The 115343-nt window shown below is 57.5% G+C and carries 95 protein-coding genes (2 of these 95 only partly in view); 45 read left to right on the top strand and 50 right to left on the bottom strand.

Annotation, left to right across the window (positions count from 1 at the left end; all coding sequences use genetic code 11):
- Positions 1-222, bottom strand: the 5' end (the start) of a protein-coding gene (locus ACVDG9_RS10615; RefSeq protein WP_447237930.1) for a helix-turn-helix domain-containing protein. 639 nt of this gene lie to the left of the window's left edge; the window shows 222 of its 861 coding nt (coding positions 1-222); its start codon is at positions 220-222; its stop codon lies beyond the left edge, outside the window.
- 54 nt (positions 223-276) lie between these two features.
- Positions 277-930, bottom strand: coding sequence for a TetR/AcrR family transcriptional regulator (locus ACVDG9_RS10620; protein WP_022999489.1), 654 nt, complete (start codon positions 928-930; stop codon positions 277-279).
- A 169-nt stretch (positions 931-1099) separates the two neighbouring features.
- On the opposite strand from ACVDG9_RS10620, the gene ACVDG9_RS10625 reads away from it, so the two are divergent.
- The 4 genes from ACVDG9_RS10625 to ACVDG9_RS10640 all read left to right on the top strand — a co-directional run bounded on the left by ACVDG9_RS10625 (position 1100) and on the right by ACVDG9_RS10640 (position 6198).
- Positions 1100-3136, top strand: coding sequence for an oxidoreductase (locus tag ACVDG9_RS10625; RefSeq protein WP_447237931.1), 2037 nt, complete (start codon positions 1100-1102; stop codon positions 3134-3136).
- Between the two features lie 148 nt (positions 3137-3284).
- Positions 3285-4520 carry an aromatic ring-hydroxylating oxygenase subunit alpha gene (locus ACVDG9_RS10630; RefSeq protein WP_075283824.1) on the top strand — a complete coding sequence of 412 codons (1236 nt, stop codon included), beginning with the start codon at positions 3285-3287 and terminating at the stop codon, positions 4518-4520.
- Positions 4521-4524: 4 nt separating this feature from the next.
- A complete protein-coding gene (locus ACVDG9_RS10635; protein WP_022999486.1) occupies positions 4525-5598 on the top strand; it encodes an FAD-binding oxidoreductase in 1074 nt (357 codons plus the stop codon).
- A 99-nt stretch (positions 5599-5697) separates the two neighbouring features.
- A complete protein-coding gene (locus ACVDG9_RS10640; RefSeq protein ID WP_447237932.1) occupies positions 5698-6198 on the top strand; it encodes a DUF302 domain-containing protein in 501 nt (166 codons plus the stop codon).
- A 35-nt stretch (positions 6199-6233) separates the two neighbouring features.
- On the opposite strand, the gene ACVDG9_RS10645 is transcribed toward ACVDG9_RS10640, so the two are convergent.
- The 3 genes from ACVDG9_RS10645 to ACVDG9_RS10655 form a co-directional block, all read right to left on the bottom strand.
- Positions 6234-6944 carry a DNA alkylation repair protein gene (locus tag ACVDG9_RS10645; protein ID WP_447237933.1) on the bottom strand — a complete coding sequence of 237 codons (711 nt, stop codon included), beginning with the start codon at positions 6942-6944 and terminating at the stop codon, positions 6234-6236.
- A gap of 12 nt (positions 6945-6956) precedes the next feature.
- The gene (locus tag ACVDG9_RS10650; protein ID WP_447237935.1) at positions 6957-7838 is read right to left on the bottom strand and encodes an NAD(P)-dependent oxidoreductase; all 882 of its coding nucleotides are present in this window, start codon (positions 7836-7838) and stop codon (positions 6957-6959) included.
- A gap of 97 nt (positions 7839-7935) precedes the next feature.
- Positions 7936-8088, bottom strand: coding sequence for a hypothetical protein (locus ACVDG9_RS10655; RefSeq protein ID WP_447237936.1), 153 nt, complete (start codon positions 8086-8088; stop codon positions 7936-7938).
- A 100-nt stretch (positions 8089-8188) separates the two neighbouring features.
- On the opposite strand from ACVDG9_RS10655, the gene ACVDG9_RS10660 reads away from it, so the two are divergent.
- A complete protein-coding gene (locus ACVDG9_RS10660; protein WP_022999481.1) occupies positions 8189-9079 on the top strand; it encodes a LysR substrate-binding domain-containing protein in 891 nt (296 codons plus the stop codon).
- Positions 9080-9091: 12 nt separating this feature from the next.
- On the opposite strand, the gene ACVDG9_RS10665 is transcribed toward ACVDG9_RS10660, so the two are convergent.
- The 5 genes from ACVDG9_RS10665 to ACVDG9_RS10685 all read right to left on the bottom strand — a co-directional run bounded on the left by ACVDG9_RS10665 (position 9092) and on the right by ACVDG9_RS10685 (position 13577).
- Positions 9092-10258 carry a trans-sulfuration enzyme family protein gene (locus ACVDG9_RS10665; RefSeq protein WP_075283820.1) on the bottom strand — a complete coding sequence of 389 codons (1167 nt, stop codon included), beginning with the start codon at positions 10256-10258 and terminating at the stop codon, positions 9092-9094.
- A gap of 197 nt (positions 10259-10455) precedes the next feature.
- Positions 10456-11283 (bottom strand): ABC transporter permease, encoded by an 828-nt coding sequence (locus ACVDG9_RS10670; protein ID WP_022999479.1) that lies wholly within the window; start codon positions 11281-11283, stop codon positions 10456-10458.
- Entirely contained in the window at positions 11280-11993 is a 714-nt protein-coding gene (locus tag ACVDG9_RS10675; protein WP_031268816.1) for an ABC transporter permease, read from the bottom strand. The genes ACVDG9_RS10670 and ACVDG9_RS10675 overlap by 4 nt, the downstream gene beginning before the upstream one ends.
- Positions 11994-12122: 129 nt before the next feature.
- A complete protein-coding gene (locus ACVDG9_RS10680; RefSeq protein WP_031268815.1) occupies positions 12123-12899 on the bottom strand; it encodes an ABC transporter substrate-binding protein in 777 nt (258 codons plus the stop codon).
- Positions 12900-13163: 264 nt separating this feature from the next.
- On the bottom strand, positions 13164-13577 hold the full coding sequence (locus tag ACVDG9_RS10685; protein ID WP_055653860.1) for a hypothetical protein: 414 nt from the start codon (positions 13575-13577) through the stop codon (positions 13164-13166).
- 186 nt (positions 13578-13763) lie between these two features.
- On the opposite strand from ACVDG9_RS10685, the gene ACVDG9_RS10690 reads away from it, so the two are divergent.
- A complete protein-coding gene (locus ACVDG9_RS10690; RefSeq protein WP_447237937.1) occupies positions 13764-14405 on the top strand; it encodes a glutathione S-transferase family protein in 642 nt (213 codons plus the stop codon).
- Between the two features lie 37 nt (positions 14406-14442).
- Here the strand turns inward: ACVDG9_RS10690 and ACVDG9_RS10695 are convergent, their stop codons facing one another.
- On the bottom strand, positions 14443-15426 hold the full coding sequence (locus ACVDG9_RS10695) for a LysR family transcriptional regulator (protein WP_083660770.1): 984 nt from the start codon (positions 15424-15426) through the stop codon (positions 14443-14445).
- A gap of 177 nt (positions 15427-15603) precedes the next feature.
- Between ACVDG9_RS10695 and ACVDG9_RS10700 the strand changes: the two genes are divergently transcribed.
- On the top strand, positions 15604-16599 hold the full coding sequence (locus tag ACVDG9_RS10700) for an MBL fold metallo-hydrolase (RefSeq protein ID WP_447237938.1): 996 nt from the start codon (positions 15604-15606) through the stop codon (positions 16597-16599).
- Positions 16600-16635: 36 nt separating this feature from the next.
- Here ACVDG9_RS10700 and ACVDG9_RS10705 read toward each other — a convergent pair whose 3' ends face one another.
- The 8 genes from ACVDG9_RS10705 to ACVDG9_RS10740 form a co-directional block, all read right to left on the bottom strand.
- The gene (locus tag ACVDG9_RS10705) at positions 16636-17913 is read right to left on the bottom strand and encodes a molybdopterin molybdotransferase MoeA (RefSeq protein WP_447237939.1); all 1278 of its coding nucleotides are present in this window, start codon (positions 17911-17913) and stop codon (positions 16636-16638) included.
- Positions 17910-18431, bottom strand: coding sequence for a molybdopterin-guanine dinucleotide biosynthesis protein B (gene mobB, locus ACVDG9_RS10710; protein WP_022999471.1), 522 nt, complete (start codon positions 18429-18431; stop codon positions 17910-17912). The genes ACVDG9_RS10705 and mobB overlap by 4 nt, the downstream gene beginning before the upstream one ends.
- On the bottom strand, positions 18428-19081 hold the full coding sequence (gene mobA, locus ACVDG9_RS10715; protein WP_370200656.1) for a molybdenum cofactor guanylyltransferase MobA: 654 nt from the start codon (positions 19079-19081) through the stop codon (positions 18428-18430). The genes mobB and mobA overlap by 4 nt, the downstream gene beginning before the upstream one ends.
- Positions 19078-19956: a formate dehydrogenase accessory sulfurtransferase FdhD gene (fdhD, locus tag ACVDG9_RS10720; RefSeq protein ID WP_447237941.1), complete on the bottom strand. Its 879-nt coding sequence runs from the start codon at positions 19954-19956 to the stop codon at positions 19078-19080. Before fdhD ends, mobA begins: the two co-directional genes overlap by 4 nt.
- A 67-nt stretch (positions 19957-20023) precedes the next feature.
- Positions 20024-21193, bottom strand: coding sequence for a benzoate/H(+) symporter BenE family transporter (locus tag ACVDG9_RS10725; protein ID WP_447237943.1), 1170 nt, complete (start codon positions 21191-21193; stop codon positions 20024-20026).
- A gap of 137 nt (positions 21194-21330) precedes the next feature.
- Entirely contained in the window at positions 21331-21789 is a 459-nt protein-coding gene (locus ACVDG9_RS10730) for a BLUF domain-containing protein (protein ID WP_055653875.1), read from the bottom strand.
- A 204-nt stretch (positions 21790-21993) separates the two neighbouring features.
- A complete protein-coding gene (locus tag ACVDG9_RS10735) occupies positions 21994-22584 on the bottom strand; it encodes a GNAT family N-acetyltransferase (RefSeq protein WP_447237944.1) in 591 nt (196 codons plus the stop codon).
- Between the two features lie 26 nt (positions 22585-22610).
- Complete coding sequence (locus tag ACVDG9_RS10740; RefSeq protein ID WP_447237945.1) at positions 22611-23291, bottom strand: SDR family oxidoreductase; 681 nt, start codon at positions 23289-23291, stop codon at positions 22611-22613.
- Positions 23292-23645: 354 nt separating this feature from the next.
- On the opposite strand from ACVDG9_RS10740, the gene ACVDG9_RS10745 reads away from it, so the two are divergent.
- Both ACVDG9_RS10745 and ACVDG9_RS10750 read left to right on the top strand, forming a co-directional pair.
- Complete coding sequence (locus tag ACVDG9_RS10745) at positions 23646-24800, top strand: Mrp/NBP35 family ATP-binding protein (RefSeq protein ID WP_062488941.1); 1155 nt, start codon at positions 23646-23648, stop codon at positions 24798-24800.
- Between the two features lie 355 nt (positions 24801-25155).
- The gene (locus ACVDG9_RS10750) at positions 25156-26394 is read left to right on the top strand and encodes a multidrug effflux MFS transporter (protein ID WP_022999463.1); all 1239 of its coding nucleotides are present in this window, start codon (positions 25156-25158) and stop codon (positions 26392-26394) included.
- A gap of 61 nt (positions 26395-26455) precedes the next feature.
- Here the strand turns inward: ACVDG9_RS10750 and moaA are convergent, their stop codons facing one another.
- Positions 26456-27445 (bottom strand): GTP 3',8-cyclase MoaA, encoded by a 990-nt coding sequence (gene moaA / locus ACVDG9_RS10755; RefSeq protein ID WP_031268810.1) that lies wholly within the window; start codon positions 27443-27445, stop codon positions 26456-26458.
- 402 nt (positions 27446-27847) lie between these two features.
- Here moaA and ACVDG9_RS10760 point away from each other — a divergent pair, with 402 nt between their 5' ends.
- The 3 genes from ACVDG9_RS10760 (at position 27848) to ACVDG9_RS10770 (ending at position 30626) form a co-directional block, all read left to right on the top strand.
- Positions 27848-29284 carry a cryptochrome/photolyase family protein gene (locus tag ACVDG9_RS10760; protein WP_447237946.1) on the top strand — a complete coding sequence of 479 codons (1437 nt, stop codon included), beginning with the start codon at positions 27848-27850 and terminating at the stop codon, positions 29282-29284.
- A 75-nt stretch (positions 29285-29359) separates the two neighbouring features.
- Positions 29360-29728, top strand: a complete 369-nt coding sequence (locus ACVDG9_RS10765) for a gamma-butyrobetaine hydroxylase family protein (protein ID WP_447237947.1) — start codon at positions 29360-29362, stop codon at positions 29726-29728.
- A gap of 187 nt (positions 29729-29915) precedes the next feature.
- A complete protein-coding gene (locus ACVDG9_RS10770) occupies positions 29916-30626 on the top strand; it encodes a DNA helicase (protein WP_447237948.1) in 711 nt (236 codons plus the stop codon).
- Between the two features lie 116 nt (positions 30627-30742).
- On the opposite strand, the gene ACVDG9_RS10775 is transcribed toward ACVDG9_RS10770, so the two are convergent.
- On the bottom strand, positions 30743-31213 hold the full coding sequence (locus tag ACVDG9_RS10775; protein ID WP_022999458.1) for a nuclear transport factor 2 family protein: 471 nt from the start codon (positions 31211-31213) through the stop codon (positions 30743-30745).
- 314 nt (positions 31214-31527) lie between these two features.
- On the opposite strand from ACVDG9_RS10775, the gene ACVDG9_RS10780 reads away from it, so the two are divergent.
- The gene (locus tag ACVDG9_RS10780) at positions 31528-32175 is read left to right on the top strand and encodes a TetR/AcrR family transcriptional regulator (RefSeq protein WP_447237949.1); all 648 of its coding nucleotides are present in this window, start codon (positions 31528-31530) and stop codon (positions 32173-32175) included.
- A gap of 80 nt (positions 32176-32255) precedes the next feature.
- Here ACVDG9_RS10780 and ACVDG9_RS10785 read toward each other — a convergent pair whose 3' ends face one another.
- The 5 genes from ACVDG9_RS10785 to ACVDG9_RS10805 form a co-directional block, all read right to left on the bottom strand.
- Positions 32256-32849 carry a L,D-transpeptidase gene (locus ACVDG9_RS10785; protein WP_031268808.1) on the bottom strand — a complete coding sequence of 198 codons (594 nt, stop codon included), beginning with the start codon at positions 32847-32849 and terminating at the stop codon, positions 32256-32258.
- A gap of 421 nt (positions 32850-33270) precedes the next feature.
- The gene (locus ACVDG9_RS10790) at positions 33271-34908 is read right to left on the bottom strand and encodes a fumarate hydratase (protein ID WP_447237950.1); all 1638 of its coding nucleotides are present in this window, start codon (positions 34906-34908) and stop codon (positions 33271-33273) included.
- Between the two features lie 151 nt (positions 34909-35059).
- Positions 35060-35617, bottom strand: coding sequence for a YceI family protein (locus ACVDG9_RS10795; protein ID WP_447237951.1), 558 nt, complete (start codon positions 35615-35617; stop codon positions 35060-35062).
- A gap of 23 nt (positions 35618-35640) precedes the next feature.
- Positions 35641-36225, bottom strand: coding sequence for a cytochrome b (locus tag ACVDG9_RS10800; RefSeq protein WP_077293030.1), 585 nt, complete (start codon positions 36223-36225; stop codon positions 35641-35643).
- A 52-nt stretch (positions 36226-36277) separates the two neighbouring features.
- Positions 36278-36862, bottom strand: a complete 585-nt coding sequence (locus tag ACVDG9_RS10805; RefSeq protein WP_022999451.1) for a YceI family protein — start codon at positions 36860-36862, stop codon at positions 36278-36280.
- A 423-nt stretch (positions 36863-37285) separates the two neighbouring features.
- On the opposite strand from ACVDG9_RS10805, the gene ACVDG9_RS10810 reads away from it, so the two are divergent.
- The 4 genes from ACVDG9_RS10810 (at position 37286) to ACVDG9_RS10825 (ending at position 43687) form a co-directional block, all read left to right on the top strand.
- Positions 37286-38005, top strand: coding sequence for a glycerophosphodiester phosphodiesterase family protein (locus tag ACVDG9_RS10810; RefSeq protein WP_447237952.1), 720 nt, complete (start codon positions 37286-37288; stop codon positions 38003-38005).
- 764 nt (positions 38006-38769) lie between these two features.
- Positions 38770-39471, top strand: a complete 702-nt coding sequence (locus ACVDG9_RS10815; protein WP_447238301.1) for a FecR domain-containing protein — start codon at positions 38770-38772, stop codon at positions 39469-39471.
- A gap of 336 nt (positions 39472-39807) precedes the next feature.
- Positions 39808-40845, top strand: coding sequence for a FecR domain-containing protein (locus ACVDG9_RS10820; protein WP_228868503.1), 1038 nt, complete (start codon positions 39808-39810; stop codon positions 40843-40845).
- 76 nt (positions 40846-40921) lie between these two features.
- Positions 40922-43687, top strand: coding sequence for an EAL domain-containing protein (locus tag ACVDG9_RS10825; protein ID WP_447237953.1), 2766 nt, complete (start codon positions 40922-40924; stop codon positions 43685-43687).
- Positions 43688-43720: 33 nt separating this feature from the next.
- Here the strand turns inward: ACVDG9_RS10825 and ACVDG9_RS10830 are convergent, their stop codons facing one another.
- From ACVDG9_RS10830 to ACVDG9_RS10855, 6 genes are all read right to left on the bottom strand, one after another.
- Positions 43721-45178: an NAD-dependent succinate-semialdehyde dehydrogenase gene (locus tag ACVDG9_RS10830; RefSeq protein WP_055653901.1), complete on the bottom strand. Its 1458-nt coding sequence runs from the start codon at positions 45176-45178 to the stop codon at positions 43721-43723.
- A gap of 427 nt (positions 45179-45605) precedes the next feature.
- Positions 45606-45977: a helix-turn-helix domain-containing protein gene (locus ACVDG9_RS10835; RefSeq protein WP_228148044.1), complete on the bottom strand. Its 372-nt coding sequence runs from the start codon at positions 45975-45977 to the stop codon at positions 45606-45608.
- A 197-nt stretch (positions 45978-46174) separates the two neighbouring features.
- The gene (locus ACVDG9_RS10840) at positions 46175-50521 is read right to left on the bottom strand and encodes a translocation/assembly module TamB domain-containing protein (RefSeq protein ID WP_447237954.1); all 4347 of its coding nucleotides are present in this window, start codon (positions 50519-50521) and stop codon (positions 46175-46177) included.
- Positions 50522-50526: 5 nt separating this feature from the next.
- Positions 50527-52509 (bottom strand): autotransporter assembly complex protein TamA, encoded by a 1983-nt coding sequence (locus ACVDG9_RS10845; protein WP_022999443.1) that lies wholly within the window; start codon positions 52507-52509, stop codon positions 50527-50529.
- 240 nt (positions 52510-52749) lie between these two features.
- Positions 52750-53661: a bifunctional methylenetetrahydrofolate dehydrogenase/methenyltetrahydrofolate cyclohydrolase FolD gene (folD, locus tag ACVDG9_RS10850; protein WP_022999442.1), complete on the bottom strand. Its 912-nt coding sequence runs from the start codon at positions 53659-53661 to the stop codon at positions 52750-52752.
- 136 nt (positions 53662-53797) lie between these two features.
- Positions 53798-54898, bottom strand: a complete 1101-nt coding sequence (locus ACVDG9_RS10855; protein WP_447237955.1) for an AGE family epimerase/isomerase — start codon at positions 54896-54898, stop codon at positions 53798-53800.
- Between the two features lie 321 nt (positions 54899-55219).
- On the opposite strand from ACVDG9_RS10855, the gene ACVDG9_RS10860 reads away from it, so the two are divergent.
- The 5 genes from ACVDG9_RS10860 to ACVDG9_RS10880 all read left to right on the top strand — a co-directional run bounded on the left by ACVDG9_RS10860 (position 55220) and on the right by ACVDG9_RS10880 (position 61641).
- Entirely contained in the window at positions 55220-56347 is a 1128-nt protein-coding gene (locus ACVDG9_RS10860) for an SLBB domain-containing protein (protein WP_297842535.1), read from the top strand.
- Positions 56348-56420: 73 nt separating this feature from the next.
- Positions 56421-57770, top strand: coding sequence for a capsule polysaccharide biogenesis protein (locus ACVDG9_RS10865; protein WP_447237956.1), 1350 nt, complete (start codon positions 56421-56423; stop codon positions 57768-57770).
- Positions 57754-59076 (top strand): capsule polysaccharide biogenesis protein, encoded by a 1323-nt coding sequence (locus ACVDG9_RS10870; protein ID WP_447237957.1) that lies wholly within the window; start codon positions 57754-57756, stop codon positions 59074-59076. The genes ACVDG9_RS10865 and ACVDG9_RS10870 overlap by 17 nt, the downstream gene beginning before the upstream one ends.
- Positions 59073-60812 carry a capsular polysaccharide export protein, LipB/KpsS family gene (locus ACVDG9_RS10875; RefSeq protein WP_447237958.1) on the top strand — a complete coding sequence of 580 codons (1740 nt, stop codon included), beginning with the start codon at positions 59073-59075 and terminating at the stop codon, positions 60810-60812. Before ACVDG9_RS10870 ends, ACVDG9_RS10875 begins: the two co-directional genes overlap by 4 nt.
- Positions 60813-60831: 19 nt before the next feature.
- Complete coding sequence (locus ACVDG9_RS10880; RefSeq protein WP_447237959.1) at positions 60832-61641, top strand: SDR family NAD(P)-dependent oxidoreductase; 810 nt, start codon at positions 60832-60834, stop codon at positions 61639-61641.
- A gap of 70 nt (positions 61642-61711) precedes the next feature.
- Here ACVDG9_RS10880 and ACVDG9_RS10885 read toward each other — a convergent pair whose 3' ends face one another.
- The 3 genes from ACVDG9_RS10885 to ACVDG9_RS10895 all read right to left on the bottom strand — a co-directional run bounded on the left by ACVDG9_RS10885 (position 61712) and on the right by ACVDG9_RS10895 (position 72612).
- Positions 61712-63070 carry an aminotransferase class I/II-fold pyridoxal phosphate-dependent enzyme gene (locus ACVDG9_RS10885; protein ID WP_447237960.1) on the bottom strand — a complete coding sequence of 453 codons (1359 nt, stop codon included), beginning with the start codon at positions 63068-63070 and terminating at the stop codon, positions 61712-61714.
- A gap of 26 nt (positions 63071-63096) precedes the next feature.
- Positions 63097-70704, bottom strand: a complete 7608-nt coding sequence (locus ACVDG9_RS10890) for an SDR family NAD(P)-dependent oxidoreductase (RefSeq protein WP_447237961.1) — start codon at positions 70702-70704, stop codon at positions 63097-63099.
- Positions 70705-71073: 369 nt separating this feature from the next.
- Complete coding sequence (locus tag ACVDG9_RS10895; RefSeq protein ID WP_022999432.1) at positions 71074-72612, bottom strand: trimethylamine methyltransferase family protein; 1539 nt, start codon at positions 72610-72612, stop codon at positions 71074-71076.
- A 348-nt stretch (positions 72613-72960) separates the two neighbouring features.
- On the opposite strand from ACVDG9_RS10895, the gene bmt reads away from it, so the two are divergent.
- Both bmt and ACVDG9_RS10905 read left to right on the top strand, forming a co-directional pair.
- Complete coding sequence (gene bmt / locus ACVDG9_RS10900; protein ID WP_055653920.1) at positions 72961-73989, top strand: betaine--homocysteine S-methyltransferase; 1029 nt, start codon at positions 72961-72963, stop codon at positions 73987-73989.
- 230 nt (positions 73990-74219) lie between these two features.
- Positions 74220-75563 carry a ferredoxin reductase family protein gene (locus tag ACVDG9_RS10905; RefSeq protein WP_447237962.1) on the top strand — a complete coding sequence of 448 codons (1344 nt, stop codon included), beginning with the start codon at positions 74220-74222 and terminating at the stop codon, positions 75561-75563.
- A gap of 40 nt (positions 75564-75603) precedes the next feature.
- Here the strand turns inward: ACVDG9_RS10905 and ACVDG9_RS10910 are convergent, their stop codons facing one another.
- On the bottom strand, positions 75604-76599 hold the full coding sequence (locus tag ACVDG9_RS10910) for a hypothetical protein (RefSeq protein WP_447237963.1): 996 nt from the start codon (positions 76597-76599) through the stop codon (positions 75604-75606).
- Positions 76600-76757: 158 nt separating this feature from the next.
- On the opposite strand from ACVDG9_RS10910, the gene ACVDG9_RS10915 reads away from it, so the two are divergent.
- Positions 76758-77183 (top strand): PaaI family thioesterase, encoded by a 426-nt coding sequence (locus tag ACVDG9_RS10915; protein WP_447237964.1) that lies wholly within the window; start codon positions 76758-76760, stop codon positions 77181-77183.
- Positions 77184-77209: 26 nt separating this feature from the next.
- On the opposite strand, the gene ACVDG9_RS10920 is transcribed toward ACVDG9_RS10915, so the two are convergent.
- Positions 77210-78457 carry a GGDEF domain-containing protein gene (locus ACVDG9_RS10920; protein ID WP_447237965.1) on the bottom strand — a complete coding sequence of 416 codons (1248 nt, stop codon included), beginning with the start codon at positions 78455-78457 and terminating at the stop codon, positions 77210-77212.
- 287 nt (positions 78458-78744) lie between these two features.
- Between ACVDG9_RS10920 and rplM the strand changes: the two genes are divergently transcribed.
- The 3 genes from rplM to ACVDG9_RS10935 all read left to right on the top strand — a co-directional run bounded on the left by rplM (position 78745) and on the right by ACVDG9_RS10935 (position 81242).
- Positions 78745-79212, top strand: coding sequence for a 50S ribosomal protein L13 (gene rplM / locus ACVDG9_RS10925; protein ID WP_006935155.1), 468 nt, complete (start codon positions 78745-78747; stop codon positions 79210-79212).
- Positions 79213-79214: 2 nt separating this feature from the next.
- Positions 79215-79691 carry a 30S ribosomal protein S9 gene (gene rpsI, locus ACVDG9_RS10930; protein WP_022999426.1) on the top strand — a complete coding sequence of 159 codons (477 nt, stop codon included), beginning with the start codon at positions 79215-79217 and terminating at the stop codon, positions 79689-79691.
- 204 nt (positions 79692-79895) lie between these two features.
- Positions 79896-81242, top strand: coding sequence for an MATE family efflux transporter (locus ACVDG9_RS10935; RefSeq protein ID WP_447237966.1), 1347 nt, complete (start codon positions 79896-79898; stop codon positions 81240-81242).
- 8 nt (positions 81243-81250) lie between these two features.
- Here the strand turns inward: ACVDG9_RS10935 and ACVDG9_RS10940 are convergent, their stop codons facing one another.
- A complete protein-coding gene (locus ACVDG9_RS10940) occupies positions 81251-81697 on the bottom strand; it encodes a helix-turn-helix domain-containing protein (RefSeq protein ID WP_447237967.1) in 447 nt (148 codons plus the stop codon).
- 70 nt (positions 81698-81767) lie between these two features.
- On the opposite strand from ACVDG9_RS10940, the gene ACVDG9_RS10945 reads away from it, so the two are divergent.
- Positions 81768-82991, top strand: coding sequence for an MFS transporter (locus ACVDG9_RS10945; RefSeq protein ID WP_228930547.1), 1224 nt, complete (start codon positions 81768-81770; stop codon positions 82989-82991).
- A 44-nt stretch (positions 82992-83035) separates the two neighbouring features.
- Here ACVDG9_RS10945 and guaD read toward each other — a convergent pair whose 3' ends face one another.
- From guaD to ACVDG9_RS10960, 3 genes are all read right to left on the bottom strand, one after another.
- A complete protein-coding gene (gene guaD / locus ACVDG9_RS10950) occupies positions 83036-84331 on the bottom strand; it encodes a guanine deaminase (RefSeq protein ID WP_447238302.1) in 1296 nt (431 codons plus the stop codon).
- 182 nt (positions 84332-84513) lie between these two features.
- The gene (locus ACVDG9_RS10955) at positions 84514-84699 is read right to left on the bottom strand and encodes a hypothetical protein (protein ID WP_206906339.1); all 186 of its coding nucleotides are present in this window, start codon (positions 84697-84699) and stop codon (positions 84514-84516) included.
- Between the two features lie 103 nt (positions 84700-84802).
- Positions 84803-85750 carry a cation diffusion facilitator family transporter gene (locus tag ACVDG9_RS10960; protein WP_055653938.1) on the bottom strand — a complete coding sequence of 316 codons (948 nt, stop codon included), beginning with the start codon at positions 85748-85750 and terminating at the stop codon, positions 84803-84805.
- Positions 85751-86036: 286 nt separating this feature from the next.
- On the opposite strand from ACVDG9_RS10960, the gene speB reads away from it, so the two are divergent.
- Positions 86037-86999, top strand: coding sequence for an agmatinase (gene speB, locus ACVDG9_RS10965; protein ID WP_447237968.1), 963 nt, complete (start codon positions 86037-86039; stop codon positions 86997-86999).
- An 18-nt stretch (positions 87000-87017) separates the two neighbouring features.
- Positions 87018-87662: a hypothetical protein gene (locus ACVDG9_RS10970; protein WP_447237969.1), complete on the top strand. Its 645-nt coding sequence runs from the start codon at positions 87018-87020 to the stop codon at positions 87660-87662.
- Positions 87663-87697: 35 nt separating this feature from the next.
- On the opposite strand, the gene ACVDG9_RS10975 is transcribed toward ACVDG9_RS10970, so the two are convergent.
- Positions 87698-88303, bottom strand: a complete 606-nt coding sequence (locus ACVDG9_RS10975; RefSeq protein ID WP_522731716.1) for a DUF6653 family protein — start codon at positions 88301-88303, stop codon at positions 87698-87700.
- A gap of 327 nt (positions 88304-88630) precedes the next feature.
- Between ACVDG9_RS10975 and ACVDG9_RS10980 the strand changes: the two genes are divergently transcribed.
- Positions 88631-90952 carry a sensor domain-containing protein gene (locus ACVDG9_RS10980; protein WP_168693189.1) on the top strand — a complete coding sequence of 774 codons (2322 nt, stop codon included), beginning with the start codon at positions 88631-88633 and terminating at the stop codon, positions 90950-90952.
- A gap of 29 nt (positions 90953-90981) precedes the next feature.
- Here ACVDG9_RS10980 and ACVDG9_RS10985 read toward each other — a convergent pair whose 3' ends face one another.
- Both ACVDG9_RS10985 and ACVDG9_RS10990 read right to left on the bottom strand, forming a co-directional pair.
- Positions 90982-91563, bottom strand: a complete 582-nt coding sequence (locus ACVDG9_RS10985; protein WP_447237971.1) for a hypothetical protein — start codon at positions 91561-91563, stop codon at positions 90982-90984.
- A 117-nt stretch (positions 91564-91680) separates the two neighbouring features.
- The gene (locus tag ACVDG9_RS10990) at positions 91681-93486 is read right to left on the bottom strand and encodes a PHA/PHB synthase family protein (RefSeq protein WP_447237972.1); all 1806 of its coding nucleotides are present in this window, start codon (positions 93484-93486) and stop codon (positions 91681-91683) included.
- 233 nt (positions 93487-93719) lie between these two features.
- Between ACVDG9_RS10990 and ACVDG9_RS10995 the strand changes: the two genes are divergently transcribed.
- From ACVDG9_RS10995 to ACVDG9_RS11050, 12 genes are all read left to right on the top strand, one after another.
- Positions 93720-93971 (top strand): hypothetical protein, encoded by a 252-nt coding sequence (locus ACVDG9_RS10995; RefSeq protein WP_152506738.1) that lies wholly within the window; start codon positions 93720-93722, stop codon positions 93969-93971.
- A 141-nt stretch (positions 93972-94112) separates the two neighbouring features.
- Positions 94113-95348: a GGDEF domain-containing protein gene (locus ACVDG9_RS11000; RefSeq protein ID WP_062488910.1), complete on the top strand. Its 1236-nt coding sequence runs from the start codon at positions 94113-94115 to the stop codon at positions 95346-95348.
- 342 nt (positions 95349-95690) lie between these two features.
- Positions 95691-96908 (top strand): LL-diaminopimelate aminotransferase, encoded by a 1218-nt coding sequence (locus ACVDG9_RS11005; protein ID WP_022999411.1) that lies wholly within the window; start codon positions 95691-95693, stop codon positions 96906-96908.
- A 22-nt stretch (positions 96909-96930) separates the two neighbouring features.
- Entirely contained in the window at positions 96931-98253 is a 1323-nt protein-coding gene (locus ACVDG9_RS11010; protein WP_447237973.1) for a homoserine dehydrogenase, read from the top strand.
- Positions 98254-98304: 51 nt separating this feature from the next.
- Positions 98305-99300, top strand: a complete 996-nt coding sequence (glpX, locus tag ACVDG9_RS11015; protein ID WP_447237974.1) for a class II fructose-bisphosphatase — start codon at positions 98305-98307, stop codon at positions 99298-99300.
- Between the two features lie 10 nt (positions 99301-99310).
- Positions 99311-101128, top strand: a complete 1818-nt coding sequence (gene recJ, locus ACVDG9_RS11020; protein WP_168686963.1) for a single-stranded-DNA-specific exonuclease RecJ — start codon at positions 99311-99313, stop codon at positions 101126-101128.
- A gap of 85 nt (positions 101129-101213) precedes the next feature.
- Positions 101214-101405, top strand: a complete 192-nt coding sequence (locus ACVDG9_RS11025) for a hypothetical protein (protein WP_022999407.1) — start codon at positions 101214-101216, stop codon at positions 101403-101405.
- A 117-nt stretch (positions 101406-101522) separates the two neighbouring features.
- Positions 101523-102413, top strand: coding sequence for a nitrilase-related carbon-nitrogen hydrolase (locus ACVDG9_RS11030; protein ID WP_447237975.1), 891 nt, complete (start codon positions 101523-101525; stop codon positions 102411-102413).
- Positions 102414-102526: 113 nt separating this feature from the next.
- Complete coding sequence (locus ACVDG9_RS11035) at positions 102527-103012, top strand: NUDIX hydrolase (RefSeq protein WP_055653953.1); 486 nt, start codon at positions 102527-102529, stop codon at positions 103010-103012.
- Between the two features lie 32 nt (positions 103013-103044).
- Entirely contained in the window at positions 103045-104553 is a 1509-nt protein-coding gene (locus ACVDG9_RS11040; RefSeq protein ID WP_447237976.1) for an inorganic phosphate transporter, read from the top strand.
- A 121-nt stretch (positions 104554-104674) separates the two neighbouring features.
- Positions 104675-105160: an NUDIX hydrolase gene (locus tag ACVDG9_RS11045; RefSeq protein WP_022999403.1), complete on the top strand. Its 486-nt coding sequence runs from the start codon at positions 104675-104677 to the stop codon at positions 105158-105160.
- 120 nt (positions 105161-105280) lie between these two features.
- The gene (locus ACVDG9_RS11050) at positions 105281-106771 is read left to right on the top strand and encodes an inorganic phosphate transporter (RefSeq protein WP_031268789.1); all 1491 of its coding nucleotides are present in this window, start codon (positions 105281-105283) and stop codon (positions 106769-106771) included.
- Positions 106772-106783: 12 nt separating this feature from the next.
- On the opposite strand, the gene ACVDG9_RS11055 is transcribed toward ACVDG9_RS11050, so the two are convergent.
- The 6 genes from ACVDG9_RS11055 to ACVDG9_RS11080 form a co-directional block, all read right to left on the bottom strand.
- Positions 106784-107500, bottom strand: coding sequence for an endonuclease/exonuclease/phosphatase family protein (locus tag ACVDG9_RS11055; protein ID WP_055653958.1), 717 nt, complete (start codon positions 107498-107500; stop codon positions 106784-106786).
- A 72-nt stretch (positions 107501-107572) separates the two neighbouring features.
- The gene (locus ACVDG9_RS11060; RefSeq protein WP_055653960.1) at positions 107573-108934 is read right to left on the bottom strand and encodes an HD-GYP domain-containing protein; all 1362 of its coding nucleotides are present in this window, start codon (positions 108932-108934) and stop codon (positions 107573-107575) included.
- 79 nt (positions 108935-109013) lie between these two features.
- Positions 109014-109589 carry a sarcosine oxidase subunit gamma gene (locus tag ACVDG9_RS11065; protein WP_152506733.1) on the bottom strand — a complete coding sequence of 192 codons (576 nt, stop codon included), beginning with the start codon at positions 109587-109589 and terminating at the stop codon, positions 109014-109016.
- Positions 109582-112584 (bottom strand): sarcosine oxidase subunit alpha, encoded by a 3003-nt coding sequence (locus ACVDG9_RS11070; RefSeq protein ID WP_447237977.1) that lies wholly within the window; start codon positions 112582-112584, stop codon positions 109582-109584. Before ACVDG9_RS11070 ends, ACVDG9_RS11065 begins: the two co-directional genes overlap by 8 nt.
- Positions 112581-112886, bottom strand: a complete 306-nt coding sequence (locus ACVDG9_RS11075) for a sarcosine oxidase subunit delta (RefSeq protein WP_062488901.1) — start codon at positions 112884-112886, stop codon at positions 112581-112583. Before ACVDG9_RS11075 ends, ACVDG9_RS11070 begins: the two co-directional genes overlap by 4 nt.
- A 14-nt stretch (positions 112887-112900) precedes the next feature.
- Positions 112901-114154: a sarcosine oxidase subunit beta family protein gene (locus tag ACVDG9_RS11080; RefSeq protein WP_031268788.1), complete on the bottom strand. Its 1254-nt coding sequence runs from the start codon at positions 114152-114154 to the stop codon at positions 112901-112903.
- Positions 114155-114546: 392 nt separating this feature from the next.
- Between ACVDG9_RS11080 and ACVDG9_RS11085 the strand changes: the two genes are divergently transcribed.
- Positions 114547-115343, top strand: the 5' portion of a protein-coding gene (locus ACVDG9_RS11085; RefSeq protein ID WP_022999395.1) for an S-(hydroxymethyl)glutathione dehydrogenase/class III alcohol dehydrogenase. It continues 316 nt past the right edge of the window; 797 of the gene's 1113 nt are visible here — the first part of the coding sequence; its start codon is at positions 114547-114549; its stop codon lies beyond the right edge, outside the window.

The following is a 115343-nucleotide window of genomic DNA, read 5'->3' on the forward strand; positions in this document are numbered from 1 at the left end:
ACCGAGCGCGATTTCAAACGGATCGCCGAAACTCAGGATGAGCGGAATGGTCAAGGAGGCGGTTTCAACCTGCCTGTTCGTCTGCGGGTTTCGCTCTTCGTAGCCGATGATGTCGGTGAAAAGGCTGCGCATGTCCGGCGGTGCTGTCCGGCGCCAGAAACCGGCATCAATGCCGGGGGGAACCGAGGAGGAGGGCGGTGAGGCATCTTGCGAGGTTGTCATGATCCTTCCTTGTCGGGGCAGGATAGGATCAACTCGGGTCGTGGTCACCCATAATCATTCAGTCTTTCCGGGACCCAGCGGATGTCGCGCGCGAAATCTGGCGAACTCCGCATCGGATACGGTTTTCCCGGTAAAGATCTCGATGTAGTGGGGCATGCGCTGAAGCCTGGGGCCAAGCGGCTCGCTCGGCCGATCCTTGACGATGGAGATATAGCCGATCTGCGTCAGATACATGGTGTTGGCTCTCACGTCGGCCGAGGCGTGTTCATAGCCAAAACGTTCGAACATCGCCGTAAAAGCCTCGATGCGTACACGGTCTGCTTCTTCCAGCATGGGCGTCAGGTCCGGATCCGCGTGTGCCCAGTTGCGCATCGCAAATTCCAGCCGGGAATCGAACAGTTCCGGTAGTAGCCACAAATCGAAAAGGTTCAGGATCGCCTCGGTGATTGTCTCCGCGTAATCCTCGGTCCGTTTGACCAGATTGCCGGTGTTTTTCGTTTGCCACTGGGTGATCAAGGCGTCGAGCAGGTCGTTCCGGTCTGAGAAATGGCCGTAGAAACTAGTGCGCGACAGACCGAGCCTGTCGGCCAGGGGCATCACCTTGACGGCATCAATGCCATGTTCAATCAGCGCCTGATAGGCAGCTTCGATCCAGATTTCACGTGTGCCGCGCCAACCGGACGTTTTTTCGATCAATAGGTCGCTCATGTGCTTGCGATAACAAAGCACCGGCCTGCCGGCAATGAAAATTGACACCAATGTCGACAAAAGCGACACCTATGTCGCTTTTCAGACTTTTCAAAGATGATCGGTGGGAATTAATCTTTGCAAACCTGAGGAAATCCGTGATGCGGTAGAATGCCCGGAGAGGAAAGAGATGTCGAAAGATCCGTTGTTGCAGCCCTATCAGCTGAAACATTTGACGCTGAAAAACCGGATCATGATCACGTCGCACGAGCCTGCCTATCCTGAGGATGGCATGCCGAAGGACCGGTATCGCGCCTATCACGAGGTCCGGGCAAAGGCCGGTGTCGCACTGACCATGACCGCCGGCTCCGCGGCCGTCTCTCGCAACTCGCCGCCCGTCTTCAACAATATCCTTGCCTACAAGGACGAAGTCGTGCCGTGGATCAAGCGGCTTACGGATGCCTGCCACGAACACGATTGTGCGGTGATGATCCAGCTGACCCATCTTGGTCGCCGAACACACTGGAACAAGGGGGACTGGTTACCTGCGGTTTCGTCCAGCCATGAACGTGAAGCAGCGCACCGGGCCTTTCCCAAGCAGGTCGAAGAGTGGGACATCGCCCGCATCATAGCGGACTATGCCGACGCGGCGGAACGCATGAAGGCCGGCGGGATGGATGGCATAGAGCTGCAGGCCTACGGTCACCTGATGGACCAGTTCTGGTCGCCGGTCACCAACACGCTGGATGGGCCGTACGGTGGTTCACTGGAAAACCGGATGCGCTTTTCACTCCAAGTCATCGAGGCGGTTCGGCAGAGGGTTGGTGACGACTTCATTCTGGGCATCCGTTTTACCGCGGACGAGGATTTGGACGGAGGCATCACGGAAGACGAAGGTCTTGAAATTGCCCGTCGCCTGAAGGCTACGGGACAGGTCGACTTCCTCAATGTCATTCGGGGCCACATCGACACTGATCCGGGGCTCACCGACGTGATTCCCGTTCAGGGCATGCGAAACGCCCCGCATCTGGATTTCGCCGGCCGCATCAAGAAGGAAGTCGGCATGCCGACCTTCCATGCAGCCAAGATCCCCGATGTCGCAACAGCGCGCCATGCGATCGCCGAAGGGCTTCTGGACATGGTCGGCATGACGCGGGCACATATGGCCGACCCTATGGTGGTTCGGAAAATTGCCGAAAAGCGGGAAGGGGATATACGCCCCTGTGTGGGAGCAACCTATTGTCTCGACCGCATCTATCAGGCTGGTGATGCACTTTGCATCCACAACCCGGCAACCGGTCGGGAATTGACCATGCCCCACGAGATCCCACTCGCGGACACAAAAAAGAAGGTGGTCGTCGTTGGCGCAGGGCCCGCCGGCATGGAAGCGGCGCGCGTTGCAGGCGAACGGGGGCACGATGTGATCGTGTTCGAGGCAGCGCCACATGCCGGTGGTCAGGTCCGGCTGACAGCGCAATCCGAACGTAGGCGCGAAATGATCTCCATAATCGACTGGCGAATGGACCAGTGCCTGGCGAAAGACGTGAAGTTCCGTTTCAACACTTTTGCAGAAGCAGAAGATATCACGGGAGAAAACCCGGATGTGGTGATCGTCGCAACAGGAGGCTTGCCGCATACGGAAGTCCTGAGCGAAGGCAATGATCTTGTTGTCTCTGCCTGGGATATCATTGCGGGCGACGTCAAGCCGGGCAAACGTGTACTCGTCTACGACGATGCCGGTGATCATCCCGCACTTCAGGCGGCCGAGATGATCGCAAAATCCGGCGCTCATGTGGAGATCATGACGCCAGACAGGTCCTTCGCCCCGGATGTCATGGCAATGAACCTGGTGCCTTACATGCGATCGCTGCAGGACAAGGACGTTCGTTTCACGGTCACCTACCGCCTGAAAGCTGCAAAGCGTTCCGGGAACTTGATCACCGCTGTCGTCGGAACAGACTATTCCAGCCACACGGAAGAGCGGGAATTCGACCAAATCGTCGTCAATCACGGTACAATACCGATGGATGAACTCTATTTCGAGCTGAAGCCGATGTCGAAAAACCTTGGTGCAGTTCAGCAGGAAGCGTTGATTTTTGGCCGCCCGCAGCCTCTCGAGGCCAACCCGGATGGCACATTCGCGCTTTTCCGCATCGGCGATGCGGTTGCGGCTCGCAACACCCATGCGGCAATCTATGATGCGTTACGTTTGGTCAAGGACATTTGACGTGATGCTGCACCGCACGCGGAAAATTTGGGCAGCGTCTTACATGGATAACCAAATGACGCTTTTGCGCTACGGCGGTGGGGTCGGGTGGGCCTAACGTTCCCGGCAAGGACAGGCCGGGAGACTCGGCCAAAGAGGATGTGTCACCATGTTCAGCGATGCGGAAATTCTATCACTTCTGATGGGCCGACGAGCCGGGTATTCTTTGCCCCAGGCCTTCTACACCGATGCCGACGTCTACCAGGCGGACCTGAAGAACATCTGGCAGAAGGAATGGATTTTCGCCATTCCGTCAGCCGAGCTGCCGAAGTCGGGAAATTACGTCACGCTTCAGATCGGTGATTACAACATCATCATCGTGCGTGGAGCCGACGGTGTCATTCGCTCATTCCACAATTCCTGCCGTCACCGCGGCAGCCGCATTTGTGCAGCATCCAAAGGTTCGGCGCCCAAGCTGGTCTGTCCGTACCACCAGTGGACCTACGAACTCGACGGCAAGCTTCTGTGGGCGCGCGAAATGGGGCCGGAGTTCAAGCCGGAAAACCATGGACTGAAGACCGTACACTGCGTGACCGTTTCAGGCATGGTGTTCATCTGCCTTGCTGCCGTTGCCCCCGACACCACGGAACTGGAAAAGCAGGCTGAACGCTATCTCGGCCCGCACGACCTTTCCAACCTCAAGGTTGCCCACCAGTCGACCATCGTCGAGCAGGGCAACTGGAAGCTTGTTCTGGAGAACAACCGCGAGTGCTATCACTGCTCCGGGTCGCATCCGTCGCTATGCCGGACGTTCCCGGACGATCCCAATCTCGTGGGGGGTGACGATTCAACCTCTTCCAACGTCGGCAAGGCGCATGTGGAACGCTGCGAAGGCGCAGGGCTTCCGTCCAGGTTCCTGATTTCGCCGTCCGAGCAATGGCGTTTCGTGCGCATTCCGTTCCTGGGCGATGCGGTCAGCTACACCATGGATGGCAAGGCGGCTGTTTCCAAGCGTATCGGGTCCGTGCCCTTCGACAACGCGGGGTCTTGCCTGTTCTTCCATTATCCGAACACCTGGAACCACTTCCTGTCCGACCAGGTGCTGACCTTCCGTGTTCTGCCGATCAGTCCCATGGAAACCGAGGTGACAACCACCTGGCTGGTGCACAAGGACGCTCAGGAAGGGGTCGACTACGACCTCAAGCGGCTGACGGAAGTCTGGGTCCACACCAACGATGAGGACCGTCAGATCGTTGAGGAAAACCAGATCGGCATCAAGTCGCCGGCCTATGAACCGGGGCCGTATTCTCCGGCTCAGGAAAGCGGCGTCATCCAGTTCGTCGACTGGTACTCCCGAACCCTGGAAAACGGTCTGATGGGCCGTTTCCGTGTCGCCGCGGAGTAGTACGATGATCCCGATGCCCGGACGCGATACGCCGGTCTGGTCCGACAGTGAAGTTCTGGAATGCGTGAGTGTTCTGCCCGAGGCGCCGGGGGTGAAAACCTTCACCTTCCGTCCGCCATCAGGCGCGACTTTCGTCTATCGGGCAGGCCAGTTCATCACGCTCGATCTCCCGGTGCCTGGCGGAAACGTTCAACGCACCTATACGATTTCCTCTTCGCCGGTGACCAACGCCTATATCTCCGTGACGGTAAAGGTCCAGCAGGACAGCGTCGGTACGAAATGGATGCTGGAGAACCTTGTTCCCGGCATGCAGATCAAGGCTTATGGACCGGCTGGGCTGTTCCATCTGCCGCGCAATCCGGACAACAAGTACCTGTTCATTTCAGCCGGCTCCGGCGTTACGCCCATGATGTCGATGGCGACGACGCTCTTCGAGCGCGGTGAGGATCCGGACATTTGTTTCATCCAGTGCGCAACGCGGCCTGTTGATCTGATCTTCCGCAAGCGGCTTGAGTACATGGCGAGCCGCGTGAACGGTTTGCAACTGCACTTCGTCGTCACGAAGAGCGATCCTTACGAGGTCTGGACCGGTTATCGCGGGCACTTCAACCAGCTGATGCTGGGCCTGATGTGCAACGACTATCTGGAGCGCGAAGTCTATTGCTGCGGCCCCGAAGGCTTCATGGAATCCGTACGCGAGATTCTGAACTCGCTCGGTTTCAACATGGAAAACTATTTCCAGGAAAGCTTCCAGGCGCCCGCAGAAACCAAGGCTGAACTGACAGAGTTCGATGACGTCGTACCTCAGGACGACGTGCAGGCCCAGATCGTCTTTGCCAACTCCAAGGTGTCTTCCTGGTGTTCGGAAACCGACACGGTTCTGGCAGTTGCAAAGGATGCAGGGCTCAATATCCCGTCGGGCTGTACGTTCGGTGTGTGTGGCACCTGCAAGGTGAAGAAACTCTCCGGTGAAGTTCACATGGTCCACTCTGGCGGCATCAGCGATGAAGATATCGAAGCCGGTTTCATTCTGGCCTGCTGCTCCAATCCGATCGGTACAGTCGAGGTCGATATCTGAGCCGGAGATAGTCGAGGAAATATTCAAAATTTGCGATGTATCAATGGCGCGGGCATGAAGAGCGGAGTATTCTGGTCTTCATGCTCGGGAGGACGTCGCATGTTTGAAAGTTTCAGGAAGCCGTTTCGGATTGCAATTGCATTTGTGGGCCTCGCAGTTTGCGGTACCGGAGCCGCCAGCGGCCAGTCAATTCCGGAAGGCGTTACCGCCTACCAGGTTTCAGCGGCCTTTGATGATGTGCGTTTCGATCTTGAAAATGCCATCGTCAATCATGGCCTGGTCATCGATTACGTCTCACACATAGGCGACATGCTGGATCGCACATCACAAGATGTCGGTGGTCAGAAGCAGATCTTCGTCAAGGCGCAGGCCATGTTGTTCTGCTCGGCCAATCTCTCGCGCAAGGTGATGGAGGCTGACGCTGCGAACATCGCCTATTGCCCCTATTCGGTATTCGTCTACGAAACTCCGGACCAGCCTGGCACCGTAACGGTCGGATATCGTCACCTCGGTGAAACAGGCTCTGAGGAATCCAAGGCGGCTATCGGTGAAGTGAATGCCTTGCTGGATGCCATCGCCAAGGAAGCGGCAGGTCAGTAAGTGGTCGTCCGTAACTGATCGACAGCAACATTTGACTAGATGTCTGCAGCCTTGTTGAGGCGGTTCAGAACCTTCTTGGACGAAAGCTCCCGGGCAGCCGCATTGCCGACCTTGCGGGCTGTCCGGTTTTCGGATGCTGCCAGGTCTTCGGCAAGCGCGAGAGCGGCGCCATGCAGAGGCAAGGAGCGTTTGCCGATCTGGCGGAGGGCCCAGTGCACCGCTTTCCAGACAAAGTTTCGCTCGTCCGTGGCAGCTGCGCGGATCAAGGGAAAGTCGTCCAGAAACTCGGTTTCGGGCGCTGTCTTGGCGTGGACGGCGCGCCAGGCGATCAGTGCAAAGGCGGCCCGCCGGACGAATTCGCGTTCGTCTGCGGCAAGTGCCGGAACCAGTTCATTTGAACCGGCACGACGGGCCAGAACATTCATGAGCTGATCGCACAGATCCCAGGAATTGATGTCGTTCAGCCATTGAAGGGCAAGCTCGGGTGCCAGGTGCCTGGGTGGGGTCAGAAGGATTGCCAAGAGCCGCGCTTCGTGAAAGCCGCTGGCCCAGAGTTCCCGTGCAAGGTCCGGGGAAGGGCCTATGGATCTGGCCAACGGACGCAGCACAGAGAGTGGAACGCCGAAGGCCCGATCTGTTTCGATGCCGAACCGCACCATTCCAGCACGGTTCGGCTCCGTTCCCGCTTCACGCAGATCGTTCAATACGTTTTCAAGCGTGAAGGTCGTGTCCGGGACTTGGGGCATATGGGTGCCCGTTTATGACTTGTCGGCATTTTCCAGGCGGGCAATCAGGCTGGACGTATCCCAACGTTTGCCGCCCATGGCCTGAACTTCGGCATAGAACTGATCGACCAGCGCCGTAACAGGCAGGCGGGCACCGGTATCATTTGCGGTCTTCAGGCAGATGCCGAGATCCTTGCGCATCCAGTCGACCGCAAAGCCATAGTCGAACTTGCCGGCATTCATGGTCTCCCACCGGTTTTCCATCTGCCAGGATTGGGCAGCCCCGCCTTTAATTGCGGAGATGACCTTGGCGACGTCGAGATCCGCTTTCTTGGCAAAGTGGATGGCTTCGGAAAGGCCCTGCACCAGGCCGGCAATGCAGATCTGGTTGACCATCTTGGTCAATTGCCCTGCGCCGCTTTCTCCCATCAGACCGACGAATTTTGCGAAGCATTCGATGACCGGCTTGGCCTTGTCGAAAGCATCCTGATCTCCGCCGCACATTACTGTCAGGACGCCGTTTTCGGCACCTGCCTGGCCACCGGAAACCGGAGCATCGATGAAGCCGCAGCCCTTGTCCTTGGCCGCTGCATAAAGCTCACGGGCAACTTCGGCAGACGCGGTGGTGTTGTCGACAAAAATCGCGCCTTCTTTCAATCCATGAAAGGCACCTTCTTCGCCGGTCGTCACGGAGCGCAGATCATCGTCGTTTCCGACGCAGGAAAAGACGAAGTCGCAACCTTCAGCTGCTTCCTTCGGGGTCTTGGCGAAGTTGCCGCCATATTCGGCAGCCCATTTCTCGGCCTTCGCAGTCGTGCGGTTATAGACCGTGACGTCGTGCCCACCTTTGGTTTTCAGGTATCCGGCCATCGGATATCCCATGACGCCCAGACCGATAAAAGCAACCTTTGCCATGACGACGCTCCCTTCGCATGCGAAGGCCCGGTACGAGCCGGGCCTTTAATTGAACTGGTTCATCATGGTTTTAGGCCATTTGCCTCGTGCTGTCAGCTTAGATCCAATAGGGCCCGCGCTGCCAGAGCCGCAAATGACGTTCCCCCTTCGCCGACTGGGCGTCCAGGTGCCGCTGGGTGCGCGGATCCGGACGGGTGTTGCTGGAGAACCGGGTTGCTTCCAGGAAGCTACGTGCGTAAATATCAAACATGTGCTTACATCCTCTCGCTGCGTTGTGTGAGAGTAATGTGGCTGTTTACGGTTGCTGGTGCCAGTCAGGAAGATTTTCAAAATGTAAGGTGAAATTACATATGGATTGGCGATCTCTCCCATCCCTCAACAGTCTGAGAACCTTCACTGCCGTTGCCGAGACCTGCAGTCTCTCGGCCGCGGGAAGAGAATTGAACGTCACTCACGCGGCCGTCAGTCAACAGGTCAAGGCTCTGGAGCAGTTTCTGGGGTTGAAACTGATTGTCCGTGAGGGCAGGGGCATTGCATTAACCCCTGAAGGCAAGCAGCTCTTCGAAGGTCTGAGCGAAGGCTTTGAAATCATCAGAGAGACAGTCGATGAATTGACGCGGGAAGATCTGGTCCGTCCGCTCAACATCACCATGACGCCGTCCTTTGCCATAAGTTGGCTGATGCCGCGGATCAGCGATTTCCGGCATAAGCATCCCGACATCGAACTGATGCTCAATCCGACGGCCGAAGTGGTTGAGCTCAGACCTGGCGGCGTCGACCTGGCGATCCGCTTCGGCAAGGGCAACTGGACAGGGCTTGAATCGGAACTGTTCATCCCGACGAATTTTGCGGTGATCGGTGCCAATTGCCTGATCGGAGACAAGAAGATCGAAAGCCCTGAAGATCTTCTGGAGTTTCCCTGGTTGCAGGAATACGGCACCAACGAATTGACCATCTGGCTGGAGCGCCAGGGCGTCGTGCCCAAGGGCAAGCTCAACATCACCCATTTGCCCGGCTATATGGTGCTGGAAGGTTTGCGGCGGGGCGATGGTATTTCAGCCACTGCCAAGACCTTTGTCGAACCTGAAATCGAGGCGGGTAACCTGAGGGTCCTATTTGAAGACGGCGTTTATCCGGGGACGGGATACCATCTGGTGACCCGCCCCGGTGTCAACCGTCCACCGCTCAAGGCCTTCATGAGCTGGCTCAGGGCCATGCGCGCCGAACAGCTCGCCGATTAGCCTGGGTAGACGTCAGATTGCAGTGAGGGCCTGCTCCATGTCCGCAATCAGGTCGTCGCAATGCTCGATGCCGATGGACAGCCGCAACAGGTTTTCCGGAATGCCGGAGCCTTCTCCCTCGATGGTGAAACGATGCTCGACAAGACTCTCGGTGCCGCCGAGGGAGGTTGCTCGCTGGAACAGGTCAAGCGCACCGGTGACATTCAGGGCGGCCGTTTTGTTGCCCTTGACCTGAATGGACATGAGCGAGCCAAAACCGCCGGTCATCTGGCTTTTTGCAAGTTCGTGATGAGGGTGGCTCTTGACGCCGGGATAAAGCACGGCTTCCACTTTCGGGTGTTTTTCGAAGTGTTCCGCGAAAACCTGTGCCGATCTATTCATGCGCTCCACACGCAAGGCAAGTGTCCTGAGGCCCCGGAGCAAAAGCCAGGTTTCGAATGAGCCGAGCACGGCGCCGGCCAACTTGCGTTCCTCGGTCAGAAACGCCCAGGCTTCGCTGCCGGCATTGTCGGTTGTGACGACGCCACCCAGAAGGTCTGAATGACCGTTGAGGGCCTTGGTCGCCGAATGCATCACCAGGTCCGCTCCGAGCGACAGAGGCTTGAGGATCAGCGGTGTTGCGGCGGTCGCATCGACGGCAAGCAGGGCGTCCGCCTGTTTGCACTGGTTGGCGATGTTCTTGATGTCGGCGACCTTCAAAAACGGATTGCTGGGCACTTCAAGCCAGACAAGATCCGGGCGAGTGACGGCTATCTCGTCCTGGAAGGACTGAAGGTCGCTTGCATCAGCTTCTACGAGGGCAATGTTATTGCGTGCACACATCTTGCGCAGGAACAACGTGGTCCCCCAGTAAATGCCGGACTGGGCAAGCAGTGTGCCGCCTGGCTTGACGATGCGGGCGACAGCGGCGACAGCAGCCATGCCGGATGCAAACAGCCGGCTGTCTTCTCCCCCTTCAAGAGCGGCGATCAGTTTTTCGGTCTTCTTGAAAAGCGCATTGTCGTCACGGCTGTAGATATGACCCGGGTTGACCAGCTCATAGGTTTCGTCACGCACGAATGTGGTAGCAGTCTGTATCGGCGGCACGATGGCGCCTGTTGCCGCATCAAAACCGCCGCCGCCATGGGCCAGCAGGCTGTCGAGGTGAAGGCCATGGGCAATGGAGGGCGTTTTCGGCATGGGAGAGCTCCGTGAATGGGGGTCCCTTCGGGTTATCGCCGTCTGCTTCGATAATCAAATGAAATCAATCCATTTGGGAGAGCGGTGCCGACTTGCCTCCAAAGGAATATCGAGAAGGCGAACGCGGGGCAGGTAACAGAAAAACGGGCCGGAACTTGAAAAGTCCGGCCCAATTAATTCGAACGCCGAAAGTCTGCTCAGCGTATCAGGTGCCGCGTCAGGCGTGCTTCGATTTTGTCCCACAGGCGGCGCAGCATCTCTACCAGGAACAGATAGATCACCGCTGCCCAGATGTAGGCCTGGAAATCATACGATCTCGAGTAGGCCCGTCTGGTTTCTCCAAACAGATCGAACACCGTCACGATTGCCGCAATGGCGGAACCCTTGAGCATGAGAATGATCTCGTTGCCATAGGGCCGCAGGGCAACGATCAGTGCCTGCGGCAGGATGATCTTGAAGAAGGTAATCTGCTTGTTGAGGCCGAGAGCAGCAGCCCCTTCCCACTGACCTCTGGGCACGTTTTGAATGGCACCGCGCAGGATCTCGGCCTGATACGCGGAGGTGTTCAGTGAAAACGCGAAGATCACGCAGAACCAGGCTTCCCGGAAAAGACCCCACAGGCCGACTGCCTCCAGCTGTGCCTGGAAGGTGCCTGCGCCATAGTAGACAAGGAAGGTCTGTGCCAACAGCGGTGTGCCGCGGAAGAAATAGACGAAGCAATAGGCAGGCTTCGATAAAAGCCACCATTTCGACGCCCGTGCAGCTGCGATGGGCACGCTCAGCACCGCACCTATCAGCAACGACAGGCCGACGATCTGAAGGGTAACCAGAAAACCGCTGAGGTACTCGGGCCAATACTTCAGCACGAAAGGACTGGCGACGTTTATCGCCAGATAGTAGAGCAGCCAGGCACCGGAGACGATCCAAAGCGCCATGAGGACATGGCCGAGAATTCGCGTCTTGGTCCAGCCCCGGGGCGGTGCGGGCGGCCGTTTCAGGCCTGTGGCGGGGTTAGCGGAGATCATCGTGCCGTATCTCCGCGTTTGCTCCAGCGCTCAATACGCACGAGACCGGTGGACGATATCATTGCCAGGACAAGGTAGATCAGGCAGGCAATGCCAAAGAACATGAAGGGTTCCTTGGTCACCCTTGCGGCGATCCCGGACTGGCGCATGACGTCAGACAAGCCGACCACCGAAACGAGCGAAGTGTCCTTGAGAAGGACGAGCCAGCTGTTTCCAAGTGCGGGCAGTGCGAGCCGGATCAATTGCGGCAGTACCACCAGTCGAAGGGTTTTGCCTTTCGACAGTCCAAGCGCATATCCGCCTTCGTATTGTCCCTGCGGGATCCCGCGAAAGGCGGAAAGAAACGCTTCGGAAGCGTAGGAAGAAAAGACGAAGGACAGTGCGATGACACCGGCGACAAACGAATTGACTTCAAAATAGAAGTCGAAGCCGGCCATCTTCAGCAAGACCTGTATCGCGATCTGTAGGCCGAAGTAGACCAGGAACAAGGTCAGCAGTTCCGGCAAGCCCCGGAAAAGAGTGGTGTAGATATTGGCCGCCAGGCGCAAGCTGGGTTCCGATGACTTTTTCGCAAGCGCAATCAGAAATCCCAGAAACAATCCGAACGGCAAAGTCACTATTGCCAGGCAGACGGTTACAACCACGCCCCAGGCAATTTCGTCTCCCCAACCCTCTGGTCCGAAGGAGAGTAGCGTCAAAGCTTCATTCATAAGCCGGCGCTTCTTTCTGTTTGTCGTTGTTATTCCGGCCGCCCCTCCGGCCGTACTGCGGGATTTTTCCCTGCAGGTGGTGCAGCGCACAGGGCGCGCTGCACCGGAATGCGATCAACTGGAGGTCAATCAGCCGCCGTAAACGTCGAACGTGAAGTACTTGTCGTTGATTTCCTTGTACTTGCCGTTCGCCAGGATGCCTTCGATGGCCTTGTTGAACATTTCCTTCAACTCGCCGTCGTCCTTGCGGATGGCAATGCCGGCGCCTTCACCGTTGATCACGGGATCCGGCGTCAGGGTGCCCAGCAGCTTGCAGCAGGCACCGTCGTCAGTCGCCAGCCAATCGGACAGAACCACAACGTCGTCAATGACGGCATCGACACGGCCGCTGGCAACGTCGAGCTTGTATTCATCCGGCGTCGGATAAAGCTTCAGGTCCGCGGACGGCAGCTTTTCTTCAGCATAGTTGGAGTGGGTGGTGGAGGACTGTGCACCAAGTGCGACACCCTTGAGGTCTTCATCCGACGTACCGGTCAGAGCGGAATCCTTCGGCACGGCAATTGCCGGCGGGGTGTTGTAGTACTTGTTGGTGAAGTCGACCTTTTCCTTGCGCTCTTCAGTGATCGACATGGAAGCGATCACGGCGTCGAACTTACCGGCCTGCAGGGCGGGGATCATGCCGTCCCAGTCCTGGGTAACGAATTCGCACTCGACTTTCATTTCTTCGCAGAGTGCCTTGGCAATATCGATGTCGAAACCTATCAGCTGGCCGTCTGCGGTCAGGGAGTTGAACGGAGGATAAGCGCCTTCGGTGCCGATACGCACCTTTGACCAGTCTTTCGCCTCAGCGCCACTCACGGCAGCCAGTACTGCTACTGCGGCCGCAGCCATACGCAATACACGCATATTTTGTTCCCCTAATATCTTCTTCGCGGCGCAAGCGGGTTCGTCCCGCCTTCTTGCCCGAGCGCTCTATTCCATACACTTCGGTTCAAATTTCAAGCATGCCTACGAAAAAAACACAGCGTGATTTCGCCGAATTTTCAATTTTTCCGGCATGTCGTTGGGGAAGCGTCAAGTCATTGTGGAAACCTGACTGTTCCCTGAGGCCTTTTCTTCGTGCTGTAGAAGCATGCCACCCTGAACCAAATGTCGGCCGAAGGGCAGAAATCAGGCTTTTGAGTCGGCTGTTGCCTCTGCTGCTTCAGCTTCCCGGGAAGCGTCGTGAACGTCGAGAACGGATTGCAGGGTAATCACCGGGCGGGAAAGCGCATCCCCTGCATCTGCCCCACGATAGGGTGTCGGCGAGACAACCGGCTGCTTTGTCAATTCGGCGATCTTTTCTTCGTGAACAGCCCTGTTTCTGGGGGAAAGGTTGTCCAGACCGAGTTCGGTCAGCCCGTGATCTTCAAGATACTTGTGCCGAATTCGCTCTTCTTCAGGCAGTTCACGCCACTCTGCATATTGTTCCGCAAGAATGCTGCGGAATTGCAGAAACCGGCTTTCGGTTTCGCTTGGCTGCTTTTGGGGCGCCTTGGCGGATTGCGGCGACACGGAAGGCGTGGGCGGCAGAGCAGATGTCATCAGATCCTCTTTCTGGCTGCAAGCATTGTCAAATATGCAAGCAAAAATTGTGCCGAGAGGGGATATTAAAAACCCTGATGAATCTCATGAACTTATTGAATTTGAAGCTGGAAGCCGAACTTCCTAGGAAAAGACTACCCGGTGACACATGGTTATTTCTGCCGGGTTTCGGAAAAGGGCCCAGCAATGTCGGACTACGAACTTTTCATCGGAAACAAGAACTACTCTTCCTGGTCTTTCAGGCCGTGGATCGCTCTCAGGAACAAGGATATTCCATTCCGGGAGACCCTGGTTCCTTTCGATTTCGAGAATGGAAATCCGGAATTCGCGGCATTTTCACCAAGCAGAAAAGTACCGGTTCTCAAGGATGGTACCCTGACGGTGTGGGACAGCCTGGCGATCCTGGAATATGTCGCCGACTGCTTTCCGGACAAAGGCCTGTGGCCAAAGGACAAGGCCAAACGCGCCTGGGCACGGTCAATCTCGGCGGAGATGCATTCCGGTTTTACCGCTCTTCGCAGCGAATGTTCCATGAACATGCAGCGCCCTGTGGCGGCAAAAGCCGTCAGCGACGCGGTTAAGGGAGAGGTCAACCGCATCGTGACCGTCTGGAAAGAATGCCTGGATTCATCAGGCGGTCCTTTCCTGTTTGGCGATTTCACGATTGCCGACGCCATGTATGCACCCGTCGTCAGCCGTTTCGAGACCTACCAGCTATCCAACGACCCTGTGGTGAGCAAATACAGCGAAGCCATGAAGGCAACCGAGGCCTGGAAAGTCTGGGAAGAGGCCGCACTCAAGGAAACCTGGGTCGTCGATACCGAGTGAGGTTCCTGTCAGCCCGGCGCCAGCCGCCGGGCGGCCATCAGGCCGTAACCGCGTTGCTGGCCAAGGCAGTGTCCTCATGTTGCTGAAAATCACTACTGCCTGAAGCAGGCTTGCCGGCGTATTGGAATGCGCCTTCGTCTTCGAAGAAGCTATAAAGGCTGTCGACAAACCGGCGTACTTTCAGCGGAATGAACCGATTGGAAGGATAGACCGCATGGACCGGGTGCGGCGGGTATTGCCATTGTGGCAGCACCACTTCCAGGTCTCCCGTTCGCAGGTACGGCTCGATGAGCCAGCGATTGGAGAGCGCAATTCCGAGACCGGCGAGTGCCGCACGGCGCAGGGTCGAAGAGTTGTTGACCAGCATTGTCGGCGTGATCTTGATAGACAGCTTTTCACCGATCGGACTGATGAACGGAACCCGGTTCCCGGTCGCGATGTTCTTGTAAAGCAAGTAATCGTGATCGGGCAGCTCGTCGGGATGGACAGGGCGTCCACGTTTATCCAGATAGTCTGGTGATGCCACCAGGCAGCGCTGAGCAAGCCCAAGCCTTCGAACAATCAGCCGGTCGTCCTCGATCTCGCCCATGCGGATTGCCACATCGAGCCGTTGCTGGATGACATCGACAAACTGGTCGGACAACGACACATCCAGCAAGATGCCAGGGTGATCCTTCTTGAAGCGGATCAGGAAGTCCGAAAGGATGGTTTCCGCGAAGCCAAGAGGCAGCCCCACCGATAGCGGCCCGGACATCTGGGCCTCCTCGCTCTGAACGGAGCGGTCGGCCTCATCGAGGCGCTCCAGAATATCCCTTGCGTAGGCATAATAGCGTTCCCCGGCTTCCGTCAGGCTGAGTTGACGTGTGGTCCGGTTCAGCAGTCTGATGCCCAGATCGTCTTCAAGCGCCCGAACCTGCTGGCTGACGGCAGGTTGCGAGATGCCGAGGAGCTTTGCTGCTGCTGAGAAGCTGCCGAGATTGACAGCCTGCACAAAGCCGGAAAGGGAGGAAAGCTTGTCCATGGCGGCCCCAGTTGGAGAGCGAATGAGGAGCGACCTCATACATAAGCACGGGTTATGAGTAATATAAGATATTGGCCGCTTTAAAAACAAAGCCAATGAAACACTTTTAGGACTGCCGGACCGATCCAACGGTTCGAGCGTCAAAGTTTTCCATCAGGTCGAGCCGGGAGGCCAATTATGACCACTTCACAGATTTCCGTTTCCAGACGTTCGCTGCTCGGTGCGGCTGCCGGGGCAGGGGCGCTCGCCGCTGCCGGTGGTGTCACTTTTCTGTCCGCACCCGCAGAGGCCGCTGTCGATCAGGCCGGAAAGCCGATGGCAGGCGCACTCCGCTACAAGGTCGGCGATCTTGAAATCACCGCCTTGCTCGACGGCTATCTCGATGTCACGCCGGAACTGGTGATCGGCTACGACGCATCAGAAGGTCAGCGCCTGAGAGATGCAGCCATGGTTGAAGGTGAGGCGTTGCGCATTCCCGTCAATGCCTACCTCGTCAACACCGGTGACCGGCTGATCCTTGTCGATGCCGGCACTGCGGATGCTCTGGGCCCGACCATGGGGCGTCTGCCGGATGCCTTGGCAGCCGCAGGTGTATCGCCCGATCAGGTGGACTCGCTATTGATTACCCATATGCATCCGGACCACCTTTTCGGCGTGATCGATGGTGACGGCAACAAGGTGTTCAAGAATGCGGAACTGATCCTCCCGGAGGTGGACAAGGCCTTCTGGTTCGATGATGCGGCAATGAACGGCGCTCCCGAGCAGTTCAAACCCTTCTTCCTCGGTGCACGCAAGGCTGCCGACGCCTACAAGGACAGCCAGACCCTGATTTCCGGCGACAAGGAAATCCTGTCCGGCATCCGGCCGATGGCTCTTCCGGGTCACACGCCTGGGCATACCGGCTATCTGTTCGACAGCAACGGCGAAACCCTCGTGATTGCGGGCGATATCGTCCATATGGCCGTCTATCAGTTCAACCGGCCGGACTGGGGTATCGGGTTCGACATTGATCCCGGGCAGGCAGTGTCGACACGCAAAACATTCCTGGACCAGGCCGCCGCCGACAAGTTGTTCTTTGCAGGCGCGCATATTCCGTTTCCCGGTATGGGCCGTGTTGCAAAGGACGGCGAGGGTTATCGCTTCGTCCCGGCCAACTGGCCCTACGCCTACTAACGAAGAAACTCTTTCTGGCCCGGCAACGCTGCCGGGTCAGCGCAGTCCGAACCCGGAGAAGGGCAGGAAGGACACCAGCTCACCCTTGCGGATCGAGGTCACGTCTTCAGGTATTTCGATAAGACCGTCGGCTTCGCGCAGGCCAGTGATCAGGCCGGAGCCGTCGCGCTGGAATTTATGCGCTGCAAGTGATCCGTCTGGACGAGGCTTCAGATAAGCACGGTAGAACTCTCGGCGGTCCGGCTTTTTCTTGGGAACTTCGAAGGCTGCCGGAACCTGAAAGGCCTGCGGCTCCAGAAAAGCACCTCCGCCAAGAACGCTGAAGACCGGCCGTGCGTAAAGCAGAAAACAGACCATCGCGGCAACCGGGTTTCCCGGCAGTCCGAGGACAACGCAGGATCCGATATTTCCGAACATCATCGGGCGGCCAGGCTTGATAGCAAGCTGCCACATGTGGCGTTTTCCGATCTTGTCCAGAACCTTGAGCATGTGATCTTCCTCGCCGCGGCTTGCTCCGCCGGTGGTCAGGATCACGTCATGGCTGGCTGCTGCCGTCGAAAGCACCTCTTCAAGTGCGTCGGCGTCATCTTTCAGAATGCCCAGATCGTCGATCTCGACAGGCAGCGTTGCGCACAGGCTGCGCAGCAGAAAGTGGTTGGAATCGTAAACGTCTCCGAGCGTGATGAGGTCGCCAGGCCGGCGTAGCTCGTCGCCTGTCGACACTAGGGCCACCTTCAGTTTCCGGTAAACGGAAACGTCTGCCTGTCCGGTGGACGCGATTGCCGCGATATCTTGCGGGCGCAAGCGCTGACCGGGGCTCAGCAGCGTCGTTCCCTCCGCCACGTCTTCTCCCGCCTTGCGGCGGTTGGCACCCGTTTTCAGGCCTTGCGGCACGATCACGAAGTCCTGCCCATCCTGCTGGTGCGTTTCACAATCTTCCTGCATGGCGACCGTATCTGCACCGGGTGGCATCACCGCTCCAGTAAAGATCCGGGCTGCTGCCCATGGGCCAAGATCGGCGTTGCTCGCGTGCCCTGCAGCTATCCTTTGTTCCAGACGGAAGAAACCTCCGGCTTCCTCGAAATCGGCGTTGCGGAAGGCGTAACCGTCAACGGCCGAATTGTCGGCCAGTGGCACGTTGCGGGGAGCGGTCACCGTATCTGCAAGGATGCGTTCGGCGGCATCCTGCAGGGGTACGGTTTCGGTCTCGGCAATGCAATGCAGCCGCTGTTTCAGGATCTCCAGCGCCTCTTGGTGGCGCAAGCGGTCCTTGTCGTGTAGGAAGCAGTCATCCAGAAGCTGTTTAACGGTCATGTTGTCGACCTTTTCAGCCCGAGATGGGTCTCGATGAAATTCGCCATGGCGGCAATGTCGTCCAGATGAAATACCGGCAACACCTCGTCCGGTAAATCGTGATCGGTTGCGATGGCCAGAATATTCGGATCGGAAACGGCAAGGGGGCCGCGTTCGCTTGCCTCGGTTCTGCGTGCCTCGATCTTCGGATGGGGTTCGCTCTTGTAGCCTTCGATCAGGATCAGGTCGCAGGGAGCAAGCCGCTCCAGAACGTCTTCCAACGGCGGCTCGTCTTCCTCTTTCAGTTCATGCATCAAGGCCCAACGGCGTCCGGACACCAGTGCAACTTCCACTGCACCTGCTTCGCGGTGCCGGAAACTGTCCGTGCCCGGCTTGTCGATATCGAAGCCGTGATGAGCATGCTTTACGGTCGAAACCTTCAGGCCCCGCGCGGTGAACTCGGCCACGAGGCTGGCCACGAGTTGTGTCTTGCCGGAATTCTTCCAGCCGGTGATGCCGAATACAGGGGTGGTGGTCATCTGGAATGTAAGCTCAGCGCGTCTCTGACAGTCGAAAGGTCATCAGGTTTGTTGGCATTGAAAAAGGGGTCCAACCCGTTGTCAGGATCCGCATCGAAGGCGACTTCGACACTGTCGTAACAGTCGACAAAGGCAAGCACCTTGCCTGTCTTGCCGGATTGCAGCCAGTCCTCGAGATCCGCTTTCAGGCTGACAGGCCAGAGGCCGAAGACAGGGTGGAGCTTGTCCGCAGAGGAGGCGAGGGCAATGACCGGTCTGTCACCGGGGACTGCGGCACAGAACCGGCTGACAAGGCTGGTAGGGAAAAACGGCGTGTCACCGGCTACCGAAATCACATGGCTGATATCCGGTCGCTCGTTGTGAGCATAAGTCATGCCGGCCAGAACACCTGCCAGTGGCCCTGCAAAGTCGCCTACCGGATCAGCGGCAACAGGCAGCTGAAAGCGCGCAAACCGGTCAGGGTCACCATTGGCGTTCAGGATTATATCGTGCAGCTGTGGTTTCAGACGGGCGAGGATCATATCAAGCATCGTCTTGCCGCCAAGATCCATCAGGCTCTTGTCGCCGCCGCCCATTCTGCGGGATTGGCCGCCGGCAAGTACGCAACCAAGCACCTTGCTGCTCTCAAGGGTCTTCTTGTGTCTGGTCATTCTGCCGGGACGCTCCCTTTTCGGCGGGCCGTATCCGGCTCGTCTTCCACGTCGCTTGCGGACATGTCGAACACGATCCTGTCGTGACCGGACAAGGCAACGAACCGCTTGCCGCGTGCGCGGCCGATCAGCGTAAGGCCGGCCTTGCGTGCGAGTTCGACGCCCCAGGCGGTAAACCCCGAGCGTGACACGAGGATCGGAATGCCCATCATCACGGTCTTGATGACCATTTCGGAGGTCAGTCTGCCAGTGGTATAGAAGATCTTGTCGTGCGCGGGGATGTCGTTCAGGACCATCCAACCTGCGATCTTGTCGACCGCATTGTGGCGGCCGACATCTTCCATGTAGACCAGCGCACGGTCTTCCTGGCACAGAACACAGCCATGGATCGCCCCCGCCTCGAGATAGAGGGAAGGTGTTGTGTTGATGGTTTTGGTCAGCGCATAGAGCCAGGAAGTGTTTAGACGGGCGTCCTCTGCGAGTTGAACGGTATCGAAGCCGTCCATGACATCGCCGAAGACTGTCCCCTGGGCGCAGCCGGAGGTGCGCACCTTCTTCTTCAGCTTTTCCTCGAAATTGGTTTCGCGCTCGGTGCGAACCACCACAACATCCAGATCGTCGTCATGGTCGATGCCGGTGATGACATCGTCCTCGGCCAGCATGTTCTGGTTTTTCAGATAACCGACGGCGAGAAGGTCCGGATGATCGCCAATGGTCATCATGGTGACCACTTCCTGAGAATTCAGGTAGAGGGTCAGGGGTTTTTCCGTCACGACACGCGTTTCGACCGGCTGTCCGTCCTGATCGATACCGGTTACGGACGTCGAAAGACGCGAATCTTCCGGGTCGGGTTGCAGCACATATGAGCCTGACACAGGCAAACGACTCCATTTGCTTCGATTGTCTCAACACTATGGGACGCGATTGCCGCGGGGCAAGGTGTTACTTTGCCGTTTTGGTTCGCGAAAGTGCCATGAAGGCACCGCCAGCCAGCAGTCCCCAGAATGCACCCGAAACACCCAAGAAACTAACCCCGGAAGCCGTCACCATGAAGGTAATGATGGCACTGTCCCTGTCAGCGGGAGCCTTTGTGGCTTCGCTGATGGAAAAGGCAAAAGCCCCCAGCAGGGCCAATCCCGCAACGGCTTCGATCAGGATAGTCGGCGTGGCCGCGACAAAGGCCATCACCAGCCCTGCGAATAGGCCGAACAGGACGTAGACCGCACCTGCGGTCACGGCCGCCCAGTAACGCTTTGCCGGATCCTTGTGCGCATCTTCACCCGCGCACATTGCTGCCGTGATGGCGGCAAGGTTGACCGCATGTCCGCCGAATGGGGCGGACAACACACTGAAGACGCCGGAGAGAGTGAAAAGCGGACCGCTTTTGGGGTGGTAGCCATAGGCGGACAGCACAGCCACACCCGGGATGTTCTGGGACGCCATCGTCACGATGAAGAGCGGCAGCGCAATACTGATCAATGCTTCCAGTGAAAACGAGGGTGCGATCCAGACTGGTTCGGTGATCGGCTGGACGTTGCTCAGGTCGATCGGGCCGCTGCTCGAAAGGCCGATCGCGAATGTCATGACCATGGCAAGGGGAACCGCGAAGAGCCTGAAAAAGCGCAGGGCAATCGCCCAGACGGCAATGATGGCTAGTGCGCTGTAAGGCAGTTCTGCGACGGCTCTTACCGGCGCAAGGCACAGTCCGAACAGGACCCCTGCCAGCATCGCGTTGGCAAGTGGTGCCGGAATGTCTGCGACCGCCCGTCCGAAAGGCTTGATCAGGCCCGCGAGTACGATAAGCGCGCCACAAACCAGAAAAGCACCAACGGCTGCCGAAAAGCCTCCTTCGAGCGGGCCGGCTGTCGCAAGGAGCGCGGCACCGGGTGTCGACCACGCGATGCTGACGGGGATCTTCGTGGCAAGGGAGGCAACGATCGCGCAAAGGCCCATGGAAATGGACAGTGCCATCAGGCCGCTGGTTGCTTCGGCTGGGGAAGCGCCGGCTGCTGTCAGCCCTTGAATGACGATAGCGAATGAACTTGCAAAGCCGACAATGGCGGCAAGAAAGCCGGCTGATACCGGCTGAAGGCCGGCGAACCTGCCTGACATGATGCAATCCCCCAGTTAACAAGGGCGCACAATATCGGCATGCCTGGCAATCGGACTAGGACCTTGCGGCCACGGACCAGATAATATTGCGAAACATGTGATGAGCTGGGGCTCTGCGGCAGAAAACCCGGAGCGGCTCAGATCATCAACATGTCGTTGGTCAGGCGGCCTTCCTGAAGTTCCTGCGCGAAATGTCCGAACGCCCGGTAGGCTTCTTCCCGCGTTACGTCGGCAGGGTGGTCAAGCAGAGGGCGCAGCACGTCGTGCTTGGAAGCGGCCAGGCCATCGGTCAGGTCCCGGAAGAACATCAGTGAATTCGGGAACAGCCGGAAATCCGCCGGTTCGTGAATGATGCCCTCGATGGCTTCAAGACGCGGATCGTTCATCACGCAATAGACGGTATCAAGCACCGGGCCGGTCAGGCCTTCCAGAACCTGGATGATGTGCTGATCGACCAGCAGAAGCGCACCGGTTACGCCGGCCTTTCTGTTGATCCGCCGAATACGCAGCAACGTCTTGTCGATTTCGTCGGGCAGGGGCAAACGCATGTTGCCCCAGTTGATCTTGCTTCGGTAGCAGGCGCGGTAAAGTTCCATGGCGTATCCATCCTTTTGCCGATGAAACCAGCCTGCGCTTCAATTCCTCACATTTGCTTAAAATTTGAATCAAATACGAAGAAGAGCTTTTCGTGTTACCGAAGCGTTGCCAAGTCCTCCGCAAAAGTGTGCTTTGCGGTCCGGTGAACAGAACAAGAAAACTGTGCAAAACAACGTGCGCACATCTTTGTGTGGATAAGGAGGTCAGGCACCAGCTTCGAGCTTGAAATCCAGACCGGCTCTTACGGCAGGCCACTCGTGAGGAAGAATCGAATAAACCGCCGTATCCCTGAGCGCTCCGTTGGGCGAGCGCTGGTGGGATCGCAGAACACCATCCAGTTTGGCACCTAGCCTTTCGATGGCGGCGCGGCTTTGGCGATTCATGAAGTGCGTCCGGAATTCGACCGCGATGCAGTCCAGTTCCTCAAACGCATGTGCCAGCAGCATGCGTTTGCATTCCGTGTTGAGGCGAGTGCGCTGCACGGCCTTGCGATACCAGGTCGAACCGATTTCGACGCGCTTGTTGGCCGCATCGATGTTCATATAGGTGGTCATGCCGACGGCCTTGCCGGTTGGCGTCAACACGGTGAACGGAAGCATCGAGCCGGCTTCCTGAAGCGACAGCCGTCTTTCAATTTCCGCCCGAACGGCATCCGGCTTCGGGACGCTGGTATACCAAAGCTTCCACAGTTCGCCGTCGGCGGCAGCTTCAGCCAGATCGGCAGCGTGGGATAGGCTCAAGGGCGCAAGTGTGCCGGTACTGCCCTTCAGGGTTACGGGGAGAGGCCAGGCCATCATGTGTCTCCAGTCGAATTGGCAGGTCAGAACGGGCGCTCTTCACCGCTCCATTTGAAGAACTTTCCGGTATCGGTAACAGACAGGGAACAGGCAATCTTCAGAACGCCCCGCGCCACATCCACCGGGTCATTGTCTGCCTGCTGGCCGCCCATGTCTGTACGCACCCAGCCCGGGTCTATCAGCGCGACCGGAATGCCTTCGGATTCCAGATCGGTCGCCAGCCCCTGCATGACCTTGTTCACTGCCGCCTTGGAGGCTCGGTAGGCGAGGGTGTCCGACTTCCGGTATCCCATCCAGGCCATCTGGCTGGAGATGGTCAGGATTCGACCGGATCCCGACCGGCGCAAATGAGGCAGGAAAGCTTGTGAGACCGCCAAAGGTGCAAGTGTGTTGACGGCCAGGGTTTCGGCAAAACCCTCGAAATCCATATCGAGTGCGCTTTGACGTTCCGGACTGATGATGCCCGCGTTGTTGATCAAAAGGTTCAGCGGGGTGTCGAGGTCGCCGGCGACCGCGCGAACGGCGGCATGGTCTCTCACATCGAAAACCAGCGGATGAAAATCTTTGCCGAGCCGTTCCGCTGTCTCGTCAGCCGACTGCTGCGTGCGGACGGAGCCGTAAACGGTCCAACCACTGTCCAGTGCGGCGCGGGCAAGTTCATAACCGATCCCGCGATTGGCTGCGGTGATGAGGCAGGTTGGCATGTCAAATTCCTGAAGCTGGAATGTCTTGGGAAGGACACTGTGTAGGGCCGTAACAAATTAACCGGGCCATCTGGCTGTTCAACGAAAACATTGTCTCCCTTTTAGGAGGAGTAACAATCGCGAGATCCAGCAGCAACCACGGCCAATTCCATGGTTATGAAAGCTTCTGAAGCTTGCGGCTTTCAACTGCGCAGGGCTTGTGTCGGATTTTCACCCCTTCTATGACTCGCGGTCTGAAACCGGAATGCGCCGTGCTTCATTTTGGCAGGTTGCCTGAAAGGAGCGGCGAACTAGAGTTCGCACCGGAAATAGCCGGTTGAACACAGTGGCCGGTGTACGAAACAGGACCGAAAGATGACCGACACCATAAAAAGCGCAGTCATGGAACGACTGAGGCAGATCAAGGGACCAGACCTTGAAGGCGATATCGTCTCGTTGGGCCTTGTCTCGGACGTGTTTGTGTCCGATGGCCGTGTTGTTTTTTCCATCACCGTTCCTGCAGAACGCGCACAGGAGCTTGAGCCTCTGCGCCAGGCCGCTGAAAAGGTGGTCAAGGAAGTGGATGGCGTCGAAACCGTGATGGTCGCGCTGACTGCCGAACGGGCGGCGGGCGGCGCTCGCAATGCGGCACCACAATCAGCTCCCAAACCAGCCCCCCAACAGCCTCGGCGACCTGCGGAAGAGCAAGCGCCTGCAAAACCGGGCGTGCCGGGCATCAAGCACATTGTTGCGGTTGCGTCCGGCAAGGGCGGTGTTGGCAAATCCACCACCACGGCGAACCTTGCCTTGGCGATGGCCTCCCTCGGAAAGAAGGTCGGCGTCCTGGATGCCGATATCTACGGTCCTTCGGTGCCGCGGCTGTTCAATGTCTCCGGCAGGCCGGAAGCTTTGTCGGGCAGAATGCTCAAGCCAATGGAAGGCTATGGCATCAAGGTGATGTCCATGGGCTTCATGGTGGAAGAGGAAACGCCAATGATCTGGCGTGGTCCGATGGTGATTTCCGCGCTTACCCAGATGCTGCGCGAAGTGGCCTGGGGCGAACTTGACGTCCTTGTGGTCGACATGCCGCCGGGAACCGGCGACGCCCAGCTCACCATGGCCCAGCAAGTGCCGCTGGCCGGAGCCGTTATCGTGTCGACACCGCAGGACCTTGCCCTGATCGATGCCCGCAAGGGTCTCAACATGTTCAAGCGTGTCGATGTTCCCGTGCTGGGGATTGTCGAGAACATGAGCTACTTCCTGTGCCCCGATTGCGGTGGTCGCCATGATATCTTCGGCCATGGCGGAGCGCGCGCGGAAGCGGACCGGCTGAACGTTCCGTTCCTGGGCGAAGTTCCCTTGACGATGAAGATCCGTGAAACCTCCGATGCCGGAACACCGGTGGTGGTGTCCGATCCGGAAGGCTCGGTCGCAGGCATCTACAAGGACATTGCCGCCAAGGTACTCGACAGCATTGATCGGGAGAGCGCGGAACCCACACGAGCCGCCCCCAACATCGTCTTCGATTGATGCAGGGCAGGGTCGATCCCTGAGCAATTCCTGATTAGGCGACGAGACAAGTTTTGGCCACGGCGAGAGCTGTGGCCTTTTTCATCCGGGTTTAGCTGGCTGCAGGACTGGCGGTGTTGATCGCAGATTTATCCGTGAAATGCAGCAGTTTCCACCCGTTGCGAAGGCTCGGGTCAAGCTTGCAAAGTTGAAACAATTTCAAAGCCAATGAGGAGAAACATTAGCGGTTTCTGCCGTCTTTCGATGTAGGGCCTGTAGCAATTCAGGTTTTCACGTCCGGATCACGCGGCCAATATATATTCGAACATGAATATATCGCCCGCGAGGGTGAAAACCAAAAGGTTCCTTCCCGGGCATGCTCACCAGCCGAACTCAGACTTCCAGCACCGATGCCAAACCATCCCTGGCGGTGCTTGTAGCGATTTCATCGGTCAGCCCGCTTGCCATGCAGATATACCTGCCGTCCCTGGCAGGAATGATGGTGGTCTTTTCCGCAACTGCGGGCGAGATTCAGCTGTCGATGTCCGCTTATTTCATCGCGGTTGCGGTTTCCCAGTTGTTCTGGGGGCCCTTGTCGGATCAGTTCGGCCGCCGGCCGGTAATCATTCTCGGCATGGCTTTGTTCGTAATCGGCAGCGTGTTCTGTCTGTTTGCACAAACAATCGAAGCCTTGATCGCCGCCCGGGTTCTTCAGGCAGCCGGTGGCTGTACGGGAATGGTCCTTGGCCGTGCGATCCTGCGTGATCTCTACAGCCCCAAGCAGGCGGCCAGCATGATCGGCTATGTCACCATGGGCATGGCGGTGATGCCGACAGTGGCACCAGCAATCGGCGGAATTCTGGATCAATACTATGGCTGGCAGGGCGGGTTTGTGCTGCTGCTGATGTTCGGAGTGGCGGTTCTGTGGGCGAGCATTGCGCTTCTGCCTGAAACGCACCTGAACCGAAAAGCGGCCGGTGGGCGGCAGATCCTGAAATCCTACGCGACCCTGTGCCGTGAGCCGCTCTACTGGAGCTACAGTCTGACAGCGGCGTCCAACGCGCTTGCCTACTTTGCCTATCTGGGAGGGGCTCCCTTTATCGCCGCCGATCTCCTGTCCCTGAGTGCGCAGGAAATGGGGTTCTACTTCATGTTCGTGGCGCTCGGTTATATCGCTGGAAACTTCATCTCCGGCCGGTTTGCCGAACGAGTTGGCCTGTTTCGGATGATACTGTCCGGCACTCTCATCGGCGTTGTCTGCGTGGCGATAATCTCCGGGTTTGCCTATTTCGGAGCGTTGAGCGCACCCAGCCTCTTCCTGCCGATGTTCCTTCTTGGTCTCGGCAATGGGGTTTGCCTGCCAAGTGCATTGTCCGGTGCTGTCAGTGTACGGCCGGAGTTGACGGGAGCTGCTTCCGGCCTGACGGCCTCACTTCAGGTCGCCATGGGCGCACTGGCCGGATCCATTGTCGCCTCGCTGTATGCCGATGGCCTGCTGGCCTCTTCGCCCTGGGGCATGATCCTGATGATGGGACTGGGCATCGGGTGCAGCCTGATCGCGACCGTCTGCATCAGGTTCTACACCACGCGCGCCGACCTCGTTCCGGCAGAATAGTATTGCCGGTTTTCAAGGTCGCTGAACTTGCTGTTGCATGGGTAACTGAAGGTTTGGCTGTTTAACCGCCGGTGACGCTCATGTGCCGGGAAACTGCAGGCTGGTTGCGGTTCCGGTCAATTACGAAATCATGCCCTTTTGGCTTCCGTCCGATGGCCTCATCAATCGCATCGTTCAGAAGGTCGTTGCCTTCCGAAGCGCGCAGAGGCGCGCGAAGATCCGACATGTCTTCCTGACCAAGGCACATGTATAGCTGGCCGGTGCAGGTGACGCGCACCCGGTTGCAGCTTTCACAGAAGTTATGCGTCATCGGCGTGATAAAGCCGAGACGACCACCGGTTTCCTCGATAGTCACATACCGGGCGGGTCCGCCGGTCTTGTAGGGGATGTCCGTCAATGTGAATTGCTCGCCTAGACGGGCACGCACGGTCGAGAGCGGCAGATACTGGTCCGTGCGGTCGCCGTCGATCTCGCCAAGTGGCATGGTCTCGATCAGGGTCAGGTCATGACCGTGCTCATGACACCACTCAAGCATCGTCACGATTTCATGCTCGTTGACGTCCTTGAGAGCAACCATATTGATCTTGATCTGGAGGCCTGCGGCAGTCGCTGCGCGGATCCCGTCCATGACCTTGCCAAGGTCGCCCCAGCGGGTGACTGCCTTGAATTTCTGCGGATCGAGCGTATCGATCGACACATTGATCCGGCGCACGCCGCAATCGTAGAGTTCCTGCGCGTAGCGGGCGAGCTGCGAGCCGTTGGTGGTCAGGGTCAACTCTTCCAGAGCGCCACTGTCCAGATGCCGGCCAAGGCTGCGGATAAGGCTCATGATATTCTTGCGGACCAGCGGCTCACCGCCGGTCAGGCGCAGTTTACGGACGCCTTTTTCGATGAAGGCAGTGCACAGACGGTCGAGCTCTTCAAGGCTGAGCACTTCGCGTTTGGGCAGGAAGGTCATGTCTTCCGCCATGCAATACACGCAACGGAAATCGCAACGATCGGTTACGGAGACGCGAAGGTAGGTGACGGCGCGGCCGAACGGGTCGATCATCGGACCATGTGATTCCGCTGTTCCGATTGCCGCTTGTGCCGGGACCACAATCTTGCCGTCTGTCACGTTTCGCTCTCCCTCGATTTTTATCTTATCCAGATCATATGGCGTCGATGCGGGCAAGATCAATTGAAACCGGACTGCAAATGTCCGGTTTACGGCATCAGGTAAACTCGTGAGTGTACTCTTGTCAAATCAATTGGAAAGATGCCGGAATTCGCTCGCCTGCGCGACCAGGAACCTGCATCGAAAAGCGTTCTGACGAGTGCTTGGTCCGGTCACAATCCTAGGAGCTCCACTTTACTTGCCGCTCTCCCGGAATTGGAGCCAAAAAATCCGGCACACCATTGATCCGATTGTGTTTTGCGGCGTATCTGAGCTGTAGCAAGCGGCAGGAGCAGCATGACAACACTTGTTTGGTTTCGACAGGATTTGCGCATCAAGGACAATCCGGCCCTGTTCGAGGCGGCCCGCAAGGGGCGTGTCCTTCCGGTCTTCATCCTTGAACCAGCAGAGCAGACCGGTGAAACGCACCCGCTTGGCGGGGCAAGCCTCTGGTGGCTGCATCACAGCCTGGCGTCATTGAAGGCGGATCTGCCAGGTCTGATCTTCCTGCGGGGGAGCGCGAGACACCTGATCCCACAGCTCGCAAAGGAAGTCGAGGCCGAGGCCGTCTTCTGGAATCGATGCTACGAACCACATGCAATCGAGCGGGACACCGATCTCAAGAAGGTGCTGAAAGAAGACGGGTTTGAAGTCAAAAGCTTCAAGGCGTCCCTCTTGTTCGAACCCTGGGAACTGGAGACAAAATCCGGCGGCCCCTTCAAGGTGTATTCGCCGTTCTGGAAAGCTGCTCAGCAAAAGACCATCGATGACGCCTTGCCAGCACCGGAGAAGCTGGAATTTGCGGACTACGATGGTGGTGAAAAGCTTGAGAGCTTTGACCTCTTGCCCACGAAACCGAACTGGGCAAAGGGATGGGAGGATTGCTGGCAGCCCGGTGAAGCCGGTGCTGCGGAGCGGCTGGACGGCTTCTTCGAGGAAGGCTTGAAGGGCTATGGCACATTGCGCAATCGCCCTGATCTTCCGAATGTGTCGCGCTTGTCGCCGCATCTCCACTTCGGCGAAATCTCACCCCGACAGATCTGGCATGCAACGCAGAAGGTAATGGACCGGAAATCGTCGGTTGCCGGTGACGGTATGAAATTCCTGTCCGAGATTGCCTGGCGGGAATTTGCGTACCACTTACTCTACCATTTTCCGAAATTGCCGTCGGACAACTGGCGTTCAACCTTTGATGCCTATCCTTGGCAGGAGCCGGGCGACGCGTTGGAGAAGTGGCAGAAAGGACAAACGGGATATCCGATTGTCGACGCCGGCATGCGCGAACTCTGGCAAACCGGATACATGCACAACCGGGTGCGCATGATCGTGGCGAGTTTCCTGATCAAGCATCTGCGTATTCATTGGCACCATGGCGAGGCCTGGTTTCGGGACACGCTGGTGGATGCGGACCTTGCCAACAATTCCGCAAGCTGGCAGTGGGTCGCTGGATCAGGTGCTGATGCTGCTCCCTATTTTCGGGTTTTCAACCCGATTACCCAGGGAGAAAAATTCGATCCGGAAGGTGTGTACATCCGCAAATGGGTTCCAGAGCTGCGCGATCTGGACACGCACTATCTCTTTGCGCCGTTTGATGCTCCGGCCGAAACCCTGAAAAAGGCCGGTATCACGCTTGGCGAGACCTATCCGAAACCGCTGGTCGACCATGCCAAGGCACGCAAGGCAGCGCTTGACGGCTATGAAGCGGTGAAGCAGGCGGGACAAGACGCCGCTTGACGGTGCCGGTGCTACCGGTATCGTCCGCGCGCAAGTCCCGGCGACATGTGCCGGGTGGAATCAAAGGACCCGGAGATGACCGACCCGACTGCTCCCTGGCCGACGGAACTACGCGTATCGAAAGACAAGAAGAGCCTGACTGTTGCTTTCAACACGGGTGAACGGCACGAATTGTCTGCTGAATATCTCCGGGTGTGTTCGCCTTCGGCGGAAGTGAAGGGCCACAATCCGTCCCAGAAGCAGACCGTGCCCGGCAAACGCAACGTCGAGATCATGAAGATCGAACCTGTCGGCAACTATGCTGTCCGTATCCATTTTGACGACATGCATAACTCCGGGATTTTTTCCTGGACGTATTTCCTCGAGCTAGGCAGAGATCCGGAAGCACACTGGGGTGTCTACCTGCAGGAACTGGCGGACAAGGGCCTGACACGGGATCGTTGATTGAGAGCAGGCCGGGCTGGCTGAAGCCAGTTGGAATCAGCTACAAAGAGGGTGGCTCGACCCAAGCCATCCCCCTCCATCAGGAGAAGCAGCCGAACTGCAGGGTCGTTTCATACTGGCAACCAGACGATCGTGCGTTCGCATATGGAGGGACTGCGGCTGATGCACGCGATCTGGAGGTCGCGCCATGAAACTCACTGCACCCGTCTTCCGCCTGAAGCGTGAAGCCCGAACACTCGCCCGTAGCAAATCCATCGCGTTGAGCCGCGCATTGGACGCAATTGCTGTTCGCGAAGGTTTCAGAAGCTGGAGCCATCTCGCGTCTGCTGTACGCGACAAAGGCCCGTCGGTCATGCTTTTGTCAGCGCTTGAACCCGGCGATATGGTCATCCTTGGTGCACGGCCAGGGCACGGCAAAACGGTGCTGGGGCTTGAGTTGCTTGCAGAAGCGGCCAAGGCTGGCAGAACGTCCGTGTTCTTCTCGTCAGAATGTTCTTATCGCGATGTTCGTATGAAGCTATCCGCCAGCGGGTACCGCGATCCGGAAAAATCGGGATCGTTCCGGATTAGGCTTTCCGACAACGTCTGCGCCGAGAAGATTAAAGAGACGCTGGCTGATGCTGTGCCGGGCTCCATTGCCGTCATCGATTATCTTCAGGTCATGGACCAGCATCGCTCGCAGCCACCGCTCGGTGCGCAGATCGAGGAGCTGAGACAATTTGCAAACAAGCGGCGTATCACGCTCGTCTTTCTGTCGCAGGTCCATAGAAGCTTTGATCCCGAGATCCGGTCACTGCCTGGGTTCACCGATATCCGCACAACCAATCCTGTCGATCTATCGCACTTCGACAAGGGCTGTTTCCTGCACGACGGCGAGATGATGCTGTCCGGACATTGAGCTGCCCTTCCGGTCTTTTGGATCACCGGCCGGTGTCCTGCTGAACGCAGGGCACCGGTTGCTTGAACGTCTTGAAACGTTCCGGGCTTTCGCGGGCTAATTAGAGTTGTGGCTGGCTAAAGTCCGAGTTCACTCAGGCCAGGGTGGTCTGCCGGGCGCGGGCCCTGAGGCCAGTGCATCTTGCGATCATTCGCTGAGATAGCGAGATCATTGATGCTGGCAAATCGGCGATGCATCAGGCCATTGGGTGCGAACTCCCAATTCTCGTTGCCGTAGGAGCGGTACCATTGTCCGGCCGCATCGTGCCATTCGTAGGCAAAGCGAACAGCGATCCGGTTGCCGGCAAAGGTCCACAATTCCTTGATCAGGCGGTACTCCTGTTCCCTCTGCCATTTGCTGGTGAGGAATTCCACCACTTGCTCCCGACCGACCGGAAAGTCCGACCGGTTCCGCCAAATGGTGTCCGGTGTATAGGCTAGCGAGACCTTCTCCGGGTTCCGGCTGTTCCAGCCGTCTTCCGCGGCGCGCACCTTCTGGCGGGCGGTCTCAAGGGTAAAAGGCGGCAGTGGGGGGCGCTGTTCTGTCATCGCGCAAGCTCCAGGGTCTGAATTTGAGGAGACGAGGCCAACCCCGCATGAAGGCGGGCGTCCAGCGGCTGGGGGGGCGGGGTCAAGGCTGATGTGATCACAAGTACCCCGGCAACAAGTGCGCCGAAGAGATAGAAGCCGCGCGGATATGCAGGTCTTGGTGAGAACATGGGTTTGCCTCGCAGTGTTAAACAGATAAATGTGTACCGATCTGTTCAGTTACGAGTTATATATGTACCGATCTGTACATGATTGCAAGGCGCTAACTTCGTGCCTGAGATCATTAAAACGTGAGGAGGTCGTGTTTCGGCTGTTTGGGCAGCACCTATTTTGGGCATCTTGAACGATCGCTGATGTTTGACTATTTACAAGTCAGTACAGAAAGGAAGCTCATGCGACCAAGCAAACGCGATGAACTGGTACGCAAGTCTCTAGCTGTCTTTTACAGAGACGGTTTCCATGCGACTGGCATGGATACGCTTGTTGCTGAAACAGGCATATCCAAGACGACGATGTTCAAGCATTTCAGAACCAAGGATGATCTGATCCTGGCGGTGTTGAGATACCGGGACGAGACTTTCCGGAACTGGTTCCTGCGCAGGCTGGATGAACGCGATCTTTCGCCAAGGAAAAAGCTGCTCGCAGTTTTTGATATTTTGAAAGAGTGGTTCGAAGAACCCGGTTTCAAGGGATGTATGTTCATCAAGGCATCGGCTGAGTTTCAGGACCCCGTACACCCTGCATATGCCCAGTCCACCGAACACAAGCGCCTGCTTCTGTCGGCACTCAGGAGCCTTGCGGAAAAGGCGGGGGCTCGCGAGGCGGATCTGCTGGCACGTCAGATCCTCCTTCTCAAGGAGGGGGCAATCGTTGGCGCTCAGATGGGGTTCGACCCGGATCCGTCAGGTGCGGCAAAGAACGCGGCAGCGGTGCTGATCGATGCGCACATCCCGGAAAATTGATCAAGTCTGGGATTTAGAAGTGAGCATCAAAAAAAGCCGGGCAGGGCCCGGCTTTATTTCTTGATAATTGGTGCCGCAGTTTAGCGCTTCACGATGACCTTCGAACCAACAGTCACGCTGTTGTAGAGGTGGATCACGTCTTCATTTGCCAGACGGATACAGCCGGAAGAGACAGCCGAACCGATGGTCCACGGCTCAGTCGTGCCGTGAATGCGGTAGAGGGTCGAGCCGATGTACATCGCGCGAGCACCCATCGGGTTGTTCGGTCCACCCGGCATGTAAGCCGGAAGGATACGGCCTTTCGCACGTTCACGAGCACGCATCTGTGCAGGCGGGGTCCAGCTCGGCCATTCAGCCTTGCGGGTGATGCGGTGCGTGCCGGCCCACTGGAAGCCATCCTTGCCAACGCCGACGCCGTACTTCATGGCCTTGCCACCAGGCAGGACATGATAAAGACGACGCTCGGAGGTATCGATGACGATCGTGCCTGCAGGGTACGGGCCATCATATTTCACGCGCTTGCGTTTGACCGGGGACGGGCCGCCCGGGTGATATTTCGGAGTGACCCAGGTGTTCGTGCTGTGGTCAAAGTAGCCATATCGCGGAGCTGCCTGAGCGGTCAGCGCAAAAGCGCCCGCCAGAACCGCAACCATTACAAATAATAGTTTCTTCATTCCGATCCCCCATCAGCATCGGGCTGGTGCCTCAACGATGCGATTCTCAATCAAAGTGACGTTACGAAAATGTCCTTGCCGCACTCTTAATTATTATGTCGCAAAACGGCGTTCGGGAAAATCTCACGTTGATGTGACCACCGACCATGTCCTGCGTCTGTGCTGAAATTGCAACGGATTTTTCGTGAAAAACGCGATGAAGACGCGTTCGCTCGCTGAGATTGTGGAATTTGCCCGCCTTGGCATAAATCGTCAGCTATCTTTGATCCGGATTGGGCGATTCCGCGCCTGATTCCGAATCGTATGACCGCGATCCAAATCGCGCCAAAACGGCGCGTGGTTACTGTTGTTGGTGTGTCGACAGACAAAAAAGAACCCGCGGCAAAAGCCGCGGGTCTGGTGTTTTCAGCTGAAGCCGCGTTCAGCCGAGGTTCAATTCCTTGAAGAAGTCGTTGCCCTTGTCATCAATGACGATAAAGGCCGGGAAATCCTCGACTTCGATTCTCCAGACGGCTTCCATGCCCAGTTCCTCGAACTCGACCACTTCCACCTTCTTGATACAATCCTGCGCAAGGCGAGCGGCCGGACCGCCGATGGAGCCGAGATAAAATCCGCCATGAGCCTGGCAGGCGCGGCGCACCTGAGCGGAACGGTTGCCTTTGGCCAGCATGACCATGGAGCCGCCGGCTGCCTGGAACTGATCGACATAAGCGTCCATGCGTCCTGCGGTTGTCGGACCGAACGAACCTGAAGGCATTCCCTCCGGTGTCTTGGCCGGGCCAGCGTAATAGATCGGATGGTTCTTGAAATAGTCGGGAAGGGGCTCGCCGCTTTCCAGCCGGTCGCGCAGCTTGGAATGGGCAAGATCGCGGGCAACGATCAGCGGTCCGGAAAGCGACAACCGGGTCTTGATCGGGTGTTTGGAAAGTTCGCCCAGGATTTCGGACATCGGCCGGGTCAGGTCGACCTTGACCACATTGTCGGACAGGTGGTCGTCGGTGACCTCCGGCAGGTATTTTTCCGGGTGCATCTCGAGTTGCTCCAGGTAAATCCCGTCTTTCGTGATCTTGCCGACGGCCTGCCGGTCAGCAGAGCAGGACACGGCGAGGCCGATTGGCAAGGACGCGCCGTGACGCGGCAGGCGAATGACACGCACATCGTGGCAGAAATACTTGCCGCCGAACTGGGCACCGACGCCGGTTGCCTGGGTCAGTTTGTGGATCTCGGCTTCCAGTTCAAGGTCACGGAAGGCATGTCCCAGTTCCGACCCTTGCGTCGGCAGGCCGTCAAGATAGCGGGCCGAAGCCAGTTTTGCTGTCTTGAGGTTCATTTCCGCAGACGTGCCACCAATGACGATCGCAAGGTGATAGGGCGGGCAGGCAGCAGTACCGAGCGTGAGGATCTTTTCCTTGAGAAATTCCGCCAGCCGGTCATGGGTCAGCAGGGATGGTGTGCCCTGGAACAGGAAGGTCTTGTTGGCCGAACCGCCACCCTTGGCCATGAACAGGAACTTGTAGGCATCTTCACCTTCGGCATAGAGCTCGATCTGTGCCGGCATGTTGTTGCTCGTGTTTTTTTCCTCGAACATGGAAATCGGCGCAAGCTGGGAATACCGCAGGTTCTTTTTGAAATAGGCGTCCCGGGAACCTTCGCCGAGTGCGGCTTCGTCCGACCCGTCGGTCCAGACCCGGCGGCCCTTCTTGCCCATGATGATTGCGGTGCCCGTGTCCTGGCACATCGGCAGAACACCGTGGGAGGCGATATTCGCGTTTTTCAGGAGGTCAAACGCAACGAATTTGTCGTTCTCGGTCGCTTCCGGATCTTCCAGGATCTTTTTCAGCTGTTCCAGGTGGCCTGGACGCAGGAAATGGTTGATGTCCTTGAAGGCCTCTTCGGCAAGAAGGCGTAGACCTTCAGCTTCGACAACCAGTACCTCTTCGCCGTTGAACTCGGCTGTCTTGACGTGGTCCGACGTCAATTTCCGATACGGGGTCTTGTCTTCTCCCTGAGGGAAAAGGGCGCTGTGCTGATAAGCTGGAGGTGTGAGCGGAGCGTTCATAGGAGGCTTTCCTGATCTGGCTGCTTCCCGTCACATCGGGAAGCGCTGGAACGTTGAGTGCTGTTCTCATACGGCAAAAAGGCTGCGGACGCCAAGTGCCGCAGCCTGATCAAATGGTCGGAGCCGGAAGTCTTGTTTGCCGAACGCGATGTCAGCGGATCGCCGTAAGATCCAGGGTAACGGTGACGATATCTCCGACCGTGTCGGTGCCGACGCCGCTGCCAAGCTGATAGTCGAGCCTGTTGACGATGGCCGTCCCCTTAGCTGTGGCGGTGTCGCCCGCGATGTCCAGGGTGAAATCCATCTCGACCGGCTGGGAAATTCCCTTGATGGAGAGCGTGCCCTGTGCCCGGTAGCTGTTGCCTTCGACAAGCTCGACAGCGTCGGACGTGAATTCGGCCGTCGGGAAGTCCCCGGCGTTGAACCAGTCCTTGCCAGGCAGGGTGCCATCGAACTGGGCGTTGCCGGTGGTGGCGCTCATGGGTTTGATTTCAGCGCTGATCTTGGCGGTTTCAGGGGCCGCAGGATCAAAATCGATGTCTGCTTCCCACGACGCGAAGACGCCAGTCAGCGTGCCGCCGCCCTGTTTGACTTCAAAGCCGAGCTTGCTCTTGTCCGGATCGACTTTCCAGGTGTCGGCAAACGCCGGTGCGGTGAAGGTCGTCGCCGACAGGACTGCAACGGCATATGTAAAATGCTTCAATGTCATCTGCGGATTTCCAGTTCGTGTTGTCAGCTATCGGCCTTGGCGGGTGCGGTTGAAATCATGCGTTTCAACGTGGCGTCGCGGGCGATGAAGTGGTGTTTCAGCGCTGCTGCGACATGAACGGCAATCAGCGCAATCAGCAAATAGGCCCCATATTCATGCAGCAGCTTGAAGAAGGTTTCCGCCTGTTCCTGCGAACCAAGCACACCTGGAACCGGCAGATGCGGCACTGGCCAGGTGTTGAACAGGATGGTCGGAATGCCCCACGGCGAGGCCGACACCATGAACCAGCCGGTCAGTGGCAAAGCAAACAAAAGCGCGTACAGGCCGACATGTCCCAGATGCGCCCCGGCCTTTTCCAGCGGGTGCATGTTGTCAGGCAGTTTCGGCGAAGGATTGAGAAGGCGCCAGACAAGACGGAGCACGGCAAGCGTCAGCACCACAAAGCCGATCGACTTGTGCAACTGATAGAGCTCAAAGGTTGCCTGTTCGGTCGGGGGAAGCTGGTGCATGTAGAGGCCGAGGCCAAGCATGCCAATGATCAAGACTGCCATCGTCCAATGGAACGCAATGGCGATTCTTCCATACCCGGTTGAAGTGTTGCGCAGCATGGCGGCTCCTGGAAAACGGAGGCCGGTCTGTCCGGCCTCCGAGGGTGTTCACTTAGTTGGTCGCGTCGGACTTGAGCGCTTCGGAATGGAAGGTCACGGTAATGTCGTCACCTACATAGGGAACATACATGTCCATTCCATAGTCGGAACGCTTCAGAACTGTGGAAACGGCAAAACCGGCAGCTTCCTTCTTCGCCATCGGGTGCTCACCAAGTGCTGTGACATCAACGGTCAGGGTCACCGGCTTGGTGATGTCCTTGATGGTCAGGTCACCGGTCACTTCCAGCTGGTTGTCGCCGGTCTTTTCGACCTTGGTGCTCTTGAAGGTCGCCTTCGGGAATTTTTCAGCGTCAAAGAAGTCCGCGCTCAGGAAGTGCGCGTTGCGCTCTGCCCAGAACGTGTCGAGGCTGCCGACGTCGATCGTGAATTCGATGGAGGAATTGGCAGGCGTGTCCTTGTCGATCAGCAGCGTGCCTTCCCATTCGCCGAAACGGCCTTCGGTCGTGGAGTAGCCAAGGTGGTTATAGGAGAAAGCCAGGTTGGCGTGGGACTTGTCGAAGTCGTAGGCCACCGGTTCGGCAAGGGCGGTGCCTGCGACGAGGGAAAGGGCAAGCGCAGAAGCTGCGAGACGGATCATGATCAAACCTCATAGATGTTACCAGAAGCGTTCGCTCATGAACGCTGCAGACTGGAACATAGGAAGAAAATTGTGCGGTGCAATTTGACTGACTGTTCGTAAATGCTGAACAATAATTCAGTTGATTTCTTCACCGTTAACTGTGTGGCTTTGGAAAGATTTTCAAGCGTCAGGGGGATAGAAAGTCGACCCTGCGGTATTGGGTGAGAATCGCGATAGAGTTCCGAGCGTGAAGTTAATTGTTCAGTCATTCAATTAAGGGTTGTCGCATCCGGTAAGCACATGAAATTGCGAGGGAAGTTGTAGTGTCATCATTTCATCAAGAATTTCAGGCACCTGTTTCATCGACTTCCCTCTAGAGTGGCCGTTTGCCAGCCCTATCCAAGCTCCGGATATCACTCTGGAGACACAGGAGACCTAACCGTGAAACAAGCCGTCGTTGTGTGCCACCGCGGAGCCAGCCTTCAGGCTCCGGAAAACACGATTGCCTCGCTCGAGGGAGCAATTGCGCTTGGCGCCGAGGTTGTCGAGTTGGATGTTCGGCCGTCCAGGGATGGCATCCTCTACGTGATGCACGATGCAACTGTTGACCGGACGACGAATGGAAGTGGCCGAATTTCGGATATGACTTCCGACGAAATTGACCTTCTTGATGCAGGAAACTGGTTCAAGGAGACCTTCAAGAACGAGCGAGTTCCAAGGCTCGACGCGTTTCTGGATACCTGCAAGGGCCGTATTGGCACCTATGTTGAGATCAAGGAAGGCGATCCCGCGGAAATTCGCGACATGCTGGCAGTCCGCGGCATGCTGAGCGACGCCTGGACGTTTTCGTTCGATCAGGCAATCCGCGCTGAAGCCCGTGCAAAGGTACCGGATCTGCGACGCATGGTTCTTTACGCTCACGTTGGTTCGGTCGAGCGCGCCGTTGCCCAGGGTGCACATATCCTGGAATTCCATGAAGATGACCTGGAAGAGAACCTCATAAACGAGGCAAAGCAGGCCGGATTGATTACGCAGATGTTCTACGCCGGGTCTGAACGAGCCGTTTTCGAGAAAGCCGTGCGCTGCGGCGTCGAACAAATGAACATCGACCAGGTCGAAATTTTCAAGTCCGTGGAAAAAGAGCTCTTGGCAACAGTCTGACGCTCCGGCGTTATGCAACTTGCACTGCGACGGAAATCATTGACTGGCGTGGCCGGGAACTTACGGGTTCCTGGCCGATTTGTTTTGGATTGATTGAAAAAATATTTTGAGCCTCATACGCCATTTCGATCAGGGATCGCAGGTATCTATGATTGTGATTTTTCTCTAGTAATCCAAAAATACAATCTTAAATAGTTTTAATATTAAAATTTTATCTAATATGGGAAAAAGTTGGAAACGTTAGATGATAGAACAATTTTTACTAAAAGAATGAAATAAAAAGGTTTCCCATTATAATTCAAGTCTTGTTAACGGGGGCGGAATAGCTTGCCGAGCTTCTGAAGCCGGGCCAAGAGAGGGCTCCCATGTCCAACAAAATAAACGTCAATCGCTCAGGTCAGGCCAGTTGCATGGCAGCAAAAGCTGATGACGTTGGACAGTTCTGGGAACGCCGGATGCGGTTGGCAGCGTCGCTTCTGCTGGCTGCCCTTATGGCCTTCTGGTTTTCTCAACAGGCATTGTCGCAAGACGAGGAGACGGGTGGCACGCCGTGGCACTGGTCGGTCGAACGCGTCAGCGGCCGGGTCATGGTGCAAACGCGTACCGGCGAGACCTTTGCTGTCAAGCGTGGCATGACGGTGCGCAAGGGATGGAAGATCAAGACCGGCGGTGGGCGTGTAGTCATCAATCGGGGTGAAGAAACATTCGTTGTTTCTCCAAATTCTGTTGTGACGCTTGAGCCGAAGGGCGTCCTGATCAAGCGAATGGTCGTCTACCAGGACCGTGGTCAGGTAGATGTGGACGTAAAGCGCCGGTGGTATCGGCATTTCAAGGTGGAAACCCCTTTCCTTGCCGCTGTTGTCAAAGGAACTCAGTTCAGGGTTAAGGTTGGCAACAGGACTGCGTCGGTCAATGTGGGGCGGGGCGTTGTCGGTGTTCATGATTTTGCATCCGGAGATCGTGCCGACGTGGGCGCCGGTCAGGCGGCCGCAACCAACCCTTCGCGCCGCGTCGGTCTATCCGTCAGCGGGAAGAACAAGCCTGAAGTGCGTTCTGGCCCCAAACGGGCCCCTTCATTCGAAACGCGCGTAGTGAAAAACGTGCCAGCTACCAAAGCTGAAGCAAGAGCTGCCAATGGCGGCAACCGGGGCAATGCTGGAAATTCCCGCTCGGGGAACAACGGCAATGGCAACTCCGGTGGCAATGGCAACGGGAATTCCGGTGGCAATGGCAACGGGAATTCCGGTGGCAACGGCAATGGCAATTCCGGTGGCAATGGCAACGGGAATTCCGGTGGCAATGGCAACGGAAATTCCGGTGGCAACGGCAATGGCAATTCCGGTGGCAACGGCAACGGCAATTCCGGTGGCAATGGCAACGGAAATTCCGGCGGCAACGGCAATGGCAATTCCGGCGGCAATGGCAACGGCAATTCCGGTGGCAACGGAAATGGCAAGGGTCGGTAACGCCACTCCGTCTGCGAAAAGGCATCGCCCGGGATATTAAATCTCGCTGCTGCTGAAGGCGTTCCAGGAATATGACGACAAGCAATCCGTATTGCCGGACGCAAGTCGTGGAGGTCGGGCTGGGTAACTCCGTATGTTACGGAAGATTACCTAGCTCCTTTCTGTTTTGAAGTAGTCGTTTATCGCAACTAGTGACGAGCATAGGCAATATTTTCCGCCTGTCTTCACGTTGGGTTAAACGCTGAAATGCTACACAGGATGTGTAGAGCTCAATAAACCTGTCCGTGGGTTCTGCGCACGGCATTGACATTCAGTCGTAACGTGTTGAAGAGCAAGATGAAAAAAGACGCTATGTATTCAGTTGAGCGGAAAGCAGGATCACTTCTGCGGGTCCTCTTGCTTGCAGCTCTGGTCCTGTTTCCTGCTGCTGCGAATGCTTCGGACTGGGTCGTCAAACGTGTGTCCGGCATCGTTTATTTCGTTGCGCCTGGCGTGGAAGCATTCCGTGTCAAAAAGGGCATGGTGTTTGAAAAAGGCTACACCATCGGAACCAGGGCAGGTGCCCGCGCTCTCATAGGCAGAGGCGGCGAAACCATCGCCGTTGGGCCAAACACCACCTTTGCCATGTCATCATTCCGCAGCAATGGAACAAAGACCACGCTGCTGCAGAGAAAGGGGACGATCGAGGTCGATGTTGAAAAACGGCAGCAGCCGCATTTCACCGTCGAAACCCCGTTCTTTGCCGCTGTGGTCAAAGGTACGCGATTTGAGGTCAATGTGCAGGGCAAGCAGGCACGCGTTTCCGTCGAACGTGGCGTCGTCGCTGTGGAAGATTTCGCTTCCGGCGACAGGGTGGACCTGACAGCCGGTCAGGCTGCTGCCAGTGCACCGTCGAACCGGGTTGGCCTGTCTGTAAGCGGTCGCACCAAACCGACCGTAAAATCTGGAGCCAAGCGCGCGCCTGCATTCGAAACGCCGGCCGTGAAAAACGTGCCATCAAATGCAGCAGAAGCGAAATCGGCGAACTCGAACGGGAATGCCGGCAAAGGTAACAACAATTCCGGCGGCAATGGCAACGGAAATTCCGGTGGTAATGGCAACGGGAATTCTGGCGGAAACGGTAACGGCAATTCCGGTGGCAATGGCAACGGGAATTCCGGCGGCAACGGCAACGGGAATTCCGGTGGCAACGGAAATGGCAATTCCGGAAGCGGTAACAACAACGCAGGCGGAAACGGTAACGGCAATTCCGGTGGTAACGGCAACGGGAATTCCGGTGGCAATGGAAATGGCAATTCCGGGAGCGGAAACAACAATGCCGGCGGGAACGGCAAAGGCAATTCCGGAAACGGAAACGGAAAAAACAAGAATTGACGGTAATCAGGATGCCGCAGGTGCGAGGCTATGCCACTGACACCTGAAGTGCGGACTGAGAAAGTGGGCGGTGGGTGTGCTGATCGGAAGCTCTGAACAGCGGAAACGGATAGCGAGCGCGGTCTTGATCGTGGTCGGCGTGATCGCCGCTGTGGCTGTTCTGCGCACGGTTGCCCTGACCACGGCGTTCGACCGGTTTCTATGGGAGTTTCGTTTCCACACGATCGAAAGACCGGTCTCCGGCGACATCGTGGTCGTGGATATCGATGCCAGAAGCCTGAATGAACTCGGCGTATGGCCATTGCCGCGCCGTCTTTATGCCGACCTGACAGATCATCTGGCTGAAGCGGGCGCCCGCGACATCGTATTCGACATCGATTTCAGCTCAGCTTCCAATCCTGAAGATGACACGCTGTTTGCAGCCGCGATCGAGCGCGCCGGTAACGTCAGCCTTGCCGTGTTTCGGCAAGCTGCTTCGGCTGAACAGCACGCTGGGGAAGTCGTCAACCAGCCGATCGAACAGTTTCTGAATGTAGCCTGGCCGGTCGTCGTCATGGTTCCGATGGAAACCGACAGCCGCATCTGGCGAAATCTGTACGGTTTCGAAATCAATGGGAATTCGGAGATCTCTGCCGCGGCTCTCCTGGGTGAGTACACCGGAGACGCAGCCGGAAGTTTCGGCATTGATTACAGTATCTCACTGGAACAGATTGAGCGGGTATCGCTTGTTGATGTCCTGAACAAGTCAGCGGCCCCAGGTCTGTTTCTGGACAAGAAGGTGATCGTCGGTGCAAGTGCGCAGGAGCTTCGCGACCTGTTTCCTGTTCCCGTCTACGATGTCTTGCCGGGAAGTGTAATCCAGGCTCTCGGCGCCGAAACGCTGTTGCAGAACAGGGCCATGGAAGTCAGGGGTGAGGGGATTGCGGTCCTGTGGGCACTCCTTGTTTTCTTCGCTCTGCTTCTGACGAAAATTGAAGGCTGGTCCCTCAAGATCAGCATTCTGGCACTCTGTGCGATCATGTTTGAAATTGGTGCCATTGCCATCCAGAAGTCGGCTCCCGTTCTTGTGCCGACCGCAAGTTCGCATCTCATTCTGCTTTTGGCAGCCGCAAGCATCGTCCTGCGGGAACTGGGCTTTCACAAGTTCCTCTCGCACATCGCCAACGTCAGACGCCGCAACAGCGAGCGTATGCTCGGTCTTGTCTTCGACGACAGCTTTGATGCAATCGTCGTCCTTCAGAATGACGGTCGTGTCTCCGCTGCAAGCCAAATGGCCCGCTCGTTGTTCCAAAGCGATGCTCTTGTCGGTAAGCCTGCCAGGATTGTACTGCCGCTGGAGCTGGTTGAAGAAGCTTTGTCAGTTCTTGCAGATCCTGGAAACCGTCAGCCGGTGGCCAAGATCCTGGACATGCGCCTGGATGACGGAAGACGCCGGTTTATCGAATATGTCGTCACGCGCTCTGAACGCACGGTCGCGAAATCGAAGAAACTGCGCGATATGGAAATCGAAGCGGTCGCCTGTCTGACATGTCGGGATGTGACGGAAGAAAAGGAATCCGCGGAACGCCTTGCTTATCTCGCACGGTTCGATCCAAGCACCGGGCTTTTCAACCGGAACGGTTTTGAAGAAGAAGTTGCCGCAACGCTTAAGCTGGCTCGCGGCACGGGCCAGGAAGTATGTCTGGTTCAGTTCGCGATTGCCAATTTCGATCAGATCGTTGCTTCGCTCGGATTTTCCTACGGTGACCAGCTTCGTGAAACGGTCGCGATGCGTCTGAAAAGCCATCTTTCCGCTCGCACGACATGGGCAGCCATTACAGCAGATGTTTTTGCAGGCGTATTTCGCTGTGAGCCGGATCAGGATCTGGCGCTGATCGAGTCACTCCAGGAAGTGATCGGCGAAGATTACAAGATCGAAGGCGCCAGGATCTCGGTGCAGCTCAAGTTCGGGTACATCGTTACCAGTGGAGACATGACACCCGAGCATCTTTTGAAGAAATCCGGCAATGCACTGGCCAAAGTCCGGCGAAACAACCGGTCGCCGGTCCTGCGTTTTCTGCCGGAGATGGACGCAGCGCTGCAGCGCCGGCGCCAACTGGAGACAGAACTCTTCAAGGCAATCGTCCGTGACGAGCTGCACATGGTCTATCAGCCACTCACAAATCTGGCCGACCGGTCGATCTTCGGTGTTGAAGCCTTGCTGCGATGGGACCATCGGGAATTGGGACCGATCTCGCCCGCCGAGTTCGTCCCGATTGCCGAGGAGAACGGTTATATCGTGGAATTGGGCGCATGGGCACTGAACAGGGGAATGAAGGAAGCGCTGACCTGGTCGAGCCACCTCCGTCTGTCCATCAATGTGTCGGCCATACAGTTCAGTCGCGGCAATCTTGTTGCCACTGTCGGCGAGGCGCTGCAAAGAACGGGCTTTCCTTCGGACCTACTGGATCTGGAAATCACGGAATCCCTGTTCATCGATGAAACGCTCGACCTGAAGTTTGCCATGGAAGAAATGCGGGCGTTCGGCTGCAGCTTCTCACTGGACGACTTTGGGACCGGCTATTCTTCACTCGGCTACCTGCCCAAGTATCCGTTCTCGAAGATCAAGCTCGACAAGACGTTTGTTCGCCAGTCGATCGCCAGCAAACAGGACATCTCCGTGATCGAGGCAGTGCTGCATATGGCGAAGGGCTATGGAATGTCCGTCATCGTCGAGGGCATCGAAACCGGTGAACAGGCAGAGCGGCTTCGCGAACTGGGCTGCAAGTACGGTCAGGGCTACCTTTTCGGGCGCCCCATGAGTTCCGCCAATCTCCAGTCGACACTGCTCAACGCAGCGTAATGCGTCCCGGCGTTGGGCCGGGACGCAAGGCAATTACATGCCGAGGCCGCCGATGCAGCTGTATTTCACGTTTAGATAATCGTCCAGGCCGTACTTCGATCCTTCGTTGCCCATGCCGCTGTCCTTGACGCCGCCAAAGGGAGCAACCTCCGTCGTGATGACGCCTTCGTTGACCCCGACAAGACCGTACTGAAGCTGTTCCATGACGCGGAAAGTGCGGCCAAGATCCTTGGTATAGAAGTAGCAGGCGAGGCCGAATTCGGTGTCATTGGCAAGTCGCACCGCTTCTTCTTCAGTGTCGAACTTGAACAGAACGGCAAGCGGGCCAAAGGTTTCTTCGCGCGCCACTTTCATATCGGACGTCGCCTTGGTGATCAGTGTCGGCTCGAAAAACGTTCCCGGGCCGTTGGGGCGGTGTCCGCCTGTAATAAGTTCACCACCCTTGGACAGCGCATCCTGCACGTGATCGGCGACCTTTTCGACCGCAGCTTCGTTGATCAGCGGGCCTTGGGTCGTTCCGGCTTCAAGACCGTTGCCGACCTTCAGCTGCGCTGCCATCGCGTCCTTCAGCTTCTGGGCAAAAGCGTCGTAGACGCCTGCCTGCACATAGAGCCTGTTGGCACAGACACAGGTCTGCCCGGAGTTGCGGAACTTGCTGGCAATTGCTCCTTCGACGGCCTTGTCGAGGTCGGCATCGTCGAAAACGATAAAGGGCGCGTTGCCCCCAAGCTCCATGGAGATCTTCTTCATGTTGCGGCCAGCATTCCCGGCCAGCAGCTTGCCGACACGGGTTGAACCGGTGAACGTCAGTTTCCGCAGGACGGGGTTCTCGCACATCTCCTCGCCAATCGCCGGAGCGTCACCTGTGATGATGTTGATCACGCCCTTGGGAAGACCGGACTTTTCCGCCATCACGCCGTAGACCAGCGCTGAATAAGGGGTGAATTCGGCAGGCTTCATCACCATTGTGCAGCCGGAGGCCAGGGCTGCGCCAAGCTTGCGGGCAATCATCGAATTCGGAAAATTCCAGGGAGTGATCGAGCCGACGACCCCGACAGGTTCCTTCGTCACCAGAATGCGGCGGTCTGCCCAGGGCGAGGGGATGGTGTCGCCATAAACCCGTTTGCCTTCCTCGGCAAAGAAACGGATGTATTTCACACCAAGCGCAATTTCGCCTTTGGCTTCTGCAAGCGGCTTGCCCATTTCCGTGGTCAGGAGGGCGGCCAGGTCGTCCAGGTCGGCCATGATGGCATCGCAGAGAGCGTGCATATGGTTGGCCCGTGCCTCGGCCGTCAGCGCTTTCCAGGCAGGAAGCGCGGCCTCGGCAGCCGCAATCGCCCTTGCGGTTTCAGGGCGCCCGCAAAAGGGAACGGTTCCGATTGTCTCTCCGGTCGCAGGGTTGGTTACGGCGACGGTCTGTCCGCTGTCCGCGTCGCTCCATGCTCCGCCGATAAACACTTTTTCCTTCAAGAGTGCAGCATTCAATGACATGGGTAGTTTCCTGAACCGTGAGAGGGGCAGACGCTGGTGGTCTGACGGATCGCCCGGCAGTGAGTGCATTCTGACGAACGCGAGGAGCGGAGCCAGAAAGGCTGGAGGGTCCAGCTTTCGGGCCTTCGCTCGATTCCGGCCAGGAAATCGTTGACCTAGAGATAGGGGGGAGGCGCGAGGTCTGGCAAGCGCTTTTCCCGGCCAAGCGTACTGGTGCCGGAAAATAGCGGGCAGACAAACAAGCAGTCAGGCCACGGTCTGGCGACCCAAGAAGGGCGGGGATGCGGCTGATGCACTTAACGCCTGCGCCGAAGGACACCAGTCCCATTGCTTTGCAGAATTTTGAGCCAAGCAAATCACACGTTTGAAAACGGCCACCTTTTTATTGGCGGCCGTCACAAGAAGATTGGTCATTCAGCGAAATGGATCAGCCTTCAAGACGATCCTGTAGCGTGGCAATCTCGTCGGCAAGTGCCTGAGCCTGGCGTTGAACCCTGTCGAGGGCAACGCGCATGCTGTCGAGATCGGAGGTCGTGCTGCTTTCCGAAACCGGCGGTGTACCTCGGCCAACCAGCAGCCACGTCGGGCTTACATTCAAGATACCGGCAAGCAAAACGAGTTTGTTGGAACGCGGTTCGGACCGGTCACTTTCCCAGCTCTGCAGGGTGGATGTCTTGATGCCCAGCCGACGTGCAAGCTGGGCGGTCGAAAGATTGGAGGCATCGCGCGCCTTGCAGATCCGTTCACCCAGAGTGTAGTCACTGCTGTTCACCGACATGATTGCACCCCCGTCATTCACGGCTGTCTCCGTCACCGAAAAAACGGTTTCCTCCGGATGGGACGGAGTATTTCTCATAAATTGTTTGGTCATGGCGGGCACACTCGCACGAGACACAAGTGCACCGCAACCGTTGGCGGGCAATTTGTCGCAATCGCGGTTTCCAGCGGCGGCTACACGCTTCGCCCCTGTCAGATTTGCCGGGAACGGGAGTGGGCTCAATACTCGCGTTCAAAAAAGATACCGGCCTTAGAAGATCCGTCCGCACCGACTTCACCACGGACCTTCAGGCCGCGGTCCAGGTCAATGTCGACCTTCACCCGGCTGGAACCGGTACCCGTGCCTTGTTCAACGCCGACGTAGATGTTGTCATTGATGTATTTGCCGACAGCGACAGAAGGGCCGTTGTCCCCGTCCGTGTTGATGTCGATGGCATCCAGGCCCAGAGACTTCCGGATCGTGGCAAGCGGTCCGTTGTCGCTGCCCCCGGTGAGGGTGGCTATGGCCGCCGCAAGCCGTGCCACCTGTGTGGGCGACAGGTTGCCGACGCTCTTGCCGAACAGAAGCAGTGCCAGAACTTCATCTTGCGGAAGTTCGGGGGACGAGGAGAATGCGATCTGGGGATCGTCTGCCTCGCCGCTCACGGTAACGGTGATGGTGGTGTCGCTCACGACTGTCGTCGCCGCAAAGTCGAGGACAGGCGTCAGTGAGCCCTCGAAAGTGGCGTTGCCGCGAGAGAAGATCAAGCGGCGTGTGAGAATGTCGAGCTGGCCACGCTTCAGTCCGAAAGCACCGATTGCCTGCGGCGAGGCCGTTGTGCCGACGATCTTCAGATTGCCCTGTAGTTCCGCATCAAGACCACGACCGCGAATGAAGATCCGTCCCGGTGCGGACAGGACGATGTCCAGACGCGGCGGGAAGGTCTTTTGCTGGGTCTGTGTTTGGGAGACTTCGCCACCAAGTTCTGCAACCTGCTGCTGGATCGCCTTGGAAGCATTGATATGCCGAACATCAACGGGAGGTATCGCACCGGGCAGATACTCGGGAATTGAGACGTCCGCCTTGTTGATCGATACCTGACCGCTGATAAGGGCAGATGCGCTGGTAGAAGCAAGCGGACCGGAAACCTTGAGATCTGCATCCACTTCCGCAGTCACCAGGCCAGGATCGACGTAGCGCCCATTGTCCAGTTTCAGGCTGAGATCCGCCGGAAATCCGTCCTTCATGCCAACAGTGCCTGACGCAGACATGGAGCCGCCCGTCGCAAGGTCACCGGCAATGCCGTTCAGCGACGCTTCGTTCTGGCTGACAGAAGCAGTGCCGCGAATGTTCTGTACAGTGATACCCGTCGACAGGCTGGTGATCTTCAAACCGTTGGGCGTGGCGGTGATCTGGTAAGTGGGGGCTGCCGCCGAACCGCCGACATTGCCGCTCAGGGCGATTGTACCTTCACCCCGCAAACCTGCCTCGATCATGGGGCGTCTGAGAGCCGCAGTCGGCACGTTGCCATTCAGGGTAAGAGCAATCGGATTGGGTTTCTGCAGCCCGACCGTTCCCGCAGCCGTGAGGTTCAGTCCATTCGGATCGCTGACCTTGGTCGTCTGGTCGATCCGGTTGTTCTTCAATGTGCCTGAGGTCGACAGACTAAGCGCGGCCAGACCGTTGTTTCGCAACTCGTTAGCCGTCAGACCTGTTCCGGAGATCGACCAGGTCGCTTCGGGAGCCGATGAGCTGCCTGTGGCAGACACCTTCCCGGAAAGAGCGCCGCCGAGACCAAGCGAGGGGACAAAGGCGTTGGCAAGATTGAGCGGAACGGATGTCAGGTTGGCGTTCAGGTCAAGCGTCTCGCCGGCCTTGCCGGACACCGCAAGCGAGCCATTGCCAAGCTGAAGCTCCAGTGGTTCGATCGTCGCTTCACCGGCCGCATAGGAAATAGTCGTCGGCTGCTTCAACTGGCTGGCGATACCCTGATATCGCATGGCAAGCTCGGACAGGGCGACGACGTAGGAGCCAGCTTCCGGTTCGTTCACCTGCGCTGCAAGCGTCACGCCATCCTTGCCGTTCTTGTCCAGCTTGACGTCTGCCGTGATTGCGGTGCCGCCGTTTTGAGGCTGGGCTTGAAGGCTCACCGCATGAACCGGGGTCGCATCTGTCAGGATGTCTGACAGCTGAATGTCCGCAGTGACGGTTTCCGGCTCGTATGGGGCAGTAAGATTGGCCTTGAGCTTCACGCTGCCGAGACTGACTGCGGGCACGCTGATATCGCTTCCGGAAACGTCGAGTGCGAGTTGCCGCGTTTCCGGATTGGCTGTCACTGTGCCTTGAACACGTCCGGCGATTTCCGTCAGAAGGAGCGGAGAGAGCGAGGCAAGGTCCGGAGCATCGATGTTCAACGTGCCTTTGAGCGTTTCAACAGGATTGTCGAGATCTGCCAGAGAAAGTTCACCGGTCACGGTGTTGCCGGCCAGTTTGACGGAAAGCGGGCTGACACTTGCCCCACCGTCCTTACTGGTGAGCTCGACATCAACGGCAATGGGTTGGCCGTTCAGGCTGGCACTGCTGGTAATCTTGGCTGTAGGCGCGGCGGGGTTGGCCGTTGCCTCAGCAGAAAGTTTCAAGTCATCCAGTGGTGTGCCTGCAAGCATGATCTGCTTTGAAGAGGCAACCGCCTGCACTTCAAGCGCGTCGATCGGACCTTCCGTGCTCGCTTCGAGTTCCAGCGAGCCGGCAAGTTGCGGATCGACCTTTGCGAGATCGGCAAGGCTGGTCGTCAGGCTGGAACTCAGTTCGTTCTGCCGGTAACGGGCATTCCCTTTCGCATCCAGCGCCTTGTTCGAAACAGCGAGACTGGTGACGGAAATATCGTCCACGCCTTGAAGATCGACAGACACGTCGATGCGTGTTTCACCTTCAAGAAGCGCGTCGGCCTGAGGAATTGCCGTCCCGACATCCCTGGTGACGAGAGCGCTGGTGATCGTGCCCGACAGTTGGCTTGGATCAAGATCCAGCGAAAATGTTCCGTTCAAAGCACCGGCCAGATCACGGCCTGCCAGGCCCGACAGACGGGAAAGGTCAGCGAGCGAAAGCCTGCCCGATCCGTTGACAGCGTCGGCTGACAGGTTCGTGTCCGACAGGGCAAGCGAGGCGACAGAGGTTGAAAGGGTCAGATCCTTGATCTCGGCCGATTGGGTTGAGCCGTTCACGGCGCCCGTAGCCTTCAATTCAAGTGAGCCGGTCAAAGGCTCTGTTTGCGGGGTAATGCCTTCCAGCCCGTCAATGGCGAGCGACAGCGAGAAGGGTGACGTCAGCGTTCCTTCGGAGAGATCTGCTCCATTTCCGAAGGACGACAGCGTGATGGCTCCAGTCCTGGCTTCCGTTGTCTGCAGTGACTTCAGGTCAATCTTGGTTTGCCAGTCGACCGCGGAGCGTTGTCCGGAAACACGTACCGTTCCGGTCAACGGACCGAAGGCAATGCGCCTCTCGCCAAGGTCGAGCGCAATCAGCGCGTCATTCCCGGCACTTACGGCAAGATCCGCCGTGGCGTTGACGGCATCGTTCTCAAGATCGGCCTTTGCTTCCAGAGAAAGTGTTTGTGTTTTCAAGGTCAGGTTGGCCGAAAGAGGGGCGAACTCCGTAGAGAACCTGGCAGCTCCTTTGGCATTTGTCGTTCCGAGCAGAAAGGCTTGTGCCGCGGGAGGTGCAAGCGGCGCGAGATCGCCGTCCAAATCGAAGGCCAGATGCCGTTCGGATGCATTTTCCTCGATTTTTGCCGAACCGGTGACGGTGGTCCTGCCATCGAGAGCCACACTCAGGTTGGCTGCCCAGTCGGTCAGGGGACCATCACCTTTGAGCGACAGATCCAGCGCGGGCAGGTCGGGAACTTCAAGAAGCCGTGCGGCAAGTCCCCCACGCGGTTCGGACACTTCAATATCGAAGGCAAGCGTTTCGGCGGCGGGTTCAAACTGTGCCTTGGCCACAAGACCGGCTTCTATGCCGTCGATCCGGTGCAGGTCGAGGTCGGCAGTGACAAGTGCCGGGTCGAGCGCGAAAGAGCCTGATCCTGCGGCCGTCAGGGAGACAGGTACTCCCAGCAGGGGAGCACCGAGGTTGATTTCGTCAAGGCCCAGACGTTCGAGAGTGACGTTAAATGGCAGCGATACACCGCCCGATGAGCTGCTCTCCTCGGTCACTGCCACCTCTTCAGCCGGTGGCTGGACAGGTGTTCTTTCCAGATCTATCCGGGATGCGGTGAGAGAAGAAATATCGAGATTGCCGGCAAGGAGCCGCATGGGATGCCAGTCGGCGGCAACGTTCTCGACGTTCAGCCAGGTTCCTTCCTTGTCGGCCAGGGAGACCTTGCCGACTTCAGCCTTCAGCCCAAAGCTGATGTACAAATCTTCAATCGTGATGGTCTGATTGTCGGACGAGGCAAGCGTGCTGACGACGCTGGACACAAAGGTGCGGCCCGCCGGCACTTGCAGGACACAAAGGGCGAGGACGGGAACAGCAATCGCAACCGCGATCAGGAATCCGAAGATTCGCAAGGAAAGTTTCAGAAAACGCATCTGCGTTAGAACGCCTGGCTCAAACCTACATAAAGGGCGAAGTCCGGGTCATCCTGTCCCGGATCCAGCGGCACCGCAGCATCGACTCGCAGCGGGCCTATTGGAGTAAAGTAGCGCAGACCAGCGCCAACGCCCACCTTCAGGCTCTCGGAAAAATCAGGAATGCTATCTTCGTATGCATTACCTGCATCAACAAATCCAACGATTCCAATAGTTTCGGTTACCATGACGCGAACTTCACCGGAAAGCTCGATAATTGAGCGTCCACCGGTAACTTCACCATCCTTGCGTGGACCGACGTTGCGATAGGCGTAGCCACGGATGGACCCGCCACCACCGGCGATGAACCGCCGGCTGGCGGGAACCGATTCCACGGACGGCGCCAGGATCGACCCTGTGGAGACGCGGCCTGCAAGAATGAAGCGCTTGGCCTGATCGAGCGCATAGTAACTGGAAACAGTGCCTTTGATGAAACCCATCGCGTTGCTGTTCAGGGTATCGTAAGCGGGCTCCGCAAACAGGGCTGCGAAAATCCCCTTGGACGGATTGAGCTTGTCATCACGGTTGTCGAAGGTCAGGTCCGCCGGCAGTCCAACCAGCAGATAGTCGCCATCGCCGAAGGCGTCTTCTTCATTGGCGTAAAAGACCTCGGCGCCCGCGCGGCCTTTCAGCTGCTCGGAAAATTCCCTGTTGAGATAGGCGTCATAGGTAATCGACCGGCTCTTGTAGGCGTCGGGATGTTCCTGGCGTGCCTGCAGGCTGGTCGAAAAGCTGGTAAGCGGGCCGAAAACGCCTGGCTTTTCAAAGGCGATCCGCGCCGAGTACTCCATGTCGAGGACGCTCTCGTTGCCGATCCTGCCAACGGACCCTTCAACAGAGAGCAATTCGCCCCGGCCGAAGAGATTTCTTCTGCGCCAATAGGATTCGACACCAAAGCCCTCGGTACTGGACCAGGAAGCACCGGCACCGATCACGTGGCGCTTGCGCTCGCTCACCTCGATGGTGACCGGCATGGTGCCGTCAGGCCCTTCGATTTCGCCTTCCACGAGCCGGATGGACGAGAAGATGCCGAGTTCGTTGAGCCGTTTGCGTGCACGGGCCAGGTCTTCAGGCGAATAGACGCCTCCGACCGGAAGCATTGCCTGCTGGACGACGAAATCCGGGTCAGTGACTTCCGTACCTTTGACCGAGACCGGGCCGAAACGTGCCTGATGGCCGGCATCGGCGATCAGCGCCACGGCGAGGGTGTTGGTGCTATGGTCCGCCGTTATCCGGCGTTCCGCGATCCGCGCCTTCGGATACCCGCGATCGCGCAGAACCGCGATCATGCGCTTTTCCGCCGTCAGGATCTTGCCGGAAGCAGCGACCTCGCCTTTCGCGAGGCCCCAGAAGGACGGGTCGGTGGACAGATCGCCGTCCTGGGACGAAACGTCGATATTGCTGAAGGTGAAGACCGGCCCCGGATTGACCAGGATCTCAACCTTCACCGGCCGAGCGTCAGGCAAATCACTTTGTTCAAGAGCGGTTTCAAGTGGAATGCCTGCAAGCGTGATATCGACAGTTCCACCGTAGCGGCCATCGGCATAAAGCTGGGCGATCAGCCGTTCGCGATCAGAAAGAGAGCGTGCGAGCAGGCCTGCCTCGCCGGAGGGAGGCTTTTCCTGTTGCTGCACCAGCAGCGAGGCGTCTTTCAATTCCTTGGTGAGATCATCCGCACCATTGGAGATTGTCAGGTCTGCCTCGTAGGGCAGGGGATCGGGAACAGCGTTGGCTTCGTCTTCCGCCGATTCGAAAAACTTCCAGCCGAAAATTTCAAAGGAATTTGCGGGAAGGGGAGCTGCAAGAAGAAGGGCACAGGCCAACCCAGCGCCAGCCGGGCGCAACGCAACAAAAGAAACACCGCCAGCCAACCAGGCTGCCAATGAGGAAAATGCGTTGAAACGCTTGCCGGCGAACCTGCCGGACTTGCAAGACGGTAGACCCTTCACTCACTGCCGCCTGTTTAATTGGTCAGCCGAATTGCATCTGATAACAGCGCAATTCAACCATCTGCGTTTGCAGCCCCTACGTTACGCACCTTAAAGGGCCATGGTTAAGCGAATACAAACACGATAGACCATGGCGCCGGAACGAGTTCAAGAGAGAAGGTGGCACAAGACTTTAGTGAATGTGCCGCAAGAACGCGCGAAAATATTCTTGCGCGCGCTTTCGTGCCGGCCGGTTATTACTCAAAAAAGCGCTTCTTCCTCCGGAAGGTCAAGCAGACGGCGAGCAGCCGTCAAGGTGTTGACCATCAGCATGGCAATCGTCATTGGACCAACGCCGCCGGGAACCGGTGTTATGGCACCTGCAACCTCTGCTGCTTCTGCAAAGTTCACATCGCCAACCAGGCGAGCCTTGCCTTCACCCAGGTCCGGAGCCGGGATTCGGTTGATGCCGACATCGATAACGGTCGCGCCCGGTTTGATCCAATCGCCCTTGATCATCTCCGGCCGACCGACCGCCGCGACGACAATGTCCGCGGAACGCACGACGTCCGGCAGGTCTCTTGTGCGGCTGTGAGCGATCGTGACGGTGCAGCTTTCCTGAAGCAGAAGGCTCGCCATGGGTTTGCCGACGATGTTGGATCGGCCCACCACGACTGCATTGAGACCCGACAGCGTGTCGCCGAGTGTACGCTTCAACAGCACCAGGCTACCGGCAGGTGTGCAGGGCACCAGCGCACTGTCCCGTTCTCCGGCAGTAAGCAGTCCAACATTGACCGGATGGAAACCGTCGACATCCTTTTCCGGACGGATGAGGCGCAGCACCTTGCTCTCGTCGATATGTCCCGGCAAAGGCAGCTGCACCAGAATTCCGTGAATATCAGGGTCGTTGTTGAGCTGGTCGACAAGTGCCAGCACAGCGTCCTCGCTGGTGTCGGCAGCGAGCGTGTGTTTCACGGAGTGAAAACCGCAGGCTTCGGCGGCCTTGTCCTTGTTGCGTACGTAGACCTGGCTGGCAGGATCCTCACCCACCAGGACGACCGCCAGACCGGGGCGTTTGCCGCTGGTTTCCAGCAGCTTGGCTGCCCGGTTGGTGATTTCTTGCCTGACACTTTCCGCGATAGCCTTGCCATCGATGATCTGAGCCTTGGGCATTCGGCCTCCTCATTGGTCGCACGTCTTCTTAAACCGGCGACAAGCTATAGAGCTCTGTATCGAAATGAAAAAGGCCGAATGCGTCTTTTACTGCTCTGGTTTCGCCATGCGCGCCTTTTTGACGCCGACGGCCCGGTCAAAGTGATTCTGCGAAATCGTGAAGTTCCGAGATGGCGCAAACGATGTGATAGAGCGAACTTGCCGGTGCAGGTTCATCGACGAAGGTTCCGTCGGGAGAGAGCTTGTCTCGCCACAAGCCGGCGGGGACATCTGCAAAATAGACCTTCAGTGCCTGGACGGCTTCCGGAATATCCGCCAGGTAGGCATCCCTTTCCGCACCGGTTGAAACTTCTGCCAGAGCGACGGCGGCCTTGATCCATTCCGTCTGTCCCCACAGGCGTGCCATGGGGTCTCTAACGGAAAAATCGTCGTTCAAGGCCATGAAGGCAACACCGCGGCTTTCGTCTATGCCGTAGGTCCATGCAATGTCATAGAGACGCCGCGCAGCAATCAGGGCGCCCGCATCCATTCTCGATTGCCCCCATCTTGTCAGGAGCCACGCCCATTCGAACTGGTGACCGGGCTCCATGACACGGCCCTTGTCACCATCAAACGGGGTCCAGTCGCTATTGAAGAATTCTCGAAGCCCGCCTGAAACCGGGTCGATGAAACGCGTCAGGGCAAGTTCGGCGATTTCATCGGCAAGGTCCGCCCAGGCAGAATCTGTGGAGACTTTTTCCCATGCGAGGCACGCTTCGAACATGTGCATGTGCGGATTGGAGCAAAGCGGTGCCTTCGCGGGAGAGGCTTCTTGAAATCCTGCTTCCGGATGACGATAGGCTGTCATCAGATGGTCCAGCAGCTTGTCGGCGTGTTCGCTTGCGCTGGTTTTACAGGCGGGAAGATCCGCTGCCAGCTTGGCGAAGCCAAAGAGGGAAAAAGACTGATTGTAGAGGTCGAAACTCGTGTCTGTGACTGTGTTATTCATGTCAACACAAGAGGCGTAGTGTCCGTCCGGCATCAGGAACGTGCTCGTGTACCAGCGATAAAGTTCGGTCGCTAATTCCTCGGCTGGTCCCGTCCACCCGAGCTTCTTGCCTTCCAGAAAGGAATAGATCTGCCTGCTCACGACCCGCGCGCGCCGCGTGACCGGAAGGCCGGCGCCAGTTTTGAGGTCGATAACGTCAAGACTGGTTTTTGTTTGCGGGTCGATACCGGCAGTTGACCAGAGCGGCAAGGCCGAATCCCGCAGCCAGATTGTTAATTCTGACGAGAGAATTTTAATGTTTTTAATGTCGTTATGCCGGTTGCTGGCGGTCATAAGATACCCCGAAGACAGATGTTGGAAGCTCTGACGCTGAATTCGATTATCGACGCTCACATGCCGAACAGAAGACGATAAATTGGAAATTTATCAATTCACTAGGAAAAGACGGTGTAGTGTTACAGCAAAGTCACAGCTGGGAGGTTTCTCCCGGGGAAAGCTGCGATGCGTCTTGGACAACCTTGCAAGAGGGTGTTACCAGACTTGGCAGCAATTTGGGTGGATTGGGTACTAATGCGTTTTTTGTCAGTATTGGCGGCTGCCGGAGTTCTGTTTGGGTGCTCCGCCCTGCCGGGCGAGGGCCCGGCTGCGATAAATATTTCGTCGCAAGATGTCGAAAACAGTGCACAGACGGGTGATTACACCGTCGTCGTTGTCGAGCCGTCCAACATTGACACCATCAAGAATTACCGCCCACTCGCTTTCGCCAACCAGTTCCACGGAGTTGGAAGTGGCGGGTCTTCAACGCTCCTCGGCGTTGGCGACACGCTGAATGTCACTATCTGGGAAGCGTCGCCGGACGGCCTGTTCAGCAGTGGCGGTGGCGGATCGAGCAACATTCCGTCCGTTGTTGACGAGAGCGGCTATATCTTCGTGCCGTACGCTGGCCGTATACGGGCGGCAGGCCTCAGCATTGAGGGCTTGCGCCAGTCGGTGCAGCAGAAACTCGTTGGCAAGGCCGTTGAGCCGCAGGTTCTGATTTCCCTCAGAGACAAACTGAGCTCAACCGCGGTTGTCGTCGGCGATGTCGCCAAACCCGGCGTTTATCCGTTGCCGCTGCGAAATACTCGCCTGCTTGACCTCGTTGCGCAAGCAGGTGGCGCGCGCGACGCGACCTATGAGACCGTGGTTACGCTGAAGCGCGGCAACCGCGCCGGTACCACGCGTCTGGAAGACCTGATCGATTATCCGGAAAATAACGTTCTGATCGCGCCGAACGACAACATTCTTCTGTCGCATCGCCCGCGTACTTTCTCTGCTTTCGGTGCCCTCAAGGCAAACCAGCTCGTTCCGTTCAGGACGAAAACCGTCACGATGGCGGAGGCCCTGGCGACGGTGGGTGGTTTGCGGGATGATCGTGCGGACGCAAACGGTGTGTTCCTGTTCCGCTTCGAAGATGCTGCGCTTGTGCGAAAGCTCAAGCCTCTTCTTGCGGACAAGCTGACGGGGCAGAGCGTTCCTCTTGTCTACAAACTGAGCCTTCGCGATCCGAAGGGCTTCTTCATGTCGCAGAAATTCGAAATGCGGGACAAGGACATCCTGTTCGTTTCGAACCATCCGACTGCTGAGCTTGGCAAATTCCTGCAAATCATCGCTCCGCTCATCAGCAACTACTCTGTGGTAAGTAACATCACGGATTAACAGTTGCCGTACGAAGATTTAACGGCTCAGATAAACATGGTGGGCCGTTAAAGCCGGTAGGTTGGCAGATTGCATGGTTTCAGTCAGTTCAATGGTGGTGCTGTTTCTGCAAGGGCCGCCTGGTGTTTTTGCGCGAACCATTGCCGACAGCCTTGAAAAAGCAGGGGCGTCCACACGCCGGGTGAACCTGTGTGCCGGCGACTGGATCGGTTGGCACGACCGCAGATGTACATCCTATCGCGGTTCCTTGCGAAACTGGCCCGAATGGCTTCGAGCCTACTGTCTCGACCAGAAGATTACCCACATCGTCTATTATGCGGATCGTGTACCTTATCATGTTGCAGCGGCGGAAGTGGGAGGGGAACTCGGCATAACGTGTCTGACCTTTGAGAACGGCTATCTGCGTCCGGACTGGATAACGCTCGAACATTGTGGAATGTCCGCGCACTCCCGGTTTCCGGATGATCCGGAACTCATCATGAAGGTAGGCAGCAGCCTTCCAGATATCGACCGGCAGGCACTCTACAAGTACCCGTTCATCAACGAAGCGGTGAACGAGGTAACCTACAATATGTCCAACGTGATCTTCGCGTTGTCATATCCCAGGTATGTCCGTGACAAGCTCTATCATCCGCTGATCGACTACCTGAGCAATATTCCGCGATTCTCGCTCGCCAAAAGCCGCAACAGGCACGCCCACCACGTGATTGACGACATTATTGCGACTGGCCTGCCATACTACGTCTTTCCTCTTCAGCTTCAGAGCGACTATCAGCTGCGCTATAACTCCCAGTATGACCATATTGCGGATGCTGCGGAGGAGGTTATCAAGTCGTTTGCAGAAAACGCACCTGCCGCGGCGCGCCTTGTCTTCAAGGTCCACCCTCTGGACAATGGCATGGAGCCTTGGGGGCGAATCCTGCGGACGCTCGCCAAGAAATATCGGGTCAAGAAACGTGTGGTTCTGGTGGATGGTGGCAACCTGAACCGGCTTTTGGAACACGCAGCAGGCTCATTGACGATAAACAGCACCACCGGTCTGCATGCCCTCAGAGCGAATTGCCCCACGAAGGTTCTTGGCATCGCACTTTATGATATCGCGGGGCTGACCTGCCAGAACCCTCTTGATGATTTCTGGCGCAACCCGACGATGCCGGATCAGGATCTGCTGGATGCGCTTGAACGGTTGCTTGCCGCGTCCATTCAAGTCAAGGGATGTTTCTACACCAAGGAAGGCAGAGAGGCGGCTGCCGACATGATGGCGGAACGGATGATTGCGGACACGGTTAATTTGCCGCACGCCTTCTGTGAAATGCCGCCTCGTTTGCAAAAGGCGCAGGCGAGAGGGATCGCGACAACCTTTTCCGAACAACTGGAACGGCGTGGCAAAACCGAACGGTGGACACATGTCTGGCGCGGTTGAGCCGTCTCTGGCAACGGAAACTCGCCCAAACGTCGTAAGACGGGTCTTATTTCTGCAGGGACCGTTATCTCCGCTCTACAAGCAAACGGGAGATTGCCTCAAAGCCCTCGGGTTTGATGTTCACCGGATCAACTTCTGCGCTGGTGACTGGCTACATTGGCACGGAAAGGGCTGTATCAGTTTCAAGGGGCAGCCATCCGAATGGCCGGCCTACATAGAAGACTATTTGCGCAAACACGAGATCACAGATCTCGTTCTTCATGGGGATCAGCGCCTTTACCATCGCGTTGCTGTCGAAAAGGCAGTCCGGCTAGGCGTTTATGTTGCCGTGACAGAACTTGGGGCATTGCGGCCCGGCTGGATGACGCTGGAGCGAACCGGTTTGTCCACGCTCAGTCACTTTCCTTCCGACCCGGCTGCGATAAGGCGTATAGCCGAGACTGCGGAGGCGGTGGATCTCACCCCGCGTTATCCCTCCAGCTTCTGGCTCCAGACAGCTCCAGACATAGTTTATAACCTGACGAATGTCTTCCTGAAGCCGCTCTATCCCGCCTATCAGCGGCACACGATCTATTCCCCGGTCGCTGAATATCTGCGCGGAGCAGTCAGGCTGTTGACGGAAAAGCGGAGGAACAGGGCAGCAGAACGCCAGCTTTCGGAATTGCAGGAGAAGGCGGTTCGCTATTACGTGCTGCCGTTGCAGCTGGAGGGAGATTTCCAGTTGCGCAGACATTCACCATTTCAGAGTTTTGAAGAGGTTCTGGAGGTCGTTTTCCGCTCCTTGGCCGAAGTGGCAGATGACGACGTTCATCTGGTCTTGAAGAGCCACCCTCTCGATGTCGGCTTCGAAGACTGGCCGGGTGTTGCCAATCTACTTGCAGACCGCTTCGGCTTGCAGCACCGGGTGCATTTTCTCGATGGCGGCGGCCTTGCAAAGCCGTTCGAGCAGGCGCTCGGGGTCGTAACGCTGAATTCCACTGCCGGGCTGGAAGCCTTGCAAGCTGGTGTGCCGGTGAAGACGCTGGTGCCGGCCCACTACGATATTGCCGGCCTGACCCACCAGGGTGATCTGGCGGGTTTCTGGAATAATCCGGATCAGCCGGATCGTGACCTTCTCCTCACTTACGTTCAAGCGCTGGCAGCTTCAACGCAGGTACGAGGGTCGATCCACAATTCGGAAGGAGTCGCAGTTGCGGCGAAAAACATTGCCGAAAAGATTGCCAATAGAGACTTGAACGCCTTCGGAGCCTATGTCGATCCTCCTCCCAGGCTCGCTAGGGCACGTGCGCTCGGAGTGCCGTTGTGATCGGTTGGCTGAAGGGGCATAAGTCGGCGTTGAAGATTGCCGATCCGGAGCTTCGGCCGTTGGAAGTCAGGCTTCAAACGGCTCTCGAGGGCGGGATCCTTGGGAGTTCAGATACCAGTCCATATCAGGCAGTTTGGCTGAAAAACGCCAATGCGTTCAGCAGAATGAAGCCTGTCAAAGGTAGCCTTCTTCTGGTCCTGGAAGGACCGACCCCTGCACAAGCCCGGCGGCTGCCCTCCAGCTTAATTCTTTTGCCATTGAGCCGCACTGAGCTGAAAGAACGCTCTTTGATGAGCGTCGCTTGTGACACGTTAATCCGGCAGTTCGTCACACATGGCCGGAACATTGCGTCGGTTTGCGATTTTACGGGCACCTGGCGTGAACAGTTGCTCTCCAGTTCCGCGGCGGGCGAAACTGCGGTTGCTGGAGCCGAAGGTCTTTCGCTTCAAAGGCTTTTGGCCGGAGACGACGTCCGACAAGAGGGCGCCTTGTTCTGGACCGAGCTCAAAAACAAGGCCGCTCTTGAGCAGATAGCCATCGACGATCTGTTGAACTGGATACTGTCTTGCCGGACTGCCTGGTTCTCACCTTATACAGGCGATCTTCTGCACCCAGGTGATGCGCTGGAGATCCACTCGCTTATGCAGGAGCAGTGGCAGGACAACGCCATGCCCGGCCATTGTTACGGCGCGCAGTATTGGAACCATCCTTCGATCAACGCCACCTTTTCCGGAAAAGGCGGGGCGGTCACGTTTCACGAAACCCAACAGGACGCTGTCTCAGCCGCACGGAGTGACGGCGGGCGGATATATTCCTGGGCAGGGCGCACCGATCCCGCGTTCGAGCAGATCTGCATACAAAACGAGATTCAGTTGTCGCGCATAGAAGACGGTTTCTTGCGCTCCGTCGGTCTTGGTGCAGGCCTTGCAAGAGGGGCTATGCTTGCGGTCGATGACCTCGGCATCTACTACGACCCCTCTCGGCCCAGCCGGCTTGAGGTGCTACTGAAAGAGTACGTGCTTTCACCGGAAGAACGGAACCGGGGCGAAGCTTTGATCGACCTGATCATTCGCGCCAGGGTCTCCAAATACAATTTCGGCAAGACGCGTTCATTTGCCTATCCGGCCAACAAGGAGAAGATCCTTGTACCGGGGCAGGTTGCGGACGATGCGGCAATCAGAAAATCCAGATCTGCGACAATCGATTGCGCCAACACACCGAACGTGAATCTCGATCTGCTTCGCCTCGCCCGTACCCGTCATCCCGAGGCATTCCTGGTTTTCAAGCCTCATCCCGATGTTGAGACTGGTTTGCGCAAAGGCAAGGTGTCCCGTGAAACCGCGCTGGAATACGCCGATGAAATTGCCGAAGATGCGAATATCATCGACCTCATAGAGGCAGTCGATGGCGTCGAGACTTTTTCTTCGTTATCGGGGTTCGAAGCTTTGCTACGGGGCAAGAAGGTGTGTGTCCACGGAGCGCCCTTTTATGCCGGCTGGGGCCTTTGTGAGGATTTGACCCAGATTGAAGGCAGGGGCACAAGCCGCACCTTGCCGGAGCTGGTCTATCTGGCTCTCGTGAAGTATGCCCGCACAATTGACCCAGTTTCCTTGTTGCCATGCTCACCGGAGTTTTTGGTTGCGCGGTTAGCGGAGCAGCGGACAGACAAGCGGCACCTTCTGGTAACCGCGATCAAGCGGCACTCGTCCTGGCTAGGCAGAAAACTTGGAATCTAACCCTCATGGAGAGGCAAGAATGGCAGGCGAAACACAAAAGGTCATCGTGTTGACCGGTGCCAGTGGCGGCATAGGGCAGGCGCTTGCTCGTGAATACGCTGGTCCTGGCATCTATTTCGCCCTCATTGCCCGGGACGAGGCGCGTCTGGAAGCTCTGCTGAAAGAAATCCGCGAGCTTGGCGCAGACGGTGAAATCAGCGCCATCGATATTCGTGATCGCGAAGCACTGCATGGGTACCTCAGCGATCTGGATGCACGGCATCCTGTCGATCTGGTCATTGCAAATGCTGGTGTGACTGCCGGGCTCGGTCCCAACCGAACGCGCGAAACGAATGCCGACAGCGATCGGCAGATCGATGTGAACTATCGAGGCGTGGTCAACACCCTCACGGGCCTCGTCGACAACATGCAAAAACGCCGGCAGGGGCAACTGGTGCTTATCTCGTCTCTGGCCGGAATGCGTGCCTTGCCGGATATGCCGAGCTACAGCGCCACGAAGGCAGCACTCATTGCCTACGGGCATTCCCTTCGCGGTTGGTTGAAGCCCTTCGGCATATCCGTGACGATCATCTGTCCGGGGTTCATCACTTCACCGATGTCTGCGCGCCACAACGGTGCCAAACCATTCGAAATGCCCGCTTCAAAAGCAGCCGCATTGATGCGACGGGCCATCGACCGTCGCAAGCCGTTCTATGCGTTTCCGTTTTTGTTGGCCTGGGGCATTCGCCTTCAAAATCTGTTGCCGACGAAGTTCGGCGATCTCTTCATGGGCGGTTTTGATGTGACGATTGATCAGGATCCGCGTTATCGAGAGAACTCTGACAGGTAGGCTCTCACTGATCCGGACACGACAGTATTTCCGTGTCCGGTAATTGTGGGAGGCATAGTGCCCAAATCTGTTAGCGCGTAGCCTTGATGAGCCTGTCGACGGCAGTTCCGTCCGCGCGCATGGCGTCGAGTTCGGAAGCCGTTGTCTCTACAGCGCGCCGGATCTGGTCTTCGGTATGTTCGCTCGTAATGAAGAACCGAATGCGCGCTGATTTTTCAGGCACGGCCGGAAAAATGATCGGCAGGGCATTGATTCCCTTTGCGAGCAAACGATTGGAAAGTGTTGCGGCACTTGCAGAATCGCCGACAATTACGGGAACCACCGCGTAGCCGGCACTGGGGCCGGTGTTCAGTCCGGCTTCCTTTGCGAGCTCCAGAAAGAGTGCTCCGTTCTTCTGAAGCTTTGCGACCCGCTCAGGTTCCTGCTCGAGCAGTTCGGCAGACGCAATGGCAGCGCCCGCGAGCGCGGCGGAAAGTCCAACGGAAAACACGAAACCCGGCGCAGACACTTTGAGGTAGTCGCACAGGACCTTGGATCCGGCAATATAGCCACCGCAGGATGAGAAGGTCTTGGACAGCGTCCCCATCCAGATTTCGACTTCCGTCGGGTCTATTCCGAAATGCTCGGCGATGCCCTTGCCGGTCCTGCCGAGGACACCGATGGAATGTGCTTCGTCGACCATCAGCCAGGCGTCATAGGCCTGTTTGAGCTTTACAATCCGCTTCAGGTCCGGGAAATCTCCATCCATCGAATAGAGACCTTCCACAACAACAAGCACCTTGTCGAACTTGTGCCGATGATCTGCGAGCATCTTTTCCAGAGCATCAAGATCATCATGAGGGAAGTTCATGCGGGTCGCGCCGGACAGGCGAACACCTTCGGCAATCGAGTTGTGCACGAAGGAGTCGGTCAGGACCAGATCACCCTTGTGGACCAAATGGCCGATCGTCGTGACGTTGGTGGCGTGACCGGACACCATGACGATCGACGATTCCACACCGTGGATCCTCGCCAGCGCTGCTTCCAGTTCTGCGTGGAAAGGGCGCTCGCCGGCAACAATACGGCTTGCGGAAACGCTCGTGCCGAATTTGTCGACATAGGCCTTTGCGGCTTCGTTGACCTTGGGGTGCCCGTTCAGGCCGAGGTAGTTGTAAGAAGCGAAATTGTCGTAGTTGCTGCCGTTGATGACGCTTGTACCCGCTGCCAGCCCGTCGTGAGGTCGGAAAAACGGATTTTCGATCCCCATCATGTCTGCCGCAGCTCTGTGCATCTGCAACTGCTTGACCTGCGGCAGCTCCTTGAAGTCATAGACCTTGCGCTTCGGGGTTGCCGCTTGTGGACGCGCCGACGAAGACGTCGCCCGTCCACGCGCAGAACGGCGGTTGGCTTTCAAGCTGTCCATCAGCTTGGCGCGATCATCAGCGCCCATACCAGTCAATCCTTTTATGATGCCGCTTACAGGAAGGAACCAAGTTCGCGGCTCTTGTTCTCAACTTCGGCAGCAATGTCGGAAAGATCTTCCGTTTCCTGACGCTGGTCATCCACGTGCAAGCTGGCGAGCTGCTGCGTTTCATCCGAAATTCCGGAGGCATTTTCTTCGCCCAGAACCCGGTTTGCAACACGGCTGGACAGGTCGATCAACGTCGCGCCGTTTGCGAGAGACATCAATGGAATGTCGATCCCCAGCTGCCGTTCCGCACTCATGCGCAGTTCAAGAGCCATCAGGGAATCCATGCCGATGTCCGACAGCGGCTTGTGCGGATCGATCTCTTCAGGTGCAATCCGCAGGATCTTGCCGATTTCGGCGGCCAGAAGTTTGGCAACAGTCTGTGCGGCAGTGACCTGATCCATGCCTTCCAGCATGGCTGCAAGGTCGATCGCTCCGTCCGCACCGGTTTCGTCCTCGTCACCAAGGCCAAGCAGACCGACCAGAGGTGTGCCGACCAGTGCCAGATCCTTGCGTGCCGCCTGCCAGTCGATACGCGCATATCCAAGCGCCGCAAGGCCAACGTCTTCCTGCGAAGGCTGCACCATAAGGGCCATGAGCCCGTCGAGCGCTTCCTTGGCAGTCAGGGCATGGCGTCCGAGCTTGCGGGACAGCATCTCGTTGACATCTTCGTTGCGGGCCAGATACCCGGCGTCGGAGATTGCACCCCAGGCGACAGCAAGGCCCGGCCGGCCTTCGGCCCTGCGTTTGCGTGCAAGGCCTTCCAGGTAGCCGTTGGCGGCGACGTAGTTGGCCTGACCAGGGTTGCCGACAAGGGTCGTGGCGGACGAATACAACACGAAATGATCGAGCGGATCGTCGGATGTCAGTTTGTCCAGCAGTTCCGCGCCGCGGACCTTGGGCGCCAGCACTTTTGTCAGACCGTCATGATCCATGTTGGCGATCAGCACGTCATTCAGCACCATCGCCGTGTGGAACACGCCCTTGATCTGATGTCCTTCAGACCGGATCTCTGCAAGCGCTTTCTTGACTGCTGCTTCGTTGGTGATGTCGCAGGCATAACCCTTGATCGAGATGCCGCGCTTGGTCAGTTGCGCGAGAACCTCCTGGGCGTCTTCACTTGAAGCGCCCCGGCGGCTGAGAACCGCAAGCGACTTGGCACCGTGATCGGCAAGGCGGTGGAGCAATGCTGCACCGAAGCCGCCAAACCCACCGGCAACGACGTAAACAGCCTCACCGTCAAATGAGATCTCGCGCTTGGTCGGCACGTTTTCGGGAACCGCGGGCGGGCGGATCACGATCTTGCCGATATGGCCCGCCTGCTGCATCAGTCGGAAGGCGTCGACCACATCTGCGGCTTCGAACAGGCGATGCGGCAAGGGACGTAGCGTGCCAGCTTCGAATAGCTCGACAAGTTTGACGAACAGGTCGACGGCCAGCTTTGGCTGACGGGTCAGAAGCTGGTCGGCATCGATACCGAAGTAGGTCAGGTTCTGACGGAACGGACGCAGGCCGATCCGGGTGTTGCCGTAGTAGTCGCGTTTGCCCAGTTCCAGGAAGCGGCCGAACGGTTTCAGAACCTCAATGCTGCGTTCCATGGCTTCGCCGAACAGCGAGTTGAGAACAACATCGACGCCTTCGCCGGCGGTTTCTTCCATGACGGCGTCAACGAAAGCCAGACTTCTGGAGTCCAGAACAACATCTGCCCCGAGCAGCTTCAGGGTGTTGCGTTTGTCTTCAGACCCTGCAGTCGCAATGATTTTCGCACCACGCCACTTGGCAATCTGCAAGGCGGCCAGGCCGACGCCACCGGCGCCTCCGTGGATCAGGACCGTTTCCCCTTCAGAGAGCGCCGCCAGATGCACAAGGGCATAATAGGCAGTGAGGAAGGTGACCGGGATCGTCGCAGCTTCTTCCGCTGAAACCGTGCTCGGCATCGGCGCACAGCCACTTTCGTCGACCGTGACATGAGATGCAAAGCAGGCCGGGGCGAAGGTGATGACCTTGTCACCCGGTCGGAAGCGGGTCACGTCCGGACCACAGCCCACAACATGACCACAGCACTCCATGCCGAGTGTCGGTCCGGCAAAGCCATCTTCGAGAGCTTCTTCCGGCAACAGGCCAAGTGCCCACATCACATCGCGGAAATTGAGACCGCTGGCTTCAACGGCGATTTCCACGTCCTTGCCTTCAAGCGGCTTGCGCTCAACGGCGTGCCAGGAGAGCTGGTCCAGGGAGCCTTGGCGCAGGATATCCAGCCGCATGGCGGGTTTGGCGCCTTCCGGCAACGTGACGCTTGATAGGACGCCACCTTTTACAAGGCGGATACCGGAACGGGTTTTGCTGTCGAGAACGATTTCCCGCTCGCAATTGGCTACCAGGATTTCGTCGGCCACACGTGCAGCAGCTATCCCTGGCTCCAGATCCGGTGAGACGTCGATCAGCTTCAGGTTCGCGTCCGGGTATTCGTTCATGACCACACGGCCAAACGCCCAGATCCCGGCTTGCTCGGGAGCGGCTGGCTTGCCACCGGCTATATCCTGCGCGCCGGCTGGTGCCAGAACCGTGAACTCGCCGCCGTTTGGTCCCAACGCCTTGAGAAGTGTCATCAGGCTGAAGGCACGACTATCAACAGATGCGAGAGCGTCGGCCGGGGCAGCATAGGCACCGAGCAGGTGAACGACCCGGCCGTTATGTGCGGCAACAAGCGCGTTGAGCACTTCGTCGGCCTCCTGGGCATCAACTTTGTCGCCAAGCGCAACACTCCAGATGTCGTCACCGAGCTGTTCGGTAACTTCACCCGGAACAAGAAGGGTGGCTGTGTGCCCTTTTCGGGTCAGGCAAGCCTTCAGACCTTCGGCAAGACGGTGAGACGCGCCCTCGGAGCTGGTCAGGAGAAGATATTTTTTCTTCTCGGCTTCAGCTTCCGGTGCTTCTTCGTCGGTGTCCGATGCTTCTTCAGCGCGATCACCCGCACGCGCGCACAGGAGATCGGCTTCAATCAAAGTGCTCTTCAGCGGTACGGTCTGGACCTCGGTCAAACCGGCAGCTTCCAGCGTCTTGGTCCAGTCTGCCTGTTGCCTGGAAATCGGGAACTCGGCAGTTGCGCCTTCATCCCACCACGACGAGCCGACGCCCATGATTAGGTCGGTGAGCGGATGAGGCAGCGGTTCTGCGCCAAGCACCAGCCCGCCTGGAACGATGGATTTCGTAAAACGCTTCAGCGTGTCGGCATCGATTTCCGCAAGAGACGTATCGAACAGCACGATGTCGAAATGCCGGTCGAAGGTAAAGGATGCTTCGCCTGGTTCAACAAACTCGGTCGCCGAACTGCCCTGCCACAAACGCTCGCCCCTGCCAACTGCGGAGGACGTTGCATCTGTTACGGTCAGCGCCATGTAGGTGGGATCAAGCGCAGCATCGATCGCCGCAGCGAGGCCACCGTTTGCCCCAACCAGAAGGACCCTTAGTGCCTGGTCACTTGGCCAGCTGGAAATCAGGCTTTGCACACCAGACTGCAGGGCCGACGACAGGGCCCGCTTGCCAGGAGAGGAGGAGCGGTAGGCGTCGAACAGGCTGGAAGAATATTCCTTGCCGGAAGCTTCCTGAAGGCCGAACTTCAGGATATCGGACAAACCCGTCCAAAGTCGTGCCAGCAATGCTGCCTCGGCGATATGTTCGCCGCCGCCATCGGTCAGGGCTTGCAGAAGCGCCGATGCATCTGGATTGCCAGACGGGTCCGTGAGTTCAAAACCTTCGTCACTTTCCGTGCACAGCCCGCTCTCGGCCAGCCAGCCAAAGAGACTTGCTGCAAGCGGCACTGCCGTTTCATGCAGATCGCCGGCCGCGACAAGCGACGCCAGTTCAATTTTCCGATCTGCGAAAAGATCGAAAAGAGTCTTGTGCGCAATCGTGCGACCCAGCGCTTCGATCAGAACACGGCTGTCGTCGAGTTCCTGGTCGTCGGCGCCCAGAAGGTCCAGATTGCCTGCCAATGAAGGCAACCCTTCGAAGGTTTCCTGAAGCGGCGAGATACGGTCCTGCGCAGGAAGAAGCGTCGCAATTTGGCGGTAGACTAGATCGTCGGGACGCGTGTCCTGTCCAAGAGTAACAGCCTTGAACCGGGTCTTGGTCAAGCGGGCGATCGTCAGGCCTTCGGCATCCAGGAACTCGAAGCTTGCTTCGATCGAGCGCGGAGACGCCTTTGTGACTTCGATACGCACGGAAGCCGGCAGGGTTTCCGGTGCCAGAAGACGCAAGGTGCCAAGCCGGATCGGCAGGAACGATGTGTTTTGCGGAACGTCCTCGACACCATCCAGGAGCGCAAACAGGCCATGGAAACCGGCATCCACCAAAGTCGGGCAGAGCGAGAACGAGTAATCCGCGAGGCTCTCGTCCTGCGGCAACAGCGTAACGGTCGCGCTAGTATTCGAGTGCTTGACCACTTTATCGGCACGGCGGAACGCTGGACCGTAATTCAGGCCAAAACTCTTGGTGACCGTGTAAAGCGTTTCGTGATCGAGTTCCGACAGAACGCTGTCGCCGGGTTTCACCCACGGGGTTCTGGAAGTCGTTGAAGGCGTCAGGAATGTTCCCCGGGCATTCAAGGACCAGTCGTTGTCGGACAGGCGCGGTCGAGACAGGATCTCGACCACATGATCGTCAGGCGAGATACGGACCTGGGTTTCCCAGACTTCATCGCCTTCGATCACCAACGGACGAAGAATGTCGAAGTCGCGCAATTCGATCTGGTCGCTCCGGCTCCACCGGAGCGCTGCGCGCAGGCTCATCTCGATATAGCCCGCGGCCGGATAGACGATGCTTTCCTCGACCTTGTGATCCTGCAGGAAGGGCAGGGAACCGCTGTCGATGTGGTTGAACCACTCCGCAGTATCCTGACGCAGACGGTATCCCAGCAGCGGCCAGGTCTGACCGAACATGAAATCGACGCGTTCAGGGCTGTTTTCCGGACGATACTCGGAGTTCTGCCAGGGGTAGGACGGGAGCGGAACCAGATGACCTGGGCGTTCGCCGACAAACCGGATCAGGTCGGTCTGGCCGCCATGTGCCACAACGGATGCCGCAATTCTGTCAAGCGGATTGCCTGCTGTTGCCGCTGCTTTCTTGGAAGGTTCCTTGAGCGTTTCAAGAACCTTGGCCTTCTTGCCTTTGGCCCGCAGGACGTCGTTCACATAGGTGCCGAGAACAGGCTTGGGACCGATCTCAATCAGGACAGAGAAATCATCTGCTGCCATGTTTTCCATGGCGGCAGCAAACCGGACTGGCTGACGAACGTTGTGCCACCAGTATTCGGCATCAACGCGGACATCGCGTTCATCCGGCGTAACCGTCGAATAGAATGGAAGCGACACGTCTGTGGGCGAAAGACCATCCAATGCAGCAAGCAGAGGCTTTTCGATCGGGTCAACCAGAGCGCTGTGGAACGGATACGCCAGGTTCAGGCGCCGCATGGCCCACTTTTTCTTGCGGGCAAACTTCGCAAAAGCATCCAGGCTTTCGCTGTCGCCGGAAATTGTAACGCTTCGCGGGCTGTTGTCGGCAGCGAGTTCAAGTCTCGGCAGTCCGCTTTCCGCGATGGCAGCAACTGCCTGATCTGCCGGCAGAAGCAAGGCAGCCATGGACCCGAGGTCCCTGACGACTTCCTGTTCGCTGGAACGGGCACGGATGACGCGGACTGCTTGTTCGAGGTTCAGGGCGCCTGCACACCAGGCTGCGGCAACTTCACCGACCGAATGACCTGCGGTCCCGGCAGCGGTAATGCCGCGCTGGCGCAGTGATTCCACAATGCCGACCTGAATAGCAAACAGAAGCGGCTGCGCGATTTCGGAGCGCTCAAGATCTGCTTCAAGGTCTTCAGCAAAAAGCGTGGTGACGAGTGACCATCCACTCAGACCCATGAAGATCTTGTCGACCTTGTCAAAGGCGGTCCGGAATGGCGTGTCGGCCTGGTAGGCTTCCTGACCCATGCCGGCCCACTGAGACCCGTTTCCGGAAAAGACAAACCCGACCTTTGCGTTCGACTTGATGACGCTGCCAGACACGACATCTGCGTTTTCATCGCCGCTCTTTGCGAATGAACGCAGCGCGTCGAGTTTTTCCGCCTTGGTCTTGCCGAGAACAACAAGTCGCTCAGAAAGCAGATCGCGACCGTGGGCACTCGAGGCAATCACATTGCCGGCTGTTTCATCCGCCTCGTTGTCGAGACGTTCGGCGAACTTGCCGGCTAGTTGCTGCAGGGCTTCCTTGGACCGGGCACTGATGACCAGCGGCGCGTCAACCGGTGCTGTCGAAGCTTCGGCAGTTTCGGGATCGGGATCACCTATGACGGCGTGAGCGTTTGTGCCACCGAAACCGAAGGAATTGACCCCTGCAAGTCTACGGGTGCCATTGCGCTCAAGGGAAATGGCTTCACCGGCAACCTTGAGGTTCAACTCGTCAAACGGAATATCCGGGTTCGGATTTCTGAAGTGCAGCGACTGCGGCAGGAGGTCTTCTCGCAGCGCCATTACGGATTTCAGAAGTCCGACCAGACCGGAAACAGGCTCAAGGTGACCGACGTTGGTCTTGACGGATCCGATGGGCAGCGCCTTGTCGCGTTTCTGGCCGATAACCTTGCCAAGCGCATCAGCTTCTGCAGGGTCGCCAACGCGCGTACCGGTGCCGTGGGCCTCGACGAAGGCAAGATCCGTGGGGTTGATTTCAAGGCCTTCGTAAATTTCTCGCAGAAGGTCTGCTTGTGCATATGGGGACGGAAGCGACAGGCCGACAGTGCGACCGTCGGCATTGATGCCGGTTGCAAGCAGTTTGCCGTGGCTCTTTGCACCTTCCGGAATGCCAGCACGCGCAGCACGCAGAACGACTACTGCGCCGCCTTCGGAGCGCACGTACCCATCGCCATTGGCGTCGAATGCCTGGCAGAGGCCTGTCGGCGACAGCATTGTGGCGCGGGAGAAGCCGACAAAGGCAAACGGGCTGAGCAGAAGGCTGACTCCGCAGACGATCGCGGTATCGATCTGGCCGGACTCGATGGCGGAAACCGCTTCGTGCAATGCGACGATGGAAGAGGAGCAGGCGGTGTCGACCGTGAAGCTCGGGCCTCTGAGGTCGTAAATGTAGGAAATGCGGTTGGAGACGATCGACAGCGTGTTGCCGGTCATGAACTGCATGTCGGCCATGGCCGGATCGACCAGGAAGCGATGGTGGTAATCGAGAGACGACGCACCTACATAAACGCCGGTGTTCGAGCCGGCCAGGTCACTGGGGCGGATATTGGCGTGTTCCAGAGCTTCCCAGACCAGTTGCAGCAGCAGCCGCTGCTGCGGATCCATCTGCACGGCTTCACGCGGAGAGACACCAAAAAAAGAGGGGTCAAATCCCCACACATCATCCAGCTGCCCGGCAGCCCAGGTGTAGGTCTTTCCAGACGTGCTTTGGACCGGGTGTCCGAAGCGGGCCAGCGGCCAGCGGTCTTTGGAGACAGACGTAACTGCGCATTCGCCGTTTTTCAACAATGACCAGAATTCGGCAGAATCGTTGGCGCCGGGAAGGCGGGTAGAATAACCAAGAATATCGATATTTGATGTAAGCGACGCCACAGAACAACCTGTTTTTATTAGTTGGGTACAGTCAAGCTATTGATTTTCATAAGAAAACTTACAGTTTATAAACAGTCATTTCCGCATGCTCCCTCGAGATAAATCGCAGACCGGCGCGACCCAGTCCCAGTGCTGCCATGCGTAAGCTTATCCCATGCCAAACAGCGTTTCCAGCTACCTTGCAAACGCAGGGTTTGGCAACCTTTATCCCATGGAGAAATGCTGGAAAAGGCTAGATACATAAAAAATCGTATTTCTTCTGAGTGTTGTTAAGAAGCGTCGATGCGTTGCAAGAACAGATTTTGAAAATCTCTTGAAAAACAAACGCCCCGCACGAGGGCGGGGCGTTTTTTGGTGTTCGGCTGCGGATCAGACGTTGCTGTCCGGGAAAGAAGCCTTGCGTTCGGTCATGAAAGCCAGCAGCGCCTCGTCGATGCCCGGGTCAAGTTCGGGGCCCGTGTAACCCGCCAATTGTTCCTTCCAGCGGGCATTGGCACGTTGTGCGGCATCCAGTTGCCCGTCTGCGAGCCATTGCTCGTAGGAGTTATTGTCGGCGATCGAGGACCTGAAGAACGCGCTCTCGAAATTGCGCTGCGTGTGCGCAGCGCCGAGGAAATGGCCACCGGGGCCGACTTCCTGAAGCGCGTCCATCGCCAGAGTTTCATCAGAGATTTCGATGCCCTTGGCAAGTACATGCATCATGCCGAGCTGGTCGGCATCCATGACGAACTTTTCGTAGGAAGAGCACAATCCGCCTTCCAGCCAGCCGGCTGCGTGAAGGCAGAAATTCACACCTGATTGCAAGGTGGCCAGAATGGTCTGCGCGGATTCCTGCGCAGATTGCGCATCCGGGCTCTTGGATGCGGTGAACGAGCCACCTGAACGGAACGGCAGGTTGAGCCTGCGGGCGAGTTTTGCTGCCCCGTTGAGAAGCAGGGAGCCTTCCGGGCTGCCGAAAGTCGGGGCGCCGGACTGCATGGAGATCGAACTGACGAAGGCACCGAAAACGACCGGAGCACCGGGACGAATCAACTGGGTCAGGGCACAACCGGCCAGAGCCTCTGCCAGCACTTGCGACAACGTACCGGCAACGGTTACCGGGCTCATGGCGCCTGCCAGGATAAACGGCGAAACGATACAAGCCTGATTGTGCTTGGCATAAACCTTGAGAGCACCAAGCATGGTTGCGTCGAAAACCAGAGGCGAATTGGCGTTGATCAGCTGGATCATGACGCAGTTCTGATCGACGAAGTCCTCACCGAAGGTGATCTGCGCCATCTTCACGGAATCTTCGGCGCGTTCCGGTGCGGTGACCGACCCCATGAACGGCTTGTCGGAATATTTGATATGGGAATAGACCATATCGAAGTGCCGCTTGTTGACCGGAAGGTCGACAGGCTCACAGACGGTGCCGCCGGAATGATGCATCCACGGCGACATGTAGGCGAGCTTCACGAAGTTGCGGAAGTCCTCGATCGTGCCGTACCGCCGGCCCTTGTCGAGATCGGTGACGAAAGGGGGGCCGTAGACCGGAGCAAAGACAAGATTGTTGCCGCCGATTTCAACGTTGCGCGCAGGGTTGCGGGCATGCTGGGTAAATTGCGAAGGGGCCGTCTTTACCAGCTCCTGAAGCATGCCCTTTGGAAAGCGGACACGTTCGCCGTCGACTTCTGCACCGGCTTCTTTCCAGATACCGATAACTTCGGGGTCGTCACGGAATTCAAGCCCGATTTCAGCGAGAATGCGGTCGGTATTGGCTTCGATCCGTTCCGCACCTTCATCGCTCAAAATGTCGAAGTTCGGAATGTTGCGCGAAATGTAGGGAATGGCCAGGCCGGCAGGTCCGGCTTGCCGGCGCTCGCGGCGGGCGCTTCTTCCTCGACGGCCAGATGGGGCGGCGTCTGACATCTTATGCTCCCAAGATGATTTTGGTTGCGCGTAGTCTTTATCAGGAGCCCTGACAACCCGGCTCCATAACCGTCGCACAATACCGTAAAAGCGTCATGGCGCTTTGTTGCTTCATTTTCGCCGGAAAGTCCATTGACTTCGCACAGTGAAAAGTGGTTTCGGAATTGGCGACCAAGCGAAGGTCGAGGTCACCTTGCCGTACAGAAATACCGCCTTTACGCCTAACCGCGCAGGCCAGGGCTTCGTAGAAGATAATTTGCGCACATGGATTTCCCGGTGCGGTCTGCTATTGCAGAAACAGGCCTGAAAACGGGCGAAGACGACACCAACAAGACGAAAGACTGCTGAATGTCCAAGCTGGAAGAGCTCCTTGCCCAGAAGGGGGCGTTGCTTGCCGATGGTGCAACCGGAACGAACCTGTTCGAAATGGGTCTCGTTTCCGGTGACGCTCCGGAATTATGGAACACGGATGAACCGGAAAAGATCACTGCGCTTCACAAATCGTTTGTCGATGCGGGATCCGATATCATTCTGACCAATACCTTCGGCTGCAATCGTCATCGGTTGAAGTTGCACAAGGCGGAGGGGCGCGTCAGGGAACTCAACATTGCCGCCGTCAAGCTGGCGCGCGATGTGGCCGAAGCTTCCGGACGGACGGTTCTGATCGGAGGTTCCGTCGGACCGACCGGCGAACTTTTCCAACCCCTTGGCGCACTCAGCTATGAAGAGGGTGTTGCAGCCTTCAAGGAGCAGATGGAAGGCCTTGTTGAAGGTGGTGCCGACATTTTGTGGGTCGAAACCATGTCAGCCGTCGAAGAAATGAAGGCCGCCGCTGAAGCAGCGCAGAATTTCGACTTGCCATTGGTCATTACTGCCAGTTTCGATACAGCCGGCAAGACGATGATGGGTCTTTCCCCCAAGGGGCTTGGCGACCTTCAGAGCCAGTTTGCCTGCACGCCCGTCGCGATCGGGTCCAATTGCGGTGTCGGTGCGTCGGATCTGCTGGCAGCGATCATGGACATCACCGAAGCCTATCCTGATGCGATAATCGTGGCGAAAGCCAACTGCGGCATCCCTCAGATCAAGGGCGATGAAGTGGTCTACACCGGAACGCCGGAGCTTATGGCAAAATACGCACATATGGCCCTTGATGCCGGTGCGCGGATTGTCGGTGGTTGCTGCGGTACGTCGCCGATTCATCTGGCTGCAATGCGCGCAGCCTTGGATGCCCACCAGGCCGGTGCCCGGCCGACACTGAACGAGGTGATTGCCGAAATCGGTCCGCTTGTTTCGCCACCGAACAAGGAAGCTGATGCCGCCCGCGCAGAAAACGATGGTTCGGGCTCCGGCCGACGCAGAGGGCGCAGGCGCAGCTAGATCTTGCGCTCAAGCCACAAGTCAGGGTTTTAAAAAGGCGCCAATAGGCGCCTTTTTTCGTCGAAAGTCCTGCAACAGTGTTGCAGCTGTCACGTAAGCCCTCTAACGCATCCCGATCGTTTTGCGGAAGGTCGGCAAGTCGCGATGCTGCATGAGCAGGAACTGCGCGCCGTCCGATCCGCAAGCTAACGGAACCGCTTCGAGCCTGAAGCCAGAAACGGACACATGTTTTGCGCCCTGTTGGACTTGCACTGATTGCTCTGGCTGCCCTGATCCCTCTTTTCTGGTTCGCCCCGTTGGCTGCATCGCGAGATCCGGTGGCGCTTTTCAGCCAGTATCTTGGAACCGCTGCATTGATCGTGATGGGGATCAACCAATTCCTGGCGACGCGCGTACCGGGGCTGGAATTGGTGTTCGGGCCGCTCGACCGGATCTACGTTTTGCACAAATGGCTCGGCATCATCGCGATGGTGGGCCTGGGACTGCACGACATCATCGATGCGGATATGGACGGTTTGCGTGGTGGGCCGCTGGCCGACGCTGCTGAAGACATCGGTGAGGTTAGCCTTTACGGTCTTCTGATCCTGGTGCTGGCATCCGTCATCACCTTCATTCCCTACCACTTGTGGAAGTGGAGCCACCGGCTGATCGGCGTCTTCTTTTTCATGGGAGCATTCCATTACTTCTTTATTGAAAAGCCGTTTGCGAACGCAGACCCGCTCGGGCTTTACGTTTCTGCGTTCTGTGTGCTCGGCCTTGTTTCTTATGTCTGGATGTCTGTTCTGCGGCCGTTGGCACCACGTGGCCACGCCTACAAGGTTGCCTCCGTTCGTCACATCAATGGCCTGACGGAAGTGCTCCTGGAGCCCAAGGGGCGAGGGCTGAAACATGTGGCCGGACAGTTCGCGTTCCTTTCGGTAAAGGGAAGAGGCTTGACGGAGGAACATCCGTTTACACTCAGTGCCGCGCCACGCGATGACAGGTCTCTGCGTTTCACGATAAAGGATCTCGGCGACTACACCAGCCGCCTGTACCGCGAGCTGAAGGTAGGTATGGAGGCTACGGTTTCCGGTCCTTATGGCAATTTCTCGATGCCGTCTGGACGGGACCCTCAGGTCTGGGTTGCCGCCGGTGTCGGAATAACTCCTTTCCTTGCGTTTGCGCAGACGCTGAAACACCGGGAGAGCGGGCCGATAAAGCTCTACTATTGTGTGCGCGAGCGTGGCGACATTCCATATGTGGCTGACCTTCAGCATTTGGCCGAAGAAACCGGCAAGCTTGAGCTGATGATCGTCAATTCGCTTGAAGGCGTCAGGCTGACGCCCGAACGGATTGTCGAAGACCTGAAGGGCGATCTGCGCAATGCCCATGTCTTCTTTTGCGGGCCTGCGCCCCTTCGCAAGACACTGAAGAGCAGTCTCGTGCTGAAAGGCTTGCGAGCCAGCCGGTTTCACTTCGAGGAGTTTCAGATGCGAACCGGTATTGGCCTGGGCAGACTGGCGGTCTGGCTTTGGGATCGGGGAATTTACGCCATCGAAAAACGCCGCGCCGAAAAGACACAGCCAGCAGAATAGGGACTCCAACCTGCGAAAGCCCGCTTCGTGCGGGAAGGGCTTATTGCAGCCAGGGGGCTGACGCACTCCAGAAGATGATGTCAACGCCAAGATAGTCGGTTGCAAACTTGATAAATTCTGATCGGGTAAAGGTCTTGCCCGTTTCCGGATTGATGTACTCCAAAGTGGGCTCCTGGATCGCCATTGCTATGACCGGCAATTTGTCCTGGTACTGGTGAAAGAAGGGGTAGGAGTTCTTCATCTGGGCCTTTCGATGCGGAGCGATATCGGGACCGCCCAGACCGATTCCGAGTTCGGCTGCCTTTTCGAAACTGCGCTGCATGTAGCCTTCACTGTTTTCCCACTCGCATGGCCAGAAGTTGACGTATTGAACGACATGGGACGCCTGGAACGCTTTGCGCGCATGGGCCATGTTTTCCAATGTCGCGTTGAAATAGGCGTCGCAACTGAAGCCCGTCTCGTCCTTGCGTCTGTCAATGTCGATCGAGCTTTCCGGCAGGTTGAGGCCTTCGATGCGGCCATCGAACTGGTCCGCAAGGGCGGTCAATAGAGCCTGGTAACGGGAGCGAACCGCTTCATTCCATTGAACGGCTACCCAGCCTTCTGGTGTCGGGGGTTCGGCTTCACTGTCATCCACCTGCCGGGCAAGGCCGCCTGCATAGAGCGGATCTTTCAGCAAATAGTCCGGCACAAAGCGAGCACCTTCCCAAAAGAAGCGGTCCTGAAGTTGGAGAAAAAACGCCTTGTCGTATTTTTGGGCTACGGCAAGGTCCCGCTCGATTGCGGAAAAGTCATAACGACCTTTTTCCGGTTCCAGCATTCGCCAGTTGTAGAGGATCTGAACGCCGGAAATCGCTGGATTGTGCAATAGCTCACGTGTCTCGGAAAACGCACCTGCACTGGTGTAGAGGTAATGTTTGACGTCGGCCACGGCGATACCGGGGAACGTCATAATCGAGGCAGCCACAACAAGCGACGGCAAGGGGCGAAGGCTGCGAGCGGAAAATACTTTGCGCAAGGCTGCAATCAGTCTCATCAATTGAAGACCCTCATTATTCAAAAACGAAAGCCAGACAGAGGACTGAAGTGAGGCCCTTGTGTGTCTGGATCCGCTTTTGCCCAAGAAACGAATTGACGTGAACGTAAGATAAAATCAGATTATGGATTGAAAAAGAAAGTGGTAGGGGAGGCTACATGACACCGGTTATGACTGAGACTGAAATCATGGAAATGCTGGACAAGGAATTTCCGCAAATCCATGCAGGTGGTCGTGTTTATGCGATCGACAGCATCTCACCCGGGAAAGCGGTCCTGCGCCTTTCCGCCAACGAGCTGCACCTGCGCCCGGGGGGCACAGTCTCCGGTCCCTCCATGATGGCGCTTGCCGACCTGGCCGCTTACGTCGTGATCCTGGCTCATATTGGCCCGGTTGCGCTTGCCGTGACCACAAATCTCAACATCAACTTTCTGCGGAAACCTGAGGCGGGAGATCTTCTCGCCACGTGCCGCCTGTTGAAACTCGGCAAGCGTCTTGCCGTTGTCGATTGCGAAATTGCAGGTGAGGGACAGGAAGAACTCGTGGCTCATGCCACGGCGACCTATTCCGTTCCTCCCCGCTGATAGTATCCGGACTGGCGGCCTCGATGTCAGGCTGATTGCCTGCCGTCGTCCTGCGCAAACAAGTCTTCCAGGTCGGTCGTGTATTCGACGACCTGTCCGCGTCCACGTCTCTTGGCAGCGTAAACCGCCAGATCCGCCCGGTGGATGGCGGTTTTTTCGGTGTCCTCATCTATGGTCAGATAGGCCCCGACGCTCAGGCTTGGAACATACGACTTGTCTTCATAGACACAGGGTGCTTTTGCCCCTTCCATGACACGACCATAGAGTTTACGAAAATTTTCCTGCGATATGTTGGAAGCGATGACCACGAATTCGTCGCCGCCGAACCGGCCGACAATGTCGTCCTTGTTACGCGTGCTGGCTTGCAGAATGCGGGCGATATGTTTCAACAGACGGTCACCGCACACATGGCCGAACTGGTCGTTGACTTGCTTGAAGAAGTCGACGTCGACGAAAAGGACACCCATTCCCGCCGAACTGGCTGGTGTCGCGAATTTCTCCTTCAGGATTTCTGAAATGGAGTTCCGGTTAAATACACCGGTCAACTGGTCGTATCTCGTAAGATCCAGAAGCCGCTGGTCTTTTTTCCTGAGCTGGTTCGTTCGATAAACGTAGGCAGAAGCAGGTATCGCGAGCAGCACGGTCGTTCCGATGATAAGTACCCAGCTGATTTGTTGAAACGCTTCTTCAAGCGCATCATTCAGTGGGCCAACATCGACGTAGACTTCTATCGTGCCCAGCAGTCGGCCGTCAGGCGTCACGGCTGGCACATAGGATTCTATTATGGCTTCGTGCTGTTCGTTTTCTTCCTCTGTGTCGTCGTGATGGAGGAAGAATTGAGGTACTCCGGTCTGGAACGTTTCTAGTGCGGTCTGGCTGAAAGATGTGTTTTCTTCAACGCGTCCATCTGTCGAAAGGAATGTCCGGTGACCCTCGGCATCGAATAGCTCGAAGTGTATGGTGTCGATCATTGCAAAGGAATCGGCCAATCGAGCAAGGTCCTCGGGCACAACCGTATCGGTATTGAACATCTTTTCTGCATTCGGAATGGTGCGGAAGAAATGTTCAGACCATTTCATGGCCTTGACTTCGGCATTTTGCGTTATCGATCTGTGAACCTGCCAGTCCAGCAGAAAGTGCACCGCCGAAGCGATACCGGCAAGCAGGATCAAGCCGGCAAGAATGGCGGCACTCAGGGGGTTCGTCAGTGTCGTCCTGACTTTGGCAAACGTCATGTGCACAGCTTTTAAGTTTGGTTCTTTGCCGCCCATCATGGCGGTTCAGCTTTAAGCTGGCGTAAAATCGACTACAGAATTTCAGGGGTTTCGCCTTAATCAGCCGTATTTGGCGCGCGTTTGCCGGGTCTAATTTACGGTATTATAATACCGTTTTTTTAAGTTATTGAAAAATATAAAGAAATTAGAGGGGTGGTGAAAATATCGTGCTTGACGCTTATTCTGCGTGAGCGTATAAGCGCCCCCGAACGAAATTTCGGTCCGTTCGCTGGCTTGTTGCAGGCCGCGCGGGCCTTTTCTTTAACCGACCAGTACGGATCAATCTCATGAAGACCTTCTCTGCCAAGCCGGCTGAGGTCGAGAAAAAGTGGATCTTGATCGACGCAGAAGGAATGGTTGTCGGCCGTCTCGCCGCATTCATCGCCAATCACCTGCGTGGCAAGCATCTGCCGACCTTCACGCCTCACATTGACACCGGTGACAACGTCATCGTCATCAATGCCGACAAGGTTGTGTTCACCGGCCGCAAGTACGACAACAAGAAGTACTACTGGCACACCGGCCACCCGGGCGGCATCAAGGAGCGCACCGCACGTGCAATCCTCGAAGGTCGTTTCCCGGAGCGCGTCCTGGAAAAAGCCGTTCAGCGCATGATGCCGGGCGGTCCTCTGTCCAACAAGCAGCTGAAGAACCTCAAGGTCTACGCTGGTCCGACCCACCCGCATGAAGCTCAGTCGCCGGAACTCGTCGACGTCAAGGGCCTCAACGCAAAGAATGACGGCAAGAGGGCTTAACGATGGCTGAGCTGCAATCCCTGGAAGAACTGGGCGGTGCGGTCGAAACCGCTGCCCCCGAAGCTCCGGTCCATGTCCAGAAGCTGGACGCCAATGGCCGTGCATACGCAACCGGCAAGCGTAAAGACGCTATTGCCCGCGTCTGGATCAAGCCGGGCACCGGCAAGATCGTGATCAACAAGAAGGACTACACCGAGTATTTCGCTCGCCCGGTTCTTCAGATGATCCTTCAGCAGCCGATCATGCTGACCGACCGTGCAGGCCAGTACGACGTTATCGCAACGGTTACCGGTGGTGGTCTGTCCGGTCAGGCAGGCGCTGTGCGTCACGGCCTGTCCAAGGCTCTGACCCACTATGAGCCGGAACTGCGTGCGGTTCTGAAGAAGAACGGCTTCCTGACCCGCGACAGCCGCGTTGTTGAACGTAAGAAGTTCGGTAAGCGCAAGGCACGCCGGTCGTTCCAGTTCTCCAAGCGTTAATCGCTGGATCTGGAAGTTACCAGTTCGAAAAACCCGCCGGAGCGATCCGGCGGGTTTTTTGTTGGCATCAATGCCTGCTAGGGCTTTGGCACGTTTGCAGCCACCCATGAGGAGGACAATCCGCTGAGTTCGAATGTGAAAGATCAGGCAACTGCAACCCAGGCAAAATTTCTGTCTGGAAGTCTGTTTCGCCATGTGACCGTAATGTCCCTGACCGCGTCTATCGGTCTGATGGCGATCTTTGCTGTCGACTTTGTCGACATGATCTTCATTTCCATGCTGGGCAAGGCGGAACTGGCGGCGGCAGTCGGATACGCCGGCGCGATCCTTTTCTTCACCACCTCGTTCAACATCGGCGTTGCCATTGCCGCCGGTGCGCTCGTGGCCAGGGCACTGGGGGCAGGGGACAAAGAGGAGGCACGGCAACAGGCTTCCAACGCTCTTACGGCGGGGTTCCTTTTCAGCGCGGTCTTTGCACTGGCCGTTTGGATTTCTCTGGGGCCGCTTGTCACGTTGATCGGCGCAACCGGTCGAACCCATGATCTCGCGGTTCATTACCTGGCAATCATTGTTCCGACATTGCCTCTCCTGTTGCTCGGCATGGCAGGCGGAGCCGTTCTGAGAGCCCATGGCGATGCCCGTTGGGCGATGATGTCGACCATTGTCGGCGGGCTGGTGAATGCAGTGCTTGATCCGATTTTGATCTTCGGCTTCGACCTGGAACTGACAGGGGCAGCAATGGCCAGCGCAGCATCCCGCGTCGCCATTGCCGTATTCGCGCTGGTACCGATCTTCCGCTACCACGGCGGCCTGACATTGCCGCGCCCGAAGGCCCTTTTCAGGGACATGTCGCCAATTGCTGCCATTGCCTGTCCAGCAATTCTCACCCAACTCGCAACACCGGTGGGGCAGGCCTGGGTAACCCGGTCAATGGCCGATTTCGGTGAAGAGGCCGTTGCCGGCATGGCGGTTGTCGCGAGAATGTCGCCATTGGCCTTTGCAACCATCTTCGCGCTGTCCGGAGCCGTGGGCCCCATCGTGGGGCAGAACTATGGGGCGGGACGGTTCGACCGGGTGCGTGACACGCTGCGCGAAGCGCTTCTGTTTACGGCACTTGTGGTCGGCCTGGCCGCGCTGGTTCTGTTCATGCTCCGCGAACCGATCGCTCATCTGTTTGAGGCCGAAGGCGTTGCCCTGACCCTGATTTTCCTTTTCTGCGGTCCCTTGGCGCTGGCCTTCTTTTTCAACGGCGCCATCTTTGTTGCGAACGCCTGCTTCAACAATCTGGGCCGGCCGTTCTATTCAACCATACTCAACTGGGGAAGGCACACGGTCGGTACGATTCCCTTCGTCTGGATCGGGGGTGCGCTGTATGGGGCGCCAGGTGTCCTGATCGGTCAGGCAGCCGGAGGCGTCTTGTTCGGTGTCGCTGCCATCCTCATCGTGCGTGGTGTCATTCGCTCCGTCGAGGAGCATCATGAAAAGCCGCGAGAACCGGGGCTCTTTCAGCGTCAGGCGCGTCAGGTCATCCTGTTCTTTTCAAGAAGGTAGCAGGTCAATCACATTCGACCCGGTTTGACCGGAGGCAACTTGTGGGTGACGCGCTCACTTCGGCTTCTCCGGCCACTGATACGGATCAGCTGCTGGAACTTCGGGCATTCCATGTGTGACGGTGCAGGACAGTCGGCGACGTGACGGATCATGTCGCGAAGTGCTTCCAGCGTGTGGATTTGCCTGTCGAGTTCATCTGCTCTCATGTGAAGACTGGGCCGTGAGAGGGCGGGGCGGCCGTCGGAGCCGAACATTGACTTGATCTCTCCCAGCGAAAAGCCGCCCGTCTTGCCAAGCGTGATCAGGGCAAGCTGGTCCAGCACCTCCGGTCCGAACAGGCGCTTCAGCCCCCGGCGACCGACGGACGTGATCAAACCCTTTTCCTCGTAGTGGCGAATGGCCGATGCAGCGATGCTCGTTTGCTTCGATACTTCAGAAATATCCATTAATTTCATCTATTGACCTCAAGTCGACTTGAATTTGTAGGCTGTGCTCCTGGCTTTCAAAAGGCAAGGAAAATCCATTATGTCTTCTCAACCTCGATCAACAGGTCGACCGCTCTGGCTGGAAACAGCAGCAATCGCGCTGCTGATGACGGCAACCTTGAAAATCATGGCGAATGCGACCATCAGCCCGGCGCTTCCCGCGCTCGAGGCAAGCTTTCCGGATGAACCCGCTGCGGCTTACCTGACCCGCTTTCTGGTCGCGGCGCCGTCGCTGTCCGTTGTTCTGATCGCACCGTTCGCCGGGCTGGCAGCTGACAGGTTCGGAAGAGGTCCGCTGCTGCTGGCTGGCGTTCTTCTGTTTGCCTTTGCCGGCAGCGCCGGAGCCTACCTGCCGGACCTGCAGTCGATCCTGGTGAGTCGTCTTTTGCTGGGTGTTGCGGTCGCCATGACCATGACTGCGCAGGTTGCGCTGGTTGGAGACCTGTTTTCCGGTCAGCGCCGAAGTGCCTTCATGGGATGGCAGACGGCGGCGATCAATTTCAGTGGCTTCCTGTTCATCGGCTTTGCCGGTTGGCTTGCAGGCCTGTCTCCACGTTTGCCGTTCCTGGTCTATATGTTGCCTGTTCTGCTGGTGCCGCTGTTGCTGCCGATCCTGCAACAGGAAAGAAACACTCGCCGCGAGAGTGCGGCCAGCACAGCCGCAAATACAGACCTTGCCTCGCAAAAAGGATGGCTTGTTCCCGCATTGGCTGTTGGCCTGCTGACCATGGTCACCGTCATGTTCTTTTTCCTGATGCCCAGCCAGTTGCCGTATTATCTCGATGAAAACGGCATCGATAGCGCTTCTGGAACGGCAATGGGACTAGGTGCATTGACACTGACCGGAGGCGTGGTTGCGATTGCCTACAAGAGGATCAGCTCCCTCGTCGGCCTGTCTGCGTCTTTCGGCATCGGCTTTGTGTTGATGGGGCTGGGATTCGCCATTCTTTCGATAGACGCTCTCTGGCCGCTCATCCTCGGCGGTGCTGCGCTGGTCGGGGCGGGTTATTCTCTCGTGCAGCCGTCGTTTCTGCTGCTTGCGTTGCAAGTCGCACCGGAAGAACGGCGTGGCAGCGTTTCGGGCATCGTGACGACAGCAATGTTTCTGGGCCAGGTCGTTTCGCCGCTGGTCCTGACCATGCCAATTCAGGACTTCGGTTTTGCCACTGTCTACCGGGGAACGGCGCTGGCGTTGGTCCTGTTTGCCGCTGCGGGGTTCAGCTTGTTGCTGTTTCGCCCGTTCAGGCCAAGGCACGCTGGCTGAAGCGGCCAAAAACCGGGGCATTTAGGTGTGCCCCGGCCAAGGTGTCAGGACTTCAAGGCTTTACCCGCTGCATAGGTTTCAACGACAGCACGATCATCGCCAAGGGTTTGCAGCACGAAAAGTTCTTCCGACAGACTTTCTGCAGTCTCCATTCGCAAGGCCATAGTTTGCGTTGCGCGCGCATCAAGCACGACCAGGTCTGCGTCGGTGCCCGGCTCGAGGGTGCCGATCCTGTCTTGCAGTGAAAGCGCTTCGGCGTTGCCGAGCGTTATCCAGTGGAAACAGGCGAGTGGGTGGAGGCGCTGGCGCTGGAGCTGCAGAACCTTGTAGCCTTCGTCGAGCGTGCGCAGCATGGAATAGTTTGTGCCACCGCCAACGTCGGTGGCGATGGCCGTGCGAACGCCAGCCTGCTCCAGTCCGGCCTTGTTGAAGAGACCGCTGCCAAGGAACAGGTTTGACGTCGGGCAGAAAACGGCAACGGAGCCCGTTTCCCGCATGACACCCAGTTCCCGGTCGTTCATATGGATGCAGTGACCGAGCAAGGTCTTGCGGCCGAGCAGGCCAAACCCTTCGTAAACGCCAAGATAGTCTGCCGCTTCCGGGTAGAGTTCCAGCGTGTAGGCGATTTCGTTGTGGTTTTCGTTGATGTGGGTCTGCAAATGGCAGTCCGGATATTCCCTCAACAAAGTTCCGGCAGCTTCAAGCTGCCCGGGTGTCGACGTGATAGCAAAGCGCGGGGTGACGACATAATGCGCCCGTCCGCGTTCATTCCATTTATTCAGCAAAGCCTTGCTGTCGTCATAGGCGCTTTGAGCAGTGTCGCAAAGGTCGGCTGGTGCGTTCCGGTCCATCATCGTCTTGCCACCAAGCATCAACATGCCGCGCCGTTCCGCCTCCTCGAAATAGGCGTCGACCGAGGCGGGGTGGCTGGAACAATAGGCGGAGGCCGTGGTGGTGCCATGGGCAACAAGCGCGTCATAAAAGGCCTTGGCGATCCGTTCCCCATGAGCCTTGTCCGCAAACTTCATTTCTGCCGGGAACGTATAGTCGTTCAGCCAGTCCAGCAGTTGGTCCGCCCAGGACGCAATCACCTGTGCTTGGGGGAAATGTATATGGGTGTCAATGAAGCCGGGCAGGATCAGATGTGGCCGATGATCAATGATGGCCGTTCCTTCATCGGCGGTGGCAGCAACGTCCGCAAACTCGCCGCAAGCAGCAATCTTGCCGCCCCGAAGCAGAAGGGCACCGTCTTCGATATAGCTGTAAGCGTCCGTGTCATCCGGCCCTTTGGGGGCGGTGGAGAAAGAAAGCAGCCTGCCGCGCAGGATCTTCGGGGTCATGTCTGCCACGGCAGGAATTCCTCATGGAGATGGACCGGCAATTGCCAGTTTGTTCCTCGTTTTAGTCCTGGAGGCGCAAGGCGACAACGGTCCCGTGAAGGTATCCCGTGGATCGCCGCGTAATCCGGAGAAAGACGGGAAATAATCCCGAGGACAAAATATGTGTGTGAGGCAAGCCGACTTTATTGCCCGGATCCAGCCAGGGAAAATAGCGCTCCACCCAGCGCTGCCAGTGTGGCGAGAATGGCAAGACAGGCATAAAACGTGAAAATGGTGGCCGCACCTTCCGGAGGTGCGGTGTTTTCGTTTCTGGCGTTCCAGGCCGTTGGTGCCGGGTCCTGCGCCGAATTTCTGTCATAGCCAGCCATCCTGACTTCAGGCTAACCGGCAAGAGATAATCTCGCGTAAACGGTTGGGGACTTCAAAACAGCGGCAATGATCGGGAAGGGTGTCCTCAGAAATCTCAGAAACTCAGGAGCCTTCAGTTACCTCGATCGTCACGTGGCCGATGCCATGCCTTGTCTTCAACCGCTCTCGGATTTGCTGCAAAACGGCGTCCGGACTGTCTTCCGGTTTCAAGATGGCATGCATGGTGGCATTCACCTTGCCTTCGGCCAGCGACCAGAGATGGATGTGATAAACGTCGGCGAGGCCAGGGACTTCATTCAACAGATCGGTTTTCAGGGTGTCCCTGTCGATGTCAGCCGGTGCGCCTTCCAGCAGGATATGCGCGGACTGGCGCATCACGGCGACCGCAGAACGAACAATCAGCACAGCGACGAAAACCGACAGGATCGGGTCAATCGGATACCAACCCGTGAAATAGATGACGATAGCGGCCGCGATCGCCGCAACGGAGCCGAGTAGATCGCCGAGCACATGCAGGATCGCAGAGCGCATGTTGAGCGATCCGTCGCCGCCTCGCTGCAGAATGAAAAAGGCGCCGATATTCACCAGAAGGCCGATAACGGCAATGATGAACATCGGGCCTGCAAGCACGGTCTCCGGCTCCATGAAACGCCCGGCAGCTTCCACGCAGATCCAGCCTGTCACCACCAGCAGGAATATGGAATTGGCGAAGGCAATCAGCACCGGCAATCGGTCGCGGCCATATGTTAGCCGGGCATCTGCAGGTTTCTTGGATTGCTGAAAAGCCCACCAGGCCAACCCCAGCGATGCGGCATCCGTAACCATGTGGACGGCGTCCGCCATCAGCGCCAGAGACCCTGAAAGCCAGCCGCCGATCAGCTCCGCAAACATGAAGGCAGCAATCAAAAGACCTGCCCACGCAACAGCGCGGGCGTTCTTGTCCGTTACTTCAGGGGTGTGATCATGGTCGTGCCCTTGACCATGATCATGGTCGTGAGAATGGCCGTGCGCACCGCCGCCGGCATGGTCGTGATGGCCGCTGTCGCTCATGGCTGTGATCCTTCCTTTGCAGGGAGAGGTGGGCGACCCGATCTTTCGACATATCCCCCCGGTTGACAAGAAGCGGAACAGGAACAGCACCAAAGAGACGGGGGACAAGTTCTGGTTCGACACTCTGTAGCGGGCCTTGCGGCTCGGGATTGGCGGGACGATCCATCACTGGTAAAACCTGAAAGACCGTCCTCGGGTGTCCGGTAAATGACACACCCGGTAGTCCGTGCCGCTTGATCCGGAGCGGCGCAAAAATCCTGCCACACCAGACTTCAAGGAAATTGTCATGTCAGCAGAATTGCCGCGGGAAACCGACAACGCATTTCTGGGTAAATCGGTCAAGGGCGGTTCGCATGAACCGACCTATGCAGGCGCGCTGTCCTTCATGCGCCGCCGCTACAGCCGCGATCTGACCGGGATTGACCTGGCGGTTTGGGGCATCCCGTTTGATGCCTCTGTTTCCAACCGTCCGGGGGCTCGGTTCGGTCCTCAGGGGGTGCGTCGCGCATCCGCCATTTTTGACGGTGACCCGCAATATCCGTTCGAAATGGACCCTTTCGAGGTTCTTGCCTGCGTGGACTACGGCGACTGTGTTTTCGACTATGGCCGCAACGCTGATATTCCCGGACACATCCAGTCTCAGGCCTCTGATATTCTGGCTTCCGGGGCGCATCTGTTTTCCATCGGTGGCGATCATTTCGTCACCTATCCGCTTCTCAAGGCGCATGTGGCCAAACATGGCCCGCTCGCGCTGGTGCAATTCGATGCCCATCAGGACACTTGGAACGACGAAGGCGACCGGATCGACCACGGCACCTTCACCGGACGCGCCGTGCGAGAAGGCCTTATCGACCCGGACCGTTCGATCCAGATCGGCATCCGTACCCATGCTCCCGAAACTTGCGGGCTGGAAATCATTCATGGCTATGAGATGGACGAATTGGGTATCGGTGGCGTGGTCGACAGGATCAAGGCCCGGGTAGGCAATGGCCCGGCCTATATGACATTCGACATCGATTGCCTTGACCCGGCGTTTGCGCCCGGGACCGGCACGCCTGTTTCCGGCGGCCTGTCCTCTCGCGAGGCATTGTCGGTCCTGCGTGGGCTGGGGTCATTGAACTTCGTCGGCGGTGATGTTGTCGAAGTCGCACCGGCTTACGACCATGCCGATATCACCTCGATTGCCGGCGCTAGCGTCGCGCTGACCTACATGGGCCTGCTTGCTGAAAAGCGGAAACAGGCAGGCTGAGGCCAGAACAGGCGCAACATGGAAACGAACCTCAGCTTCCGATTTGTCAAAACGCCGGGCAGCATGCCGTTGCCGCCCGGTGTCGCCAGGCAGTTCAAGGTGTTTGGCACCGGGCAAAGTCTGGAGGAAGCACCTGCCATGGTGTTCGAACTGGACAAGCCGCACATGAGAGGCGTCACAAGCATTCGCATCGGCCCACAGACTGCCTGGGCACTCGAGTGCAGGTCCAGGTCCGGTACTGGCAGCTGGGAACTGAGGACCGATGCGGACGTCAGCATCGGACAAATCGGGGGACGAGGACCTTTGAAGCAGGGCTGGCAACTGGAGGTCCCAGGAGGCAATGTTCAGTTCAGCCTTGCCAATCCTGACAGTGTCGCCAAACAAACCGTCCGCACGATGCTTGGTGGCGACACGGAAGCTCTGGTGCTGTTGGCAGACGGTAATCCAGTGGGGACGTTGGTCCGCAAACATCGGGATCAGGCAGAAGGCAAGAAAGCCGGTTTGCTGTCAGGTTTGAAAAGATTCGTGACGGGCAGGGATTGGGTACTCGACATTCACGAGCCGGATTTGCGCAACAAGATCACGGTCCAGGAGCAGCAAGTTGCGCTTGCCGCGCTTGGTCTGGTCGCCATCGTGAGTCTGGAATTGAGCACAGCTGACTGAACAGCGACCCGCTTCAGGACGACACGCAAAGGAAATCAGCCGTGTTTGCTGCGCGCTGCCTTCCCGGGAAGGTTGTCGTTGTGCGGAACAGCAGTCCAGAACCGGTAGAGCGGGGTTTTGTCCTTCATGGTCTGGTAAAGCTGGATCAACTTGCCGAAGCTGACGAATTGGGCTGCATACGCAACGGCCAGACCTGTCAGCGACAGGATTGGCGATGACAGGAAGCCGCCGAGCAACGCAATCAGCCCACCCATCCAGAAAACGAGATAAAGCGTTGTTATCCGGGCACTGTCGGTGGCGGGAACGGGGAGGAACAATCTGTTGAGCCAGATCTTTTCTCCAAAGCTCACGCGTTTGGCCCAACTGGAGGCCTTGCCGGTTTCCCCAATAAGCCTGGGGACAGCGATCACGCCTGCCAGTACCGCAAAAGCGAGCAGAAGTGCACCCCAGACACCAAGCCAGGCTTGAGTCCACAAGGCACCGGTCAACATGCCAGGTGCGAGTATCTTCATGAAAGTTGCCAAGGCAGGCGCTGGCTTGCCGGTCGCTGCTTTGGGCAGAAGAACGGGAGCTCTCAGGCCATTGGCATCTTTCAATGCCGGACGGGCAAGGGGGCTCGGGTGACGTTGCGTGGTTTGCATATGCTGAAGCCGGCCTTTCGGATATCCGGCAATCTTACCCGGCGAAACGGGGACTTGGCAAACAACATTCTGTCGCAAGCAACAGTAAAGATCGTGAAAAGTACCTAGGTCAGAGATCGGTATCACTAAGTATTTGAATCGATATCTCCTGGAGATTTTGGTGTAGTTTCAATGTGTTTGCCCGTATGGGCTAGTTCGTTCGATGAATAATAAAACACTAATGAGTAAAAAGGCCTGCATTCTGTTCAGTTCATTGTTTTTTAGTTTGAAATCGGCAAAAATAGCCAAATACTTGAGAGTGATAAATCCAATCAATTGGACTGGAGCATGGTCTTACAAACAAGCCAGGATGATGGGGACGCGGAAAATAGCGAAATAGTCTCGTCCCTGGCCTCCGAGCTGGATCGGCTTAACCACATCACGAAGCTGTCAAGAAGTGACGAACTTCGCCTCAGCGGCGACTGGCTTCATACACTGCTTAACGAGGTTTCCGATTATCTCTATGTGAAGGACCGCAGCTCGCGCTTCGTCATGGCGAACTTGCAGGTCGCGCTTGATGTCGGTCTCGATGATGCTTCGCAATTGATCGGCAAGACCGATCTGGAGCTGCATCCGGAAGAGACCGGGTCCAAGTTCCATGCGATCGAGCAGGAGATCATGGCCTCGAATATTCCGCGTATCGATTTCGAGGAGCCGTCAATTCTGGCGAACGGCAAGCGGAAATGGTTCTCTTCGTCCAAGTACCCGGTCACAAACAGCAAGGGTGAAGTCGTCGGCATTGTTGGCCTCTCACGGGACATCACCGAGCGCAAACGGGCGTTACTGCTGCAGCAGGGGCAGAACAAGGTCCTTCAGGAAATTGCTGCGGGCAGACCCTTGAACGAGGTGTTGACGACACTCGTATTGACCATTGAAGACCAACTCGATGGAGTGATGGGGTCGATCATGCTTGTGGATGACACAGGCGAGCATCTTCTGGCGACTGTCGGTCCCAACCTGCCGCAAGACTACCTGGACATCACCGATGGCATACCCGTGAGCCCGAAAATGGGTTCATGCGGAACCGCTGTGTTCCGCCGCGAGAGTGTTATCGTCGAAGATATCCAGAAGGACCGACTGTGGGAGGATGTACGCGACCTTGTTGCTCCTTTCGAATTGCGGTCCTGCTGGTCGGTGCCGTTTTTCGGCAAGGACAGCAAGGTTCTGGGCACGTTTGGGCTCTACACCAAGTCAACGCGCAGCCCGACGGATCACGAGCTGAAGCTTGCACTGGAAGCTGCCCGGCTTGCGTCCGTAGCGGTCGAGCGTGACCGAGCCGAACGCAAGATCCGTTATCTGGCCAATCATGACGTCCTGACAGGCCTGCCCAACCGGCAGGAGTTCAAGACCAAGCTGGAAGAAAAGGTGTCCGAAAGTGACAGGACCGGCGTGCCTGTTGCCGTCGTTTTTGTTGATCTCGACAATTTCAAGTTCGTCAACGACAGCTTCGGACATGCGATTGGCGACCAGGTGCTGATGATTGTCGCGGAACGGATCATGGCCGTCCACGATGGTGCACATCAGGCCATCCGTTTCGGGGGCGACGAATTTGTCCTGATTGTCGACCGTGACACGGCAGAGAAAGCCGCCCTCAACGAATTCATGGCAAGGCTGCGGGACGAGATCACCAAAACGATCCAGATCGATGACCTGTCGTTCCATGTTACCTGCAGCATTGGTGCTGCGTGTTATCCGCAGGATGCAGACAGTGCTGCACAGCTTTTACGGAATGCCGACAAGGCGATGTTCGAAGCAAAGTCCGCAGGGCGCGACAGCTTCAAGGTTTATGAGCAGACCCGTCCGGAACGTTCGGTCAACAAGCTGACACTTCTGGAGGAAATGCGGACCGGCATCGAGAACGGCGAGTTTTTCCTGGAATACCAGCCGCAATACAATCTGGTCAGCGGCCGTATCGTCGGTGCGGAAGCGCTGGTGCGCTGGCAACATCCGGCACTTGGTCGCATGATGCCGGGCGAATTCATCACCCTGGCGGAAGAAAGTGGCCTGATCGTGCCTCTGGGCAGATGGGTGACACGCGAAGCCTGCCGGCAGAACAAGGAATGGCAGGAAAGTGGCCTGATGCCGATTACGGTTGGCGTCAATGTTTCCGCCCGTCAGTTCCGGGACGACGGTTTGATTTCGGATGTTCGCGATGCACTCGAGGAAACCGGACTTGCCGCGACCTACCTTGAGCTGGAGCTGACCGAAAGCCTGCTGATCAAGAATGCGGATCAGGCCGTTGGACTGATGGACGATTTTCGCCGGCTGGGCGTGAAGCTCGCCATAGATGATTTCGGCACCGGATATTCAAGTCTCGCCGCGCTGAAAAGCTTTCCGCTGACAAGGCTCAAGATCGACCGCAGCTTCATCAGCGATCTGGATTTCGACGAAAGCGACCGGTGTATCGCAAAGGCCATCATTTCCCTCGGGCGGGAACTTGGGCTTTGTGTCGTGGCTGAGGGCGTGGAAACCGCAAAGCAGCAGGCCTTTCTTGCCAGCTGCCGTTGTGAAGTCGTCCAGGGCTATCATTTCGGCCGCCCGATGGCCGCCCGCAAGTTCGGCAAGCTGCTGGCCATGACATTGACGCCTCTGGACGCACATTTCGGGTAGGAAATTTCAAGGCCTACAGAATCTGAGTGTCAAAATCGCCCGTTAATGCCCAAAAATTCGGTTAGAATGTCCGCACGAATTTCTGGCGTATGCCGGCTGCCGGTGAATACCGACCAGATTGCTTTCGCGTGATCGTGAGAGTTCTTTCGAAGACGTAGCCCGTCTCCACCACAGCGAAATTTATGCCAGCGATGCACAATTCGACTCTTACCTGGGTCGTCTGAGGATGGAGCTGCAGCATTCACATTCATCGGCCTAGGAAACCAAAGTTTGTCCAGAGCGACGGTGTATCCTTCGCCAGTTTGTATCTCGGGCTCCGGGCCTGTGCTGCGTTTGTTTGGATTGAACGGATATTGAAACGCAATGACTCGGACGTTTCCTTCGGAAAAAGATCCAATAAAAGAATAGGTTATCCGGAACGATAAGGTTTGCTCAAAGTAACCGTCTTCAAGGGCGATGATTGGCCCAGCCGCAAGTAATTCGCCTCTGAACACAAACTCTGAACGCAGCACACTTCGCAGTTCTGGTCCCCGACCTGACACGCAAGCCTCGGAGGGTTCGGAAATCAACCAAGCTGCTAGAAACGCGGTCAAAAACTTGAACAAAGGCAAAGCGGTTCTCGTTGATGTCGGGATTTCTATATATTTTGAAGAACCGACTATGGTCGTTAGTTATGCATTGCACGCGCTACCAAATGAACTTCGCGCAGGAGCGCTTCTGCTAGTTAACTAGACCTTGGTCATCACATAAGAGCCGGGCGCATCCTCAAGGATCTTGACCCGGTTTGCACCCGGTTTGCGGGCCTTGACCTTGGCGTCGTCATGCGAACGGATCCACTGATCCCAGTAAGGCCACCAGGACCCAGGGTGTTCCTCGGCATTCTTGAGCCAGTTCTCCAGCGTTCCCTTGGCCTCCGCGCCTGTCCAGAACTGGTATTTCTTCTTTGCAGGCGGGTTGACCACACCGGCAATATGCCCGGAACCGGCCAGCACATAATCGACGGGGCCACCAAAACAGCCTGACCCTAGAAAGACCGATTTCGGCGGTGCGATGTGGTCTTCACGCGTTGCCAGGTTGAAGATCGGAATGGTCACCTTGGAGAGATCCAGGTGCTCGCCCGCGATTTCCATTTCGCCCTTGGACAGCTTGTTGTCCAGATAACAGTTGCGCAGATAGAACGAATGGTTCGCGGCGGGCATGCGCGTGGAATCCGAGTTCCAGTAGAGCAGGTCAAACGGGAAGGGGTCCTGGCCCTTCAGGTAGTTGTTGACCACATAGGACCAGATCAGATCGTTGGAGCGCAGCATGTTGAAGGCGGACGACATCTTGGAGCCGTCCAGGTAGCCGTGCTCGGCCATCCTCTTTTCAAGAACCGAGATCTGTTCTTCATCGACGAACACCTTCAGGTCACCCGCGAAAGTGAAGTCGACCTGTGTGGTGAAGAAGGTCGCGGTCTTGATGCGGTCGTCGCCGATCTTTGCCATATAGGCAAGCGTTACCGCCAGCAATGTGCCGCCGACGCAGTAACCGATGGAATTGACCTCTTCCTGGCGCGTTGCCCGCTTGATGACGTCGAGCGTATTGAGGATGCCTTCCTTCATATAATGCTCGAAGCTCTTTTGAGCCTGGCGTTCGTCCGGGTTGACCCAGGAAATGACAAACACCGTGTGGCCCTGGTCCACCGCCCACTTGATGAAGGATTTTTCCGGATTGAGGTCGAGAATGTAGAACTTGTTGATCCACGGCGGAACGATCAGGAGAGGACGCTTCAGGACCTCGTCGGTAGATGGCGAATACTGGATTACCTGGCAGACGTCGTTCTGCGAGATCACCTTGCCCGGCGTGGTGCCGAGGTTCTCGCCGAGCTTGAATTTTGTCGGGTCGGTCTGGCGGATCTTCAGCTCGCCCTTGCCGGTTTTCAGATCCTCGACCAGGTGCCGCATACCCTTGACCAGGTTTTCGCCGTTGCTTTCCAGTGTCAGACGTAACAGCTCGGGGTTTGTAAGCACGAAATTGGACGGGGAGACGGCATTGGCGATCTGGGTAACGTAGAATTCGGCCTTGTGGCGTGTGTGCTCATCCAGTCCCTGGGCGTCGTGGACCATGTCCTCCGCCCATTTGCTGGTGATCAGGTAGAGCTGCTTGATGAAATCGAAGAACTGGTTTTTTTCCCAGTCCGGATCGGCAAAGCGCTTGTCACGTGCCGGAGTTTCGATCGCCGGTGTAGACGGTTCGCCCATCATCCGTTTCAGCGAGGAATTCCAGAGATCGATATAGCCACCCCACAAGCGCGACTGGGCCTCGACGGCGCGCTGCGGATCGGACGCCCAGTATTCGCCAACCTGAGCGAGGGTCTTTACGACACCGGTCAGCTCGTCGGTCGAATCGTGGGTGATCTTGCCCTGTTCCCGGGGCTCGATATAGGCCGCCAGTGCCTTGCCTGCCTGCTCGAGCGTCTTTGCAAGATTCTGTGCAAAGGCTTCCGGGTTGTTGATGATATACTGCAACATGGGATGGTCGCGGTCATCAGCCATAGGCAGGGATTTCCTCCGGTTGTCTTGCCCCATTCAGCCCACGAAAGGCCTGTGAGCCCTTGTTGTTCAATCGCGTTATCTTGTTATTTTTTCGCCGATATTTTGAACTATCGGCTATTTATGACACAAGGTAACGTCTCCGTCGATTGGATTTCAATCCACGTTCAGGCCCTCTGGCTAGTGGAAATTTGTGACGATCGGATGGACGAGGAAACAAAGTGGTGGAGGATCTGTTGAGCTGCATGCGGAACGTGCTGGCACTGGGTGGGTGCCTGCTTCTCGCCTTTGGATTGTCGGCATGCGCTGTCGGGCCAGGGACACCCTTGCTTGATGCGCTGAAAACCGAGCCCGGGCAGGGGAGAGGCAACGTCCCGGCACCGAAAGGCTATGGTGCAATCGTCAATCCCGGCGAGTCTTCCGGCCTCATCAATCCGAAGGAGAGGCAAGAGACGCAGGCTTATCTGGAAACACTTGCGTCTGAGTGACGCAGGGGACGATGCCCAATACATATGCGGATGATGTGAGGTGGCTAAAGAAGATAAAATATTGATAAATATACGGATTAAATCTTTCCTTTACGACTGGCGGTCTAGGCTGCAAGCCTTGATCGCAAGGCCTTTGTTTTCATGACGCTCGATACACCGACACTGTTTACCTGCATTATGATTGCCGAGTTTGCCGGTAGCGTCATCCTTTTCCTTTTTTACATGTTCTGGCCCGGACGGAGCGTTGCCTGTTCGAGAAGCCTCGCCCTGTGGTCTGCAGGAATGTTTCTGGCCGCTTGCGGGACGGTTCTCCTTGCATTTCGCGGGACAATTCCGGACCTTTTCAGTATCGTTGCCGCTAATTTCCTGGTCATTCTCGGGACCGGCCTGAGGCGAAGCGGCTTCGCCGTGTTCCTGGGCCGCAGCGGTCATGTCTGGGTGTTCGCAACGATAGCGTTTGCCTGGCTCGTTCTATGCCAGTTTCCCGAATTTCAGGACAACTTCCTCACCCGGGTGAATTATGTTCAGTCGGTGCTCATCCTGAGTGGTCTCTGGGTCGTTTGGATGGCGTTCTTCGAAAATCGGGAGAAACTCTATTCAGCACGTATGCTTGGCATGACAACGCTGGTCGAAACCGCAGGATTCATGTGGTTTACCTTTCACCAGAACATACTGCTGTTCCCGTCCTTCCAGTCGACGTTCACGGAAGGGTTCATGAGCACCTACCTGATCACCGTTCTGTTTTCGATCATCATGACGATCGTCCTGCCGGCTTCCATGGTCATCGAACGATCCTTGCACGGTTTCAGGGAGCAGGCTCTTCAGGACGACCTGACAGCTCTGCCGAACCGACGGGCTTTTCTCAACGATGCCGAGGACTGGATCGCTTCGAACTCCTCCCCAAAGGGCATTTACAGCCTCATCCTGTTTGACATGGACCAGTTCAAATCGGTGAACGAGCGTTTCGGTCAGGCGATGGGAGATGCGCTCCTGCAACTATTCGCGCGCATCTTGAAGGATACGCTTGTCGAAAACGCCATTTCAGGGCGGGTAGGCGGTGCCGGATTCGCCGTGTTCCTGCCGGAGGGCAACAAGGAACTCGCCCATTTGACCGCCCAGAGAATCTGCAGGCGTTTCGGGCTGGAATGTCAGGAAGCGTCTGGCGGCCGGTTGATGGTGACCGCGAGCGTCGGTCTGGTCAGTGCCAGCGTTTCGACGCCGCTGGAGCGTGCAATGGAAGCTGCTGAAGGTGGCCTGCACAGGGCAAAGAAACAGGGCCGCGCACAAATCGTCACGATGGATCTTGCGCCCAATGGCCGGCTTATCAAGGACGCAAAAAGAACCGGTTTTTCCGTGCTTCGGAAAAAGGCGGCCTGATCTCTTCCTTTCTTTGATTGTCGCGACGCGCCCGGCACAATGGATTGATGCATCCGGCTTCGGAGGGCGGTCCGCTTACTGCTCCCTTGCCATTCATTCCTCGCCAGATTTTTGCTCCTGCACACCACGATTTGTAGGACATTTAAGCCGTTAGAGAAGCTCGGGCAGACGAGGACTACTGCCAAAGCAATCATGTTCTAAAAAACGCTACAAATTTAGTCGGCTAGCGACGCAAAGACGGGTGCGTATTTTTATCCGGACTGCTAAAAGAGCCCCGCTGCGCCGTCGCCGCGCCCGGCAAGGGAGCGCAGCTGATACTGTCAACTCGCAAGGATTCGCGTCATGGAGGAATTCCATAAGATCAAGCGGCTGCCGCCGTATGTGTTCGAACAGGTGAACCGTTTGAAGGCGAAGGCGCGCGCGGCGGGAGCGGACATTATCGATCTTGGTATGGGCAACCCTGACCTGCCGACACCGAAGCACATTGTCGACAAGCTGACCGAAGTCGTGCAGGACCCACGCACGCACCGCTATTCCGCATCCAAGGGCATCGGAGGCCTGCGCAAGGCACAAGCGGCATATTACGGTCGCCGGTTTGGCGTGAAACTGGATCCCGATACCCAGGTGATCGCGACACTCGGCTCCAAGGAAGGCTTCGCCAACATGGCGCAGGCCATCTCCGCACCCGGGGATGTGATTCTGAGCCCCAATCCCAGCTATCCGATTCACACCTTCGGCTTCTTGATGGCTGGCGCCTCGATCCGCAACATTCCGGCGGAACCGGGCCCGGCGTTCTTCGATGCGCTTGAACGCGCGGTGATCCATTCCGTGCCGAAGCCGATCGCAATCATTCTTTGCTACCCGGCAAACCCGACGTCCTATTGCGCGGATCTAGACTTCTACAAGGATGTGGTCGCATTCGCTCGCAAGCACAACATCTTCATCCTGTCTGACCTGGCTTACTCCGAAATCTATTTCGGTGCGACACCGCCGCCGTCTGTTCTGCAGGTGCCGGGTGCCATGGATGTCACCGTCGAATTCACGTCACTTTCGAAGACCTTCTCCATGCCGGGGTGGCGCATGGGCTTTGCTGTCGGCAACGAGCGGCTGATTGCTGCGTTGTCGCGAGTGAAATCCTATCTCGATTACGGCGCCTTCACACCCATTCAGGTTGCAGCAACAGCGGCCCTGAACGGATCGGATGACTGCATCCGTGAAACCCGCGAAATCTACAAGAAGCGCCGCGATGTGGTGGTCGACAGTTTCGGCAGGGCCGGCTGGGATATTCCGGCACCGGAAGCCAGCATGTTCTGCTGGGCACCGATCCCCGAGAAGTTCCGGGCGCTCGGCAGTCTGGAATACTCCAAGCTGCTACTGGAAAAGGCGGAAGTGGCCGTCGCACCAGGTATCGGTTTCGGTGAACACGGAGACGAGTACGTCCGCATCGGACTGGTGGAAAACGAACAAAGACTGCGTCAGGCAGCCAGAAATATCCGCCGCTTCCTTGAAACTGCGGATCAAAAGCTGCACAACGTCATCCCGCTCGGGACCAAAGGTTGATAAGAACTGGACTCATTTCCGTATGGCAGACGCATTGAAGGTAGGCATCGCTGGCCTTGGCACCGTGGGGGCGGCCGTGGTGCAGCTCCTTTCAAAACACGGCGGACAGATTGCAACGAAAACCGGGCGAGCAGTGACCGTGACAGCGGTCAGTGCACGTGATCGGACCCGTGATCGGGGCATCGATGTCTCGGCATTCGAATGGTTCACCGATCCGGTGGAAATGGCCCGGACGGCAGATGTCGATATTTTTGTCGAACTGATCGGCGGCGACAACGGCCCCGCCGAGGAAAGCGTGCGTGCTGCTCTGGCGCGTGGCATTCATGTCGTGACAGCAAACAAGGCGCTGCTTGCGCGCCATGGCGTTGAGCTGGCAGTGCTGGCGGAGGCCAACGACGCCTGCCTCAACTACGAGGCAGCCGTTGCCGGAGGCATTCCGATCGTCAAGACGCTGCGCGAATCCATGGCCAGCAACGACATCAGCCGCATCTACGGTATCCTGAACGGCACCTGCAATTACATACTGACCCGAATGGAGGCAGAAGGCATCAGCTTTCAGGATTGTCTGTCGGATGCACAGCGCCTCGGCTATGCGGAGGCGGATCCGACCTTCGACATCGAAGGCAACGACACCGCCCACAAGCTTGCCATCCTCACCAGTCTTGCCTTTGGCACGGAAATCTCGAGCGACGACATCTACGTCGAGGGCATCACCTCGATCACGACCGCCGATATTCAGGCCGCGGACGAACTCGGTTTTCGCATCAAGCTGCTGGGTGTTGCCCAACGCACTGATACGGGCATCGAGCAACGTGTTCATCCGACCATGGTGCCGAAGTCCTCTGCGATTGCTCGGATCGACGGCGTCCTGAATGCTGTGGCTGTCGACGGTGACTTCGTTGGTGAAATCGTGCTCGTTGGACCGGGTGCCGGCGGCAATGCGACGGCGTCATCCGTCGTGGCCGATCTCGCCGACATTGCCCGGGGCGACGAAACGCCTGTTCTTGGCATGCCCGCTGCAGAGCTTAACAGCTATCAACGTGCCCGCATGCGGCTTCATGAAGGCGGATATTATATCCGCCTGTCCGTATTCGATCGGCCGGGTGCTTTCGCCGAAATCGCCAGATGCATGGGCGATGCCGGCATTTCACTGGAATCGATTGTCCAGAAACGTCATGCAAATAAGGACGTTCCTGTGAAATTTGATGCGGACCTGCCTCAACCTGTCATCCTCATCACGTATGAAACGACTGAAGTGGCAATCAAAGAGGCATTGGACGTGATCATGTCCAAGGGGGCTGTTTCCGAACAGCCTCAGATGATCCGCATTGAAAAACTGAACTGACGAGTGAGTGCCCGCCGAGGCGTCCTGCGGAGGGAGAGACTGGAGATGTTGATGTCCAATACTGATGAACAACCGTCGAGCGGCCTGGACCGTATTCTGACGCTCGAGCTGGCCCGCGTCAGTGAAAGAGCGGCTGTGTCGGCAGCCCGGTTGCGCGGTCACGGCGACGAAATGGCCGCGGACCAGGCGGCAGTGGACGCAATGCGGCGCGAACTGAACCGCCTGCCTATCGACGGTACCGTGGTTATCGGTGAGGGGGAGCGCGACGAAGCTCCGATGCTCTACATCGGTGAAAACGTCGGCACGAAGCAGGGACCGAAGGTCGACATCGCTCTCGACCCGCTGGAAGGCACGACCATCTGCGCCAAGAACCTGCCGAACTCGCTGGCGGTTATCGCGTTGGCGCCGGCGGGCGATCTTCTGAACGCTCCGGACAGCTATATGGACAAGATTGCCATCGGGCCGGGTTACAAGGCCGGATTGATCGATCTGGACGCACCGATTGCCGAAAATATTGCTGCTGTTGCCAAGGAAAAAGGCGTCAAGGTCAGTGAAGTCACCGCCTGCGTGCTCGACCGTCCGCGCCACGCCCGCCTGATTGAAGAAATCCGGGCGACCGGTGCTGCCATCCGCCTGATTGGAGATGGTGACGTCGCCGGCGTTATTCACACGACCGATCCGGACGAAACCGGCATCGATATCTACGCAGGTATCGGCGGTGCCCCGGAAGGTGTGCTTGCAGCGGCCGCGCTTCGTTGTATCGGTGGCCAGATGCAGTCTCGTCTTGTGATCACGCGCGACGAGCAGGTCGAGCGTGCGCATCGCATGGGCATCGAGGACATCAAGAAGAAGTACACGCTTGAAGAAATGGCCGGGCCGGACGTGCTTTTTGCCGCAACGGGTGTAACCGACGGCAACTTCCTGCAGGGCGTCCGCTTCGGCCGTCATCACATCACCACGCACACCGTTGTCATGCGGTCCTCCACTGGGACGGTGCGCTACATCAAGGCCCAGCACACGGATCTTGAGAAGTTTCATCTGGACTAAGTACCGCTGAATGCTGGGACAATCCGGGGAAGACGACAGGCGGCTCGTACTTGGGGTCGCCCGTTCCGCAAACGACAACGCCTGGCGCGAGCGCCTGAGTGGCGCTGACCTGCGAACTGCGATGGCGATTTCGCAGGTTCACGGACTGCCGGACGTGCTGGCGCGTGTCATGGCTGCGCGCGGCGTTCAGGCCGACGAGGCAACCGGCTTCCTGGAACCGTCACTCAAGCTGCTGATGCCGGATCCTTCCGGTCTGGTCGATATGGACGCCGCCGTGGCAAGGGTCGCGGATGCCGTCCAGGCTGGTCGAAAGATTGCGATCTTCGGCGACTACGATGTCGACGGGGCAACATCCTCGGCGATATTCGCCAAATACCTGCAGTGGCTCGGCCTTGACCCTGTGATCCATATTCCGGATCGAATCATCGAAGGATACGGGCCGAATGGTCCGGCCATCGAACATCTTCGCCATGGCGGGGCTGATCTGCTGGTGACGCTCGACTGCGGCAGCACGTCTTTTGAAGCTTTTGAAACTGCCCGGCAACTCGATCTCGACGTCGTGGTCATCGATCACCACCAGGTTGGCGAAACGCTTCCGGCGGTTGAGGCGCTCGTCAATCCCAACCGGCAGGATGATTTGTCGGGGCAGGGGCATTTGGCAGCTGTCGGCGTCACCTTCCTGTTTCTTGTCGGCCTGAACCGCGAGTTGCGACGTCGCGGGGTTTTCCAGGGCAGGCAGGAGCCGGATCTCATGGCGCTGCTCGATCTGGTGGCGCTTGGTACCGTGTGCGACGTCGTTCCGTTGCAGGGCCTGAACAGGGCCTATGTGACACGTGGCCTAGCGGTGATGCACCAACGCCGCAATTACGGGCTGACTGCGCTTGCGGACACAGCGCGCGTGAGCGGAAAGCCGGCGCCTTATCATCTGGGTTTCTTGATAGGCCCGCGGATCAACGCGGGAGGACGTATTGGCGACGCTGCACTGGGCGCGCGCCTTCTGACGACGGAAGACCCGCACGAAGCACGGGCAATCGCCGAGCGGCTGGACCAGCTCAATACCGAACGTCAGTCCATGGAAGCAGTGATGCTGGAACAGGCCGGCGCAGAAGCTGCAATGGCGATCCAGGCACGTGATCCGGCGGTTCTCCTGACCGGTTCCGACGATTGGCATCCCGGGATTGTTGGACTGATTGCCTCTCGGCTCAAGGAAGCTCACCGCAGGCCTTCCTTTGCGGTCGCCTTTGATGAAACCGGCAAGGGGACTGGTTCCGGGCGCTCCATCCCCGGTGTTGACCTTGGCAAGGCCGTTCGCAGAGCGGTTGACGAAGGTTTGCTCGAAAAGGGTGGTGGGCACGCCATGGCGGCAGGGCTTACGGTTCTGCGGGAGAAGACTGCCGACCTGGAAGCGTTTTTCAACGATGTGCTGAAGGACGACGTCGAGGCGGCAAGTGCGAACCGGGAACTGAAGATTGATGCCGCGCTGACGGCAACGGGCGCAAATCTCGATCTTCTGGAGTTGCTGGAAAAGGCGGGGCCCTATGGTGCCGGTCATGCTGAACCGGTGTTTGCCTTTCCCGCCCACCGGATTTCCTTCGCCGATGTGGTCGGTAAGGGACATGTCCGAGCCTCGATCACTTCTGGTGACGGGACCGCGTTAAAGGCAATCTGCTTCAAGGCGGACGACAAACCGCACGGTCAGATGCTTTTGCAGGGCCGGGGACAGTCGCTGCATGTGGCAGGTACGCTGTCAATCGACACCTGGCAGGGGACACCCAAGGTGCAACTGCGCATTCTTGATGTCGCGGATCCGCAGAAAACCCGCCTTTGATGCGGCGCAGGTAAACGTGAATTAACCAAACGCTAAGTCTCCGGGCATAAGGTTTGAACCCACGAAGGAATCGTGAGGATCAGGCATGCGTGCTCAGAATGAGCTTTCGCCCTATTTCGAAGAAATAGACAGGCGTACGGACCGGGCCCTGAAAGGGATTCGGGAAGTCAGACGTTCAGCAAAACTCACCGCCCTGCCGCAAGAGCCGAAAGCAGCCCTTGTCGGAACAGGATTTCTGATGGTTCTGGTAGCATTTCTCGGACTGTTCATCGATTGAACCTTCCGGAAATACCGGACGAACCACGTTCAGGTGAACGAAAGACAGACAAGGGCTTGAAACGCTCTGCGTGCTGCCTTTAAGTCTTGCGTCTTAGTTATCGAGACGTCGGGCACCATGACAGATTATCCCATTGCACTTTGGTCCTTTAACCTGAGCCGCGCTCCAGCTTCGGTGGCAGCTTTTGCTGCACAGATAGAAGAGGGAATGCAGCGCGCCGCGGGAGAGGGCGCAAAGCTCCTGATGCTTCCTGAATATCTTGTGGAATGTTGCCTGGCGTTCAAACCCGAAGGTCTGCTGCCTGACCAGGAAATGGCGTTCCTGGCGGACGTGGGCACCGACTTGCTCGCGATACTTGCTCCGCTACCTGCCAGGTATGGTGTGTCGCTGTTGGCTGGATCGATGCCTGTTCAGGCACCTGCGGGTTTCACCAACACAGCCGTTCTGCTGACAGCCGACGGGCGCGAGATCCGTCAGGACAAATTGTGCCTCACACCGTTTGAGCAGGATCCGGAGATCTGGCATCTGGTGCCTGGAGCTGATCTGAAGACGTTCGAGCTCGACGGTTTGAAGATGGCGATCCTGATCTGCCTGGATGTCGAAATGCCGGCGCTCAGCAGCCTGCTGGCGAAGCTGGATCTCGATCTTCTGCTAGTGCCTTCAATGACGGAAAAACTCTCCGGCTATCACCGTGTCTTCGGCTGTGCCAAGGCACGTGCTGTTGAGCTCATGTGCGCGGTCGCCGTTTGCGGTCTTGTCGGCACATCAAAGGGCACAACGCAGAACGACACCAACGTTTCCGGAGCGGCGCTGTATCTGCCGTGTGAAGAGGAATTCGGTTTTACAGGTGTTGCCGCAGAGGTAGCCGCGACCTCTGGAAGCAACGGAGAAGAACCGTTCCTTGTCGTTTCGGTGCCCCTTAGCGAACTTCGAGACCTGAAGTCCGGCAAGGCGGAAGTTTGGCCGGGAGCCTGGACAGCCGATCACGTTTCCGTTTCGGCGGCCTGAAGCGGACTTGTAATATTTGTAATAAAAATGTGCGCGCACCGAGTGCACTTTTCTCTAGACGTCCCTAAGGGAACTCCCTATACACCTGCTGTTCCAGAACAACAGGTGTGGAGATGGGATTCGCTAAGGCACTGACAGCGCGGGATGCATCGTGGCTGCACGGTATTGCAGGTTTGTTTGTCAAACCGCTCCGTCTGCAGATCGCGGCTCTTTGCGTGCGTCCGGGCGAGGCGGAGCCTGAAATTCTCCTGGTCTCGACCCGCGAGACCGGCCGGTTGATCTTGCCGAAAGGCTGGCCTGAAAAGGACAAGCCCGCGTTTGAAACGGCGTTGATCGAAGCCTATGAGGAAGCGGGTATTGTCGGCACGGCCGACCCGCGGGCCATTGGCAGTTTCCGGTCCTACAAGGGCCTTGCGGACGGATTGAAGATCCGTACCAAGGTGATTGTCTTCAAGATTCGTTTTGAAAAACAGTTGAAAGACTTTCCTGAAATCGGGCAACGCAAAAGGGTCTGGCTGCCTTTCTCGAAGGCAATCGAGGCCGCCGAAGAGCCGGCGCTGAGACGGTTTTTGCGGCAGCACAAATCGCAAATCTGTTAGACATTTCCTGAGGGATAGCGAGGCGTGTTCGGGTGCTCACCAACAAGGACCTGAAAAAGAAGGCTCTGGACAAGGATCTCGACAAGATCAGCTTTGTCAGTGAGGCGGCGGAGGCTATGGGCCGGCGTCTTGTCGGACCGGGTCTTGCCTTGGTGTTCCTCGTGATCTGCGCCTGCGTGGCCGCATTCCAGGTGTCTTCCAGCGGTTTTTCCAACATGCTCATCCTTGTGGCCGCCAGTGCAATTGGCGGCTACATGGCGCTCAATATCGGCGCCAACGACGTTGCCAACAATGTCGGTCCTGCCGTGGGCGCGCGTGTCGTCAGCCTCACCGGCGCCTTGCTGATTGCGGCCGTTTGCGAAAGCGCGGGCGCATTGCTTGCCGGAGCGGATGTCGTCTCGACCGTTTCCGGAGATATCCTGAGCCCCAGCGATGTCCGAAACAGTTCGGAATTCATGCTGGCAATGCTGACGGCCATGGCAGCCTCAGCTTTGTGGATCAATTTCGCGACTGTGATCGGCGCACCTGTTTCGACCACTCATTCGATCATTGGCGGTGTTGTCGGCGCCGGGATCGCTGCAAGCGGCTTTGCAGCCATCGACTGGACAACCATTTCGACAATTGCTGCTTCCTGGGTTCTGTCTCCAGTGCTCGGCGGTCTTGTCGGGGCCGGGATCATGGCCTTTATCAATTCAAGGGTCGTCTATACGCCGGACCGGCTGAAAGCTGCCAGATATTGGTTGCCGATACTGCTGGGCCTCATGGGGGCGACTTTCACCGGCTACATTCTGCTGAAAACGTCCGATCGGCTCATCTCTGTTCCTGAATGGCTCGCCATCGTGCTGTCGCTCACCGTCGGCTTCGTTGTCTGGCGGATCTATTGCCGGGTGATCCACGCCCAAACGCTTACGCTGGAAAACAGTGCGCGCGCCTTGCGCAACCTGTTTGCAGTACCGCTCATGGTCGCGGCAGGTTTGCTGTCATTTGCCCATGGTGCCAACGACGTTGCAAACGCCATCGGGCCGCTGGCAGCCATCGTTCTCAGCCAATCAAATGATTTTCCGGATCTCGTATTTTGGTATCTGGGGGCGCTCAATCCCGAAGTGCCGATCTGGGTGAGCGCAGTCGGCGCATGCGGGATCTCCGCCGGCCTTCTGCTGTTCGGCAGACGGCTTGTCACTGTTGTCGGCAAGAAGATCACCAAACTTAGTCCCGTACGTGCCTTTTGCATCACCCTGGCAACCGCCGCGACCGTGCTGACGGCTTCTGGTGCGGGGCTGCCGGTATCGTCCACCCATATCGCGGTTGGTGCGCTGTTCGGTGTGGGTTTTTACCGGGAATGGTATCGCAACAAGTATGTTGCGGAAGGCGGGGTCATGAAACCGCGCAAGATGATGAAAAACAGGGAAGAGCGTCGCAGACGCCTCCTGGTGCGTCGATCAAGCCTGATCACCATCATCGCAGCCTGGGTTGTCACTGTTCCCGCCTCAGCCTTGCTGGCCGCCGGCCTATTCACGGCGCTCAAGCTCGTCCTCTCATGAGAATTCCGTTCTGCCCTAACAAGTTCGACGGATAACAAGCAGCACACAGTGCGCATTTTCTGGACAAGCCCGAGTTCCGGCCTTATCTTTCGAGTGTCATCAACATTTCGGAAAGGGCACCATGGCGCAGCTTTATTCAGCAATCGACACCCGGACTTCCTGGTTTCAGAACCTGCTTCTGTTGTTCCGGCGCCCTTCGAGATTGCAGATCGCAGCGTTGTGCCATCGTTTGCGCGACGGGGAGCGGGAAGTCCTGCTTGTGACGACCAAATCCACGCATCGCTGGATCCTTCCCAAAGGCTGGCCGATCATGTCGTTGAAAGCACACCACACCGCAGCGGTAGAGGCTTTCGAAGAGGCAGGCGTTATTGGAAATGCGCAGAAGAAACCCTTTGCCAGTTTTCAGTCACACAAAGGCGGCGAAGGCGGCTTGCAGCTCAGGACGGAAGTTCTTGTGTTCCTTGTCGACGTGGAGAGCACGACAAGCAGTTTTCCCGACAAGGACGAGCGAGATGTCCGGTGGCTTCCGATACAGGAAGCCATGCGGCTTGCCGGCGATCCGGGCCTCGTGAAAGTGCTTCGCAAACTGGAAAATTTACCCAACTAAGAAATTTTGGCCAATGAGGGCCGTTTTGGTTGACCTTTTCGGACGATTGTTTAAGGCAGGCGCCAGATGACGCTTGGCTTGCAAGACTTGCCTTCAAAGGACTTCCCGACTGGAACGCCCATGCCGAATTTGAAAAAGCCGACCCTCGACAAGGATCTCGACAAGCTGAGCTACATGGAAGAGGCCGCCGGGTCTCTTGGACGTGGCTTGATTGCGCCGGGCATCGCGCTGGTCTTTATCGTCTTGTGTGCCCTTGGCGCCGGTGCCTCCATGTCGGGAGCACCGGGAACGGTCATCATCGTCGCTGCGGCAGCCATTGGCGCCTATATGGCACTCAATATCGGTGCCAACGATGTTGCCAACAATGTTGGCCCCGCCGTCGGTTCGCGGGCGATGACGTTGCTGACGGCGCTGATCATTGCGGCCGTCTTTGAAAGTGCAGGGGCCCTGATCGCAGGTGGGGATGTCGTCAGCACCATCTCCAAGGGCATCATTGATCCCGCTTCGGTAGCCGATGCCAATGTCTTCATGGCAGCGATGATGGCGGCTCTGGTGTCCTCCGCACTCTGGATCAACCTTGCTACCTGGATCGGTGCGCCGGTTTCGACAACGCATTCCATCGTTGGCGGCGTCATGGGAGCTGGCATTGCGGCGGCAGGCTTCAGCGCGGTCAATTGGGCGACAATGGGCGGTATCGCAGCAAGCTGGGTCATCTCGCCGTTCCTCGGCGGTCTGGTTGCTGCAGGTTTCCTGGCCTTCATCAAGACTTTCATCATCTATCAGGACGACAAAATCGCCGCTGCCCGCAAATGGGTTCCGGTTCTGATCGGTGTCATGTCGGGAACCTTTGCCAGCTACCTGGCACTCAAGGGCCTGAAGAAGATCGTGCATATCGACATGCCAATGTCATTGTTGCTTGGTGTTGTTGTCGGGCTTGGGGTCTGGGCGATCGTGCGACCGCTGATCAGGCGTCAGTCTGAAGGGCTGGAAAATCGCAACCAGTCTCTCCGCATCCTGTTTTCCGTGCCGCTTGTCTGTTCGGCGGCTCTTTTGTCCTTCGCCCACGGAGCGAACGACGTTGCAAATGCTGTGGGACCACTTGCCGCCATCGTTCACACGGCGGAACTCGGAGACGTCGCAGCCAAGGTGAGCATTCCGCTCTGGGTCATGGCAGTCGGTGCTTTCGGCATTTCATTCGGTCTTTTGTTGTTCGGCCCGCGCCTGATCGAAATGGTCGGCCAGCAGATTACCAAGCTCAACCCGATGCGGGCCTACTGCGTTTCGCTGTCAGCTGCCATCACTGTGATTGTTGCCTCGGGTTTCGGATTGCCCGTGAGTTCCACGCACATCGCCGTGGGAGCTGTCTTCGGTGTTGGGTTCTTCCGGGAGTGGTATACGGAACGCTCAAAGCGCCGCCTGGATTTCGTGAACCAGAAACAAGGCAATGGCAACGTGGTGCGACCTGTCCGCAATCGCGAGGAGCAGGCACGCCGTCACTTGGTACGCCGGGCGCATTTCATGACCATCGTCGCTGCCTGGGTCGTCACCGTTCCGGCTGCTGCCGTCCTGTCCGCCGGGCTTTACTTCGTCATGGTCAAGCTGATTGCCTGATAAAGGCGATTTCTAACCGGGTAGATGTCCGGCCGGCTCCAGGGTGAGGTTGGCCCAGACCGGCAAATGGTCCGAAGCAACGCGCGCCGTCTTCGATTTATGGACGCCTGCCTGCCTGACGACGAATTCCGGGCTGGTTATGATCCGGTCCAGGCTGCCGACGGGAAGGGGACTGGGAAAGCTCCGTCCCGGCGTCGTCACCTCATAGCGTTCTTCAAACAGCTTGATGCTGCCCGCCGTGTCTCGCCATTCGTTCAGGTCTCCGATCAGCACTGTCGGCAGGTAATCCAGATGCTCATGCAGCTGATGCATCAGCGAGGTTATCTGCTTTTTACGAAAGTGACCGATCAGGCTCAGGTGCATGGCTGCCACACGGATTTTCTCTCCGGCAACTTCAAGGTCGACAGCAACCGCACCACGTGGTTCCAGCGTCGGCAGATCTAGCCGGCGATGGTCGAGAATACCGATCGAGTTTCGAACAAGAATAGCGTTGCCGTGCCAGCCCAGGCTCTTGTCGCCCGTCGCGAACGGAACGGGGCGGTAATCCGTTTCCTGAAGAATCGTGTCTCTGTCGAGGGTGCTTTCCCGTGGTCCGAAGCGCTTGTCTGCTTCCTGCAGGGCCAGGATGTCGCAGTCCAGTTCCTGGATAACCTTGAGCGTCCGGTCAGGCCGCCTGCGCGCATCGACGCCTATTGATTTTTGTATGTTGTAAGAACCGATTTTCAGCATGGGCGCAGAGTGAAGGCCTCACGTTAAGAGTTGCAAGGGGAATAGGTTGATTTGGCCGCCTTTGCGACCAATTTAGGCAGCCTTGGTCTGCTCCATGCGCTCCGTCGCCCGTTTGAGCGCAGCAAGGCATTTTGCATCCAGGGCTGTGCCGGCTTCGCTTTCCATGATGCCGAGTGCCTTGGGCAACGGCATCGGTCCACGATAAGGCCGTTCTGCGGTCAATGCGTCGAAAATATCCGCCGTCGTGACAATACGCGTTTCCATCGAAATCCTGCTTGTGGTCAGCCCGTCCGGATATCCGCGGCCGTCCAGTTTTTCATGATGCCCTCTCGCGATCGGCGACAGGTCCTTGAACGTATCGATCCTGGAGAGGATCTCGTCGGAGTAAACGGGATGCATGCGGATTTGTTCCCACTCCAGGTCATCAAGCTTTCCGGGTTTGTCGAGGACTGAGTTGCTGACGCCGAGTTTGCCGATGTCGTGCAGGAGAGCCGCCCGTCTCAGCAGCTGCCGGTCACGCATTCCGTAACCCAACTCTTCTGCGATCATGTCGGTGTAAAGCGTTACGCGCTCGCTGTGTCCGGCGGTGTAGGGACTTTTGGAATCGATCACGAGCGCAAAGCCGTGGGCTATGTCGTCGAGCTGCTCCTCATCTGCAAAACGAATGTTCTGCGCTGGTTCAAGACCGTAGACGATCTTGTCGAGGTTTTCCGACTTCAAGGTGTTCCAGAACTGGGGATTACTTGCGACGGTTTCTGCTGCGGCCACCAAGGCGGGGTCGAACCAGCTGCCAGCCCGTTCCTTCAATTCCTGCAAGGCCCCCTGTACGCCTGCATTGATCTGAAAGACATCCATGACCTGTGCCAGCAAGGCGATCTGGGAAAATACCGGGATGGTGGAGCCCACAATGCCGTGCGGCCGTCCTTTGCCGTCCCAATGTTCATCCAGACTGTAAATTCCGGATACGACAGTTTCCGAGAAATGCATCTGGCGGGCAATGTCGCCGCCGCGTGTGCAGCGTGTTTCGATCATCTCGTTTGCAATGTCGCCGCCATTTTGAAGAATGTTGACGATGGCGCGCACACGTTCTGCAAAGCCGTGCTTCAACCCGGTGTGAGAAAGCACGAAACGCAGGGCCGCAGGCAGGCTGTCGCTGATCGTCTTGAAGTCGTGTTTGAAGGTCAGGTCGTCGGTGAGATAAAGCTCGCAGATCCTCGCTGCATTGCTTGAACAGCCAAGGTCCTTCAAGAGCAGCGTGTAATAGAGATCGCTGAGTTGCGCTTCAGTCAGCCCGACTTGCCGTCCGATATGAATGCCGATCCAGCAACAGCGAACGCAGTGGCCACGCGGCTGGCCTTCCGTGATGTCCAAAGCGTGACTGAGTGCGCCGAGCAGCTCCGCCAGCCGGAGTTTTCTGGAAACCTGTTCGGACATAAGAGCGAGCCTCGCGCAACGATGTGTTCCGCGAGGCTCGCAAAGTTTCGTTAAAATCAGGTGTTTTCACCGACCCCGGTCAGGCTGCTTCCAGCTCTGTAGCCGATTGGACGAGCAGACCTGCCACGTAGTCCATGAAGGAAACCCAGGCTTCCACCACAAATGTGTCCGCACCTGTCCGCCAGATCATCACTGGAGACTTGTGAAACAGGGTCCTTGTCACTGTGCCGACCGGAAAGACCTCAAGCGAGAAATCGATGAAGACCCCGGTGTTGAGCAACCAGGCAGCCTTGTCGCCACTGACGATGATCGCTTCCGAACGGTCGGAGATATCAACCAGGGCGTGGGGATGCGTTGAGAGCTTATCCTCGATGCCGTCGAACACCGCCCTGAGGTCTTCTTCAGGTGCAAGCAAGGTCCACTCGTCCGGCCCCATCCAGAGCGCTGCCCGTTTGGCGGAAGTGGAGTTCGACAAGGGAGAAAGCGGCAGTGAGGCGCCAAATGCCGTGCCGGCTTCCTTTTGCGCAGCTTCACGGCAACGCAGGGAAAGTCGCGTCATGGGCGCAGCTTTCAGGATGGAGACCGACGGTAGGCTCAGAAGCGGTGTTTCACCCGCGTCCGGCGTGATCAGATCGCTTGCCAGAAGTTCAGACATTGATCCGTGCTCCTTCCTTGTCATAGAACACCGTGCTTGTCACCTCGACCGGAATGCTTCCGGTCGGCATCGGCACATAGAGCGTTTTGCCTTCCAGCGCGTGGCCGTTCTTCACGATCGCGAGGGCAATCGTACGGTCGAGCGCCGGACTGTAGTAGGACGAGGTGACATGACCTTCCGCAGGCGTGCCGGTGGCGGGGTTCTCGGCAGTCGTGATCTGGGCACCTTCTTCCAGCTTCACTTTCGGGTCCTTCGTCAGAAGGCCCACGAATTGCTTGCGACCGTCTGCAACAAGGTCAGTACGGGCCAGGCCACGCTTGCCGACGAAGTCAAACTTGTTCTTGCCGATCGCCCAGCTCATGCCGGCATCTTGCGGAGTAACGGTACCATCCGTGTCCTGACCGACGATGATGTAACCCTTCTCTGCGCGCAGAACGTGCATGGATTCCGTTCCGTAAACGGTGCCGTTGTGCTTCTCGATTTCCTTGGCGAGCGTTTCCCACATCATCTTGCCATGACGGCGGGGAACGTTGATTTCGAAGCCGAGTTCACCGGTAAAGGAAATCCGGAAAAGCCGGCAGGGAACGCCGCAGAAGGTCGCTTCCTTCACGCTCATGTGCGGGAAGGCATCGGCGGAAAGATCGACACCTTCGATAAAGGGCGCAATCACCTCCCGAGCCTTCGGTCCCTGAACCGCGGCGACCGCGAACTGTTCGGTGGTCGACGTGATCCAGACATCGAGATCCGGCCATTCTGTTTGCAAGTAGTCTTCCATGGTCGCAAACACACTCGGCGCGCCGCCGGTCGTGGTGGTTACATGGAAACGGTCTTCCGCAAGGCGTCCGATAACACCATCGTCGGTGATGAAACCGGCGTCATTGAGCAGCAGACCATAGCGGCAGCGGCCGGGCGCCAGCTTCTTCCACGGGTTGGTGTACATCCGCTCCAGGAATTCGGCCGCATCCGGTCCGACAATTTCGATCTTGCCGAGCGTGGAGGCATCGAACAGGCCGACACTTTCGCGGACGGTCTTGCATTCGCGGGCAACCGCCGCATGCATGTCTTCACCGTTCTTCGGGAAGTACCAAGTGCGCTTCCACTGGCCAACGTCCTCATAGACGCCGCCGTTCTCCACCACCCAGTCATGGGACGGCGTCTTGCGAACCGGGTCGAAGAAGTCGCCACGCGATACACCGGCAAAGAGACCGAATGTCGTTGGAGTGTAGGGCTGGCGGAACGTGGTGAGCCCGACATCCGTCACCGGCTTCTGCAAGGCCCCTGATGCGATCTCCAGGGCGTTCATGTTCGAAAGACGACCCTGGTCGGTGGCCATGCCGGTGGTGGTGTAGCGCTTGATATGCTCGATGGACTGCATGCCTTCGCGTACGGCCAGCTTGACGTCCTTGGCGGTAACGTCGTTCTGATAATCGACGAACGCCTTGACCCGTGAAGCGTTCCGATCGTGGGGCAGGGCGCCGAGGATGCCGCCTGATCCGGCTTCTCCACCCGTTGCCGTGACGTAGGTCAGCTTTGCGGACTTGCCGGTTGCGGACCTGGCTGCTTCTTCACCGGCCGCATAGCCGTCGTGAAGCGTTGCCTGCAGGCCATAGAGGCCTTTGGAGCCGCCTGCCGAACGTTCCTTCTGAACGGAAATACCGGGAACATAGGCCCCCTTGTCCGCGTCCCAGACGACCTTGCCGCGGGACTGGGAATACAGGCTGACGGTCGGAGTCCAGCCGCCTGACATCAAAAGCGCATCGCACGCAATTTGGCCACCGGAGGCAACCTGTCCCGATGTCATCATCCGGCCGAGCAAGGCGCCTTTGACACGCTTGCGACCGAGAGTTCCTGTTACAACGCATCCTGCCTCGACACGAATGCCCCTGGCTTCCGCGATTGCAACCAGGCTTTCAGGCGGCGTTTCGCGCATGTCCACGATGGCAGCTACGTCGACACCATGGTCTGCAAGGTCGAATGCCGCCTGCCACGCACTGTCGCAGGCTGTTGCCACCAGAACCTTGTGGCCGACTTTGACTCCATAGCGGTTGAGGTAGGTTCTTCCAGCTTCCGCAAGCAGAATGCCCGGTCGGTCATTCTCCGGAAACACCATCGGACGTTCGATCGCACCGGCTGCAATCACCACTTCCTTGGCGCGCACCTGCCACAGTCGTTCACGCGGCAGTTTGGGATCCGGGTTGGGCAAATGTTCGGTGATGCGCTCTGCCAGCGAAATGAAGTTATGCGCAAAATAACCGAAGGCCGTTGTCCGCGGCAGGAGTGTGACATTGTCCATCGCGGCAAGCTTGGCGATGGTTTCCGAAACGAACTCCGTGGGATCCTTTCCGTCGATGCTTGCGCTGACTTCAGAAAGCAGCGAACCGCCGAATTCAGCCTGCTCGTCGACCAACATCACCTTGGCACCGGTCTCTGCCGCAGCCAGAGCCGCTGCAAGTCCGGTTGGCCCGGAGCCGACAACAAGAACGTCGCAGTGGGCGTAGATGTTGCCGTAGAAGTCGTGATCCGGGTTTTTCGGCGGTTTGCCGAGGCCGGCCGCCGAACGGATGATCGGCTCGTAGACCTTGTCCCAGAAAGCATGCGGCCACATGAAGGTCTTGTAGTAGAACCCGGCCGGAAACAGCGGCGAAAGCAGGTCGTTCACGGCGCCGATGTCAAACCCGAGCGAGGGAAAACGGTTCTGTGAAACGGCTTCAAGGCCCTGATAGAGCTCAACCTGTGTAGCGCGCAGGTTCGGCGTCTGATCGCCGTTGCGGTAAACCCCGACCAGCGCGTTCGGTTCTTCCGAACCGGCAGTCAGAATGCCGCGCGGACGGTGATACTTGAACGAACGACCGACCAGGTGAACACCATTGGCAAGCAGCGCAGAGGCAAGGGTATCACCCTTGTGGCCTTGCATTTCCTCGCCGTCAAAGGTGAAGGTGAGTTGCTCGGCGCGGTCGATCCGGCCGCCTTTTTCAGTACGGAATGGCTGGCTCATTTGCCGGCCTCCTTGGCGAGCGCTTCAAGATCCGGTTTCGGTTCGCCGGTCTTGTAGATTTTCAGGAACTTGTCGCTGACGGTATCGCGGACAGCGTTGAAGAACCGTCCGCAGCCGTGAATATGGCGCCAGCGCTCGGCGGCTACACCCTTGGTATTGTCGCGCATGTACAAAAACTCCACCCAGTCCTCGTCCGTGGCCTGGCTCGGGTCGGCCGGTCGCGCGATATGGGCTTCACCGCGGCAGGCAAATTCCGTTTCTGCACGCTCGACCTGGCAGTAGGGGCAATAAATCAGCAGCATTCTTGTGATCTCCCCTAGTGGGCCACGGCCGCTGCAGCGGCTTCATCGATGAGGCGGCCGGTCCGGAACCGGTCGATGGTGAAAGGTGCGTTGATCGGGTGCGGCTCATCCTTGGCAATCGTATGCGCGAAGACATGGCCGGATCCGGGCGTCGCCTTGAAGCCGCCTGTGCCCCAGCCACAGTTGACGTAGAGCCCCTGAACCGGGGTTTTCGACAGGATGGGCGAACGGTCAGGCGTCGTGTCGACGATACCACCCCAGTTGCGAAGCATGCGCATGCGCCGGAAATGCGGGAAAAGTTCGCAGATCGCGTCAATTGTGTGGTTGGTGATGTGAATGCCGCCAGCCTGCGAATAGGACACGAACTGGTCAGTGCCCGCACCGATCACAAGCTCACCCTTGTCGGACTGCGAAATGTAGGCATGGATCGTATTTGACATGACCACGCACGGGAAGGCGGGTTTCACGGGTTCGGAGACCAGTGCCTGCAGGGGGAAGGATTCCAGCGGCAGCCGGACACCGGCCATGTCCATGACGACAGACGTGTGACCGGCTGCGACGACACCGACCTTCTTGGCCTTGATGAAACCTTTGACCGTTTCCACACCCTCGACGGCCCCATTCTGGCCGCGGCGGATGCCGGTAACGGCGCAGTTCTGGATAATGTCGACACCCAGGGCATCGGCACCACGGGCATAGCCCCAGGCGACCGCATCGTGACGGGCGGTACCGCCGACGCGCTGCAAGGCCGCGCCCATGACCGGATAACGGATGTTCTTTGAAATGTTCAGAGGCGGGCAATATTCCTTTGCCTCTTCCGGCGTCAGCCACTCATTCTGAACGCCTGCCAGACGGTTGGCGTGAATATGGCGTTGTGCCACCTGAACGTCGTGAACCGTGTGCGCGAGCATCATCACGCCACGTGCAGAATACATGACGTTGTAGTTCAGTTCCTGGGACAGGTTCTGCCACAAGCCCATTGCGTGATTGTAGAGCCCGGCGCTTTCCTCCCACAGATAGTTGGAGCGCACGATGGTCGTATTGCGACCGGTGTTGCCACCGCCGAGCCAACCTTTTTCGATGACCGCGACGTTGCGGATGCCGTGTTCCTTGGCAAGGTAATAGGCAGTTGCCAGACCGTGTCCGCCGGCGCCGACAATCACGACGTCATATTCGGCCTTGGGTTCCGGAGCGCGCCACTGGCGGCCCCAGTTCTGGTGCGCGGAAAAGGCGTTTTTCGCCAGTTCCAGAAAGGAATATCGCTTCATGAAGCAGCGGCTCCGCACGTTGCCGGCAAGCAAATCGGATAAATCCGCTCGGCCGGCCGTCAGGGTCAATACGCAATTGAACGACGACTTTAGCGACACGGCCGGAGTCTCGTCCATTGGGACGCATATTCGCGATTGGGGTCGAGGTTGCGTATAAGGTTTCAGTCGCATGCTTGTCTGAATGCGACATGGGTGTCTTACGGCCTGCGATGAATTGTGCCAGACTAACCAAACCCTCGGAGAAACAATGGATTTCAGCGCTTCCTGCAAGGTGTCAGGCGGGGTAGATTTCATCGAATAGCGCAATCCCGACAGCGGATGCCGCATCGGTTCTTGCATTTGCAGATATGGACGTTAACTCTCCCCGGGAAACACACATCAGGAGATCCTTCATGGAAGTTCGCGCCGCTGTGGCCGTTGGGGCCGGAAAACCGCTTGAAGTCACCACTGTAAGGCTTGAAGGCCCGCGCGCTTTTGAAGTGCTGGTGGAAATCAAGGCAACCGGCATCTGCCATACCGATGAATTCACCCTGTCGGGTGCGGATCCGGAAGGTCTGTTTCCCGCGATTCTGGGTCACGAAGGGGCAGGTGTCGTTGTCGAGGTTGGCCCGGGTGTGACTACCCTGAAGCCGGGCGACCATGTCATTCCGCTCTACACGCCGGAATGCCGGACCTGCGAATATTGCCTCAATCCGAAAACAAACCTCTGCCAGTCGATCCGCGCGACACAGGGGCAGGGCCTGATGCCGGACGGCTCGTCCCGATTCTCGACCCTCGATGGTGACCCGATCCTGCACTACATGGGCACATCGACGTTCTCCAACTACACAGTCGTACCGGAAATCGCTCTGGCGAAGATCCGTCCGGACGCGCCATTCGACAAGGTCTGCTACATCGGCTGTGGTGTCACGACCGGCATCGGTGCGGTGATCAACACCGCAAAGGTGGAAATCGGTTCGCGTGCGATTGTCTTCGGCCTCGGCGGCATCGGTCTGAACGTTCTCCAGGGTCTGCGTCTTGCCGGTGCCGACCAGATTGTCGGCGTTGACCTGAACCCGGAAAAGAAAGAGATGGCGGAGCGTTTCGGCATGACCGATTTCGTCAATCCGAGTGAAGTAGACGGCGACCTTGTTCCGTATCTTGTGAACCTCACCAAAGGTGGGGCCGACTATACCTTCGATGCGACCGG

This window comes from Roseibium sp. RP-7, from assembly GCF_053005225.1.

Bases quoted from the DNA above. Each gene is read 5' to 3' on its own strand.
- ACVDG9_RS10620 (WP_022999489.1), bottom strand. From the start codon at position 930: ATGAGCGACCTATTGATCGAAAAAACGTCCGGTTGGCGCGGCACACGT.
- ACVDG9_RS10625 (WP_447237931.1), top strand. From the start codon at position 1,100: ATGTCGAAAGATCCGTTGTTGCAGCCCTATCAGCTGAAACATTTGACG.
- ACVDG9_RS10630 (WP_075283824.1), top strand. From the start codon at position 3,285: ATGTTCAGCGATGCGGAAATTCTATCACTTCTGATGGGCCGACGAGCC.
- ACVDG9_RS10635 (WP_022999486.1), top strand. From the start codon at position 4,525: ATGATCCCGATGCCCGGACGCGATACGCCGGTCTGGTCCGACAGTGAA.
- ACVDG9_RS10640 (WP_447237932.1), top strand. From the start codon at position 5,698: ATGTTTGAAAGTTTCAGGAAGCCGTTTCGGATTGCAATTGCATTTGTG.
- ACVDG9_RS10645 (WP_447237933.1), bottom strand. From the start codon at position 6,944: ATGCCCCAAGTCCCGGACACGACCTTCACGCTTGAAAACGTATTGAAC.
- ACVDG9_RS10650 (WP_447237935.1), bottom strand. From the start codon at position 7,838: ATGGCAAAGGTTGCTTTTATCGGTCTGGGCGTCATGGGATATCCGATG.
- ACVDG9_RS10655 (WP_447237936.1), bottom strand. From the start codon at position 8,088: ATGTTTGATATTTACGCACGTAGCTTCCTGGAAGCAACCCGGTTCTCC.
- ACVDG9_RS10660 (WP_022999481.1), top strand. From the start codon at position 8,189: ATGGATTGGCGATCTCTCCCATCCCTCAACAGTCTGAGAACCTTCACT.
- ACVDG9_RS10665 (WP_075283820.1), bottom strand. From the start codon at position 10,258: ATGCCGAAAACGCCCTCCATTGCCCATGGCCTTCACCTCGACAGCCTG.
- ACVDG9_RS10670 (WP_022999479.1), bottom strand. From the start codon at position 11,283: ATGATCTCCGCTAACCCCGCCACAGGCCTGAAACGGCCGCCCGCACCG.
- ACVDG9_RS10675 (WP_031268816.1), bottom strand. From the start codon at position 11,993: ATGAATGAAGCTTTGACGCTACTCTCCTTCGGACCAGAGGGTTGGGGA.
- ACVDG9_RS10680 (WP_031268815.1), bottom strand. From the start codon at position 12,899: ATGCGTGTATTGCGTATGGCTGCGGCCGCAGTAGCAGTACTGGCTGCC.
- ACVDG9_RS10685 (WP_055653860.1), bottom strand. From the start codon at position 13,577: ATGACATCTGCTCTGCCGCCCACGCCTTCCGTGTCGCCGCAATCCGCC.
- ACVDG9_RS10690 (WP_447237937.1), top strand. From the start codon at position 13,764: ATGTCGGACTACGAACTTTTCATCGGAAACAAGAACTACTCTTCCTGG.
- ACVDG9_RS10695 (WP_083660770.1), bottom strand. From the start codon at position 15,426: ATGGACAAGCTTTCCTCCCTTTCCGGCTTTGTGCAGGCTGTCAATCTC.
- ACVDG9_RS10700 (WP_447237938.1), top strand. From the start codon at position 15,604: ATGACCACTTCACAGATTTCCGTTTCCAGACGTTCGCTGCTCGGTGCG.
- ACVDG9_RS10705 (WP_447237939.1), bottom strand. From the start codon at position 17,913: ATGACCGTTAAACAGCTTCTGGATGACTGCTTCCTACACGACAAGGAC.
- mobB (WP_022999471.1), bottom strand. From the start codon at position 18,431: ATGACCACCACCCCTGTATTCGGCATCACCGGCTGGAAGAATTCCGGC.
- mobA (WP_370200656.1), bottom strand. From the start codon at position 19,081: ATGACCAGACACAAGAAGACCCTTGAGAGCAGCAAGGTGCTTGGTTGC.
- ACVDG9_RS10725 (WP_447237943.1), bottom strand. From the start codon at position 21,193: ATGTCAGGCAGGTTCGCCGGCCTTCAGCCGGTATCAGCCGGCTTTCTT.
- ACVDG9_RS10730 (WP_055653875.1), bottom strand. From the start codon at position 21,789: ATGGAACTTTACCGCGCCTGCTACCGAAGCAAGATCAACTGGGGCAAC.
- ACVDG9_RS10735 (WP_447237944.1), bottom strand. From the start codon at position 22,584: ATGGCCTGGCCTCTCCCCGTAACCCTGAAGGGCAGTACCGGCACACTT.
- ACVDG9_RS10740 (WP_447237945.1), bottom strand. From the start codon at position 23,291: ATGCCAACCTGCCTCATCACCGCAGCCAATCGCGGGATCGGTTATGAA.
- ACVDG9_RS10745 (WP_062488941.1), top strand. From the start codon at position 23,646: ATGACCGACACCATAAAAAGCGCAGTCATGGAACGACTGAGGCAGATC.
- ACVDG9_RS10750 (WP_022999463.1), top strand. From the start codon at position 25,156: ATGCTCACCAGCCGAACTCAGACTTCCAGCACCGATGCCAAACCATCC.
- moaA (WP_031268810.1), bottom strand. From the start codon at position 27,445: ATGATCGACCCGTTCGGCCGCGCCGTCACCTACCTTCGCGTCTCCGTA.
- ACVDG9_RS10760 (WP_447237946.1), top strand. From the start codon at position 27,848: ATGACAACACTTGTTTGGTTTCGACAGGATTTGCGCATCAAGGACAAT.
- ACVDG9_RS10765 (WP_447237947.1), top strand. From the start codon at position 29,360: ATGACCGACCCGACTGCTCCCTGGCCGACGGAACTACGCGTATCGAAA.
- ACVDG9_RS10770 (WP_447237948.1), top strand. From the start codon at position 29,916: ATGAAACTCACTGCACCCGTCTTCCGCCTGAAGCGTGAAGCCCGAACA.
- ACVDG9_RS10775 (WP_022999458.1), bottom strand. From the start codon at position 31,213: ATGACAGAACAGCGCCCCCCACTGCCGCCTTTTACCCTTGAGACCGCC.
- ACVDG9_RS10785 (WP_031268808.1), bottom strand. From the start codon at position 32,849: ATGAAGAAACTATTATTTGTAATGGTTGCGGTTCTGGCGGGCGCTTTT.
- ACVDG9_RS10790 (WP_447237950.1), bottom strand. From the start codon at position 34,908: ATGAACGCTCCGCTCACACCTCCAGCTTATCAGCACAGCGCCCTTTTC.
- ACVDG9_RS10795 (WP_447237951.1), bottom strand. From the start codon at position 35,617: ATGACATTGAAGCATTTTACATATGCCGTTGCAGTCCTGTCGGCGACG.
- ACVDG9_RS10800 (WP_077293030.1), bottom strand. From the start codon at position 36,225: ATGCTGCGCAACACTTCAACCGGGTATGGAAGAATCGCCATTGCGTTC.
- ACVDG9_RS10805 (WP_022999451.1), bottom strand. From the start codon at position 36,862: ATGATCCGTCTCGCAGCTTCTGCGCTTGCCCTTTCCCTCGTCGCAGGC.
- ACVDG9_RS10815 (WP_447238301.1), top strand. From the start codon at position 38,770: ATGGTCGTCTACCAGGACCGTGGTCAGGTAGATGTGGACGTAAAGCGC.
- ACVDG9_RS10820 (WP_228868503.1), top strand. From the start codon at position 39,808: ATGAAAAAAGACGCTATGTATTCAGTTGAGCGGAAAGCAGGATCACTT.
- ACVDG9_RS10830 (WP_055653901.1), bottom strand. From the start codon at position 45,178: ATGTCATTGAATGCTGCACTCTTGAAGGAAAAAGTGTTTATCGGCGGA.
- ACVDG9_RS10840 (WP_447237954.1), bottom strand. From the start codon at position 50,521: ATGCGTTTTCTGAAACTTTCCTTGCGAATCTTCGGATTCCTGATCGCG.
- folD (WP_022999442.1), bottom strand. From the start codon at position 53,661: ATGCCCAAGGCTCAGATCATCGATGGCAAGGCTATCGCGGAAAGTGTC.
- ACVDG9_RS10860 (WP_297842535.1), top strand. From the start codon at position 55,220: ATGCGTTTTTTGTCAGTATTGGCGGCTGCCGGAGTTCTGTTTGGGTGC.
- ACVDG9_RS10865 (WP_447237956.1), top strand. From the start codon at position 56,421: ATGGTTTCAGTCAGTTCAATGGTGGTGCTGTTTCTGCAAGGGCCGCCT.
- ACVDG9_RS10870 (WP_447237957.1), top strand. From the start codon at position 57,754: ATGTCTGGCGCGGTTGAGCCGTCTCTGGCAACGGAAACTCGCCCAAAC.
- ACVDG9_RS10880 (WP_447237959.1), top strand. From the start codon at position 60,832: ATGGCAGGCGAAACACAAAAGGTCATCGTGTTGACCGGTGCCAGTGGC.
- ACVDG9_RS10885 (WP_447237960.1), bottom strand. From the start codon at position 63,070: ATGGGCGCTGATGATCGCGCCAAGCTGATGGACAGCTTGAAAGCCAAC.
- ACVDG9_RS10895 (WP_022999432.1), bottom strand. From the start codon at position 72,612: ATGTCAGACGCCGCCCCATCTGGCCGTCGAGGAAGAAGCGCCCGCCGC.
- bmt (WP_055653920.1), top strand. From the start codon at position 72,961: ATGTCCAAGCTGGAAGAGCTCCTTGCCCAGAAGGGGGCGTTGCTTGCC.
- ACVDG9_RS10910 (WP_447237963.1), bottom strand. From the start codon at position 76,599: ATGAGACTGATTGCAGCCTTGCGCAAAGTATTTTCCGCTCGCAGCCTT.
- ACVDG9_RS10915 (WP_447237964.1), top strand. From the start codon at position 76,758: ATGACACCGGTTATGACTGAGACTGAAATCATGGAAATGCTGGACAAG.
- ACVDG9_RS10920 (WP_447237965.1), bottom strand. From the start codon at position 78,457: ATGATGGGCGGCAAAGAACCAAACTTAAAAGCTGTGCACATGACGTTT.
- rplM (WP_006935155.1), top strand. From the start codon at position 78,745: ATGAAGACCTTCTCTGCCAAGCCGGCTGAGGTCGAGAAAAAGTGGATC.
- rpsI (WP_022999426.1), top strand. From the start codon at position 79,215: ATGGCTGAGCTGCAATCCCTGGAAGAACTGGGCGGTGCGGTCGAAACC.
- ACVDG9_RS10935 (WP_447237966.1), top strand. From the start codon at position 79,896: ATGTCCCTGACCGCGTCTATCGGTCTGATGGCGATCTTTGCTGTCGAC.
- ACVDG9_RS10940 (WP_447237967.1), bottom strand. From the start codon at position 81,697: ATGAAATTAATGGATATTTCTGAAGTATCGAAGCAAACGAGCATCGCT.
- ACVDG9_RS10945 (WP_228930547.1), top strand. From the start codon at position 81,768: ATGTCTTCTCAACCTCGATCAACAGGTCGACCGCTCTGGCTGGAAACA.
- guaD (WP_447238302.1), bottom strand. From the start codon at position 84,331: ATGACCCCGAAGATCCTGCGCGGCAGGCTGCTTTCTTTCTCCACCGCC.
- ACVDG9_RS10955 (WP_206906339.1), bottom strand. From the start codon at position 84,699: ATGGCTGGCTATGACAGAAATTCGGCGCAGGACCCGGCACCAACGGCC.
- ACVDG9_RS10960 (WP_055653938.1), bottom strand. From the start codon at position 85,750: ATGAGCGACAGCGGCCATCACGACCATGCCGGCGGCGGTGCGCACGGC.
- speB (WP_447237968.1), top strand. From the start codon at position 86,037: ATGTCAGCAGAATTGCCGCGGGAAACCGACAACGCATTTCTGGGTAAA.
- ACVDG9_RS10970 (WP_447237969.1), top strand. From the start codon at position 87,018: ATGGAAACGAACCTCAGCTTCCGATTTGTCAAAACGCCGGGCAGCATG.
- ACVDG9_RS10975 (WP_522731716.1), bottom strand. From the start codon at position 88,303: ATGCAAACCACGCAACGTCACCCGAGCCCCCTTGCCCGTCCGGCATTG.
- ACVDG9_RS10980 (WP_168693189.1), top strand. From the start codon at position 88,631: ATGGTCTTACAAACAAGCCAGGATGATGGGGACGCGGAAAATAGCGAA.
- ACVDG9_RS10990 (WP_447237972.1), bottom strand. From the start codon at position 93,486: ATGGCTGATGACCGCGACCATCCCATGTTGCAGTATATCATCAACAAC.
- ACVDG9_RS11000 (WP_062488910.1), top strand. From the start codon at position 94,113: ATGACGCTCGATACACCGACACTGTTTACCTGCATTATGATTGCCGAG.
- ACVDG9_RS11005 (WP_022999411.1), top strand. From the start codon at position 95,691: ATGGAGGAATTCCATAAGATCAAGCGGCTGCCGCCGTATGTGTTCGAA.
- ACVDG9_RS11010 (WP_447237973.1), top strand. From the start codon at position 96,931: ATGGCAGACGCATTGAAGGTAGGCATCGCTGGCCTTGGCACCGTGGGG.
- glpX (WP_447237974.1), top strand. From the start codon at position 98,305: ATGTCCAATACTGATGAACAACCGTCGAGCGGCCTGGACCGTATTCTG.
- recJ (WP_168686963.1), top strand. From the start codon at position 99,311: ATGCTGGGACAATCCGGGGAAGACGACAGGCGGCTCGTACTTGGGGTC.
- ACVDG9_RS11025 (WP_022999407.1), top strand. From the start codon at position 101,214: ATGCGTGCTCAGAATGAGCTTTCGCCCTATTTCGAAGAAATAGACAGG.
- ACVDG9_RS11030 (WP_447237975.1), top strand. From the start codon at position 101,523: ATGACAGATTATCCCATTGCACTTTGGTCCTTTAACCTGAGCCGCGCT.
- ACVDG9_RS11035 (WP_055653953.1), top strand. From the start codon at position 102,527: ATGGGATTCGCTAAGGCACTGACAGCGCGGGATGCATCGTGGCTGCAC.
- ACVDG9_RS11045 (WP_022999403.1), top strand. From the start codon at position 104,675: ATGGCGCAGCTTTATTCAGCAATCGACACCCGGACTTCCTGGTTTCAG.
- ACVDG9_RS11050 (WP_031268789.1), top strand. From the start codon at position 105,281: ATGCCGAATTTGAAAAAGCCGACCCTCGACAAGGATCTCGACAAGCTG.
- ACVDG9_RS11055 (WP_055653958.1), bottom strand. From the start codon at position 107,500: ATGCTGAAAATCGGTTCTTACAACATACAAAAATCAATAGGCGTCGAT.
- ACVDG9_RS11060 (WP_055653960.1), bottom strand. From the start codon at position 108,934: ATGTCCGAACAGGTTTCCAGAAAACTCCGGCTGGCGGAGCTGCTCGGC.
- ACVDG9_RS11065 (WP_152506733.1), bottom strand. From the start codon at position 109,589: ATGTCTGAACTTCTGGCAAGCGATCTGATCACGCCGGACGCGGGTGAA.
- ACVDG9_RS11070 (WP_447237977.1), bottom strand. From the start codon at position 112,584: ATGAGCCAGCCATTCCGTACTGAAAAAGGCGGCCGGATCGACCGCGCC.
- ACVDG9_RS11075 (WP_062488901.1), bottom strand. From the start codon at position 112,886: ATGCTGCTGATTTATTGCCCCTACTGCCAGGTCGAGCGTGCAGAAACG.
- ACVDG9_RS11080 (WP_031268788.1), bottom strand. From the start codon at position 114,154: ATGAAGCGATATTCCTTTCTGGAACTGGCGAAAAACGCCTTTTCCGCG.